Origin of the sequence: Pseudomonas sp. LPH60, assembly GCF_030718165.1 — a bacterium.
Classification (GTDB): Bacteria; Pseudomonadota; Gammaproteobacteria; order Pseudomonadales; family Pseudomonadaceae; genus Aquipseudomonas; species Aquipseudomonas danubii.
On sequence record NZ_JAVAJH010000009.1, the window covers coordinates 170,510 to 267,975 of the forward strand.

The 97,466-nt window shown below is 62.4% G+C and carries 83 protein-coding genes, 1 tRNA gene and 1 pseudogene (1 of these 85 cut by a window edge); 37 read left to right on the forward strand and 48 right to left on the reverse strand.

The annotated features are described in order from the left end of the window. The 4 genes from Q8O96_RS27705 to Q8O96_RS27720 form a co-directional block, all read right to left on the reverse strand. Positions 1 to 897 carry the 5' portion of an MdtA/MuxA family multidrug efflux RND transporter periplasmic adaptor subunit gene (locus Q8O96_RS27705; protein WP_115580141.1) on the reverse strand. Its footprint begins 426 nt before the window's first position, so 897 of the gene's 1,323 nt are visible here — the first part of the coding sequence; it begins with the start codon at positions 895 to 897; the stop codon falls past the left edge of the window. 178 nt (positions 898 to 1,075) lie between these two features. Continuing rightward, positions 1,076 to 1,576, reverse strand: a complete 501-nt coding sequence (gene tpx, locus Q8O96_RS27710; RefSeq protein ID WP_102863425.1) for a thiol peroxidase — start codon at positions 1,574 to 1,576, stop codon at positions 1,076 to 1,078. 221 nt (positions 1,577 to 1,797) lie between these two features. Continuing rightward, entirely contained in the window at positions 1,798 to 2,481 is a 684-nt protein-coding gene (locus Q8O96_RS27715; RefSeq protein ID WP_102863424.1) for a type 1 glutamine amidotransferase domain-containing protein, read from the reverse strand. A 61-nt stretch (positions 2,482 to 2,542) separates the two neighbouring features. Further along, positions 2,543 to 2,986: an SRPBCC family protein gene (locus Q8O96_RS27720; protein WP_102863423.1), complete on the reverse strand. Its 444-nt coding sequence runs from the start codon at positions 2,984 to 2,986 to the stop codon at positions 2,543 to 2,545. 390 nt (positions 2,987 to 3,376) lie between these two features. Between Q8O96_RS27720 and Q8O96_RS27725 the strand changes: the two genes are divergently transcribed. Next, positions 3,377 to 4,999, forward strand: a complete 1,623-nt coding sequence (locus tag Q8O96_RS27725) for a J domain-containing protein (protein WP_305949788.1) — start codon at positions 3,377 to 3,379, stop codon at positions 4,997 to 4,999. Then, entirely contained in the window at positions 4,996 to 5,976 is a 981-nt protein-coding gene (locus Q8O96_RS27730) for a DUF3829 domain-containing protein (protein WP_207165938.1), read from the forward strand. Before Q8O96_RS27725 ends, Q8O96_RS27730 begins: the two co-directional genes overlap by 4 nt. A 41-nt stretch (positions 5,977 to 6,017) precedes the next feature. On the opposite strand, the gene Q8O96_RS27735 is transcribed toward Q8O96_RS27730, so the two are convergent. From Q8O96_RS27735 to Q8O96_RS27745, 3 genes are all read right to left on the reverse strand, one after another. Beyond that, entirely contained in the window at positions 6,018 to 6,689 is a 672-nt protein-coding gene (locus Q8O96_RS27735; protein WP_115580145.1) for a DUF3313 domain-containing protein, read from the reverse strand. A 155-nt stretch (positions 6,690 to 6,844) separates the two neighbouring features. Then, positions 6,845 to 7,339 (reverse strand): DUF934 domain-containing protein, encoded by a 495-nt coding sequence (locus tag Q8O96_RS27740; RefSeq protein WP_305949789.1) that lies wholly within the window; start codon positions 7,337 to 7,339, stop codon positions 6,845 to 6,847. Beyond that, positions 7,336 to 9,009 carry a nitrite/sulfite reductase gene (locus Q8O96_RS27745; RefSeq protein WP_207165940.1) on the reverse strand — a complete coding sequence of 558 codons (1,674 nt, stop codon included), beginning with the start codon at positions 9,007 to 9,009 and terminating at the stop codon, positions 7,336 to 7,338. The genes Q8O96_RS27740 and Q8O96_RS27745 overlap by 4 nt, the downstream gene beginning before the upstream one ends. Positions 9,010 to 9,282: 273 nt before the next feature. Here Q8O96_RS27745 and ccoN point away from each other — a divergent pair, with 273 nt between their 5' ends. After that, positions 9,283 to 10,710: a cytochrome-c oxidase, cbb3-type subunit I gene (ccoN, locus tag Q8O96_RS27750; RefSeq protein WP_102863417.1), complete on the forward strand. Its 1,428-nt coding sequence runs from the start codon at positions 9,283 to 9,285 to the stop codon at positions 10,708 to 10,710. A gap of 59 nt (positions 10,711 to 10,769) precedes the next feature. Next, on the forward strand, positions 10,770 to 10,988 hold the full coding sequence (locus Q8O96_RS27755; protein ID WP_102863416.1) for a CcoQ/FixQ family Cbb3-type cytochrome c oxidase assembly chaperone: 219 nt from the start codon (positions 10,770 to 10,772) through the stop codon (positions 10,986 to 10,988). A gap of 198 nt (positions 10,989 to 11,186) precedes the next feature. On the opposite strand, the gene Q8O96_RS27760 is transcribed toward Q8O96_RS27755, so the two are convergent. Continuing rightward, positions 11,187 to 11,678, reverse strand: a complete 492-nt coding sequence (locus tag Q8O96_RS27760) for a hypothetical protein (RefSeq protein WP_305949790.1) — start codon at positions 11,676 to 11,678, stop codon at positions 11,187 to 11,189. A 156-nt stretch (positions 11,679 to 11,834) separates the two neighbouring features. Continuing rightward, entirely contained in the window at positions 11,835 to 12,641 is an 807-nt protein-coding gene (locus Q8O96_RS27765) for a helix-turn-helix domain-containing protein (RefSeq protein ID WP_305949791.1), read from the reverse strand. Between the two features lie 78 nt (positions 12,642 to 12,719). Here Q8O96_RS27765 and Q8O96_RS27770 point away from each other — a divergent pair, with 78 nt between their 5' ends. Beyond that, the gene (locus Q8O96_RS27770; protein WP_250330593.1) at positions 12,720 to 13,412 is read left to right on the forward strand and encodes an aspartate/glutamate racemase family protein; all 693 of its coding nucleotides are present in this window, start codon (positions 12,720 to 12,722) and stop codon (positions 13,410 to 13,412) included. Between the two features lie 289 nt (positions 13,413 to 13,701). Here the strand turns inward: Q8O96_RS27770 and Q8O96_RS27775 are convergent, their stop codons facing one another. Next, on the reverse strand, positions 13,702 to 14,214 hold the full coding sequence (locus Q8O96_RS27775; RefSeq protein ID WP_102863412.1) for a GNAT family N-acetyltransferase: 513 nt from the start codon (positions 14,212 to 14,214) through the stop codon (positions 13,702 to 13,704). Positions 14,215 to 14,376: 162 nt separating this feature from the next. Between Q8O96_RS27775 and Q8O96_RS27780 the strand changes: the two genes are divergently transcribed. Then, a complete protein-coding gene (locus tag Q8O96_RS27780) occupies positions 14,377 to 14,715 on the forward strand; it encodes a hypothetical protein (RefSeq protein ID WP_305949792.1) in 339 nt (112 codons plus the stop codon). 66 nt (positions 14,716 to 14,781) lie between these two features. On the opposite strand, the gene Q8O96_RS27785 is transcribed toward Q8O96_RS27780, so the two are convergent. The 10 genes from Q8O96_RS27785 to Q8O96_RS27830 all read right to left on the reverse strand — a co-directional run bounded on the left by Q8O96_RS27785 (position 14,782) and on the right by Q8O96_RS27830 (position 25,089). Then, positions 14,782 to 15,759 (reverse strand): LysR family transcriptional regulator, encoded by a 978-nt coding sequence (locus Q8O96_RS27785; protein WP_207165945.1) that lies wholly within the window; start codon positions 15,757 to 15,759, stop codon positions 14,782 to 14,784. Positions 15,760 to 15,930: 171 nt separating this feature from the next. Further along, complete coding sequence (locus Q8O96_RS27790; protein WP_207165946.1) at positions 15,931 to 16,884, reverse strand: peptidylprolyl isomerase; 954 nt, start codon at positions 16,882 to 16,884, stop codon at positions 15,931 to 15,933. After that, the gene (locus Q8O96_RS27795) at positions 16,881 to 17,366 is read right to left on the reverse strand and encodes a YbjN domain-containing protein (RefSeq protein WP_213666477.1); all 486 of its coding nucleotides are present in this window, start codon (positions 17,364 to 17,366) and stop codon (positions 16,881 to 16,883) included. Before Q8O96_RS27795 ends, Q8O96_RS27790 begins: the two co-directional genes overlap by 4 nt. 20 nt (positions 17,367 to 17,386) lie before the next feature. Next, positions 17,387 to 18,034, reverse strand: a complete 648-nt coding sequence (locus Q8O96_RS27800; RefSeq protein ID WP_305949793.1) for a DNA repair protein — start codon at positions 18,032 to 18,034, stop codon at positions 17,387 to 17,389. A gap of 17 nt (positions 18,035 to 18,051) precedes the next feature. After that, on the reverse strand, positions 18,052 to 19,743 hold the full coding sequence (locus tag Q8O96_RS27805) for a putative porin (protein ID WP_305949794.1): 1,692 nt from the start codon (positions 19,741 to 19,743) through the stop codon (positions 18,052 to 18,054). A gap of 40 nt (positions 19,744 to 19,783) precedes the next feature. Next, positions 19,784 to 20,500, reverse strand: a complete 717-nt coding sequence (locus Q8O96_RS27810) for an energy transducer TonB (protein ID WP_115580153.1) — start codon at positions 20,498 to 20,500, stop codon at positions 19,784 to 19,786. 3 nt (positions 20,501 to 20,503) lie between these two features. Then, a complete protein-coding gene (locus Q8O96_RS27815) occupies positions 20,504 to 20,929 on the reverse strand; it encodes a biopolymer transporter ExbD (RefSeq protein ID WP_305949795.1) in 426 nt (141 codons plus the stop codon). An 11-nt stretch (positions 20,930 to 20,940) separates the two neighbouring features. Continuing rightward, a complete protein-coding gene (locus Q8O96_RS27820) occupies positions 20,941 to 22,758 on the reverse strand; it encodes a DUF2341 domain-containing protein (RefSeq protein WP_305949796.1) in 1,818 nt (605 codons plus the stop codon). A gap of 19 nt (positions 22,759 to 22,777) precedes the next feature. Then, on the reverse strand, positions 22,778 to 24,454 hold the full coding sequence (locus Q8O96_RS27825) for a ShlB/FhaC/HecB family hemolysin secretion/activation protein (RefSeq protein WP_240322005.1): 1,677 nt from the start codon (positions 24,452 to 24,454) through the stop codon (positions 22,778 to 22,780). 32 nt (positions 24,455 to 24,486) lie between these two features. Next, positions 24,487 to 25,089: a transposase gene (locus tag Q8O96_RS27830; protein WP_019093945.1), complete on the reverse strand. Its 603-nt coding sequence runs from the start codon at positions 25,087 to 25,089 to the stop codon at positions 24,487 to 24,489. Positions 25,090 to 26,058: 969 nt separating this feature from the next. Here Q8O96_RS27830 and Q8O96_RS27835 point away from each other — a divergent pair. After that, positions 26,059 to 26,322 carry a short-chain dehydrogenase gene (locus Q8O96_RS27835; RefSeq protein WP_305949797.1) on the forward strand — a complete coding sequence of 88 codons (264 nt, stop codon included), beginning with the start codon at positions 26,059 to 26,061 and terminating at the stop codon, positions 26,320 to 26,322. Between the two features lie 255 nt (positions 26,323 to 26,577). On the opposite strand, the gene Q8O96_RS27840 is transcribed toward Q8O96_RS27835, so the two are convergent. Together Q8O96_RS27840 and Q8O96_RS27845 are read right to left on the reverse strand one after the other, a co-directional pair. Beyond that, positions 26,578 to 28,008 (reverse strand): IS1182 family transposase, encoded by a 1,431-nt coding sequence (locus Q8O96_RS27840; RefSeq protein ID WP_305949798.1) that lies wholly within the window; start codon positions 28,006 to 28,008, stop codon positions 26,578 to 26,580. Positions 28,009 to 28,025: 17 nt separating this feature from the next. Further along, positions 28,026 to 28,487 (reverse strand): GNAT family N-acetyltransferase, encoded by a 462-nt coding sequence (locus Q8O96_RS27845; protein WP_250330869.1) that lies wholly within the window; start codon positions 28,485 to 28,487, stop codon positions 28,026 to 28,028. A gap of 282 nt (positions 28,488 to 28,769) precedes the next feature. On the opposite strand from Q8O96_RS27845, the gene Q8O96_RS27850 reads away from it, so the two are divergent. Continuing rightward, complete coding sequence (locus Q8O96_RS27850; protein ID WP_305949799.1) at positions 28,770 to 30,968, forward strand: hypothetical protein; 2,199 nt, start codon at positions 28,770 to 28,772, stop codon at positions 30,966 to 30,968. A 419-nt stretch (positions 30,969 to 31,387) separates the two neighbouring features. Here Q8O96_RS27850 and Q8O96_RS27855 read toward each other — a convergent pair whose 3' ends face one another. The 5 genes from Q8O96_RS27855 to Q8O96_RS27875 form a co-directional block, all read right to left on the reverse strand. Continuing rightward, positions 31,388 to 31,765: a hypothetical protein gene (locus tag Q8O96_RS27855; RefSeq protein ID WP_060839488.1), complete on the reverse strand. Its 378-nt coding sequence runs from the start codon at positions 31,763 to 31,765 to the stop codon at positions 31,388 to 31,390. A 24-nt stretch (positions 31,766 to 31,789) separates the two neighbouring features. Beyond that, on the reverse strand, positions 31,790 to 32,353 hold the full coding sequence (locus Q8O96_RS27860) for a hypothetical protein (protein ID WP_305949800.1): 564 nt from the start codon (positions 32,351 to 32,353) through the stop codon (positions 31,790 to 31,792). A 495-nt stretch (positions 32,354 to 32,848) separates the two neighbouring features. Continuing rightward, on the reverse strand, positions 32,849 to 34,150 hold the full coding sequence (locus Q8O96_RS27865) for an amidase (protein ID WP_305949801.1): 1,302 nt from the start codon (positions 34,148 to 34,150) through the stop codon (positions 32,849 to 32,851). A 289-nt stretch (positions 34,151 to 34,439) separates the two neighbouring features. After that, positions 34,440 to 35,036, reverse strand: coding sequence for a hypothetical protein (locus Q8O96_RS27870; protein WP_305949802.1), 597 nt, complete (start codon positions 35,034 to 35,036; stop codon positions 34,440 to 34,442). Positions 35,037 to 35,099: 63 nt separating this feature from the next. Then, positions 35,100 to 35,537, reverse strand: coding sequence for a hypothetical protein (locus Q8O96_RS27875; RefSeq protein WP_221812056.1), 438 nt, complete (start codon positions 35,535 to 35,537; stop codon positions 35,100 to 35,102). Between the two features lie 117 nt (positions 35,538 to 35,654). Here Q8O96_RS27875 and Q8O96_RS27880 point away from each other — a divergent pair, with 117 nt between their 5' ends. The 11 genes from Q8O96_RS27880 to Q8O96_RS27930 all read left to right on the forward strand — a co-directional run bounded on the left by Q8O96_RS27880 (position 35,655) and on the right by Q8O96_RS27930 (position 45,727). Further along, entirely contained in the window at positions 35,655 to 35,939 is a 285-nt protein-coding gene (locus Q8O96_RS27880; RefSeq protein WP_305949803.1) for a hypothetical protein, read from the forward strand. A 69-nt stretch (positions 35,940 to 36,008) separates the two neighbouring features. Beyond that, positions 36,009 to 36,395 (forward strand): hypothetical protein, encoded by a 387-nt coding sequence (locus Q8O96_RS27885; RefSeq protein WP_305949804.1) that lies wholly within the window; start codon positions 36,009 to 36,011, stop codon positions 36,393 to 36,395. A gap of 3 nt (positions 36,396 to 36,398) precedes the next feature. Further along, positions 36,399 to 36,887 carry a hypothetical protein gene (locus Q8O96_RS27890; RefSeq protein WP_305949805.1) on the forward strand — a complete coding sequence of 163 codons (489 nt, stop codon included), beginning with the start codon at positions 36,399 to 36,401 and terminating at the stop codon, positions 36,885 to 36,887. Positions 36,888 to 37,242: 355 nt separating this feature from the next. Beyond that, positions 37,243 to 37,989: a methyltransferase domain-containing protein gene (locus tag Q8O96_RS27895; RefSeq protein WP_305949806.1), complete on the forward strand. Its 747-nt coding sequence runs from the start codon at positions 37,243 to 37,245 to the stop codon at positions 37,987 to 37,989. Positions 37,990 to 38,107: 118 nt separating this feature from the next. Then, positions 38,108 to 38,920 (forward strand): bifunctional 2-polyprenyl-6-hydroxyphenol methylase/3-demethylubiquinol 3-O-methyltransferase UbiG, encoded by an 813-nt coding sequence (locus Q8O96_RS27900; RefSeq protein ID WP_242553860.1) that lies wholly within the window; start codon positions 38,108 to 38,110, stop codon positions 38,918 to 38,920. Positions 38,921 to 38,988: 68 nt separating this feature from the next. After that, the gene (locus Q8O96_RS27905) at positions 38,989 to 40,062 is read left to right on the forward strand and encodes a M50 family metallopeptidase (protein WP_115582402.1); all 1,074 of its coding nucleotides are present in this window, start codon (positions 38,989 to 38,991) and stop codon (positions 40,060 to 40,062) included. Positions 40,063 to 40,072: 10 nt separating this feature from the next. Beyond that, entirely contained in the window at positions 40,073 to 40,231 is a 159-nt protein-coding gene (locus tag Q8O96_RS27910) for a TglA family RiPP precursor (protein WP_162884043.1), read from the forward strand. Positions 40,232 to 40,294: 63 nt separating this feature from the next. After that, on the forward strand, positions 40,295 to 41,209 hold the full coding sequence (locus Q8O96_RS27915; RefSeq protein ID WP_115580162.1) for a DUF692 family multinuclear iron-containing protein: 915 nt from the start codon (positions 40,295 to 40,297) through the stop codon (positions 41,207 to 41,209). Beyond that, positions 41,199 to 42,002 (forward strand): hypothetical protein, encoded by an 804-nt coding sequence (locus Q8O96_RS27920; protein WP_305949807.1) that lies wholly within the window; start codon positions 41,199 to 41,201, stop codon positions 42,000 to 42,002. The genes Q8O96_RS27915 and Q8O96_RS27920 overlap by 11 nt, the downstream gene beginning before the upstream one ends. A gap of 3 nt (positions 42,003 to 42,005) precedes the next feature. Then, positions 42,006 to 44,450: a lantibiotic dehydratase gene (locus Q8O96_RS27925; RefSeq protein WP_305949808.1), complete on the forward strand. Its 2,445-nt coding sequence runs from the start codon at positions 42,006 to 42,008 to the stop codon at positions 44,448 to 44,450. Beyond that, positions 44,447 to 45,727: an MFS transporter gene (locus tag Q8O96_RS27930; RefSeq protein ID WP_115580164.1), complete on the forward strand. Its 1,281-nt coding sequence runs from the start codon at positions 44,447 to 44,449 to the stop codon at positions 45,725 to 45,727. The genes Q8O96_RS27925 and Q8O96_RS27930 overlap by 4 nt, the downstream gene beginning before the upstream one ends. A 105-nt stretch (positions 45,728 to 45,832) precedes the next feature. Here Q8O96_RS27930 and Q8O96_RS27935 read toward each other — a convergent pair whose 3' ends face one another. Beyond that, positions 45,833 to 47,026, reverse strand: a complete 1,194-nt coding sequence (locus tag Q8O96_RS27935) for a contractile injection system protein, VgrG/Pvc8 family (protein WP_305949809.1) — start codon at positions 47,024 to 47,026, stop codon at positions 45,833 to 45,835. Between the two features lie 166 nt (positions 47,027 to 47,192). After that, on the reverse strand, positions 47,193 to 48,296 hold the full coding sequence (locus tag Q8O96_RS27940; RefSeq protein WP_102863386.1) for a polyamine ABC transporter substrate-binding protein: 1,104 nt from the start codon (positions 48,294 to 48,296) through the stop codon (positions 47,193 to 47,195). Positions 48,297 to 48,434: 138 nt separating this feature from the next. On the opposite strand from Q8O96_RS27940, the gene Q8O96_RS27945 reads away from it, so the two are divergent. The 3 genes from Q8O96_RS27945 (at position 48,435) to Q8O96_RS27955 (ending at position 50,566) form a co-directional block, all read left to right on the forward strand. Continuing rightward, positions 48,435 to 49,220, forward strand: a complete 786-nt coding sequence (locus tag Q8O96_RS27945; protein ID WP_102863385.1) for a response regulator transcription factor — start codon at positions 48,435 to 48,437, stop codon at positions 49,218 to 49,220. Between the two features lie 125 nt (positions 49,221 to 49,345). Further along, the gene (locus Q8O96_RS27950; RefSeq protein ID WP_305949810.1) at positions 49,346 to 49,768 is read left to right on the forward strand and encodes a hypothetical protein; all 423 of its coding nucleotides are present in this window, start codon (positions 49,346 to 49,348) and stop codon (positions 49,766 to 49,768) included. Between the two features lie 15 nt (positions 49,769 to 49,783). Then, positions 49,784 to 50,566 (forward strand): hypothetical protein, encoded by a 783-nt coding sequence (locus tag Q8O96_RS27955; RefSeq protein ID WP_305949811.1) that lies wholly within the window; start codon positions 49,784 to 49,786, stop codon positions 50,564 to 50,566. 22 nt (positions 50,567 to 50,588) lie between these two features. Here the strand turns inward: Q8O96_RS27955 and Q8O96_RS27960 are convergent, their stop codons facing one another. Beyond that, a complete protein-coding gene (locus Q8O96_RS27960; RefSeq protein ID WP_305949835.1) occupies positions 50,589 to 51,038 on the reverse strand; it encodes a GNAT family N-acetyltransferase in 450 nt (149 codons plus the stop codon). A gap of 261 nt (positions 51,039 to 51,299) precedes the next feature. Further along, positions 51,300 to 52,703, reverse strand: coding sequence for a PLP-dependent aminotransferase family protein (locus Q8O96_RS27965; protein ID WP_250330612.1), 1,404 nt, complete (start codon positions 52,701 to 52,703; stop codon positions 51,300 to 51,302). Positions 52,704 to 52,790: 87 nt separating this feature from the next. On the opposite strand from Q8O96_RS27965, the gene Q8O96_RS27970 reads away from it, so the two are divergent. From Q8O96_RS27970 to Q8O96_RS27980, 3 genes are read left to right on the forward strand one after another with little or no spacing between them, the layout of a single operon-like run. Next, the gene (locus tag Q8O96_RS27970; RefSeq protein ID WP_305949812.1) at positions 52,791 to 53,237 is read left to right on the forward strand and encodes a GNAT family N-acetyltransferase; all 447 of its coding nucleotides are present in this window, start codon (positions 52,791 to 52,793) and stop codon (positions 53,235 to 53,237) included. After that, positions 53,234 to 53,854 carry an FMN-dependent NADH-azoreductase gene (locus Q8O96_RS27975; protein WP_305949813.1) on the forward strand — a complete coding sequence of 207 codons (621 nt, stop codon included), beginning with the start codon at positions 53,234 to 53,236 and terminating at the stop codon, positions 53,852 to 53,854. The genes Q8O96_RS27970 and Q8O96_RS27975 overlap by 4 nt, the downstream gene beginning before the upstream one ends. Before the next feature lie 28 nt (positions 53,855 to 53,882). Further along, a complete protein-coding gene (locus tag Q8O96_RS27980; RefSeq protein WP_207816364.1) occupies positions 53,883 to 54,314 on the forward strand; it encodes a carboxymuconolactone decarboxylase family protein in 432 nt (143 codons plus the stop codon). A gap of 122 nt (positions 54,315 to 54,436) precedes the next feature. Here Q8O96_RS27980 and Q8O96_RS27985 read toward each other — a convergent pair whose 3' ends face one another. Then, positions 54,437 to 55,024, reverse strand: coding sequence for a TetR/AcrR family transcriptional regulator (locus tag Q8O96_RS27985; protein WP_180988380.1), 588 nt, complete (start codon positions 55,022 to 55,024; stop codon positions 54,437 to 54,439). A 149-nt stretch (positions 55,025 to 55,173) separates the two neighbouring features. On the opposite strand from Q8O96_RS27985, the gene Q8O96_RS27990 reads away from it, so the two are divergent. From Q8O96_RS27990 to Q8O96_RS28005, 4 genes are all read left to right on the forward strand, one after another. Beyond that, on the forward strand, positions 55,174 to 56,274 hold the full coding sequence (locus Q8O96_RS27990; protein WP_305949814.1) for an alkene reductase: 1,101 nt from the start codon (positions 55,174 to 55,176) through the stop codon (positions 56,272 to 56,274). Positions 56,275 to 56,328: 54 nt separating this feature from the next. Next, complete coding sequence (locus Q8O96_RS27995) at positions 56,329 to 57,117, forward strand: SDR family oxidoreductase (protein WP_305949815.1); 789 nt, start codon at positions 56,329 to 56,331, stop codon at positions 57,115 to 57,117. A 75-nt stretch (positions 57,118 to 57,192) separates the two neighbouring features. Beyond that, complete coding sequence (locus Q8O96_RS28000; protein WP_305949816.1) at positions 57,193 to 58,062, forward strand: alpha/beta fold hydrolase; 870 nt, start codon at positions 57,193 to 57,195, stop codon at positions 58,060 to 58,062. A gap of 62 nt (positions 58,063 to 58,124) precedes the next feature. Then, entirely contained in the window at positions 58,125 to 59,123 is a 999-nt protein-coding gene (locus Q8O96_RS28005; RefSeq protein WP_305949817.1) for an NADP-dependent oxidoreductase, read from the forward strand. Between the two features lie 230 nt (positions 59,124 to 59,353). Here Q8O96_RS28005 and Q8O96_RS28010 read toward each other — a convergent pair whose 3' ends face one another. Next, entirely contained in the window at positions 59,354 to 59,755 is a 402-nt protein-coding gene (locus tag Q8O96_RS28010; protein ID WP_305949818.1) for a hypothetical protein, read from the reverse strand. Between the two features lie 177 nt (positions 59,756 to 59,932). On the opposite strand from Q8O96_RS28010, the gene Q8O96_RS28015 reads away from it, so the two are divergent. Further along, complete coding sequence (locus tag Q8O96_RS28015; RefSeq protein ID WP_102863580.1) at positions 59,933 to 62,152, forward strand: OsmC domain/YcaO domain-containing protein; 2,220 nt, start codon at positions 59,933 to 59,935, stop codon at positions 62,150 to 62,152. Positions 62,153 to 62,276: 124 nt separating this feature from the next. On the opposite strand, the gene Q8O96_RS28020 is transcribed toward Q8O96_RS28015, so the two are convergent. Then, positions 62,277 to 62,642, reverse strand: coding sequence for a hypothetical protein (locus Q8O96_RS28020; protein WP_102863356.1), 366 nt, complete (start codon positions 62,640 to 62,642; stop codon positions 62,277 to 62,279). 84 nt (positions 62,643 to 62,726) lie between these two features. Further along, the gene (locus Q8O96_RS28025; RefSeq protein WP_305949819.1) at positions 62,727 to 64,301 is read right to left on the reverse strand and encodes a sensor domain-containing diguanylate cyclase; all 1,575 of its coding nucleotides are present in this window, start codon (positions 64,299 to 64,301) and stop codon (positions 62,727 to 62,729) included. Positions 64,302 to 64,633: 332 nt separating this feature from the next. On the opposite strand from Q8O96_RS28025, the gene Q8O96_RS28030 reads away from it, so the two are divergent. Both Q8O96_RS28030 and Q8O96_RS28035 read left to right on the forward strand, forming a co-directional pair. Next, positions 64,634 to 65,224: a hypothetical protein gene (locus tag Q8O96_RS28030; RefSeq protein ID WP_305949820.1), complete on the forward strand. Its 591-nt coding sequence runs from the start codon at positions 64,634 to 64,636 to the stop codon at positions 65,222 to 65,224. A gap of 147 nt (positions 65,225 to 65,371) precedes the next feature. Next, on the forward strand, positions 65,372 to 67,084 hold the full coding sequence (locus Q8O96_RS28035) for an amidase (protein WP_115580184.1): 1,713 nt from the start codon (positions 65,372 to 65,374) through the stop codon (positions 67,082 to 67,084). Positions 67,085 to 67,188: 104 nt separating this feature from the next. Here Q8O96_RS28035 and Q8O96_RS31395 read toward each other — a convergent pair whose 3' ends face one another. Together Q8O96_RS31395 and Q8O96_RS31400 are read right to left on the reverse strand one after the other, a co-directional pair. Continuing rightward, complete coding sequence (locus Q8O96_RS31395) at positions 67,189 to 67,731, reverse strand: methyl-accepting chemotaxis protein (RefSeq protein ID WP_371826212.1); 543 nt, start codon at positions 67,729 to 67,731, stop codon at positions 67,189 to 67,191. Further along, positions 67,726 to 68,502: pseudogene (locus Q8O96_RS31400) on the reverse strand (PAS domain-containing protein); the annotation flags it as partial. The pseudogene Q8O96_RS31400 and the gene Q8O96_RS31395, both read right to left, overlap by 6 nt. A 217-nt stretch (positions 68,503 to 68,719) precedes the next feature. Here Q8O96_RS31400 and Q8O96_RS28045 point away from each other — a divergent pair. Continuing rightward, the gene (locus Q8O96_RS28045; RefSeq protein WP_305949821.1) at positions 68,720 to 69,217 is read left to right on the forward strand and encodes a hypothetical protein; all 498 of its coding nucleotides are present in this window, start codon (positions 68,720 to 68,722) and stop codon (positions 69,215 to 69,217) included. Position 69,218: 1 nt separating this feature from the next. On the opposite strand, the gene Q8O96_RS28050 is transcribed toward Q8O96_RS28045, so the two are convergent. The 7 genes from Q8O96_RS28050 to Q8O96_RS28080 all read right to left on the reverse strand — a co-directional run bounded on the left by Q8O96_RS28050 (position 69,219) and on the right by Q8O96_RS28080 (position 80,125). After that, positions 69,219 to 71,345, reverse strand: coding sequence for a TonB-dependent receptor domain-containing protein (locus Q8O96_RS28050; RefSeq protein WP_305949822.1), 2,127 nt, complete (start codon positions 71,343 to 71,345; stop codon positions 69,219 to 69,221). Positions 71,346 to 71,560: 215 nt separating this feature from the next. Further along, complete coding sequence (locus tag Q8O96_RS28055; protein WP_305949823.1) at positions 71,561 to 72,502, reverse strand: viperin family antiviral radical SAM protein; 942 nt, start codon at positions 72,500 to 72,502, stop codon at positions 71,561 to 71,563. Positions 72,503 to 72,528: 26 nt separating this feature from the next. Further along, a complete protein-coding gene (locus tag Q8O96_RS28060) occupies positions 72,529 to 74,424 on the reverse strand; it encodes an SUMF1/EgtB/PvdO family nonheme iron enzyme (RefSeq protein WP_305949824.1) in 1,896 nt (631 codons plus the stop codon). Between the two features lie 278 nt (positions 74,425 to 74,702). After that, positions 74,703 to 75,206, reverse strand: a complete 504-nt coding sequence (locus tag Q8O96_RS28065; protein ID WP_102863349.1) for a hypothetical protein — start codon at positions 75,204 to 75,206, stop codon at positions 74,703 to 74,705. A gap of 128 nt (positions 75,207 to 75,334) precedes the next feature. Further along, a complete protein-coding gene (locus Q8O96_RS28070; RefSeq protein WP_305949825.1) occupies positions 75,335 to 76,909 on the reverse strand; it encodes an FGGY-family carbohydrate kinase in 1,575 nt (524 codons plus the stop codon). A gap of 20 nt (positions 76,910 to 76,929) precedes the next feature. Beyond that, positions 76,930 to 78,525, reverse strand: a complete 1,596-nt coding sequence (locus Q8O96_RS28075) for a glycerol-3-phosphate dehydrogenase/oxidase (protein WP_305949826.1) — start codon at positions 78,523 to 78,525, stop codon at positions 76,930 to 76,932. Positions 78,526 to 78,529: 4 nt separating this feature from the next. Next, the gene (locus Q8O96_RS28080) at positions 78,530 to 80,125 is read right to left on the reverse strand and encodes an FAD-binding oxidoreductase (protein WP_305949827.1); all 1,596 of its coding nucleotides are present in this window, start codon (positions 80,123 to 80,125) and stop codon (positions 78,530 to 78,532) included. Positions 80,126 to 80,302: 177 nt separating this feature from the next. On the opposite strand from Q8O96_RS28080, the gene Q8O96_RS28085 reads away from it, so the two are divergent. Further along, entirely contained in the window at positions 80,303 to 81,007 is a 705-nt protein-coding gene (locus tag Q8O96_RS28085) for a hypothetical protein (RefSeq protein ID WP_305949828.1), read from the forward strand. A 171-nt stretch (positions 81,008 to 81,178) separates the two neighbouring features. Next, positions 81,179 to 81,253 (forward strand) — tRNA-Gln (locus Q8O96_RS28090). Positions 81,254 to 81,266: 13 nt separating this feature from the next. Here Q8O96_RS28090 and Q8O96_RS28095 read toward each other — a convergent pair. Further along, positions 81,267 to 82,175: a LysR family transcriptional regulator gene (locus tag Q8O96_RS28095; RefSeq protein ID WP_102879122.1), complete on the reverse strand. Its 909-nt coding sequence runs from the start codon at positions 82,173 to 82,175 to the stop codon at positions 81,267 to 81,269. Between the two features lie 124 nt (positions 82,176 to 82,299). Here Q8O96_RS28095 and Q8O96_RS28100 point away from each other — a divergent pair, with 124 nt between their 5' ends. Beyond that, positions 82,300 to 83,505, forward strand: coding sequence for an MFS transporter (locus tag Q8O96_RS28100; RefSeq protein WP_115580191.1), 1,206 nt, complete (start codon positions 82,300 to 82,302; stop codon positions 83,503 to 83,505). Positions 83,506 to 83,518: 13 nt separating this feature from the next. Here the strand turns inward: Q8O96_RS28100 and Q8O96_RS28105 are convergent, their stop codons facing one another. Continuing rightward, a complete protein-coding gene (locus tag Q8O96_RS28105; RefSeq protein WP_115580192.1) occupies positions 83,519 to 83,818 on the reverse strand; it encodes a hypothetical protein in 300 nt (99 codons plus the stop codon). A 42-nt stretch (positions 83,819 to 83,860) separates the two neighbouring features. Next, entirely contained in the window at positions 83,861 to 84,334 is a 474-nt protein-coding gene (locus tag Q8O96_RS28110; RefSeq protein WP_305949829.1) for a hypothetical protein, read from the reverse strand. Positions 84,335 to 84,475: 141 nt separating this feature from the next. Between Q8O96_RS28110 and Q8O96_RS28115 the strand changes: the two genes are divergently transcribed. Next, positions 84,476 to 84,928 (forward strand): hypothetical protein, encoded by a 453-nt coding sequence (locus Q8O96_RS28115; RefSeq protein ID WP_102863342.1) that lies wholly within the window; start codon positions 84,476 to 84,478, stop codon positions 84,926 to 84,928. A 105-nt stretch (positions 84,929 to 85,033) separates the two neighbouring features. Here the strand turns inward: Q8O96_RS28115 and Q8O96_RS28120 are convergent, their stop codons facing one another. Then, positions 85,034 to 97,414 (reverse strand): filamentous haemagglutinin family protein, encoded by a 12,381-nt coding sequence (locus Q8O96_RS28120; protein ID WP_305949830.1) that lies wholly within the window; start codon positions 97,412 to 97,414, stop codon positions 85,034 to 85,036. Positions 97,415 to 97,466 lie beyond the last annotated feature (52 nt).

A 97,466-nucleotide genomic window follows, 5' to 3' on the forward strand; every position in this document is an offset into this window, starting at 1 on the left:
GCCGGTGGTGGTGTCGATCTGGTTGTCCAGGCTCTGCAGCATGCCGCTGGCCTGCAATTTCACATCGCCCCGGTCCCAGGCTTCCACCGGCAGCTTGGCGCCGCTGTGGTAGCGCTTGAGCACGGTGTCCAGGCTGTTCTCCGGCAGGGTGAAGGCCACGCTGATGGGCTGGGTCTGGGTGATGATCACCAGTGCCGTGGTGTCATTGGCCGACACCAGGTTGCCTACGTCCAGCTGACGCAGGCCCACGCGCCCGGCAATCGGCGCGCGGATATTGGTGAATTCAAGGTTGAGCTTGGCGTCGTTGACCGCCGCCTGATTGGTCTTGACCGTGCCCTGGTACTGGCCCACCAGCGCCGCAGCGGTGTCCAGGGTCTGTTTGGCGATGCTGTCCTGGGCATACAGGCCGCGATAACGCTCAAGGTCGACCTGGGCGTTCTTCAGCTGGGCCTGGTTCTGCAGCAGGGTGCCCTCGGCCTGGAGCAAGGCATTCTGATAAGGACGCGGATCGATCTGCGCCAGCAGGTCGCCGGCCTTGACCATCTGCCCTTCCTCGAAGTTGACCTTGACCAACTCCCCCGCCACCCGGCTGCGCACATTGATGGTGTTGAGTGCCGTCACCGTGCCCAGGGCCTTGTAGTACAGCGGGAAGTCGCCCTGAGTCACCGGCGCCACCCGCACCGGGATCGGCCCGCTGGCGCCGCCGAAGCCAGGGCGCAGGCTGCCGCTGCGTCCGGTATGCCCGGCCGCGGCCTTCGCCTGTGCACCCTCTTTGGGGGCGCTGCCGGCGGGCCAGAATTTCCAGCACAGGCCGATCACCAGCAGCAGGACAAACAGGCCGAACAGCCAGCGACGAGAGTTGCGGGGAGCAGAGGATTGCATGGAGTGATCAACCATTGGGCGCGTGGGAGTCTTCTTTGGGGAAGGCTGAAAGATAAGCACTAGAGCGGTTTTAGCAAAGCGCCTTTACCGGCAATTTACCTTTGACTGACGTTTCAAGGTTCGGCGCTAAGCCACTGAAGCACAAATAAAAACGGCCTGGACAGAGCCAGGCCGTGAATAATTGTAAAACCTGTTACTTGAGCACGGCCAGGGCGGCGTCGTAGTTCGGCTCTTCGGCGATTTCCTTGACCAGTTCGCTGTGCAGCACGGTGTCGTTTTCATCCAGCACCACCACGGCGCGGGCGGTCAGGCCGGCCAGCGGGCCGTCGGCGATGGCCACGCCGTAGTTCTCGATGAACTCGCGGCCGCGCAGGGTCGACAGGTTCTGCACGTTTTCCAGGCCTTCGGCGCCACAGAAACGGGCCTGGGCGAACGGCAGGTCAGCGGAGATGCACAGCACCACGGTGTTGGCCAGCTCGTTGGCCTGAGCGTTGAACTTGCGTACCGAGGTGGCGCAGGTTGGGGTGTCGACGCTTGGGAAGATGTTCAGCACCTTGCGCTTGCCGGCGAGGCTGCTCAGGGAGACATCGGCCAGACCGGCGCCTACCAGGGAGAACGCAGGGGCTTTGGAACCCACTTGCGGCAGTTGGCCGTTAACCTGAACCGGGTTGCCTTTGAGAGTGACTTGAGCCATGAACGGAGTCCTTTATTGAACAGTGATGATGGAACAGCAATGAGAAATTCTTGAGAGGCCGAAGTTAAGCATGAAACGGCGCGAGCACCTATTGCCCCACGGATAAAATGTCCAGCAACCTGGCCGACTGCAGGGGGCGACGTGCAGGCGAAGGCGGTTGCCAAGCTTAGGTCCGGCTCGCGGGCCTCTTGGCCGGCAAGCCGGTTCCTGCAAGGCGGTGCTCAAGCGTGCAGGTGCGCCAGCAGCAGGTCCGCCACGGGGCCTCCGGAGGCCGGGTTCTGCCCGCTGATCACCCGCTGGTCTTGCACGGCAAACGGCGCCCAGGGCTCGGCGGCCTTCTGGTACAGGGCGCCGCGCTTGAGCAGTTCGGTCTCGGTCAGGTACGGCACGTACGAGTCCAGCTCGGCGAGCCGCTCTTCTTCATTGGAGAAACCGCTGACCTGTTTGCCGGCGATCAGCAACGAGCCATCGCTGAGCCTGATGTTCAGCAGGCCCACCGCGCCATGGCAGACCGAGCTGACGTAGCCGCCCTGCTCGTAGATGTCGCGACTCAGGGCCTGCAACTCGGGGTTGTCGGGAAAATCCCAGAGCACGCCATGACCACCGGCGTAATAGATGGCCACATAGTCCCGGGCCTGGACCTGCGACGGTTGCAAGGTCGCTCCCAGGCGGCTCATGAAGGCGCTGTCCTGGTACCACTGCCAGTCGGTGTCGTCGGCCATGGCCAGACTGTGGGGGTCGATGGGTACGTAGCCGCCCTTGGGACTGACGTAATCCACCTCGAACCCGGCCGCTTGCACCTTCTTCACAAAATGCACCGCCTCCCCCAGCCACAGACCGGTGGCACGGTTCAGGTTGGGGTATTTGGCCACGCTGGTCAGGACCACCAGTATCTTCTTGCTCATGGGCATGCTCCTTGAACTTGAACTTGGAATAGAAATGGGCAAACACGGCATCGCGGCGCCGTCACCCCAGCAAGCGCAACATGTTGCGGTGCCGGGCATCGAAAATCCGCGCCATGTAGGCGTTGACCACCAAGCGCTCCAAAGGTGCGCCACCGATGGCCCGATAAGTCACGCGGTCGGTGTACAGGGTGCCCCCTTCGGCGGCCTCGACCCGATGTTCGTGACGAAAGGCGCGCAGCGGGCCCTTGAGCATCTCGTCGACAAAATGCCGATCGCTGACCTCACGTATAACCACCGTCCATTTCGCCGGTATGACACCGAACATCCAGTGCAGGAAGCTGAACTGGCGTCCGACACTGATGCGCAGGTCATTGATGTCGATGCCCCCCAAGGGGGTCACGCGCTCGGGAAAGATCTTGGGAAAGTTGGTCCCTTCGAGGCAGAAATCCAAGACCTGGGCCGGGCTGCGGCCCGGCAGAAAAGTCGTGCGTTCCACTACAGGCATAGTTGATAGCTCCTTGCTCAGCCAACAGAATAATTACAATCAACATCACATAAACATCATAACCAATTGTTTTTATTCATTTTTTTATAACCTATAAACAACATTAACTAAACCATTCAAAGCGTATGGAAATAATCACAAATCGCTTTAACAGCCCTTTTCCACTGACGGCCATCCGCTCAGACCTGCCCCGCGCCCGCCCGGCGCAACAGAGCGCGGCACAGCAGAAGCCGCGCGCCCCTGCCACCCGGACTGAATCGCCAGACGCCTGCCGCTGTTGCTTAGACGGATTCGAGTCGAGGGACTTTTACCCGGGAAACCGGTAGGGTGCGCCATTTCCTCCAGTCATGTCTGGATGTTGCCAAGGGTTGCATGGAGTTCTATCGCCCAATGAGTTGCTGGACCCTACTCGGCCTGCCGGTCACCGCGGATACCCGGACCATCAAGCGCCACTACGCCAAGCTGCTGAAACAGACCCGCCCGGATGAAGATCCGCAAGGTTTCCAGCGCTTGCGCGACGCCTATGAAGAGGCGCTGGCCCATAAGGATTGGGAGCAACAGAACGAGCCCCTGGAAACGCCCGAAACCTGGGCCGGCAACGAGCCGGTAACGCTGGCGCTGTCACCGGTGCAGCGGGTGGCCATGTTGCTCAAGGAGCTGCCTGTCGATCAGCTCGACCAGCGCTATCAGCAGGCCCAGGAGCAGGCGTGCGCCTATGAGTTCGAACTGGCCCTGCTGCGCTATTGCGTCGAACACCCGGCGCAAGCCGATGCGGTGTTGCACTGGGGGTTCGAGCGCCTGCGCTGGATGAGTGCCTGGCAACGCCTGGATCTGCCGGAGTATCTGGTGCAGGAGTTGCAGCAGCAGCTCTATCAGCGAGTACAAGAGCCACTGGCCGCAGCCCTGGAGGCCAAGGATGAAGCGGCGTTCCTGGAGGCCTACGCCCAGCGTTCAGCCCACGCCTGGCTGCTGCACCTGCAGCACCGACAATGGTTCAACCAATGGCTGGCACAGACACTGGCCAACAGCCCTTATTGGTCGGTGGCGGTGTTCCAGGCGGTCTGCGCCGGCCAAGGCTGGCACGCCAATAGTGCAGACAACTGCCCGGAACAGCTCTGGCCGCGGCTGTTGAAACGCCATCAGGCACCGCTGTACCTGGCCCACCAGCAACAACTGGCGAGCGAACCGCCGAGCACCCCGGAACACCGTGCGGCACGCTTGTTGCTCGCGCCCCTGAGCTTCAGTCAGCGCCGCGCCTGGGCCCGACACCTGGGCAACCTGGACTGGCAGGCCTGTCACAAGCTGGCTGCAAGCCTGGCGGCAGACTACCCGCAAGTCGCCGCCGGCATGCCCGCCAGCAATCCCTACTTCTGGCGGGACTGGGAACACGCGATCAACAGCTGGCCGATGCTCCTGGGGGTGGTTCTGGCCTGCCTCACCGGCGCAATGGCCGATTACGCCGGGCAAGACAGCAGCCCCTGGGAGATTATCGGCGTCACGCTGGTCTGGGCTCTGTGCTTCTGCGCCGCGGGCGAAGGGCTGCAGCGACTTTGGCGCCCCCTGAGCCAACGCCTGTTCCAGTGGGACGAGCGCCTCAGCCAACACCTGCCTCGGCACCAGACGCCCTATCACGACGTGCAGCTGATCCGCGACCTGCTGCCCGCGGCGCTGCTGGGCGCACTGCTGGGCGTCGTGGTCCACCCAGTGGCCACTATCACTTATCTCGGGGTCCTGCTGCTGGTGGCCCTGGCCCGTCAGCGCCAGATCGACCCGCTGAACGCCTGGCAACGCATCAATCCCTGGCCGCGTCGCCTGCTGCTGGGCACCGGACTGGTGCTGCTGGTGGCCGTAATCGCCACCCTCAAGTGGTTCGACGGGCGCCACACCGCCGGGCGTTATCAGGGCCTGCAGCCCTGGACCGAACGGCTGTGCGCGCGCATGCCGGCCGATACCCCCGAGTGTGCAGCACCGGCCACCCAGGAGCAGTGGTACCCCAAGGAGGAGCGGCCATGAGCCAACGCCCCTTGTTGCTTTTCGGTTGCACGCTGATTTTCGGCCTGTTTGCACTCCTGGCTGCCGGAGCGCCGATCGCCCGCTTCGAACTGTGGCTGGCCGGCCTGGACAGCCCCGCCAGCGCCCAGGCCGCGGCCAGGGCGCCGCTGATCGACTGCGTCAACCAATACGATGTGCCTTGGCGCCTGGGCTACTACACCTACGGCACTCAAGCGGCCTGGCGCGCGGCGTTCACCGACCTGCTGAACAATGCCAAGGACTTCGCAGACAGCGCGAAGACCGACATGGATACCCTGCCCGCCCGCGACTGCGAACCGCGCATGCTCTATCGGCTACGCCACCTGCAACCCGACGCCCCGCTGATCGACCTGGCCGAGCGCTACATCGACGCACTGCACCAGGCCAACCTGGCCCGTCGCGCTCATTCCAGCGCCGTACCCGGTGCTTACATGCCGGCCGAGGAAGACGCGGCCACTGTTGCCCTGCTCAAGCCCAAGTTCGACCACTACCTGCAAGCCTCCGCCGACCTGCGCGCTGCCCTGGCGAGCGCAGACATCGGCGCCCGACGGGAGCAACAGCGGCTGCTTGAGCAACGCCTGGGGCAGGACATCCACTGGCACCTGCTGGACTACATGATCCAGGCGCGGCTCACAGTGGAGCAGATCAGCCAGGGAATGCGCGAGAAAACCCTGACCCCGGCGCAACTGGCACAGGCCAGCCAGGACCTGCAACGGACCTGGGATGCCGGGCAGCCCTTGCGCAACCGACCACAGAGCAGCCGCACACAACCGGCCTATTACCTGTGGAGCCAGATCACGCGGCCGGCGCAGCGTTATCAGCAAGCCTTGCTCGCCCTGCATCAGGACTGGCAGAAACAGGCGGAGCCACAGCATCTGAGCGAGGACTATCACGCCATCATGCGGGCCTACGACTCGCTGCTCAGCTACTACAACAAGCAGGCCCAAGTGGACTATTGAAGCGGCAGCGGCCCTGTTGGCCGCCGCCGGACAGTCAGGCCCTAACGCCCCTTGAACTTGACGAAAGACTGGTGGAAGTCCGCCGCCCAACCGTCGATGACGTTCTTCACGTCATCGGCCTTCATCACTTGCGTGTCGTTTTCCAGGGGCTTGCCAGTGCCCTTGCGCACCACCTGGGCAATGACCTTGCCGCTGCTGCCATCGAGAAACACGGCCTCGGTGCCCAGCGTGGTTTGCTGGTCGCGAATTCCGCTGGCGGTGCTGACCGCCGCTGCCACCAGGGCCACAGGAATGATTTCATAAGGCTTCAGGCCTTCGGTTTTACTGCTGACCGCCGTGATTGCCGCCCGCACCACCAGCACCCCCGGCCCGGGGCCTTGAGCCAGGGGCAGGCTGCGCGCCGCCTCACGCCTGAGGGCCTGGTCGTAGTACTGATTGATACCGTCGAGGGTGCTCTGGGGAATCTTCGCCGTGGCTTGTGGCTGCGGATAGAACTGGGTGGGTTCGATGTAGATCGCCCGGTACCGGCCTACATCCAGCTTGGGATCGATCCAGCGCATCACCTCCACCCCGGAGGGCGACTTGGCCTCCTTGAGTCGGCTGTAATCCTGGAGAAACCCGGAGTATTCGTCGGGCTGGGTCACGTTGCTGGAGCAGCCGACCATGGCCAAAGAGGCAAGGCACGCCGTGCCGATCATCAATGCAAGTTTCATGGGTAACTCCTGTAGGTGAAACAGCCAGGAACTGGCCAGGGGAGTTACAGGTATAGCCAAAGGATGGTTGCCGAGCAGGGTGTTTTCAGGATGAAAGGCCACCAGGGACCCCGACAAACATCATCTTCGGGGTCCCGTTGCTGGCACGCCGGCGGTTACCTGCGGCGGAACAGCGGCCGGGGTTCGATCACTGAGCGGCCATAGAGCACGCTCATGCCCACCAGCCCCTTGAGGGCGTCCTGGGCGCATTTGTCTTCGCGCACGGCAAAGCTGTCGAAGCCGCACTGGCGCATATGGCTCAGTTGATCGCGCAGCACGTCGCCAATGGCCCGCAACTCGCCCATCCAGCCCAGGCGGGTACGCAGCAGGTAGGCCTGGCTGTAGCCCCGGCCATCACGAAAGCTCGGGAAGTCCACGGCAATCAGCGGGATCAGCTTCAGCCAGGGCTTGAGGCTTTCCACTTCGTCATCCGGGCCGATCCACACGCCGTCCCGGGCCGTGTGATGCTCGATGCGACGCATCAGCCACAGGGCCAGGGGCAGGATCAGCGGCCCGTCGGGCAGCGTATCGTCAACCCCGCGCACCAGGCTCCAGGCATCGTCCTCGACCAATTGGGCTTCGCCCTCGCACAGCCGCAGCAGATTGTTCATGCCAGCGCCTCCAGGGCCTTGGGATAGACCCGTTCCTTGAACGGCTCCAGGCCGATGCGCTGCAGGGTCTCGACGAAGGGTTCGTCGCTTTCCCGGTAGCGCACGAAGGTGGCGATGATGCGCTCGATCACTTCGGGGATTTCCTCGGCGCTGAAGGACGGCCCGATCACCTTGCCCAGGGCGCTGTCACGGCCCTTGGCGCCACCCAGGGTGACCTGGAACCACTCGCTGCCGTTCTTGTCGACCCCGAGAATGCCGATATTGCCGATGTGGTGGTGGCCGCAAGCGTTCATGCAGCCGGAGATGTTCAGGCTGATGTCCCCCAGGTCGTGGAGGTAGTCCAGGTCCTCGAAGCGCTGCTGGATGGCCAGGGTAATCGGCAGCGACCGGGCGTTGGCCAGGGCACAGAAGTCGCCGCCCGGGCAGGCGATGATGTCAGTCAGCAAGCCCGCGTTGGCGGTGCCCAGGCCGTGCTCAGAGGCACACTGCCAAAGCTCGAACAGCTGCGACTTGGGCACATCCGGCAGGACGATGTTCTGTTCATGGGCAATACGAATCTCGCCGAAGCCGAAACGCTCGGACCAGTCGGCCACCGCCTCCATCTGCTGACCGGTGACGTCCCCCGGCGGCGAGCTTGGCCCCGGCTTGGTGGACAGCACCACGCAGGTGTAACCCGGCACCTTGTGCGGGTGCACATTGCGCGCCACCCAGCGGGCGAAGGCCGGGGACTCGGCCAGGTGGCTGCCGTAATCCAGATCGGTGTCCGCCAGGCGCTCGTAGACCGGCGGCACAAAGGCACTGGCGACCCGTTGGTACTCCTCGTCGGTGAGTTGCGCCGGACCATCCTTGAGGTGCTGCCACTCCTCCTCCACTTCCTTGGCGAAGGCCTCGATGCCCAGGGCCTTGACCAGGATCTTGATCCGCGCCTTGTACTTGTTGTCACGCCGGCCATAGCGGTTGTAGACCCGCAGCACCGCCTCGACGTAGGACAGCAGGTGCTGCCAGGGCAGCCCGTCACGAATCTGCAGGCCAAGGATCGGCGTGCGCCCCAGGCCCCCGCCGACGATCACGCGCAAAAGCATTTCGCCGCTGCGGGCACGATAAAGATACAGGCCGATGTCATGCATCATGATCGCCGCGCGGTCCTGCCTGGCCGAGCAGATGGCGATCTTGAACTTGCGCGGCAGGAACAGGAATTCCGGGTTGATGGTGGACCACTGGCGCAGGATCTCCGCCAGGGGGCGTGGGTCCAGGTACTCATCGGCGGCGACCCCGGCAAAGGCCTCGGTGGTGATGTTGCGCACGCAGTTGCCGGAGGTCTGGATGGCGTGCATCTCCACCTCGGCCAGGCGCTGCAGGATGTCCGGCACCTGGGCCAGCTCGATCCAGTTGAACTGCAGGTTCTGCCGAGTGGTGAAGTGACCGTAGCCGCGGTCGAAGTCCCGGGCGATGCTGGCCAGGGTGCGCATCTGCCGGGCGCTCAGGGTGCCGTAGGGAATCGCCACCCGCAGCATGTAGGCATGCTTCTGCATATACAGGCCGTTCTGCAGGCGCAGGGGCAGGAACTCCTCCTCGCTCAGTTGGCCGCCCATGAAGCGCTCGACCTGATCACGAAACTGCGCCACCCGCTCAAAGACCAGGGCCCGGTCATAGTCGTCGTACTGATACATGTGCCTACCTCATCCTCATCGGTGCTGGTCGTGCTCGAAACGGCGCGTATTGTGAGGGGGCGACTATGCGCGTACGGCGCAGAACGTTACAGATTCAGGTAAAAACTAAAAAACCATATCAGCCGCCACCATAGCGCCGTGGACATGAGATAAATCTGATCCGTATTAATGCAGTTTTTCTGAGCCTGTTTTGTTTCCCCGCTGATTCCTACAGTGCACCCCGTGCCAGACCGGGTGGCCTGGCAAGACTTTGCAACCGTGGAAGCATTGACCATGAACTCAGCAACAATCGGACAGGCCTACAACTACAAGGTGGTTCGCCAATTCGTCGTCGCAACCGTGGTATGGGGCGTGATCGGCATGGCCATGGGGGTGTGGATCGCCTCGCAACTGGTGTGGCCGGAGATGAACCTCGATCTGCCCTGGAGCACCTTCGGCCGCCTGCGGCCGCTGCACACCAGCCTGGTGATCTTCGGCTTTGCCGGCAGCGCCCAGTTCGCCGCCAGCTATTACGCCGTACAGCGTACCTGCCAGGTGCGGCTGTACTCCGACACCCTGGCCGCCTTCACCTTCTGGGGCTGGCAGTCGGTGATCGTGATCATGCTGATCACCCTGCCCCTGGGCTACACCACCACCAAGGAATACGCCGAGATCGAATTCGCCGGCGCGGTGTGGATGGCGGTGGTCTGGGTGGCCTATGCCATCGTCTTCTTCACCACCGTGGTAAGGCGCAAGAGCCAGCACATCTATGTCGGCAACTGGTTCTTCGGTGCCTTCATCCTGGTGATCGCCATGCTCCACGTGGTCAACCACCTGTCGATCCCGGTGGACTGGTTCAAGTCCTACCCGGTGTATTCCGGGGCCACCGACGCCATGGTCCAGTGGTGGTACGGCCACAACGCCGTGGGCTTCTTCCTGACCACCGGCTTTCTCGGGATGATGTACTACTTCGTGCCCAAGCAAGTGGGACGCCCGGTGTACTCCTATCGTCTGTCCATCGTGCACTTCTGGGCGCTGATCACCCTGTACATCTGGGCCGGCCCACACCACTTGCACTACACCGCCCTGCCAGACTGGGCGCAGTCCCTGGGCATGGCCATGTCGCTGATCCTCCTGGCCCCCAGCTGGGGCGGCATGATCAACGGCATGATGACCCTCTCGGGCGCCTGGCATAAGCTGCGCACCGACCCGATCCTGCGCTTTCTGGTGCTGTCCCTGGCGTTCTACGGCATGTCGACCTTCGAAGGCCCGATGATGGCGATCAAGACCGTCAACGCCCTCTCCCACTACACCGACTGGACCATCGGCCATGTGCACGCCGGGGCCCTGGGCTGGGTGGCCATGATCACCTTCGGTGCGATCTACCACATGGTGCCCAAGGTCTTCGGCCGCGAGCAGATGTACAGCGTGCCGCTGATCAACCTGCACTTCTGGCTGGCCACCATCGGCACCGTGCTCTACATCGCTTCAATGTGGGTCAACGGCATCACCCAGGGCCTGATGTGGCGCGCGGTCAACGAAGACGGCACCCTCACCTACTCCTTCGTCGAGGCCCTGGTGGCCAGCCATCCGGGGTTCGTGGTGCGCTTTGCCGGTGGTGTGTTCTTCCTCAGTGGCATGCTGCTGATGGCCTACAACACCTGGCGCACGGTACGCGTGGCCGATGAAGAACTGGCCCTGAGCGACGCACAGATCGCCTGAGCCAGGCATTGCCCGCCGGTCCCAGTGACCGGCGGCTTTTTTAGGGAGCCGGATGAGCGATGGATATTCTGTTCAATCTGCTGGGGGTGGCGTTTCTCTACCTCAGCATCGAGTACTGCCTGCGCCACCAGAGCGCCAAGAGCCTGGATGACGCCAGCCTGATTCCCTTTGCCGACGACCCCGACGTAGCGCATCGCGTGGAAGTGGCCACCGGCAAGAAGATCAATGCCGTGGCGCCGGAAGAGCCCAAGCCGGGGTGGATCAACCTGGACATGTAACGCACTCCGTAGGAGCCGGCTTGCCGGCAAAGAGGCCCGCAAGCCTTGTACATGGCCAGAGGCCGCTTTCGCTGGCAAGCCAGCGCCTACAGTTGCCGGTGCTGCGTGTTGCCCCATAAGAGCCGGCCTGCCGGCGAAGGGGCCCGCAAGACCTGCACATGGCCGGCGCTCGCTTTCGCCGGCAAGCCAGCGCCTACATCAGGCGCGCTCGCGGGGGATCAGACTCTGCAATTGGGCCGCCAGGAAGTTGCCGTCGAAAACGAAGGTGTCGGGGTCCTTGAGGCCGTTGGTCTTGCGCCATTGCAAGGCGCCGCTGGCCTCGCCCACCAGGGAAACACTGCCCAGGCGCGCCGCCGTCAGGCCGATCACCGCCAGGGAAATCTGCCCATTGGGGCCCATCACATCCGGGACGAACTCCACGGGTTTGCCAGCGATGACAATGGTCAGCTTCTCGCTGTTAAAGGTGGAATTCTCCACCGGCAATGCCGGGCTGAAGGCCACATAAGGCTCACGGTGCAGCTCCAGCAGATCCGGCAACAGCACCGGTGCCAGCCACTGTTCAATCTGCCCGAACAGCTCATGAATACGCCGGGCCCAAACCACCGACTGGCTGTCGAACAGCTGCTTCTTGTGGGCTTCGCTGGCGGCGTAGTGGCGGAGCATCTCGCCCAGTTGCTGGATATCGTCCATTGCGGTGTGTCCCTGGCATCGACCTTTGGGAACTGCAGGTCGCCGGTCTTGATCATGGCAGATGCCGGTCCCGGGCGTTGGGGTGTTTACCCCAGGGCCAACCCATTCCTCTAGCCGCTGGCTCCGGCCTTGCCCCGCCATGTCGCTGCGGACCGTTTACTGCCCGCGGCTGGGAGACCGGACAGGTACAGGGAGACAGGAGTGAAAACGCAGCCGGTACTGGCGCGGGGTCAGGCCGAGGCTTTTGCGCAAGGCGCTGCCCAGGTGCGATTGGTGGGCAAAGCCGCTGTCGTGGGCAATGGCCGCCAGGGGCAGGTCCGTGCGCTCCAGCAAGCGCCGGGCTGCCTGCAGCCGCACCTCGGTGATCCAGGCATGGGGCGTCATGCCGACGGCGCGGCGAAAGTCCCGCAGCAGTCGCAGTTCGTTGTGACCGTAAGTGAGTGCCAATTGCGCCAGGGACAAGGGCTGGGCGTACTGGTCGGCCACCTGCTCCAGCACCTGCCCCAGCCGTGGTAACGGCGCCGTGGCAATGTGGCGGGACTGGGACAGACCGACAAAGGCCAGGGCACAGTGCTCCAGGGCCAACTCATCGATGACCGGCGCCAACAGCAGGCGCCGGGCTTCACGCCCCAGGGCCAGGGCCTGGGCATGCCCCGAACGCTGCAGGCGGCGCTCGCCGGGGATCAGCGGCGTCTGCTCCTGCCAGCGCGCCAGCAGGTATTCGCCGCCACGGGCAGATTCGGAGAACACCTCAACGCCCTTGGGCGTCAAGGCCAGGGTGCCGGGCCAGGTGTCGAAATCCTCGCGCCGATCGGAATCGATGGCATGCACCCCGCGCTGGCGTTCCAGGGTCACACCCAGGGTCTGCCACTGCGCCGGATCGCGCGCGCTGTAGGCGGCTGCGGGCAACAGTTGCAGAAGCAGCCGACCGTCCAGCAGGCGGTGTTCGAGGACCTCGGGCATGTGAAATTTCCTGATAGATCGCCAGCTCAGGCGAGACGAAACTGAAGCTCACTCACCCACACCACAGAGGAGTTGCCCATGCGCACCATCGGCCTGATCGGCGGCATGAGCTGGGAGTCCAGCGCCGAATACTACCGCCTGATCAATCAGCAGGTTCGCGATCAATTGGGGCCGCTGCGCTCGGCGCGGTTGCTAATGTACAGCGTCGACTTCGGGCCTGTCGAACAGGCCCAGCACGCCGGGCGCTGGGATGAAGCGGCACGGATTCTGATAGACGCCGCCCAGCGATTGCAGGCCGGCGGCGCCGAGTGCCTGGTGCTCTGTACCAACACCATGCACAAGGTGGCCGAGCAGATTCAGGCGGCCACGGCCGTGCCCTTCCTGCATATCGCCGACCCCACGGCCCAGGCCGCGCTGGCGGCCGGCACCCTGAACGTCGGTCTGCTGGGCACCGCCTTCACCATGGAACAGGAGTTCCTCAAGAGCCGCCTGAGCCAACAAGGACTGAATGTGCTGGTGCCCGATGCGCAGGAGCGCCAGGCGGTGCACCGGATCATCTACGAGGAATTGTGCGTCGGGATCATCAGCGACGCGTCGCGCCGGGTGTACCAGCAGGTGATCGAATCACTCAGGGCCCGTGGTGCCCAGGCCATCATCCTCGGCTGCACGGAAATCGGCCTGCTGCTCAAGCCAGAGCACAGCCCCCTGCCCCTGCTCGACACCACCGAATTACATGCCCGGGCGGCGGTGGATTTTGCTTTGCTGGAGTGAACCTCAAGGCCCGCAAGGCCTTGCTTGGCGATCGCCTGTCAATCTTGGGCGGCCTCAAGATCCCTGCGTCTCCTGCGGAGCCGTTCGCAGCCTACGGCAGCGGCTACAAAATGGCTCGGCACTGACCTGTAGCCGCTGCCGAGCCCTGGCGAGGCTGCGAAAAGGCCCGCAGGGCCTTGCTTGGCGATCACCTGTCAATCTTGGGCGGCCTCAAGATCCCTGCGTCTCCTGCGTCGGAATGCCGCCCAAGCCGTTCGCAGCCTGCGGCAGCGGCTACACAAGCCCGACCTCAACGACGCAGCCGGGCCATGCTCAGCACGTCGACGTATTGCCCGCCACGGATGGCGTAGTCCCGCAGCTGGCCTTCGGTTTCAAAGCCGAACTTCTGGTACAGGCCAATGGCCGGCTGGTTATCGGCATACACCGTGAGTTCGACCCGGCGCAGGTTCATCCAGTTATCCGCCACCTCCAGCACCGCCGCCAGCAGACGGCTGCCGACGCCCTGGCGCTGCCAGGAGGGGGCAACCCCCATGCCAACCTCGGCGCAGTGGGCCCGGCGCACACGCCTCACCTGCATCAGGCTGCAATTGCCGATCACCATGCCCTGGTGCAGCGCCACCAAGGCAACCAGCCCCTCGTTGTCCTGCCCCTGCGTTACACGCTTGCGCCACAACTCGCGGGACTGATAAGGCAGTTGCAGGGTCTGGGCCGCCACGCTGGGTTCGCTGTACAGCGCGGTCAGGCCGTCGATATGGGATTCGTTGCAACGCTCGATAACGATAGTGGGATTGGCGTTAGGCATGGCCGGTCTTCCTTGAAGTGGAAATGGCCATCGAGTGTAAGGGCATGAATGCGACTCTGGCGAGGCACTCAAGTGCAGAGCGGCACAGGCCTCAGAAACCATTGCCCTACAGCTCGGGCGACTGACTGTGCTGGCGACGCAGATCCTCGGCAAAGCGACGCCATGGAACAGGCCCTGCTTGTAGCTCGTGGCACTCCCCGGGCTGAAGCGGCGGCGATCGTAGAAGCACGCAAACAACTGCAAGACGCCTACCGGGGCGATCCTGGTGTCAACCCGGCGCCAGGGGTATGGATCAACCCAGAGGGCGAGGACCTTGAGGGTGACGTGCCGGCAAACCGGCAGGAGGCCATCAAAGCCAACGCTATCGCCAAAGACCTGCTCGACGACGAGTTCAGTCCCGACACCCAGTGGAACATCGCCCACTTCCCCGACAAGAAGACCAGCACCGCCGAAGTACAAGACGACTGGGAGGATCTGATGATCCCTGAAACCAAGGCATGAGCCTGAGCGCCCGGTCCGGACAGCGCCAAGCGTTCGGAGCGGGCCACCCCCACGAGGCGGCGCGCCTCAAGCAAACCAATCCTCACGCTCGCTGAAGGTGTTGAGGATCAGCTCCACCAGTTGCTGCACCTGTTCCTCATGCTGCACCTGGGCATTCACCGCCAGCCAGGCCCGGCGCTGCATGGGCTCGCTGAACAACCCCGGCAAGGCAGTCAGGCCGCGGTCGAAATGGCTGATGTACTGAGGCAGCAAGCCGATGCAGGCGCTGCAGCGGATCATCTCCAGCATCAGTTCATAGACATGGACGTGCACCACCCCTGCCAGGCGTTGTTCCACCAGGCTGTTCCAGGGCCGGAACGGCTCTACCTGACAGTCGTGCTGCCACTGCACCAGCATGTAGTCGGCCAGGTCGTCGAGGCTGTCGGGACGGGCCGCCACCCGCGAGTAGCGCTTGGCGATATGTGGCAGGTAGTCGATGCGCGCCAGGGGCAGCGGCTCGCGGGTGGCGAAACTGGGCCCCGGCAGCGGTGAGTCTTCGGCCGCTAGCCACAGCACCAGATCGGCGCTCAGGGCTTGCAGGGACAGGTCGCTGTCGATGGAGATGATCTCCAGGCGGGCGCTGGCATTGCGCCGCAGCAAGGCGATCAGGTCGCGACCGAGAATGTCGTGGAGAAGGGTTTGCGCCACGGCAACCCGAATCAACGGCTGCTCGATCACCGGCAGCCGCCGCTGGTGGGCCAGGGCAATCAGTTGTGCCTGCAGTTGCAGGCCCTCGCGGCTCAGGCTCAAGGCACTCCCCTGATAACAGAACAGTGAACGGCGCAGGTGCTCTTCCAGCAAGGCCAGTTGCTTGCGCAACAGCGTGGCCTTGATGTTCAGGCTGCGGGCTGCCTGCATGAAGCAACCGCAGCGGGCACTGACCAGGAAATACTGGGCGACCTCAGGATCGACCCCGGCGGCCAGGGCCAGCCAGGCTTCCCGGGGTTCCTGGGGCGCAACGTAGGGTGCGACACCCTGGTGTGGAGCGGGTTCGAGAAATGACATTGGTGACTCCCTGTCTTGTTGAGTGTTGCTTCCTTGGCGGGCGGCGGGGACCGTGAGACCGCCTTCGCTGGCAAGCCAGCGCCTACGGTTGCCGGGCCTGCGTGTTGCCCCGTAGGAGACGGCTTGCCGGCGAAGGGGCCCGTGAGATCACCTTCGCTGGCAAGCCGGCGCCTACAACGTGTCCTCCAGGACCTGATTCAGTACGGCGCCGTCAATGCTCAGGGTCGCGGTGTTGAGCATGCCTTCCAAATAGGCCTTGGCGATCTGCTCCTGGCGCTGGGCGCGCAGAGCCTGGGTCAGGCGCTCGCGCAGCTCATCCAGGCTGGCGGTTCGCGCCGGCTGCTGTTCGGTGAGCTTGAGCACATGGAAACCCGCCGCGCTCTGCACCACCTCCGAAACGCCACCGACCTTGAGCCGGGCCACCGCGCTGCGCACTTCCGGCACCAGTTGCTGCAAGGGTTGCAGCCCCGCGTCGCCGCCACGCTGGGCGCTGCCCGAGTCCTGGGAATACTGCGCCGCCAAGGCGGCAAACTCCCCCGGCGCGGCCTGGGCCTTGCGGCTCAGCTCCTGGGCCTGGCGCCGTACCTGCTCGACAGCCTGCGGGTCGGCGACGGCGAGGAAGATCTGGCTGACCCGGTACAGCGGCGGGGTCAGCCACGCCGCCTTGCCGCTGTCATAGGCCTGCTGCAGTTCGGCGGCGCTGGGGTAGTCCGCCGGCACCTGGCTGACCGACTGCAAATAGTCGCGAAACACGATCTGCTCGGTGGCGGCGCGGGTCTGCTGCTCCACCTCCGGGCGCTGGCGCCAGCCCTGGGCATCGGCCTGTTCCAGCACGGCCTTTTCCGCCAAGCGCGAACGTATCCAGGCTTCCAGGGCCGGGCGGTTGCCGCGCAATTGGCCCCGGGACTCCTCGGGCAGGCTGGCGAACAGCGCCTTGAGTTCCTCGGCCGCCACCTGCTGGTTGCCCAGGCGCGCCACCGCCGGCGTGCTCGCCGATTGCTGCAACACGGCCGGTGCCGGCTGCTGCGCCGCCACCGGGTCGTTGCCCGGGCGCAGGGCCAGCCCCAGCGCCAGGCCAAGCAGGGTCAGTGCCCCGGCACCGACCACCAGGGTCGGCTTTTTCACAGGCTGGCCACCTCTTCCTGGGGTTGGCTTTGTGGCGCCTGGGGCTGCTCGGCCTGGGCCTGCAACTGGGCCGCCTGCTGGCTGTATTCGCGCAGGTAGACGATGAACTCCTGCAGCAACCGGTCCCACAACTCCAGCTGGCTGCGCAGGTGAGTCTCGCCGACCCCGGCCACCACCACGTCCATCTCCATCACCAGGAACTCGCCCTGCAGCGACAGCCGGGCAAAGCGCCGCGAGGCGTTCCACAGCTGCGCCAGCCCCGCCGGCAATTCGCCCTGCACCCGCAGGGCGCAGCTGTAGGTGAAGTCCACATAGTGCCCAGCCTCGCTGCCCGGGTTGCCGAAACGCACGGCGTAGCCGATGCCCTGGCTGGCGCTGAGCAGTTGCACGATGCCGTTCTGTTCGGTCTGGTTGACCCGGTAGCCGGCGCCTTGCAGCAGGTCGGTGAGGCTGTCGGTGGTCACGCTGGTAATCAAAGTCATGGTCATCTCTTCCCTGGTGATCAGTGGGTGCTCGCCGCCTGCGGGGCGTCGAACTGGGTCTGGTAAAGCTCGTCGCCAAAGCCCTGGGCCAGTTCCTCGAACTTGACCCGGGCGCTGCCGGCGAAGGGCTGACGGATTTTCACCAGCTCAGCCACATCGATCTTTTCGTAGGCCGCCAGGATCTGTTTGGCGATGCCGTACATCTGTTGATTCTTGACCGCGCATTGCTGCACTTGTGTGTCACGTTCGCTCAATTGCGCCTGCAATTTCGCCCGCTCGGCTTCCTTGCCCCGGGCCAGCACCAGCAAGTCCTCGTAGGCTTTCTTGAACTTGCCCAACTGCTCGCTGCTGGCCGCCGCCTGGGCTTGGGCCTGGCTTTGCAGGTTCTGCTGCTGGCCGGCCAGTTGCTCGGCCACACCGCGGGTCTTGGCCAGCTCGGCGCTCAGTTGCTTGACCTCGGCCTGGGCTTGCTTGGCCGCGTTCTCGGCGGCGATCCGCGCCGCCGCGGCCTGGGCCTGCTCGCTTTGCAGCGCCTGCAACTGCTGGGTAGCGCTACGCAACTGGGTGCGCAGGCGCTCCTCCATGCCTTCGGCGCTAGCGCTGGCACTGGCCAGCACGCCCCAGGCCACTAACAGGCTGACCGCCCCTGCCCTCGCTCGGCTGTTCATAACCTTCCTCCTGATGCTTAGAAGCGCGTATTGAGTTCAAGCTGCATGACGTCGACTTCATAGCGCGGCCCGTAGACTTCCGAGGCGCTCATGTAGCGGGCCGTGGCGTAGATGTTCTTGTCGATGCCGTAATTGCCGCCGACGAAATAGCCCTTGGCGTTGGTGCCGCCCAGATGGAACGAGGAATCGTTGAAGCCGTCGGGCAAGGCGTCGGGCTGGATGTACTTGTAGCCAGCCAGCAGGTTCCAATCGCCGGATTTCTTCATCTCCAGGGCGTTGCCCAGGGTGAACTGCACCAGCAGCGCATTGCCGCCACTTTCGAACTGGCCGTTGCGGTTGATGTTATTGACGATCTCGCCCTCGCTGCGCTTGAGCATCTCGCCCTTGTCGTAGGCCAGGTTGCGGATGAAGTTGGTCTGGCTGCGCAGGCGCAGGTCGTCCGGCAATTCGGTGTCCCAGGCCAGGTTCAGGTCGAGCACGTCGAACTTGGAGGCCAGGCCGACGAACTGCGGCTGCGGGGTCAGGCCCGGGGTGGCCGGGTTGGGGGTGATGTCGCGCAGCAGGAACACGCTGTTGCCCTTCTGCATGAAGGCCACCCGCGAGCCGTCAGTGTCGCAGCCCGGAGCCCCGGCCCAAGGCGCGCATGGGCTGGAGCGCTGGCCTTCGATGTCGTCGAAGCGGTAGTAGGCCAAGGCGCCCTTGAGGCTGTTGCTGCGGTTGATCTTCCAGTTGGCGCCAATCTGCCCGCCGAACAGCCACTTGGTGTCGCTCTCGTTCTTGTCGAAGCCGTTGCTGGTGGCGGTGTCGTTGGTGTACTCCACCGGGAAGGCGCCGAGGGTGCCGAACAGGCCCCAGTCGCTGCCCAGCTTGTGGTTGAAGATCGCCGCCACGCCGTCGAAGTTCAGGTCGTTGGAATACAGCATGTCGGTGGAATAGAACGGGTTGGCGAAACGCCCGCCAGTCAGGGTCAGGTCCTGGGTGGCCTTCCAGGTCAGGTAGCCCTGGTCGAGCCAGATGTCCTTCTTGCCGAAGCCGCCGCCCAGGGTCTGGGTGGTGGACACCGGGTTGTTGTCCGAGCCGGTGCCGATGCGGATGCCGGCGGTCCATTCCGGCGAGATCACCGCCTTCATGCCCAGGCGCGCCCGCAGGCGGAACAGGTTGTCGCGGTCCTCGCGGCTGTTGAGCAGCGGCGGCAGCTTGCTGTTGGTGTCCTTGTTGACGTCGTAGGGGCCGTTGTCGTTGAGCTTGGCGTAGTCGACGAGCTCGTTGCTGTTGTTGTCGGCAAAGAACCGCGACTCCTGGCGCAGGCGGATGTCACCGTCAAAGCTGATGCGCGAGACCCAGTCCGGGAAGGTGTTGGGCTGGGCCCAGTTTTCCTGCTTGGCGGTGGCCATGACCTCGGCCTTGACCTGATCGCGGATCTGGTCACGGACGATGGCCGGCACATATTGCACCCGCACATCACCGGGCGCCGCAGCGGGGCCGGTAGCGGCCACAGCGGTGGCGGCGCGGGCCTGCTGGGCCTCTTTCTCGGCCTGGGCAATCAGCCCGTCGGCCTGCTCCTGCTTCAATACCCCCTGCTGCACCAACAGACGGATCAGGTTGATCGTGGCGTTCTCCGAAGGCGCGGCGGCAGCCGCGGCCTGTCCGGCCAGGGTCAGGGCGACCATGCCGAGCGCCAGGGTCAATCGATTCACGGTGGAAATCATCTGCACACAACTCCTGTAGAAACTGCAAATAGGGGTTCGCTCATTCCGGACGCCGGCCCTTGAGGGACAGGCGCACCGGCAAGGTCAGGGAGGCCGGCATGCGCTCTTTCAGGCGCGGCGTGGCCCGCAGCGCCGCCAGCACCTGCTGGTCGGTCTCGGGATTGCCGCTGGAGCCGGCCAGTTCGGCGCGGGTCACTTGGCCGTCGGCGCCGAGCCACAGGTCCACCTGCAGCGCATAGGCCTTCTTGCGCAGCTCCGGGTCCTCGCGCAGCGCGCGCTGGAAGGTCGCCGCCAGGTACTGCTTGTAGGTGCCGGTGCCCAGCCCGCCACCACCGGCGCCGGCCATGCCGCCGCCCTTGCCGGCGCCGACGTTGAAGCCGTCGTTGCCGGCCTGGGCGTCGCCGTCGATCTGCATCGGGTTGGCCAGATCGTCCGCCGGCGATGGCGGTGCTTCTTCCTCGGGCTTGACCTCCTCGGGGGTGGGCGTGGGTTCGGGTTCCGGGATCTTTTCCTCCACCGGCTCCGGCTCCTTGGGTTTCTCCGGAGGCGGCGGTGGGGGTGGCGGCGGTGGCGGCAGCGGGATGATGGTCGGCACCTTCGGTGCTTCCCGACGCACCCCGGCCATGTCATTGGCCCACTGCCACAAAAACCAGGCGGCCACGGCCCCCAGCAGCAATCCGGCGCCCCACTTCAGCAGGCGCACGGCTCGCGGTTTGTTCTGCACCGGAGGCAGTTCGATGGGTTGTTGTGCGGTCATGGCTCAGCCCTGGCTCGGTTTGCCGGTGACCAGGCCGACCTGGGACAACTCCAGGCGGCGCAGCAGGTCGAGGACTTCGATGACCTTCTGGTACTGCACCGTGGCATCGCCACGGACGATGATCGGGAAGTCCGGGTTCTGCGCCTTCTCGATGCGCAGGCGCTCTTCCAGCTCGCCCAGGGTCACCGGGTAGGCGTCGAGGAACACCTGGCCGCCGTCGTTCACCGAAATGGCCTTGGTCTTGGCCTCGGACAGCAACACCGAGGCGCTGGCCTTGGGCAGGTGGATCTGGATGCCCGAAACCTGGGCGGTGGCGGTGAGGATGAACATCACCAGCACCACCATCAGCACGTCCACCAGGGGCGTGATGTTGATGCTGTCGACGGCGGCATCGTCTTCGTCGTCATGGGAGGCGTTCACGGAAGCCATGGCAGTTCTCCTCAGGCCGGAACCGACGCGTTGCTGTGACTGACCCGCCAGTGGGCGTTCTCGCTGTGCTGGCTCTCGCCATGCAGCTCCGCCAGCCGGGTGATGAACTCGTCGACGAACACCCGCATGTCGGCGCCGACTTCCTTGTTGCGGGTGATCAGGCGGTTGTAGCCAAACAGCGCCGGGATCGCGACGAACAGGCCCATGGCGGTGGCCAGCAAGGCCGCGGCCATGCCCGGGGCGATGGCGTTGATGTTGACGTCACCGGCCATGGCGGTGCCGAGGAACACCACCATGATCCCCAGCACCGTGCCCAACAGGCCGATGTAGGGGCCGCCGGCAATGGCGTTGGACAGGGTCGAGAGCTTGGAACTCAGCTGCTGGTTTTCCCGGGTGCGCACCCCGTCCATGGAGCAGCGGATGGCCTCGATGGTGGCCGCCGACACCGAGGAGGTGTCGGCGCCCTGCTCGCGGCGGGTGCGGATCTCTTTCACCGCCACCAGGTACAGGCGCCACAGCGAGGAATGCTCCAGGCGGCTGGCCAGGACCTGGTCGTCGGCGAACATCTCCAGGCGCGTGCCGACCTTGGCGAACTGCTCGCGGAACAGCGCATTGGCGGCGCTGACCCGGCCGACCATGCGGTTCTTGCGCAGCATGATCACCCAGGACTGGATCATCATCCCCACCAGCACCAGGATGATCACCCAGGCATCCACCGGCACCGCCTTGAGCAGGAAGCCCAGGCTGCCGAAACCAAAACCCGACTGTTCTTCATCGACGCCATAAGCCACCAGCTTCGACTCCGCGCCCTGGGCGCTGGCATCGGCCAGGATCAGCGCCGCCGGACGCGCCACCTTGGACAGGCGCAGCTCGTCCAGGGCCCCGGTGAACGGCAGGAAATGGCTGGCCTCGGCGCCGGCGGCGGGCGGCAGGTCGGCACCGATCGCCAGCACCGAATTGAAGGTGGGAATGGCCTGGGCCAGGCTCGCGGTTTCGCGGCCGTTGACGTACAGCGCCAGGCGGCTGCCCTCTCCGCTCAGGGCCAGGTGCTGCCACTGCCCCGGGTTCAGCGGCTGGGTGGAGGCGGCGCGCTGGCCGTCCACTTCGACGAAGGGCAGGCCCTGGTTGATGCCGATCAGCAGGCTGCCGGCGCCTTCGCGGCGGGCCAGCAGCAGTTGCTCACCGCTGGCCTGATCCAGGCGTACCCAGGCGCTGAAGGTGAAGGCGCCGCCGGCGTTGTGCTGCAGCGACGGGCTGGCCGGCAGCAACAGCGGCTGGCCGCTGAACTGCAAGGCGCGGCCGATGACCCCGTCAATCGCCGCGCCGGTGGCGTTCTGCGCGGTGTTGCCGTAGGCGGTGGTGTCTTTGGCCGGGGTGCCGTTGCTGCCGTCGAAGTGGTAGATGGCGGTGTAGCTGGGGTCGAAGGTCAGCTGACCATTGGCGGTGCTCGGGGCCTTCTGGTTGCCGTAGTACATCCAGATGTCCTGGCGCTGGCCGCCTTCGAGCTTGGGCACATCGACCCAGATCAGCGCCATGCCCATCAGCGGGTCGAAGCTTTCGATCTGGTGGTTGAGCACGGTCTTGTCATCGGCGGCGACAAAGCGCAGGTCGGCGCCGTCTTCCTTGACCCCGTCGAAGGTGAAATTGCCGGTGTGCAGGCGCACCAGCAGCGCGGTGCGGCCCAGGGCCTCGTTGATGGCCGCGCCCTGGGGCGTGGTGTCCACGCTGATCTGCTTGCGGTAATGCCAGTCGTCCTGCCACCAGGCATGGGCCGTGGCCGGGAGCACGAAGCCCAGGCAGATCAACAGGCTCAGGAATAAGCGTTGCATGGGAAGGGTCTCCGTAAAGTCAGAACGTCGCTTGCACACTGAAGTGCAGGCGCGGGTCGTATTTCTGGGTGTTGGGGCCGTCTTTGAGCGGGTAGCCCCAGTCGAGGCTGCCGGACAGCCACTTGCTCAAACTGGCGCGGGTGCCGAGGCCAACGCTGGCCAGGCTGTATTGGTCCTCCTGCTCGGGCAGCGGCTCGTGCAGGGACAGGTGCGCGCCTTCGGCAAAGGCATAGAAACGCCACTCCTGCACGTAGCTGCCGAGGAACTTGGCCAGGGACGGCGTGCGCAGTTCCTGGGAGAACAGGTAGCCCTCGTCCCCGGTACGCTCGGCGGCCAGGTAGCCGCGCACCGAGGTGGCGCCACCGGCGGAATACTGCTCGTTGGACACCAGGGGCCCGGAGGCCAGCTGGAAGGCGGTCTTGGACGCCGACTGCCAGTCGTTGGCGAAGGTGTAGGTGAAATTCAGGTCGCCCTTGAGCACCGAGAAACTGGCACTGGCCTCATCGCGCTTGTAGTGGAACTCCTCGGCGTCGCTGCCGTAGCCGAAGAAGCGCCGGGTGCCGACGATCAGGTTCAGGCCCAGGCCCAGCTGGGATTTTTCGCTGTAGCGGTAGCCGTTGTAGCCAAAGGTCACGGGGGCGTACTTGAGCGGAATCTGGTCGCTGCTGCGGCCAAAGCGCATCTCTTCCTCGAAGTCCTTGAAGTCCACCCCCACCGACAGCGAGTTGGCCCAGTTGCCGGCCGCGGGCAAGCTGTAGATCGCCGACACCCCGTAGGAATGGCCCTTGCCCAGCACGTTGCTGCCACCGATGGTGGCGATGTTGCTGTCGGACTGGTAACCGGAGAACTGCAGGGCCCAGCGCTCGCTCAAAGGCGCGCTGTAGGAACCGGACCAGACCTTGGCGTTGTCGGTGTCCTGGGGCGCGGTGAAATAGGTCAGGGAAATGCTGTGGCCCAGTTGCCAGAGGTTGTCGTAGCCGACGTTGACCACGCTGCGCAGCTTCTCGGTGTCGGCGCTGTAGTCGTTGTTCAGGCCGACGCTGGCGTGCCAGGGGTTCTGGTCCTCCACTTGCAGGTCCACGTCCATGGTCCCCGGGCGCTGGCCTTCGCGCACCAGCGGCATGACCTGGCGCCCGGCGCCACGATTGAGCCCGGCCAGCTGGCTTTGCACCGTGGCAAAATCCGGCACCTGACCTTCTTGCAACGCCGGCACCTGATCGCGGATCTCCACCGGCGAGTAATGCTTGGCCCCCACCACCCGCACCCGGCCGACCTTGGTTTCACTGACCTGCAGATAAACGATGCCGTCCTCGACCTTCTGCTCCGGCAGCTCGACGAACACCGACTGGTAGCCGCGCTCCTGATAGACCTTCTGCAGCGCATCCCGGGCGCCTTCGATATCGGCCAGGGCCTTCTGCGGCCCGAGGAACGGGTACACCGCCTCCTCGATGGCCCGGGCATCGAGCACCGTATTGCCGCGCACGAAGTATTCATTGACGTCCACCAACCGCGCCGCAGCCGTGGTTTCGACCGGCACCGCCTCGCCCTCCTCGGCCTGCACCGCCGGCGCCAGTGCCGCCAGCGTCAACCAGCCGCACAACGGCCACCAGCGCCCGCCACTGCCGGGTCGCCCTGATTTGCCCAGATGCTCCACACCGCCCCCTAAAAAACTGAAAATTGGCGCGCGCACGCGCATTGCCGTCGCCGTCTGCACAGCGTTTGGCCGCTTCAATTGCTGCTGATCGAGGTGTTTTCGTGGCGCGCCAGCCAGGTGTGCAACAGCGCAAAATTCAGCGAGAACTCGGGCATTTGCAGCAGCGCGCCGCAAAACACTTCACCGATGATTTTCTGGATCAACTGCACCGCCCGCGGGTTGTTCAACAGCGTGGCGATGTCGCGACTCAGGACACTGAAGCTCCAGACCTTCTGATTCAGATCAAGACCGACGAACCAACGGAACAACAGGTTGTAACTGAGCTGTTCATACAGCTGCTGCTCGCTGGGCACCGAATACAGCAACTGCAGCAACAGAATGTGCATCACCGTACGCGGCGCGATCAGCATGCCGGGCTCGGCATTGAGGCCCTGGAGCAGATCGCGGTGCTGATCCAGCAACTCATCGATCTGCGGACGCAGCAGCACCAGCGAATGCCCCGGCGGGATATAGCTGGCCACCTCCTTCAAGGCGCCCTGCCAGTCATCCTGGGACACGATCCAGACCCACGGCGCCCCGTAGCGATAGACCGACACCGGCTTCTTGCGCGCCGCCTCGACAATCTTCGACAGCCGTTGATCCAGCTCCTGCATGCCCACTTTCGAGTAGCGTTCCATAGTCCCCATAGCCTCACTCCCGGCGTCCCGCCTCGGCTTAAAAAAGTGGCCTGGCGGCCCCCTCAAGCGCGTTACATACCCAAGACGTGCGTGGCGATGTGCTACCGAACTTTTGTCATAAAAGCTTCATTCACGAGAGGAACGCGCGAGCGTTGTAGGAGCAGGCTTGCCGGCGAAAACAGCCGCCAGTGCAGCGCTGGGCTGTCGTTATTCCGCGCACGACCAGACCGCCCTCTTCGCCGGCAAGCCGGCTCCTACGAGAGGGAATTGTTGTGCTGAAGAAGGCTTAAAAATGCGCCGCCCGGACGGGCGCGCCGTTTGCCGTGGCTTTGGCTTTGGCTTTTGATCTTGATCTTCAGGCCCCTTCCCAGCCGGCCGAACGTAGGCGTTGCGTAGGGGGCAGCTCGGCAAGGATGCCGAGCTAGCCGCCACCCGGCCATGGATGGCCGGTTGGCGGCGGGCCCCCGGAGCAATGCCGGAGAGAGGGAACCCCGAGCCCCAGCGAGGGGCCCATGGAGGGGCAAGCGTTTTTGGTTCCTTTTTAGGCGTTTGTAAAAAGGGACTCGCCGTAAGGGCGAAACCGCCAGCCGCCGCACCCGCAGCAACGGATATGTACCCCACCCCCCAGAAAAACTGGCCGGCTCGCAGGCCGCCAAGTCCCGCTCCGCAATCCTACAAAACTTGCAGACGCGTCTGACTTGTCCCCCCAAGACCCAACATCCATAGTCCCCACTCGCCCTAATGGCGACCGGGTTTGGCGACCTGGCAACTCACCCACAGGCACTTCCGCTTGCAAGCTTTGCCGAGGACCCTTTATGTTCACGGCGATCTTTCATGGCGGCTGTACGCGGGAGATCCTCGGATCTGCCGATTATTGTGGGATGAGTCGGCTCGCCAACCCGCGTATAGCTGCCACCTATTCGACTGGCGACGACAGGACAGCTCCCTTACCCACAAGCGGAGGTTCCCATGACTCAGCAATACATCCCCATCACCGGCATCGACTGCCTGATTCCCTGCCTGTTTATCGACAAGACCGCCCCCTTGGACGTGCTGCACGCCAACGGCACCGCACGTTTACTGGCCGTGACTCAACTGCTGGAAAGCCTCTCCCGCGCAGAGTTCAAGAGTGCTGACGACACCGATCTGCAACATATCTCCAACGCAGCGGCGATTCTGCTGCGTGACAGCTGCGACCTGTTGGGAGTGATGGGCTGGCGCCTTCAAGACTGACGCCTGAGCGCTCCGCGCTGCTTGGTAGCGCGGAGCGTTTCAAATGGGGCCTTGGACTTTTTAGGGGGAAAAAGTCTTTTAAAAGTGGCTGCAATCGGCCCAGAGTGTGTAAAAACGCCGAATTGGGTTTTCTCTGTCGACGCTAAGAGGCCCTGCTCACGTTTCACTTACTGATCATGGCCATGACGTTTCCTGGAACAGTTAAACGGCTCAGCAACCCCTAAGTCCTTTGGAAGGGATAAAAAATACAGGTTTTTACGCCGTTAACGCGCTCATCAAGCCAGTGGTGCCGATGATTTTCATGACCCGTTTCAGATTGTAGGCGAGCACATTCAGGCTCATCTCTGCACTCACCCCGTTAAACTTTCGGGTCAGGAAGTGTGTCGCGCCCATCCATTGCTTGAGCGTCCCGAAGGGATGCTCAACTGTCCGTTTTCGGATCCGCATCATTTCCGGCGCGTTGCGCAACCGGTTCTGCATTTCCTCCAGTACTGCTTCATGCTCCCAGCGTCGAACCCGCCGCTCCGTGCTCGGTGTGCACTGCGGTTTCATTGCACAGCCCCGGCATTTCGAACTCCAATAACGGTGCAGCTTCAGGCCTTTTTCAACATTGGTGTAGCGCCAAATGAGCGCTTCTCCAGCCGGGCAAATGTATTCGTTTTTCGCTGTGTCATAGATGAAGGCATCGTTATTGAAACGCCCGTCAGCCTTGGCTCCAGAGGTCATCGGATTGGGCACATAGGCGGTGATGTTGGCCTCGTGACAAGCCAGGATTTCTTCGCTTTTGAAGTAACCTCGGTCAGCCACTACCGACAGCGTTTCTGACGCCATCGCTTCGCGGGCCTGCTTGGCCATCGAGCTGAGTTGATCACGATCGGAACCGACGTTGGTCACCTCATGCGCAACGATCAAATGGTGCTGCGTATCGACCGCTGTCTGGACGCTGTAACCGACGATACCGGTGCCGCGCGTCATCATGGAACGGGCGTCTGGATCGGTCAGTGAAACCTGTTTATCCGGCGATTCGTTGAGCTGGACTTCAATCGCTTGAAGCTCTTTCATTTGCGTTTTCAGCTTGGCGATTTTCTCTTCCAGCCGCACGGCTTTTGGCTCAGAGGATGTGGGTTCTTGCCGATCGGCAGTATCGAGCGCCGTCAGGTAACGGTTGATGCCCGATTCAACTTCTTCCATTCGCCGCTTCAGTTTGGCGCTGGTGAAGTTGCGGTCGCGGTTGTTGACCGCCTTGAACTTGCTGCCGTCGATGGCGACCAGACTCTCTCCAAATAATCCCAACTGCTGACACAGCACAACGAACTGGCGGCAGACGCCCCGGATGGCCTTACTGTTGTCTTTTCGGAAGTTGGCAATGGTCTTGAAATCGGGCATCAAGCGACCAGTCAGCCACATCAACTCGACATTGCGCTGGGCTTCTCGCTCAAGACGCCGGCTCGACTGAATGCGGTTGAGATAGCCGTAGATGTAAATTTTCAGCAGGATCGCAGGGTGGTAAGCAGGCCGGCCTGTGTCAGCTGGAATAACACCGTCAAAACCCAAGGTAACCAGGTCGAGTTCGTCGACGAAGACATCGACTACACGCACCGGATTGGTATCGCTGACATAGTCGTCGAGGCTTTCGGGAAGCAAGGTGCTCTGGCCGCGATGTTCACCTTGGATGAAGCGCTTCATAAGTGATTTCGCCCTGATTACGTGACATCTACTAATGACTTCACATGAGTAGCAAAATCATCTTGTATCTGTTGGAACCCGCAGCGAATGTAAAATGCGGCTCCCTCTGGTGTATCCGTGGATAGGCGCACGACAATGAATCGCTGAGCCGCATATTCCAGAAGCTGCTGCACCAGAGCTTTACCCACATTCTGGCCCCTTGATGCACGCGCGACGTAAACCCTCCGTAGTCTCCCGATGTCCGGCCCAGCATATGGATCATATGAAAGACCACCGATGGCGATCAGTTGCCCGTTGCGGAAGGCTCCAAAAAGACATTCACCTGGTTGATCGAATCGATTAGACCCGTTTTTCCAATCTGCAACCAAGCGCGTGAGAAACCTAAAACCATCTGTAACTGCCTCCGCTTCTAGTACTAGGATTTCCGGAGGAAGCGCTGAAATCTGACGTATCGCCAGCTCGCCCGTTGATGTAACCACTAGATATCCCCCCGTGTTTGCTTTGGCACCCTGCCTGACTCATCTGCGCGGACAACACTGCGATCTTCAAGATTAACTCTCGGAAGCGTTTTTACACACTCTGGGCCAAAAGCGGACGTTGGCAAGCGACCGCTACTGGCTTGCGGACTACGAAAGTACGTGTCGATTTAGCTTGCGCTTCTCGATCGGTTGGTCTTGGGACTAACCTGCTTAGCTTTTTCGGCTAACTTTAGGCATCATTCCCGATAAATATAAATCTGCCTCACAAAAAGGAGTTTGATGATGCACCGTAATCGACTCAACTTCGCTTTAAAAGAAACCAAACCTTCGGACTGGGCGAGGTTTGAGCAATTTGCCTCAGCATTTTTAAGCTCTGAGTATCCAGCAATACGGACAATGGCTCACCCCTCAGGCGACGAAGGAAGGGACGCGGAACTTTTTTCTCCGGAGGGAGAAACCACAGTAATGCTTCAGTATTCAGTTGCAATGGCTTGGGACCAAAAGATTAAAGGTACAGCAAAAAAGATCAAAAAAAATTTTCCGCACGTTACTGATCTTATTTATGTAACAAATCAGGAGATAGGCGCCAAGGGAGATGAAGTAAAAAAAACACTTAGAAAAGATTATAAATTAAGACTAGATATTTTCGATAAAAACTATTTTCTAGATCGTTACGAAGGGGACGATCACAGAGAGACGGTGGCTGCGTCTTTCGCAAGAGATATAGCTGATCCAATACTTGAGAGGGACCAAGTTCTTGAGAGAAGGCCACAAAAGCTAAGCCCCAACGAAAGTCGTGCGGCACTGGTTTTTCTTGAAATGCAATGGGAGGATGACACTAGAGAAAAGGGGCTGACTAAGCTGGCGTTTGATGGTTTGGTTAAAATGGCTTTGCGTAATACCTCATCAAACGAGCTCATGCCAAGAGAAGAGATTCACAAATCCATCATTGAGACTCTTGCCAACCAGGATCAAAAAACAGTCATTGATGAAACTAACAAGTCTCTAAATAGGCTAACTAAAAAAATAATAAATCATCACACTATAAATGGGGCAGATTCTTTTTGCTTGAAATACGAGGAATATGAGCGGTTACGTGAAAAGCTAGCAGAAAACGCTATTCAGAATCGAAAGCTTAAAGAAGAAATTAAAAAGATATTGCGCACAATTTTTCCGGCATCCATGATCCCATCTGAAGACGTCGAGTTAGCACTTTGCGATATATGCATGTTAAGTATAGAAAAGTTCCTATTAAATCGGGGAGAATCTTTTGTCCACGCCATTAATAACGGGCAGATGGATAAAATTGGTTTCGAAGGACTTGTCGAAATCACTAAAGTTATGCTCAACGATTACGATAAAACCCCCAGAACTGACGCGCTGCTAAATTTGCTCGCTGCTGCCGTTGAGAGGGTCTTGTCAAGCCCATCAGACTCCATTAACCATCACATTAAAGGGCTCGCGGACTCCTATACCATGCTGGCGTTTCTCCGCGAAACTCCAGATGTTCAAGCAGCTGTGAAAAAAATATTTAGCGAGGGTGAGATTTGGCTAGACACCTCTGCAATACTTCCATTATTCGCCGAAGAGTTGTTGGATGAGGAAGATTGGCAATTCAAGAAATTGATAAAGGCGGCTCATTCTGCCGGCTTAAAACTAAAAGTTACTTCTGGGGTCATTGAAGAAGTAGAGCGCCACATGAATCGTAGCATCGCTTGCTCTCTTAACATCGGTACAAACAATTGGAACGGCTCCTACCCATATCTTTTTTCATTCTATATTGCTAGTGGCGCGGCGCCGTCAGCATTCAACTCTTGGGTTTCAAAATTTAGAGGGACGGCGCGCCCTGAAGATGACGTGGCTGACTATATAAATGAATTCTTCCAGATTTCAATGGATAATATATCTGAAGAAGTTGAAAGCGTGGACGCAGCGTATCGAATCGCCGTCAAGGAAGAATGGATAAGAATTCATGAGGGACGGCGTACTAATTCAAACTCTGACAACATGCTAGCTCTGCGACTTGCGGAGCATGACACCGAAAATTTTGTTGGCGTGATCTCCAGGAGACGCCAGAAAAGCGATATTGCATTTGGATACACCAGTTGGTGGCTAACCTTGGATCAAATGGCATTCAGCATCAGTAGTAAGGTCAACACAACTTACGGAGGAAGGCCTCAGCCTTCTCCGGTGATGAGTGCAGATTTCTTATCAAATTATCTGTCTTTCGGTCCTACCAGAAATCGCGTATCTAAAGACTCGAATGCAGGCCTTCCAATAGCCTTAGATCCGGCGCTTGTCAGCTATATATCACCCGAGCTAGTGCAAATAGCCGATTCTGTCAGAGCGAGCTCTGCTGGCTTAGATGAGTATATAATTAGAAGGCGAGTACGTGATGCTTTGGATTCAGCTCGTCGACGTATTGGTAAAATCACTCAAAACGGGTTGAGCCTTGGCCTTGCTGTGGGAGATGCAAGCTAACTTTACGTAACATTCGGCGGCTCGCGTAGCTCTTCGAAGCCATTTTAGGCAGAAACACGAGCCGCACCTTGTAAAGTAGAGATCTCCAAGCCGCCCGTCCCACGCGTTAGCGATCGCTTGCGAACGTCCGCTTCTGGCCGGTTCCTGCCCCTCGTGAAGGGCCGCTTTGTGAGGCTCTGTACTAAAGCCCAGAACTCCAATCATGGCCCCTCGTTAGCTCAGTTTTTGTAGAGTCCCTACTCCTCTACGAGAAGGAATTCTGCAATTGCAAAGCGTTACGAGTTCTCGGATGAGACCTGGTACAGGGTTGCCGATCTCCTGACCCCCAAAGTGGGCCATGCACGCGCCCGTAGCGCAGGTCGACGACCACTGTCCTGATGTGCATGTTCGTGGAATCTGCCCTCGCCAGTGGCCCATTCCTACCCTGCCGGCGTCATCTGGACCGCTACACAACGCCCTTTAGTTCGCACCTTCTCCACCAGTCGCGCTCTGTTGACGAACACATTGATTTCGCAACTGCCTGAGTGCTGCACGTCTTCCCAGTATTCTGCATGCACAAGTTGCCCGTTCTGCGGCCCCGTGTAAGTACCCGCGGCTTCACGTGAAACATAGCTACTGTCACGTACATATCTGAGCACGACCATATCTTCCTTCGGCGCCACCATGATCTGCCTTGGCACGCCGAAGAAGTCGATCAGTTCGCCCACCGGGCGATCTTTCCAGGCACTGCTGGCCGACAATGATGCGCAGCCACTGAGCAAGGTGGCGAGCAGGGCCAACATAAACAATCGGTTCATAAGGTCTTCTCCCTGAAGGCCAGGTTACTTGGCAGACATCTGCGCGAACCCTTCATCTATCTTCTGCATGATGGCCGCCTTGGCTGCCTCGCGGTTCAATATCTCGAAGAACTGCGGCCCTGCCTTGCTCATTTGCGACGCGGGCATCACACCCAAGTGCTCCATCTTTTTGGCCTGGCGTTCAGTCGGCTTACAGACAAAGTCACGGCTTTGTGCCAGCCAGGCGTCAGGTTTGCTCTGCCATTGGCTGGAGTACTTCGCATTGCGAAAATCATTGAACACGCTGTGGAAATCCGCCGCACCCATGATGCGCACGCGGTTCTTTGCACAATCGATTTCGACATCGTAAGAGGTGAAGTTGGGTTTACCGGGCTCTTCGTAAAGTTGATAGACACCCAATGATTTCGCGCCACCTGGACGATTGATGATGTGAGTGGGGTCGCCGTCGGCGATGAACACCTGATTCTTGCCCAAGGCCCCCTGGTGGTGAACGACCCAGTAGTCGCCCTTCAGCACTTCGCTCGCTTGGGCAGCGAGGGCACTACACAGTAATGCGGCAGGCAAGAAATGCCTTGTAAAAGCGATCATAGGGGCGGTCCTTTGCCGTTATTTTTGAAGGCAATAGCTTGGCACCCTGAACATGTAGCAAAGGGCTATCTAGCACATCCGTCCTATGCCTTTGACGAAAACAGCGGTCGCAAGCCCCCCATGGAGCAAGCCAGCGGAACCCTCGCTGCGCCGCCAGGTGGGCCATGGCGTTGGCCCTGGTGGCCGAGGAACGTCCGCAAGTGGCCGATAGCTGTCCTCAACCAAAGTTCGCTTTGGGTTGAGGATTCAACCGGTCGACCCTGCGGATCATCATCTGGTGATTGAATTCACCTCGGGCCTGATCCTGCGTTTGCGGGCGCAAGAGGCGCAGTGCGCCTTATTTTTCTAGCTGATGGGCTGCTTTTGTGGAGCGATAGCAGCCAACCAAATGGATCTTTTTCAGGTGCTTTTGGCCGTGATATGAAGCGGCTCATGTATTAAAAATAAACCTGCGTGCATTTTCGGCTCAGGTTTTTGCCAATGACCGGTGGCGATTCAAAGCGTGAATGGGAGCGCTTTCTCAACTGCTACTGCTGCAGCCAAAGCAACATGCTCGTGCCAAGGTCGCGCGACGATCTGCACCCCCACCGGCAAACCCGTATCGCTAGTACCGGCACGAATTACCACGCTGGGCCAACCTGCCAAACTGTAGGGCAACGTGTGACTGAACAGGGTAGGCCGTGCCTCTCCCACGCACGGCGCCGGTGCGGCGTCGACAGGACAGAGAATGATGTCGTAGCCCTCCATGAACCCCAGCATTGCACTGCGAAATTGATCCCAGTCTGCCAACAACTGTACTAACTCCGCCCCGGAGCCTTTGCTCATGGCCCAATAGCGTTCGGTAATGGCTCTGGAATTGGCCAATGCCTCAGGGAACGCCGAAGAGAGCACGGCACCTGCCTCCCTCAATATCTCGGCCACCGACTGCAGAGTCGTCTGCGTGATGTCGTCAACAGGTGCAATGCCGCCCTCGCCGTACCAAGCCACTCGCAATCCGCGTAGTTCGACAGTACTCATGGCGCAGAGCGGCATCGGTATCACGCCGGCGTCCCGAGCGTCCTCACCGGCGATCAATTGCAGCACCAAAGCCAGATCCTCGACATGTCGGGCCATTGGGCCAATCTGGCTGCGGTAGTCGCTGAGCCCGCCAAGATGATCGAATACACCGGTGTTGGGTACACGGCCACTGGTGGGTTTCAACGTACTGATACCGCAAAAATGCGCAGGCACACGCAAGCTACCGCCGGAATCACTGCCTAATCCCAATGGTGAAAGGCCGGCGGCGATCGCAGCAGCTTCGCCACCGCTGCTGCCTCCTGGGCTGTGGGATAGAGAATGCGGATTACGCGTAGCACCATATACGGGGTTATCAGTGACGCCCCCGTCGCCCCCGGGTGGGCAATTGCTTTTGCCAAGCAAGATCGCGCCGGCAGCTTTCATTCGCCTAACCACTACAGCGTCCTGCTCGGGTACGTATCGAGCCCGATCGACCAAGCCGACTGCTGACACCACACCGCGAGTATCCATAACGTCTTTAACGGTGAAGGGGACGCCATGCAGCGCTCCCCAATACTCACCTTGGGCAACTGCACGATCGGCCTCCCAGGCGCGTGCCAACGCAGCCTCGCCACATACCTGCACCAAGGCGTTGAGTGATGGGTTAAGCGCTTCGATACGTGCCAGGTAGGTGGACACAATGGATGTGGAGGAGAGCTCGCGCCGTTGAATCAATCTGGCAAGTTCAGAAGCTGAATGACGTAGTAATGAATACGGTAAAGGCAATTGTGTTTGCTCCAATACATTTACATGCCTATAGCATCATGGCAGCGCGTAATTTCAGGCGAGGGGGGGCAAAGTCCGCCAATGACCGCTCCTGGCCGAAAGCGATTAGCCCCCAAACGACAAAGCACCGACACAGCTGAATCCAGACGGGTAACTGCCAGAGCCACAGACACTTAGGTAAGGCTCCGACCAGGGATAGAGTATTGGCTCTCTCCGTCTATCTAGAAGCCTCTCAACTGGCATTAAACGCCCTTTCAGCGAAGATCGCTGGCCTGGCCTCCGCTTTCGATAGCGCCCTATCGCCCTACCCCAACTGCAAAAAGAACCGACCAATCCCCGCGCCTGTCCTCTCTGAAAAGTCCTCATCCAGAAACAGATACCCCATGCCATCCGAAAGCACGCCTTTATGCTCAGGCAGCGCTCTATCCAGATCGCCCCCATAAATGGATACCCTTCTACGCCCTGCTCCCGCTGAAACAGGCGACTGCAGCCAAGCGTCCACGCCATCCAACTTCGAGGCCAGGTTTTCATCATCGTCCACGTCGGCGTTCACCCCCAGCCGCACCGTCCCGCGATCTGAAATCGGCTGAGCCGCCTCATTCCGCTCGGAACCGGCTCGAACATAGCCCATGACAATTGCTTGCGAACGACCGTCAATGGCGCGCAGCTTTCGATAGTGAGCCACTTCACCCAGCTGATAAGGCATAAAAACCGAAACCCAATACTCCCCATCAATCAAGGCCTCTGAAAACCAACTTCCAGGAAAGGCCATGAGGTGTGTCAGCGGCACGCCATCAGGCGAACAGGGCCAAGCCAGATCAGTGGGCAGGCAGGCCCCACCACCGACATAGGCATCATCTTTTGCAGGCGTTTCAGCGGTAAATATCAGCTCGTCAAACATCCGTTTCTTTCCACTCAGTCACAGCTTGCCGCATTCGTTAACAGCTTCAGGCCAACACTTGGGTCAAGACTTCACGCCATGCACCGCACGTCCACAATCCACCATCAGTTCCTCCAGAAAGGGGCGCAACTGCGCCTCTTCCATCACACCCAACAACTGCCCAGCAGCCTCCCGCAACAACTGCCACTGCCCATGCTCGAAGATCCCCCGATTGCCACAATGAAAGGCCGCCTCGGACAACCCGTTGCATTGCTCCCAGAGGTTTTGCACTCCAGCCCGAACCTCATCCGGCAAAGCGCTCGCGCACGTTGCAAGCAGCGCCTCCAATGGCAACATCGCCATGGACCAGGCTTCACAGGCGGCGCAATCGGGAATGCTGGCCTGCTGAGCGCCGGAATCCAATACCAGGAATCCGAGGGCATCAATCGCCTCGCCCACCGCCAGCACCCGCTTGTACTCATCCTGCCCGTACCATTCCCAGACAGTGGTGGAGAACCCCATTTCCAAGCTCCAAATCCAGATAGTTCAAACCTGAGTAGCGCATTAAGCAGTTGGAAGCGCCGCCACTAAAAGATAGAGTCGGATCACATGAAAGAATGACCAGATCAGGCGCACCCGATGCAATTTCTTTTTGAAGTTGAAGACGTCTTCAGCATAACGGGCCAAGGTTGCGTGCTCGCTCCTGGTGTCCCCCAGGCCTTTATGCGCGAACTCAAAAACGGGGCCCCGTTGCTCATCTGCACACCACAAGGCGAGCACATTTATACACACATTGATTTTTTTGTTTCAGTCAAGAAAAAACAGCCCTTGAGTCATACCCCGTTCTCGCTACCAAGCATGATCAAGAAGGAATCCATACCCGCAGGCTCCAAGGTCTACCTTCAGGATGATGAAAGAAAATAGAGACGCTTGTTACCGCATCACATCGGACACAGTACAGTCCCTTCCCGGCTTCTCTGACGATTGCAAATCATGGATGACACTCACTTCACTCCCGAACAACTGGCCAATAGAACCGGCACAGCCGACGTGGACCATCAGGCGCGAAAATGGCTGGTGAGCCTGCCCATCCCCGAGCGGGTCGACTTCCTCAAGCGTCTGTGGACCCTTGATTTTCGATTCTCACTGATACTGCTCCAGGCGGCGCAATTACCCAGGCAGGAAAACCAGCAACTGTTCAGGCACTGGCTGCACACCGGGCACCACAATGCGGCGCAGGAACTGATCCATCGCCTGCAACCGCTGCTGGGGGAAACAACCTTCTGGCGCATTGCCTCACAGGAAACGCTCACCGCGCCGATGTGGGACTTTCTGAACTATCACGGCCGCGGGCGCTTGCAGCGACCGAAAGGAGGTTAGCTCTTGAACCTGCGAAAACAAACTGACGCCCTGCCCCTGCCAACTCAGACGCCAATCCCCATGAAGTTCACCTCAGCCGACCAACTCATCGACCCAAAAACCATCGGCTATCGCAGCCTGGGCTTCGGCGAGGCACTGACGATCCCAGCAACGCCCTATGAACTGCGCATCCACCACTGCGATCTGCCGCAATGCTTTCTTGACTGCGCCGACACCTTTGCCGCCGAATGCAAAACCGACGATATCGACCAGGGTTTTGTCGACATTCCGCAGCTGGCACAGCTGGGCTACCCAAGCTTCAGGGCGCTCTTGCAAGACCATCCCGATCTGGCGGCGCGCCTGGTTCAGGACTACCTGTATTTCGAGTTGTTGTTTTCGCTGTTCCCGCATTCAAGCGGCCTTAATGTCGTGATCAACAGCATCACCCGCGTCAGCTCAAAAGAAGGCGTCCTGCTGCTGACTGGCGAGACCTACGCTGCCAAACAGTCATGAAGAAGCCCTGGCCTCAAGATCGATACCGGGAATCAGGCCGATGATGTCAAACAACGAATCACTGTCGAGCGCGGTCCGAGCCCTCTGCCTCGCGGCTTGATGCGCCTTCAAGGCGATGCAAGATCCACCGCCTCGAACAGGGCAACCTCAAGTACCGAGAACATCAACAATCGGTGTGTACTGCGGACTATTCTCAACAGCGATTTCTCGCACCTTTTTGGTGCAATCGCACCTTTATTGTTCGCAAAAAAAAATGATGACACGTTAACTAAGACTGGATACTCTCCTGTCCGAGAGAAAGGATTCTCGTTGTACTAGTACACCCCCATTGGTATCGGACAAGGATGTGACATACATGTCTTCCCTAATTACCTCGCCTGCCACTCTCTACGAAACCGTCGGTGACGGCGTAGAGTCGAGTAATGCCTCATGGAGTTTCGGAGGCAGTACTCCGCAACACTTTGACTCCCATGTTTCGAAGTCCGTACCTAAATATAAGGACGGGCATAACATCGTGCTGTCGCTCAGCGACTTTTTTGTAAAGAGCGATAGCACCTGCTACGAACTGGGTAGTTCCACCGGCACCCTCACTCGACAACTTGCACAGCGCCACTGCGCCTCGGTGAAGTGGGTGGGCATTGATGTGGAAGAGGCCATGACGCGCAAGGCGAATGAGCTCTTGAGCGCGTCGCCGCAGCACAACGTCAGCTTCGTTACCGACGATATCCTGACCTTTCCCTATGAAAAAAGTGATCTGATAGTTGCTTATTACACTATTCAGTTCGTGCACCCGCGCATTCGCCAAGCCTTGTTCGATCGTATCTACGAAACCTTGAACTGGGGCGGTGCTTTTATCATGTTTGAAAAAGTACGCGGCCCAGACGCACGCTTTCAAGACATCCTCAGCAGCCTGTATGTAGATTACAAGCGCGACCAAGGTTATAACGCCGATGAAATCCTGGCGAAGACCAGAAGTTTGAAAGGTGTCCTTGAGCCTTTTTCCACGACCGGCAATATCGACATGTTATCCCGCGCCGGCTTCAAGGATATAACCAGTATTTTCAAATATATTTGCTTTGAAGGCTTCTTCTGCATTAAGTGAATGGAGCTTCATTGTGAGTACAACTATAGAACAACAGTATTTGCAACTATTGCAAATGCCTGAAACCTTTCGTGCGCAGAAAATGGATTGTGAACTTTGCAATTCCAAAGATCATCGGGTGTTGCTGGAAAGTGTCCAGGGCCCCGGTGACCAGGCGGTGGCATTGCCAGTGCTCGGCTGCCAGGATTGTGGGCATATTTTCCAGCAATACCGCTTCGACGAAGCCTTCTACAGCGCTTACTACGACAAGTTCTACCGCCTGAGTTTGTTCGGCAATACGGAGCCGGAGCGCGCCTTCTTTCTGGACCAGGTACGCCGCGGCGAACACCTGTATCAGCACCTGCAAGATGTGCTTCCCGCCAAAGGCAAAATGCTTGACGTCGGTTGCTCCGCCGGCGGCCTGATGATTCCTTTTGCCAAGCGCGGCTGGACAGTCAGAGGCAATGACCCTGACCGGGCCTACGTCGAATACGGCAAGAATATCGGCCTGGACATCGACCTGGTGGGCGCCGAACACATGAGCCCCACGGGTGATTACAACCTGATCATCATCAACGGTTCGCTGGAGCATGTGCATGACGTCAACCAGGTCATGCAACTTTGCCGGCAGGCCAGTGCCGAGGACGGATTGCTGCTGATTGAAGGTCGCGCGTTGGGTTATGGCATCAAACAAGGGTTTCTAACCCATAACCATCGCCGCTACTTGAGTGCCAGCAGTATCGAGCACCTGATGTACCGGCATGGTTGGGAGCCGATCCAGACCACCCATGAGCCCGTGTGCGGGCCGACCCGACCGGGGGCGGTGTTCGTGCTGGGGCGAGCCTGTGCCCAGCCTGCCACCGAGCACCTCGAAAGCATCAAGGCTCAGGGCCGCAAGGCACTGCAGGAGTCCTACATGCCAAGCCTGCACTCGATGCGACCCCGCACATGAGTGCCTCGGCCTATGCCCTCGAAAAGTCGAGTGCCCGCGTCCATTCCTGCTTCAGGGATGATCTGGTCGTGACACCACCGCCAGCAGACGCGGTCACCCGACGCTACAACCTCTACGACCCCCGTAGTGATATCGGTTTTGAACTGGGCCAGGCCGAGTACTCACTTGCCTTGCTCTTCGATGGCCAGCGAAACCTGCAAGAGATTGTCGACGCCGCCCTGGCGCAGCATCGAATCAAGGTCAGCCCCGAGAAGCTTGCGCAGTTCGAGCGCAAACTGCTCAACCTGAAACTGCTGAGCAGCGAGCAAACGGATCACAAAAAGGACCTGCGCGATCCCGCCACGGGCATAACCTATGGTCCGCTGAAAGAGCATTTGCTGATTAACCTGGTTAAAACCAACCCGCAGCCATTGCTTGATCGTCTTTACCGGTTGGCGCCCTGGTGCTGCCGCGCGGCATTCATTTTGCCGCTGCTGGCCTTGTCCCTGTTGAGCTTCGTGTACCTGGGCGCGCACTTGGACAGCTTCATGGCCGATGCCAGCGCCACCTATATCCAGAGTTACCGCTGGCTGCTCTGGCACTTCCCGGTGATCCTGACCTCCATCGCCCTTCACGAACTGGGGCATGCGATGGCCTGTCGTCACTATGGGGTCAAGGTCAACGATTTCGGGATCGGCATCTACTTGTTGCTCGCCACCGGTTGGGTACGTCCGGTGCAGACACAATGGTCGCAGCTACCGCTGAACCAACGGGTGATCACCATTCTGGCAGGCCCCTTGGTCAGCCTTCTGTATGCGGGAGTGGGCATTGCCCTGTGGGCGATGTTCCGTGACACCCAAGGGGTTTTGCCCGCCCTTTTCGTGGTGATGATCGTGGCTTCGTGCATTTCCCTCATCCCCACCCTGCTGCCCATCTTCAATGGCGACACCTACCTGGCGATTACCGAAGTGCTGGGGCAACCGCGCCTGCGCCAGCGTGCTTTCAACTATGTGAAGCGCCATTGGCGCAGCGCGCCGCAGGAAACCCTTTCCCCTGCATTGCGCAGGCTCTACTGGGGCACATTCCTGTTGACCTGCCTGGGCTGGGTCATCGCCTGGAGCTTCATCGCAGCCACCCTGATTCGCCTTTTCAACCACCCATAAGGACAGTGTCATGACTCAACCTACAGTGACTCCGGCTATTGCCGCCATGGATGAAGCCACCACCACAACCGCCCCGGCCGACGTCGCGCCGCAAGCCCTTACCGATGCACCGTTCGAGGAGTTCGACCTCGACGATATCGAAATCATCGAAAGCAAAGTGTTCGCCTGATCGCTCCGAGCTTCCTCGGCTTGACGTCGAGGAAGCCTTCCCTTCCTCAAACTGGGCAACCACATGGCTCACTTCGTTAAGCCCGAACCGATTGGTGTGGGTATCCAGTACAACCCCGAGATCCTCGACTGGTTTCCATTTGAGGACATCGAAGTCGATGTGCTGGAAATACTGCTCGACAACATCATGGCCCCTATGGACGGCCCGCAGATCATCAAGCCCGCGGCCCAGGCGATGATCAATCGGCTGTCTGAGAAATTCACCTTGCTGGCGCATTCCAACTACGGTTGCGACTTTGGTTTCAGCCCTCTTGAAGAAACCGCCGCTGTGCAACGCCATGTGCCCCTGGCCAAGATGCTCAACAGCCCATGGGTCGCCAACCATTGTTTTTATGGCGACAACTCCTGGCTGGATATCTGGAGCAGCCCGCTGCAGTTTTCCAATGCAGAGGTTCTGCGCTGCGCCGAACGCGCGAAGGCTTTGCAGGCACATTATGGGATGCCACTGGCCCATGAAAACGCCGCCTATTACTTGCAATGCCCGGGTGCAGAAATGCGCGAAGCCGAGTTCCTGGCCCGTCTCGTGCAGCAGTCCGGCACCTTCTTGCATCTGGACTTGCACAACATCTACACCAACCACTTGAACCTGAAAGACTTCGACTTGCGCGACTACCTCGACACCTTGCCGTTGGACAAGGTGATCTCTGTGCATCTGGCAGGTGGCAGCTGGCATGAGGGGCTCTACCACGACTGGCATGACTCGTGTGTGCCCGAACCTGTTTGGGATCTGTACCAGGAACTCATGTCCCGCTGCCAACCCTCAGCGATCATCCTCGAATACCAGGGGCAGGCTCACCACGCACTGACACGGGTGATGGACGCCAACGACGAACACATGATCGTCACCGATGTGCGGCGCGCACAGAACATCTGGAATCACTACACAAAAGCGGCACAGGAGCTGACGCATGGATGCTGAGCAGGTCTGGAAGCTGTGGCGACGCCTGCTACGCGATGAAACACTGCAGCAGCAGTTGTTCGAAGCTCAAGGCGCGACTCAATGGCTGGAACACTTTCCTGATAACGAGCGGGTGATTCTGCAGGCCTATGGCAGTCAGTTTGAACGAGTGAAATGGTTCGTCGAAAACTATCAGTTCCGCTTGGTCAATTCCTTTATCAATGCGCTGGAAACCGGCGCGCCATTGACGCTGCGCGCGCTGCTCAATATCGGCCTGGACCTGCCGGCACTGTCCAAGGCATTCCTGCGCCAACAAGAGTGGTTCGACTACGGGCCAAGAGTGTATGGCTATTGCGACGCGGCATTGGGCTTTCTGCTCGTGCGCCAGGAACTTGCCGACTACCCGCAGATTCGCGACCTGATGGGTCTTGAGCGCGAATCTGTGCGCCTCTACATCGGGCTGGTGGAAACCAATGCCGCAGTGCCGGGCACTTATCAACGCACCGACGGTGCACGCGTTTACCAGAGCCGCTATGCGCTGTCGCACTGGTTGCGTGATAAAAGCCTGCTCGGGCGTAGCAGACCGGAGGAAGCCTGCGAGCACATCTTGGTGTATTTGCCCACCCCTGAGGCACGCCACAAATTCACCCTGATCAGCCCGCGCGCTGCGTACCTCTATCACTGCCTGGAGCAACCACAGTCACTCGTCAGCTTGATGCAGATACTGGGTTCCAGCGCCGCACAACCCAGCGGTGAAGACTTGGCACTGCTCGATAAGCTGCATCGACTCAACGCCATCAGGATGCCGGCCTAGACCATGGAAAGCTCACAGTACTTCTGGCTGCGCTCGACCGGTTTCCCCATTCATCACTTGACGGATCTGGGCCGATTCGCCGACCTGCCAGCGTGCCGCGCCTTCGAGCAAGACTTCCGCTCCTTGCAGACGCTGAAGGCGACGCTGCTTGAAAAGGCCAACGCGCATTCGCCCCAGGCCTGCCGCAAATTCATCCGCAAACTCAACGAGAACCAGGCCCTGCAACCCACCGATCTGCCAGAAGTACTGCGCGAACCTCTCGGTGAGGCTTTGCAACACTGGAATGCTTTGCTCGCGCGAACGTCAGCGCCTGAAGAAGCCGCCCGGGAATATGACGCCTATCTGGAAAGCGCCCGCCAAGGACTGATCGACTTCCTGGATGACGATGCGGTGGCCGAGGCCTTGTTCATCTCCAACCCGTCGGCGTTGACACGCATCCGTGAGCTGATCAGGGATCGGCACAGCAGGAACGACACCCGCAAAAAGCAGAAGCTGCGCTTGGGCTGGAGTTACGCGCAACGCTTCTGCGCCAAGAACGATACCTCCAGTTTTTTCGGACCTTTGGCCTGGGGCCGGTTCGATACCCGGCAGACAGCCAATGTGCATCTGACCCAGGATGACACGGCGTGGATCAAGGATCGCCACACCTTCTTCGAGAATTGGGTGGTACAGCGGTTGGTCGAACAGATCAACCAGCAATGCCCAGACACCGACCGTATGCCCTTGCATCTCAATACCGGTTGCTACCTGCACGAACAGACCCTGTTCATGCCGATTGGCAAAAGCCAGCGCCTCAACCCGCAAACCGCCCAGGTACTGCAGTACATCAGCGAGCACCAGGATCGAGCCGCCACTTACGCGGGGATATTGAACGACTGCCCGCAAGATGCGGCTGGCACATTGCGCGATCTGCTGGAGCACCTGGTGAGCAAACGTATCGTGCGCCGGGGCTGGCAAATGTCGCCCCGTGAGCGCCACCCCATCGTGCAGCTGCAACGCTGTTTGGCCAACGCGGGGGTATCCGACCCGTTCAACCAGCTCTGGCAATCGCGCCTTGAAGCGCTGGAGGGCTTGCGCCATGACTATGCCCACGGCGACCTGATGCGTCGGACCGAATGCCTGGAGCGCTTGAACCAACTGCTTGGCGAGGCCGGGGTCGACCTCAGCCGAGAAACCGGCGCCATGTATGTCGGCCGTTACCCGCTGTACGAAGATTGTTCGAGAAACATGAACATCAGCCTTGGGCAAGCCATGCTCGACCAAGTCAACCAAGAACTGGCGCCGCTGATGCGCATCAATCAGTGGCTGATCAAAGCCATCGCGCACCAGCTCAATCAGGCCTTCATTGAGGTCTGGGAGCAGCGCCAGGTGGCCAACCCCGGCAAACCGGTTGATTTTCTCGACCTGCTCAACACCCTTGCCCCTCTGTTGCCTGCACTTGAGGCGCGCATCATCGGCGACCTCGATCAGCGCCTGGAAAGCGCTTGGGCGCAACTGCTGCAGGACTTCCCGGGGCATGCCGAAGTGCGTCTGTGTGCTGCGGACGTCGAGCGCCTGATCAGCCTGCTGAACAGCCGTCTGGATGTCGAAGGCTTCGAGGTGTTCGGCAGCGACTTTCACTCCCCGGATATCCTGCTCTCCAGCGCCTCGGTCGAGGCTTTCAATCGCGGCGACTACGAAATCATCGTCGGTGAAGTGCACCCGGCAGTTCATACGCTGAGCCAGCCCGTTGCCGCCCCGTTCGGCCCCTTCAATACGCAGATAAACCAACAGGTGGAGGCGATTTTCCAACGCCCTCGCCTGGTACTGGCTGACTCGCCCGAGAGCTATCAGCGCTCCCACATCGACTGGCCACTGCAGCCCTCCTACCTGCAATTGGTGCTGCCGTCTGGCGGCGGTTGTGTCGCAGCGCACCAGCAGTTTGCCGCTGGCAGGGCAAAAGTGCTGCGGGTGAACGGTCGTCTGCAAGTGGTCGACGCCCTGGGGCAGTTCAGCGAAGACTTGCTGTGCGTGTACTCCACGCCCTTGCATCGGCTGGGCTTCGCCCTGGCCGGCAGCGCCGTGGCCAAACACGATCACCGCCGTATCTGGTTGGGCCGGACCCTCTACAAGCGCGCTTCCTGGCTATTTGCCCGCGATCGCCTGCCGGAACCGAAGGGCTCGATCGACGAGCTTGAACACACCCTGCAATGGCGTGCCTGGGCTGGCGCTCACGGTTTGCCCCGCTATGCCTTCGTCAAGATCGATACCGAACCCAAACCGCTGTTCCTCGACTTCGACAACCCTTTGTCCTTCGACGGCATCAGCAATGCGCTGAAGAACGCAGGCCACGTCAAGTTCTCGGAAATGCGACCGTGCCCCGATGAACTTTGGCTTGAAGAGGCACGAGGGCGTTTCTGCTGTGAAATACGCACAACCTTTTCCCCATGCGAGGCTCTTGCGACATGAGTAAAGAAAATACAGCCTCTTGCGCCAAGGCCGACCAGGAAATAAAGCACACCTTTGTGTACCTGTTTTTGACCATTTTCATTCCCTTTGGCCTCGGCCATTTCGTCTCGTACCTGTTTCGCACGGTCAACGCTTTGATCTATGTGGACCTGGAGCAGGAACTGCACCTGCCCGCCAGCAGCATGGGCCTGCTGACCGGCGTGTACTTTCTGACCTTCGCTGCGGCGCAGATTCCGCTCGGCGTCATGCTCGACCGCTACGGCCCGCGCAGCGTGCAGGCCCCCATGCTGTTGTTCGCGGTATTGGGCTCGCTGATTTTCAGCTTCTCCCACACCGAGCTGGGTCTGATCATCGGTCGCGGCCTGATCGGCCTGGGGGTTGCCGGTTCGCTGATGAGTGCGATCAAGGCGTGCACCATCTGGCTGCCGGTCGAGCGCCTGCCGCTGAGTACGGCGTGCCTGTTGTCGGTAGGCGGCCTGGGCGCCATGGCGTCCACCACGCCGCTGCATGAACTGCTCAAGTGGATCTCATGGCGTGAAGCGTTCTTGATTCTGGCGCTGTTGACTCTGTTCGTCAGCGTGGTCATTCACCTGAGCGTGCCGCGCACCTACAAACCCAAGCACACCACTCTGGCCGAAATGTCCAAGGCCGTGGGCACGCTTTACTCCTCGTGGGTATTCTGGCGACTGGCGTTGTACTCGGTGTTTGCCCATGCGATCTACATGTCGGTGCTGTCGCTGTGGATGGGACCGTGGCTGCGCGATGTCGCCCAGCTCAGTGAGTCGAGCATGGCCAATACCTTGCTCTGGGGCACCGTGGCGATGGTGGCAGGTTCGCTGGCCTTCGGCTCGATCACCGACTACCTGCGCCGCTTTGGTGTGCAGCCGATCATGGTGTGCGGCGCCGGGGTTGCGATCTTCATCGTGTTTCAATCGCTGATGATCAGCGGACTGCCGGTGTCGCCGCTGCTGATTGCCATGGGGTTCAGCTTCTTCGGCACCTCCACCACCATGAACTACGCGATCGTAGCTCAGTCGGTATCGCCTGAACTGGCCGGGCGGGTCAGTTCGTCGTTCAACCTGGTGGTGTTCGTGCTGGCGTTCGCCTTGCAATGGTTGATGGGAGAGATCCTGAACCTGTGGCCGGCCAATGGACAAGGGCATCCGGTGGAGGCTTACCAGTGGTCGCTGGGCGTGATGATTGCCTTGCAGGTACCTGGGGTGTTGCTGTGGCTGAGTTTCAAACCGTGGCAACTGAAAACAGCAACGGCGCGGTAAACGCTGGCGGCCAGCTCGTCGTCGTTGACCACAGGTCCGTCAAGCCGCCGCAAAAACCCGTCAGTTGCGCTGCGTATGAGCGAGCAAGGCAGGCTCAGCATCGAATCACTGACAGCACAGGCAACCGCTGATCAACGGTTGATCGGGGTCGCTTTCAAGAAAGGTGACCCTGACTTCCACGCCCGTTCGCAGTGGCGTCAATTCACACTGCCAATTGGCAGCGCCCCCTAGCCAACAGCTGCTTTTGTCGTCAAACCGACCTTCCCGATCCCAGGGAAACTTGACCTTGAGCCTCGCGCAGCGCCCATCAGTGCGCAGCGCTTCATCTTCCATGGCGATAACCAGCGCAGTCTGGCTGGGCACCTGCGGTTTCTCGTGAGCCAAAGGCGGACGATAGAGCGCATCCCCCGGCACAAGCATGAAGCGATTGCAGTAACCCGGATACCGGTCATCGTCAGCCGGGTCGCCACTGGCGGACTCATTCAATACCTGTGGCTGTCTGCCTTCATGGATGACCCGAGTCAGTAGCCATGGCTCATGGCGCTCTTGGCCCGGCGGGCCGGGGATTTCCACAACATGACCACTGGCTAGCCCGGTTTGCTGACCTTGGCTTTCAAGCGGACGGTAGGCCGCGCGGCGGTGCTCGCCGGCCTGCGGGGTGACCTGCCTGGCGGGCTTGATCAGTCGCTCGGTGGCCCGGCTGTCGCCCTCGGGGGCGACAGCCGTGGCTTGCTCGATCCTGGGAAACACCGCCTGATGATCGCCAAACACCAGCACATGACCTTGAGCACTGTGCTGGAAGTGAAAGTGAATCCCCTCCTCCTCACACAAGCGCTGGATGAAGTGCAAATCCGTTTCACCAAACTGGGTACAGCAATCACGCTCGGGGTAGGTCGAGCCCAACTCGAAGCGGTAGGCATCGCCCAGAATCCCGTGTTCTTCGAGAATCAGGGCAACGATGGCCGGCACCGAAAACTGCTGATAGATCCTCTGGTTGGTGCGGTGGCGCAAGTAGGACAGGTGCGGAACCAGGGCCAGGTTGTAGCACTGGGTGTCCGCACATTGGGCGATGTGATAGATGCGCCCGTGAATGCCATGGCCGTGGCCATCGAAAGCCAGGAAGGCCTCCCTGTCGACGAGGCTTTGCAGTTCCAGGTCGGGTCGTTCACTCACACACTCCACCTTGAAAAAGTAAGGCTTGCTGATCGCCTCTTCCCCGGTGAATGCGAGCACTTGAACCTCATGCGCAAAACCGTCGATGGTCAAACAGAAGTGCGTTTGATTGGCTGGGCTGAACATCCACTGTGCTCCTCTTGGATCAGGTATTGAATGGACACAGGCGCATACCGCCAGGCGGGAAAGTTAATTTCCCGCATGACGAATACATTTCAACGAATGTTTTAAATAATGAGCCCGCACTCGCTATGAAACGTGCATGGCGCAGGAGAGGAAGAGTCAAACCCGATCAGATACTGCTCTTCACCTTAGTCCAGACCCGCGTCCGGATGCGCTCCAACTTCAATGGCAGCGGTTCAAGCGGAACCAGTGTTGCGACGGTTGCCTTGTCTGGATATATCCATGGGTTATCGCGCAACTTCTGCTGGACAAACTCGGTGGCATCCTTATTGGCATTAGGATACAGCGTGTGATTTGACGTTTTGGCAATCACTTCCGGACGCATCATGTAGTTGATAAACGCCAGGCCTTCTTTTGGGTGAGGCGCATCTTTGAGCAGCACCAGGTTTTCCGACCAGACCAACGCACCTTCGCGAGGCAGGCTGTAGCTGATCGTGCGTCCGGTGTTGGCGCTCTCGTTGGCAGCCTGCGCCGCCAGGGCACCATTGGCCCAGCCCACCACGACACAAATGTTGCCGCCCGCCAAGTCAGCGTCGATTTTGGAAGAGTCGAAATAAACGATATAAGGCCGGATCTTCAACAGCAGTTCCTGAGCCTTCTGGTAATCATCCGGGTTCTTGCTATTGCTGGGGAGCCCAAGGTAATTCAAGGCAATCGAAATGATCTCGCTGGGCGAATCCAGCATGGCCACACCGCAAGACTTGAGCTTGCTGATGTTCTCTTCCTTGAAGATCAAGTCCCAACTATCGACCGGCGCATGATCACCCAATGCCGCTTTGACTTTATCCACGTCATAGCCAATGCCGGTGGTGCCCCACAAATAAGGCACAGCGTAGCGATTGCCTGGGTCGTTGACCGCCAGCTGGGCCAGGATGGCCGGATCGACGTGGGACAGGTTACTCAGCTGGGCAGGGTCCAGCGGCTGCAGCACCCCCGCTTCGATCAGGCTGGGCAACACATTGGAGGTCGCCACCACCACGTCGTAGCCGGTGCGACCGGCCATGACCTTGCTCTGCATGATCTCGGCACTGTCGAAGGCATCCATGTGAATTCGGGTGCCCGTGGCCTGTTCGAACTCTTTTGGCGTTTCCGGAGCCAGCAGCCCGAACCAGTTGTACAGGTACATCCCTGGCTCTACTGCACCTGCGGATGTACTGATTCCGGCGCAGAGCAACGCGACCGAAAAAACGGTTCGCAAAGGTGATTTTCTCATGCAACATCCCTGTCTAGACGACGTGCCCTCATGGCTGTCGTAAACCTTGAAGGCGAATATACCGAGCCTTGGGCAATAGTAAATACCTACGATTACTTACCCTTGACCCACGATTCCCTAACCCTAAAGGGGTAGAAAATGCCACTCGACCTGCATAGCCTGGCTTGGCACCGCTCGATTGGAAAACTGATCATGCAGCTGAACCGTCCAGACTTCTGGAGTTCGCTTATTCGCACACTCAATGAATATGTGCAGATCGATAACTGGGTCGTGCTGATCTTCAGCAATCAACAAGTACAAGTGGTCAGTCTTCCCGAAGTAGCCGATGTGGAAGAGGTGGATGCGTTTATTCACTTGTATGTAAAGGGGCTATATCTGCTGGACCCCTTTTATATCGCCAATCGAGAAAACCCGCAGAGCGGATTCTTTCACCTGCTGGATATTGCACCGGAGTACTTTCGGGAAACCGAGTACTACCACAAGTACTTTGCGCAATACATTTCTGTCGATGAAGTGCAATACAACATCCAGCTCGATGCCGACAGAACCCTGTGCATCTCCATTGGCAGCGGCGTGCACTTCAATCAAGAACAGATCACGATGCTGGATCTGATCAAGCCGTGGGTCACTGCATTGATGCATCAGCGCATGTGCTTTGAAACGGATGTCGAGAAAAACCTCAGCGCCCCGCCGCAATGGCCCGAAACCATTAGCCAGCTAGGCACACAAATAACCACCCGCGAGAGCGATGTACTCAGGCTGTTGCTCAGTGGCTTTTCCAACAAGGAGATCGCTGGCAAACTTTCCCTCTCGGCAGAGACGATAAAGGTTCACCGTCGCAACATTTACGCCAAGCTGAACATCAAGTCGCAATCCGAACTCTTCGCTCGATTCTTCATGCCAAAACAGGATGTTCTCTCTTGACGCTATCGACTTCGATGACGATCCCTGCCGGCAAACCGTAAGCAAACCACTGCATAGCCTGGATAACCCCGCATTCCATCAGCAACACCCTCCAAGCCCCTCTCAACACGGATGTCGAACACCCCATGTTTAAAGCCATTCTCTTCGGCCTGCTCTCCTGCGCCCTGGTGCTGCCTGTTTTCGGGCTGGTGATTTCACAGTTTCTCCCGCCTGCGTTCGTTGCCCTTGGCGAACCGGGTTGGAAACAACAGCACAATCAACTGGTCAGCCTGCATAGCGTTCAATGGCTGACGGTGCTGAGCTGGGCCCTCATGGCAGGGCTGGGGGGATTTGTCAGCACCCGGACCCACGCGACCCGCTCCTTGCGTCCCGCCCTCTGGGTCGGGGTCATCATTCTGTTGGTCTGGGGCATTCCCGTGGGGATCTTCTCCTTGAGCCAGATAAGCTGGGTGCATATCAGCTGCTGCCTGGCCATCATGCCGGCGGTGCTGGCGGGGGGTGCGCTGGCGCGCAGAAAGCTGAATCATTCGTCTGAACATCAACAGTGAACAGGTAGCCCTTCGATGGATATCCAATTTCGCGGTAACGCAATGCCTGGCAACCCCGCTGCCGGCACCTGCGATGAGTACAGCCTGAGCGGCATTTCCAGCCTGGATGAGCTGATCGACGCCTACCTCCAGATCGCCGACAAGCACCCGGGCTTCAGGCCCCTGCTCTCGCTGGATGACCTGCCCCAGGCCCGCTACACCTGCGGGCATGCACGCAACAACCTGGGGCTGGATGAGGCCTCGGAACAGGACATTGCCCAGTTACCTGCCGAATGCTTCGAACAGGGCGAATACCTGGGCTATTCCACCACCAAAGCCGAGTTCCCGATCTGCTTGCGCAACTTCACCAAGCTGGTGGCCGGCAGCTCGTTCGAAGAGGCTTGCGCCCACGGCCTGACCCTTGACCAGCCCGCCCTGCAGGAATGGATGGACTATCAGAACAACCCGGTTTCACTGCTCGACCAGCCTCTCTCGGCGCTCCTGGTTCCGGTCGAGCATGCCTGCCAGGCACTGGCTGCGTTTCCCAACGGCTATTTCAGTTGCGACCTGGGCCCCGCGCAAAACTATGCGCTAGCGCGCCATTTTGCTCAGGCCCACGGTTATGAATTGATCGGGGTTGGCGCGTCTTACCTCGGTTTCCTGCGTGCAGCGCCTGCCGACCTGCACGTCGCCAACGCCGTGGCGAAGGATTTTTGTGCGCTCTACAACACCCCTGAAGAGAACCGGCAAGCGGTGACTTCAGCGGTCGTCCAGGCGATCCGCGAGCGGACACACCTGTGGCTACGCTACGTGGAATGACGCCGGGAGAAAGGGTGTGGATTCACAGGCTCAGCCGCTTCTCCATCGGCTGATAGATCAGCCCGGCAAACTCACCCTCCTCCCCAGCCAAGGCAAAACCGTAACCTTCGTAAGCGGCCACTGAGGACAGAGACGCTCTGACGGTTACCACATCGGCTCTGGCCTGCTCCAGAGCTGCGCTCACCAAGCGTTTGCCAACGCCGCGACGCTGCCACAGCGGCGCAACGAACAGCATCGCCACATGGCGCCCTTCCTTGAGCTCGATCAGTCCGACCAGGGTTCCCTCTGCAACACAAACCAGCATCAGGTTGTCACTCGCCATTCGTTCGGCAAACGCCTCCTTTGCCGCCACCTTGGCGAAGGTTTCCACGCCCTGCGCTGACAGCGAAGGCGCAACTGTCAGCATGAACGCTTCCAGGCAAAGGGCTGTGGCGCTCGGCAGGTCTTCGTGAGTCATCTTGCGTATCTGCACAGTCGTCGTCCTTGGCTTGAGTGGAGTGTTTCTATACCAGAACACCCAACCTTGCGATACGCAGCAACGCCGCGGCAAACAGACACCTCGTTCAGCGATGTCGCTGCCTGCTTCGGCAGGGTCGGCATAACCACGCCGCCACATGCGTTCCCTTTTCAAGCTCAGAAAAAAGTGCTGCATCGCGAAGTGGTCCCGGCGGGACTGTTGCGACTCAAACCTTGCTGCGGGCCATTTCGCGCCAGTAACAATCAGTTTCCTTCTTCACTGGATGACTTGCGCCAAGCGCAGCGCCAGCGTCGATGCCTGTTCGGCACTGGCAACGTTAGTGAAGCCCATCCCCAGCCCCTGCCTGGACTGGGCCTCCAGGTACCACTGTGACAGCGGCTCAACCGCGATGCCCACCGCCCGGGCGCGCTGGGCGAACTCGATATCATTCCCTTGCCCAAGACCGGCGACCAAGTGCATGCCGCCTGCTTGAGGGTTTATCTGTAAACCCTCGGCAAACTGTTGATGCAACGCATCGATCAGCCATTGACGGCGTCGCGCGTAGAGGCCGCGCATTTTATTTAGATGCCGTGCGAAGTGACCCTCGTTGAGGAAGGCGGTGACGGTCGCTTGCAGCAGGTGCGGGCAGTGATTGTGCAGACGATCCGCCTGGCGGGCGAACGCTGGGGTCTGTTCGGCGGGCACCACCAGGTAGGCCAGGCGCAGCCCTGGAAACAGGACTTTGCTGAAGGTGCCGGTGTAAAGCACGCGGCCCTGCTGGTCGAGGCTCTTGAGGGCCGGCAAGGGCTTGCCCTGGTAGCGGTATTCGCTGTCGTAATCGTCCTCGATGATCCAGCTGCCTTGGCGGTTGGCCCAGTCCAGCAGGGCCAGGCGCCGCGGCAGGGACAGCGACACCCCCAGCGGGCTCTGGTGGGTCGGGGTGACCACGGCAAAGCCGGCCTCTGGGGCGCGGGCGATGCCTTGGGCGACGTCCAGGCCCTGATCGTCCACGGGCACCGGCACCAACTGCGCGCCGGCTTCCAGCAGTGCGTTCCTGGCCATGAAGTAGCCGGGCTCCTCCAGCCAGCAGGTGGCGCCCGGGCGCATCAGGGTGTGGCTGATCAGGTCGAGGCAGGCGCGGTAGCCGGCGCAGACGAAAATCTGCTCCGGGTGGCAGGTGATGCCGCGGGAAATCCCCAGGTAGGAGGCAATGGCCGCCCGCAACGGGGCGTAGCCGCGGGCGTCCGGGTAGACCAGGCCTTCGACGCCCGCCTGGCGCAGTTGCCGGCCCGCCAGGCGGGTCCAGAGTTTGCGCGGAAAGGCGTCCAGCGCTGGCAGGCCCATTTGCAGTGCCAAGGGCGACATGCCGGCATGGGTGGCTTGGTGGGTCGTTGCTGCCACCGGGGCGCGCTGCACGGGCGCACAAATCGGCGCCAGTTGCGGGGTGACAATGGTCCCGGCGGCCCCGCGAGCAATCAGGTAGCCCTCGCCTATCAGCAGTTGGTAGGCGGCTTCCACAGTGCCCCGCGCCAGGTTCAGCTCCGCGGCCAAGGCGCGAACTGCCGGCACGCGGTCTCCCGGACGCAGGCGGCCATCGGCGATGGACTCGCGAAACCGCTGGTACAGCTGGCGATAGATCGGCGCCGTCTGGCTGCGGTCCAGTTCAAAAGGAAGGATCATGGCCTAGTCATTTATGCATTTTTTGGCCCTGTAGCTTAAGCCATTGGCCTTCTACAGTGGGTCATCTCTTTGCAGCGGATGACGGACATGCCCTACACCCTTCAACACCTCGATAGCGAGGCGGCCCTGGCGGCCAGTTTCGACGTGATGCGTGTCTTGCGCCCGCACCTCACCCACCCGGCGGCCTATGTCGCCCAACTGGCCCGGCAAACCGAGCAGGGCTATCGCTTGCTCGCCGCGTGGAACGCCGAGCGCATCGTCGGCCTGGCCGGTTACCGCGAGCTGGAAAACCTGCTCTACGGGCGTTTCATCTACGTCGATGACCTGGTGGTGAGCCCGGAGCTGCAGCGCAGCGGCCTGGGAGCGCGGCTGTTGAGTGCGGTGCGGGATGAGGCCGTGCAGCGTCAATGCGAGCACTTCGTGCTGGATACCGGCCTGCATATGCCCCTGGCCCAGCGCTTCTATTTCCGCCAGGGGTTGCTGGCCCGCGGCATGCACTTCACCCAGCGGCTTCGCGGTGGGGAGCCGGCATGAACACTGTCCTGTTGATCAACGCCAGCCCCCATGGCCAGGTTTCCCAGGGGCACCGGCTGGCACTGGAGCTGCTGAGCTCCCTGCGCCAACGCTATCCGCAGCTCGAACTGGTCGAGCGCGACCTGGGGGCGCAGCCGTTGCCACCGCTGGGCCTGGACTACGCCCACGCCCTGACCACGGCCACGCCCTTCGACGCGCCGTTGTTCGAGGTGTCCGAAGGGCTGATTCGTGAGTTGGAGCGCTGCGATGTGCTGCTGATTGCCACGCCCATGCACAACTTCACCCTGCCGGCGGCGCTCAAGCTGTGGATCGACTATGTGCTGCGCATTCACCGCACCTTCAGCTCCGGCCCAGAGGGCAAGGTCGGCCTGCTCAAGGACCGCCCGGTGCATGTGCTGGTGAGTTCCGGCGGCTTTCACCAGGGCGAACGGGCACGCCAACCGGACTTTCTCACGCCTTACCTGCGCCAGGTGCTGAACACCCTGGGTCTGTTCGACCTGCAGTTCACTTATCTGCAGGGCTTGGTGTTCGGTGACGAAGCGGTGCGCGCAACCCTCGACGAGGCCCGCAGCGCACTGTCCTTGCAGCCCCTGTTCAACCCCCTCGTTTGTGCCTGATCACTTTTTTCCATATCGGAGTTTCACCATGAGCCAACTCAGACTGCCCTTTGCCACTTTGTCGCCGGCCGCCTATCAAGGCCTGCTCGCCACCAACACCGCATTGGCCGCAAGCCCCCTGGGCCTGCCCTTGCTGGAGCTGGTGTATTTGCGCGTGTCGCAGATCAACGGCTGCTCGTTCTGCCTGGGCAAGCACTCACAGACCCTGCGTGAATGTGGAGTCGCCCAGGACAAACTGGATTGCCTCGCCGGCTGGCGCGTCAGCGAACTGTTCAACGAGCGCGAACGCGCCGCCCTGGACTGGGCCGAAACCCTCACCTACGTCCACGACAAGGGCGCGCCGGACGCACTGTACGAACCGCTGAAAGCGCACTTTAGCGAGGTCGAAATTTCCGACCTGACCTTGGCCGTGTCCTTGATGAATGCCTTTAACCGGCTGGCGGTGGGCATGAAGCTCTAAGAGCAAGCAGAGCCCAGCAGCCTCAATGGTTCAGCCGTTAACCGTTCGCGCGGGTGCGTCCACCGCCGGGGCTGCTGCGGGTGCTGGTGCGCCACACCACTATCGGCTTGAATCGTCGCCCTTCACGCCGGCTGGTCTTTATCAACCGGCAACGAAGCAAACATCTCAGCGCGGCACACCTCAAGAATCTCATCCGCCAGCGCCGAATCATCCGGGCAGGCACGGGACAAAATAATCGCACCGACCGCACGCGACAGCAGGTCGATCATTTTCTGCCTGCCCTCACCCGGTGCGGCATCCGGCCGGGTCGGGTATTTGTCCCCCAGGGTTTTCAGGGTGTGCTCGATCCCTTCGGCAAACCTCGCTTTCACATCATCCGATTGACGCGCCGCGTCGCCACCCAATGCGGCCATGGTGCAACCGCCGCCACGTTCGTCGCGGTGTTCTCGGGTCACATAGACGTCGATGAAGCCAGGCACATCGAGCGCTTGCAGGCCAGCCAGCGACTTGGCAAGGCTGCAGGCCGAGGCCTCGGCCATGAGGTCGGCCTTCGAACCGAAATGCTTGTAGAAACCTCCATGGGTGAAACCGGCCGCCGCCATGAGGTCCGACACCCCCACACCGTCGAAGCCGCGCTCACGGAACAACTCTGAGGCCGTTTCAACGATGTGCTCTCGATTGGCCTGCGCCTGAGCCTTGCTCACTCTCACCTGCAATACCTCCTATACATCGGAAAATCATGGGCCCGATCATACATAGATGTCGATCATAATCAAAATCGTTGACAGCTTAGATTTCGATCATCATCCTAATTGCACGCACCACCGACCTCCACCCACGGGCACGCAAGAGACACCAGATGACCGATCAGAACCTGTTCACCCCTTACACCCTCGGCGCCCTCGCGCTGTCGAACCGCATCGTCCTCGCGCCACTGACCCGCAACCGCGCCGGCGCAGGCTCTGTTCCCAGCGAATTCGCCGCCACCTATTACAGCCAACGCGCTAGCGCCGGCTTGCTGATCAGCGAAGCCACGCAGATTTCCCAACAGGGCCAGGGCTATCAGGACACCCCCGGGATCTACACCCAGGCGCAGATTGAGGGCTGGCGCACCGTGACCGACGCCGTGCACGCCAAGGGCGCAAAGATCTTTGCGCAACTGTGGCATGTCGGCCGCGTATCCCACGTTGACCTGCAAGAAAACGGCGCCGCCCCCGTGGCCCCTTCCGCGTTGCGCGCGGCCACCCAGGTGTTCGTCAACAACCGCTTTGAAGACGCCAGCGAGCCGCGCGCACTGGACATCAGCGAACTGCCGGGGATCGTCGCCGATTTCCGCCAGGCCGCGGCAAACGCTGTCGCTGCCGGGTTCGACGGCGTGGAAATACACGGCGCGAACGGCTATTTGCTGGATCAGTTCCTCAAGGACAGCGCCAACTCGCGCACCGACGCTTACGGCGGCTCGATTGAAAATCGCGCCCGTCTGTTGCTTGAGGTGACGGCAGCCGTGATCGACGAAATCGGCGCGGATCGCACCGGGATACGCCTGTCACCGGTGTCGCCGGCCAACGACGTTTCCAGCCGCGATCCGCAGGCGCAGTTCAATTACCTCGTCGATCAACTTGATGCCCTGGGCGTGGTGTACCTGCATGTGGTCGAAGGGGCGACCGGCGGTCCGCGCGAGGTGGCGCCATTCGACTTCAGCGCCCTGCGCCAGCGCTTCAAAAACACCTACATCGCCAACAACGGCTATGACCTGGAGTTGGCGACGTCGAGGCTGGCCGAAGACCAGGCCGATCTGATCGCCTTCGGTCGCCCGTTCATTGCCAACCCGGATCTGGTGGAGCGCCTGCAAAGCGGCGCGCCGCTGTCCGCCTTCAATCCCGCCACGCTCTATGGCGGCGGCGCGACGGGCTATATCGACTACCCGACCTTTGCTGAATCGGGCACCAGCGCCAGCTGAGCCCTCCCTGATCGCACAACCTGCCTTTGCCACCCCTGAAAGAGAGATGAATCCATGAGCACTCGCCCTACCGTTCTCATCACCGGCGCCTCCACCGGCATTGGCGCCGTCTACGCCGAGCGCTTCGCGCAACGCGGCCACGATCTGGTGCTGGTCGCCCGCGATCAGGCACGCCTGGACGCACTGGCCGCCCGACTGCGCAGCGAACACCGGGTCGCCATCGATGTCATCGCGGCGGACCTGACCCAATCCGGCGATCTGACCGCCGTGGAAACCCGCCTGCGCGACGACGCTCGAATCGGCATCCTGGTCAACAACGCCGGCGCCGCCCTGTCCGGCAGCTTCGTCGAACAAAGCACCGACAGCGTTGCGCAACTGGTCGCCCTCAACACCACCGCGCTGGTGCGCCTGGCCAGTGCCATTACCCCGCGCCTGGCCAAGGCCGGCGACGGCGCGATCATCAACATCGGTTCGGTGGTGGGCCTGGCGCCGGAGTTCGGCATGACGGTGTATGGCGCGACCAAGGCTTTCGTGCTGTTCCTGTCCCAAGGCCTGAGCCTGGAGCTGGCGCCCCGGGGCGTGTACGTGCAGGCCGTGCTACCGGCGGCGACCCGCACGGAGATCTGGGACCGCTCCGGCGTCGACATCAACACCCTGAGCGACATCATGGAAGTCGGCGATCTGGTGGATGCCGCCCTGGTCGGTTTCGATCGGCGCGAACCGGTGACCATCCCGCCGCTGCAACAGGCCGAACGCTGGGATGACCTGCAGAACGCGCGTCAGGCCCTGCTGGGGCAGATCCGTCAATCCGAGGTTGCCCAGCGTTACCAGGCCCAACAATGATCGTCAGATAGCGAGCATTCGCGGCGGATTCGCGGCAGGCACTGCGACGAATCCGCTCCGCTGTTCGGAGTAGCAATGAATCCCATACAGACAACTCGCGCCCCGGCTGAGCAGACCTCGTTCATCGACGCGGCGAACCAGTCGATCACGGTCAGGGGCATTCCCTTCGCCTATCGCGATACCGGTCCCGCGGGCGGCGTGCCCCTGGTGCTGTTCAACCATTGGGGCGCGGTGCTGGACCACTTCGACCCGGCCATCATCGATGGGCTGGCACAGACCCGGCGGGTCATCACCACCGACTATCGCGGCATCGGCGGCTCGGGTGGCAGCGCGCCACTGACGGTCGGCGAAATGGCGCAAGACGCCATCGAGCTGATCCAGGCCCTGGGGTTCAAGAGTGTCGATGTACTGGGCTTTTCACTCGGCGGCTTCGTTGCTCAGGAGATCGCCCTCAAGGCCCCCGAATGGGTGCGCCGCTTGATTCTCACCGGCACCGGACCGGCCGGCGGCAGCGGTATCGACAAGGTCGGCTCGGTGACCTGGCCCTTGATGCTCAAAGGCTTGCTGACCTTGCGCGATCCCAAGGTCTACCTGTTCTTCACGTCGACGGACAATGGTCGCCGAGCAGCCTCGGCGTATCTGCAACGGCTCAAAGCACGCCGAAAAAATCACGACAAGGGCCCGACGCCGCGGGCTTTCCTGCGGCAGTTGCAGGCCATCACGGCATGGGGCAAACAGACGCCGCACGATCTGCAACACCTGAAAACGCCGACGCTGGTGGTCAACGGCGACAACGACCTCATGGTGCCCAGCGTCAACTCGCGCGCCCTGGCTGAGCGCATCCCCCATGCGCAGCTTGTGCTGTATGAGGACGCCGGCCACGGCAGCATTTTCCAGCACCACACGGACTTCGTGACCCGGGTATTGAGGTTCCTTGATGACTGACAGCACCTGGCCGCAACCGCAACAGCCCCCTACTGACGCCAACCCAACAGAGCCGCACACCCATGAAGGCATTTTCAATTGATCGCTACGGCAAGAACAGCGGACGCCTGAGCGAAGTCCCCACGCCCGAGGTGGGGCCCCACGATGTATTGATCGAGGTTCATGCCAGCAGCGTCAACCTGCTGGATTCGAAAATCCGCCAGGGCGAATTCAAGCTGATCCTGCCTTATAAATTGCCGCTGATATTGGGCAATGACCTGGCAGGGGTCGTGCTCGAAGTCGGCCCGCAAGTGCGGCGTTTCAAACCCGGCGATGCCGTTTATGCTCGCCCGCCGCAAACGCGGATCGGCACCTTTGCCCAATGGATCGCCGTGCATCAGGACGCGGTCGCTCTCAAGCCGGCCAACATCGACATGGCGCAAGCCGCGTCCATTCCCCTGGTGGCCCTGACTGCCTGGCAAGTGCTGGTGGAAACCGCGCAACTGAAAAAAGGCCAGAAAGTGCTGATCCATGCAGGCTCAGGCGGCGTCGGCACCCTGGCCATCCAGCTTGCCAAGCACCTCGGCGCCTTTGTCGCGACCACCACCAGCACGGGGAATGTCGAATGGGTCAAAGCCCTGGGCGCCGATCAGGTGATCGACTACAAGCAGCAGAATTTCGAAAGCCTCTTGCATGGCTACGACCTGGTGTTGAACAGCCTCGGTGCCGATGTGCTGGAGAAATCCCTCAAGGTCCTCAAGCCCGGCGGCCAGCTGATTTCCATCTCCGGGCCACCCACGGTGCAATTCGCCCAGGAGCAAGGCTTGTCCTGGCCGTTGCAGCAGGTCATGCGCCTGCTGAGCTGGGGTATCCGGCGCAAGGCACGCAAGCTGGGCATCCGCTACGCCTTTGTGTTCATGCGGGCCGATGGCGCCCAACTGCAACAGATCACCGCGCTGATTGAGGCGGGAGTCCTCAAGCCGGTGCTTGATCGCAGCTTCGCCTTTGCAGCCACGGCAGAAGCACTGGAGTACGTCGAGCAGGGTCGGGCCAAGGGCAAGGTCGTGGTCAGGATCAAATGACGACTCCATCGACCGATGACTCAACCGAGCGGGCCGAGCCTGAGCACCTTCCAGCGCCTTGCCAGTCATCGCCAGAGCAGAATCCGGCGACGTCAGCGCCGGAGCGGAACAGGCAGGCACGGCAACCGGACGTGGTGCCTGTTGAACCGCGAGGGATCGTTTGGCGCAGCCTGATGCTTGAGCAGTAGGAGGAAACAGGGCGATCCCGCCCTCTTCCCCCGGACATTTGCCTAGTGCGCACCACCCGCTTCTGCAGCACCTAGCTCCCGCAAAATCCTTTCCAGCTCCGGCCGCGTCCACTTCTCCCAGGGCATGACATCCTGCGCGTCACCACGATGCCAATACTCCCCCGCATCGAACGCGAGATAGATGGAAAAGGCCGGCTCTGGCATGTCCGCGCTCAAGGACACATCGATGATGTAGCTGAACAAGGTGTTCATGATTGCATCGCAGTCATGAAAGTCGCGGCGAGCGCTGGTAAAGAGCCGGGCCACGGCAATGGCCACCTGGTTCAAAAGCTCGCACCGTTCGATCTGCAATCCCTCATGGAGAAGATTCAGCTCCTGGCTGGAGCCGTTTTCGATGGTTTCCAACACCCGCTGAAGATCAGCCTCACTCAACACTGTGGTCATTGCCCCGCATACCTTTTATCCGAATGGCCGACCTTGGCACCTGCCAAACGCCCTGTTCATTGACTTGCGGCCACCGATCAAGGCCCATCGGTCCCCCATCGCCAAAAACCGCCCCACTGGCGCGCAAAATCCCGGATAATGCCCGCCATTTTTTGCCTCGTCACGCCGGTGCCCCCCATGGAAATCAAGGTCAACTTTCTCGACAACCTTCGACTTGAAGCCAAGTTCGACGACTTCACGGTGGTGGCCGACCAACCGATCCGCTACAAGGGCGATGGCTCGGCGCCGGGTCCGTTCGACTATTTCCTGGCTTCTTCGGCGCTGTGCGCGGCGTACTTCGTCAAGCTGTACTGCCAGACCCGCAACATCCCCACCGACAACATCCGCCTGTCGCAGAACAACATTGTCGATCCGGAAAACCGCTACAACCAGATCTTCAAGATCCAGGTCGAACTGCCGGCGGACATCTCCGACAAGGACCGCCAGGGCATCCTGCGTTCCATCGACCGTTGCACCGTGAAGAAGGTGGTGCAGACCGGCCCCGAGTTCATCATCGAGGAAGTGGAAAACCTCGACGCCGATGCCCAGGCGCTGTTGATGCCGCAATCGGGCGCCAGCGCAGGCACCTACATTGCCGGCAAGGACCTGCCCCTGGAGCAGACCATCGCCAATATGTCCGGCATCCTCGCGGGCCTGGGGATGAAGATCGAAATCGCTTCATGGCGCAATATCGTGCCCAACGTCTGGTCGCTGCATATCCGCGATGCGCAGTCGCCGATGTGCTTCACCAACGGCAAGGGCGCGACCAAGGAAAGCGCCCTGGCGTCGGCCCTGGGCGAGTTCATCGAGCGCCTGAACTGCAACTTCTTCTACAACGACCAGTTCTGGGGCGAGGAAATCGCCAACGCCGAGTTCGTGCATTACCCGGACGAGCGCTGGTTCCAGCCGGGGCGCAAGGACGAGCTGCCCAAGGAGATCCTCGACGAACACTGCCTGGCCATCTACAACCCGGATGGCGAGCTGCGCGGCTCCCACCTGTACGACACCAACTCGGGCAACATCGAGCGCGGCATCTGCTGCCTGCCCTACGTGCGCCAGTCCGACGGCGAGGTGGTGTACTTCCCCTCCAACCTGATCGAGAACCTGTACCTGAGCAACGGCATGAGCGCCGGCAACACCCTGGCCGAAGCCCAGGTGCAGTGCCTGTCGGAGATCTTCGAGCGGGCGGTCAAGCGCCAGATCCTCGAAGGCGAGCTGGCCCTGCCGGACGTGCCCCAGGAAGTGCTGGCCAAGTACCCGAGCATTCTGGCGGGCATCCAGGGCCTGGAAGAGCAAGGCTTCCCGGTGCTGGTCAAGGACGCGTCCCTGGGCGGTGAGTTCCCGGTGATGTGCGTGACCCTGATGAACCCGCGCACCGGCGGCGTGTTCGCCTCGTTCGGCGCCCACCCAAGCTTCGAGGTGGCGCTGGAGCGCAGCCTCACCGAGCTGCTCCAGGGCCGCAGCTTCGAAGGCTTGAACGACCTGCCGCAACCGACCTTTGAAAGCCAGGCGCTGATGGAGCCGAACAACTTCGTCGAGCACTTCATCGACTCCAGCGGCGTGGTGTCGTGGCGTTTCTTCAGTGCCAAGGCGGACTTCGAATTCGTCGAGTGGGACTTCACCAGCCAGAGCGGCTTCAGCGAAAGGGAAAAAGCCAGCGCCGAGGAAGCCGCGACCCTGTTCGGCATCCTCGAAGGCCTGGGCAAGGAAGTCTACATGGCGGTGTACCAGCACCTGGGGGCCACCGCCTGCCGCATCCTGGTGCCGGACTATTCGGAAATCTACCCGGTGGACGACCTGATCTGGGACAACACCAACAAGGCGCTGTTCTTCCGTGAAGACATCCTCAACCTGCACAGCCTGGACGAAGACGGTTTACGCTCACTGCTGGAGCGCCTGGAAGAAAGCGAGCTGGACGACTACACCGACATCACCACCCTGATCGGCATCGAGTTCGACGACAACACCGCCTGGGGCCAGTTGACCATCCTCGAACTCAAGCTGCTGCTCCACGTGGCCCTGGGGCAGTTCGACCCGGCCAAGGAACTGGTGGAGATGTTCCTGCAATACAACGACAACACCGTCGAGCGCGGGCTGTTCTATCAGGCCTTGAACGCGGTGCTGGAAGTGGAACTGGACGACGAACTGGAGCTGGGCGACTACGAAGCCAATCTGCGGCGCATGTTCGGCAACGAACGGATGGACGCGGTGATCGGCTCGGTGGACGGTAGCGTGCGCTTCTACGGCCTGACCCCGACCAACCTGCAGCTCGAAGGCCTGGACCGTCACCTGCGGCTGATCGACAGCTACAAGAAGCTGCACGCGGCACGGGCCAAGTGGAGCGCAGCCAACCGCTGACACAGCGCCCCGTACCTGTAGCAGCGAGCTTGCTCGCGAAGCCCTCAAGAACGCCGCGTTCCCCAATGAACGCGGCGTTTTCGTTGGCGACCATCGCCAGCCGGCTCGCTTCTACAGTGACTCGTCAGCCATCGCGCAGCCCGGGCGGCCAGGGCTTGCGGTCCTCTCTATCAGGCGGGCCATACAGCTCCTGCTCCCAGTCCTCGAACGCCGGCGATGCGCTGTATCCCGGATCGCAGTACTGGCGAATGTATTGGGCGGCACGGTACTCGGCGTACTTGGCATTCACCGGTACGCCCTCTTCGTCCAGCTCCAGCACATTGGCAAAAATCGCGTAGGCCATCTCCAGCATGCTCGGCTCTTCGCTCAGGCAACTGCGATAGTCGACACCCTCCAGCAGCGGGTAGCCGAGGGTGCCGTTGGCGACCCAGAAACTGAAGGTGCGCAACGCCCCGGAAAACTCCGGGCTGAGTTGTTTCGGGTAAAGCATGCGGCTTGCCTCTGCTAGGTATCGGACCGGGTGGATTCTCCGGTACTGGCCGCTGTGCAAGCAAGTCGACGGCAGCCGCCGTGTTCAACTGACGGCCAGCGAGCGCTGTTCGGTTACCACGCAATTACGTCCCTTCTGCTTGGCCTGATACAACAACTGGTCGGCCTTTTCCAACGCGGCGGTGATCGAACCACTTCCCGGCTGCCACACGCTGACGCCCAACGAAACCGTAATGTGCCCGACGGTATCGATCTGCGCCGCGGCGATCGAGGCTCGCAGGCGCTCTGCGACATCGGTTGCAGCCCATAGCGAACTGTTCGGCAAGAGCAGGACAAACTCCTCGCCGCCCACCCGGCACGGCAGGTCGTCAGTGCGCGAGTTTTGCTTCATCAGGTCGGCAATCGCTCTCAGGGTTTCATCCCCCACGCCATGGCCGAAGGTGTCGTTCACCCGTTTGAAGTGATCGATGTCCATGGAAACGATGGCGAACGGCTGATTGGCCTGCTGCCAATGCGCCAGGGTGTCCTGCATCGCCCGCCGGTTGGCCAGCCCGGTCAGCGCATCACTTTGCGCCTGCTGGTTGAGCCGGCCGATCTTTTCCTGGAGCAGGCTGGTGCCCAGCAGCAGCGCCCGACGAATCTGCCAACTTTCAGAATACTGCGCCGGGATCGCGCTGATGCGCTCGTAGCTCTCAGGGCTGTCCAGGCGCCTGGCACTCTCGGCCAGCCGCGACAGCGGCGCCGAAATCCTCGTCCCCAACCACCAGATCAGCACCAGGCCGAACAGCGCCAGCGGCAGTATGCCCTTGGCGACTTTGGACATGGTTACCTGCAGCGTGGCCTGGATGTTGCCGAGGGGCTGCTGGGCGATCACCCCCCAACCGCTGCTGGGCACATGGGTGAAACCCGCAAGCATTTCCACGCCCTGGGCATCCAGCGCCTGCAATGAACCCCCGCCCTGGCTCAAGGCCGCATCGACGATCGGGTCATCGGCAACGATCTGGCCGATTTGCTCGGGATAGGGGTGATAGAGAACCCGCCGATTACTGTCCACCAGATAGACATGGGCGCCATCCTCACGGACCTGCCGGTCCATCAAATCTTGAAGGGCGTTCTTCTGTTCAAGTCGGATGCTGCCGCCGACCAGCCCCAGGTACCGCCCTTTGCCGTCAAACACCGGCTGGGACACAAAAACCAGCAGATTGCCGGCTATGGACTTGAAGGCCTTGCTGATGATCGGTTGACGCAGCCTGAGCGGTGTCTGGTCTTGCAGGGACTGGCCATTGAGATGCAGGTGCTCGGGCATTGAGGCGATGATGGTGCCGGTCGCGTTGGTGATCAGTACCGAGTTGAAGCTGTTGTCCTGCCCCAGCAAGCGCTGGGCTTCGCCGGCCAGTCGTTGCGAATGGTCAAAGTCTCCACCCAGAACAGCGGCGGCATACTTCAAGCGATCCTGATCGGAACTGAGCACCTGCTCCACACCGGAGGCGATCCGAGCGGCATAGGCCTGGTTGACTTGCAGGGCGTTTTCAATGAGCTCCTGCTTCTGGATCTTGAACATGACCCAGAAGCTGTTGGCCAGGGTGGCCAATGCTGCAAACAGTACGAAGACCAGAATCAGCACACGAAGATTAAGCTTGGGCTTGGGCCGGGTAGGCATGTAAAAAAGTCCGGATGAGCAAGCAGACAGTGGATTTCGATGTTGCGCCAACTGCCTGCCGGCTATGGATCATTCACGTCCGTGCGCCCTAGACACATGGATAATCATCCGTCGAACATCGTCGAAACGCCTGCACTGTTTGGCTATAAAGGCGTCAGTTATTAGAGCCGCGCAGTCTACCCGGGTTGCTCCGATTGGCAATCGATAAAATGACCAGGCGTCCAGTGGCGCACGGCCCATGGTTTTCACACCCGCCCCAACCCGTCACAATGCGCCGCCTCAGGCCAGAGTTGCCCCCAAGCCGCCCGCCTCACTGATCGCAAGGACCGCCCATGAGCGTCTTCAGCACCTTGTTCGACCCTCTCGAAAAGCCGGCACCGTCGGCCACTGACACACTCCAGGCGCCCCGTGAAGCGGATGCAACGCCCGATCCGGTCCAGCCCCAGGAACAGGCCGGGGCCGCCAACCGGGCCCTGCTCGAAGCCGCCGATGCCTACTTCGCCTTTCACCTGTTCGCCGCCCCCTTCCCCAGCCAGGCCGAGGCTGAGCTGTTCGCCTTCGAACAGTGGGAGCCCGAACCTGCGGCGGATGCCAGCGACGCCGAATTCAGCGCCTGGGAAGCGCGCAATCCCAGCTGGCGCCTCAGGCAGGAATTGGGCTACTACATGGACGCCGATTTCGTCGAGCTGATCGGCAAAGACGACTGCCCGCAATACCTGGAATCGCTGATCCGCAGTGATGCCGAGCAACAACGGCTGCGCTCGCGGATCAAGGCGCATTACAGCCACTTCATCATCGTAGGCAGCGAGTCGATTGATGGCGACCAGCGATCGGTTGCCTCCGGGCCCAATCAGCGCCCGCCGCAAAGCACGCCGACACTGGACTACCTGGGCGAGTTCAACGGTTCCTCTGCCCCGCACTAGATGCTAAAAAGGCCCACAGTTTTCCCTTGCACCCCTTGTCGTGCCCAGCCGTACCACGAGAATCACCATGCACAGCCATTACCCGAACACCCGCGCTCCGTTGCGCCCTCTTGACCTCCTCACCCACCAGCCAACGGCGGTAGCCCCATGATCGAAGTCACCGAAGTGTCCATTGCCGACCTGCGCGCCGCCCTGGAATCAGGCCGGACCACCGCCGTGGAACTGGTCCAGGCCTATCTGGCGCGGATCGATGCCTACGATGGCCCGCAGACCGCCACCGCGCTGAACGCCGTGGTGGTGCGCAACCCTGAGGCCCTGAAGGAGGCCGCAGCGTCCGATGAGCGTCGCGCCAAGGGCCAGACCCTGGGCCCGCTGGACGGCATTCCCTACACCGCCAAGGACAGCTACCTGGTCAAGGGCCTGACCGCCGCCTCGGGCAGCCCGGCCTTTGCCGAGCTGGTGGCCTACCGCGATGCCTTCACCATCGAGCGCCTGCGGGGCGCCGGGGCCATTTGCCTGGGCAAGACCAACATGCCGCCCATGGCCAACGGCGGCATGCAGCGCGGGGTGTATGGCCGTGCGGAAAGCCCCTACAACGCCGCTTACCTGACCGCGCCCTTTGCCTCGGGCTCCTCCAATGGCGCCGGCACGGCCACCGCCGCCAGCTTCGCCGCCTTCGGCCTGGCCGAGGAAACCTGGTCCAGCGGTCGTGGCCCGGCCTCCAACAATGGCCTGTGCGCCTACACACCATCGCGTGGAGTGATTTCGGTGCGCGGCAACTGGCCGCTGACCCCGACCATGGACGTGGTGGTGCCCTTCGCCCGGACCATGGCCGACCTGCTGCAAGTGCTGGACGTGGTGGTGGCCGAAGACCCGGACACCCGCGGCGACCTGTGGCGCCTGCAGCCCTGGGTGCCGATCCCCAGCGTGAGCTCGGTGCGCCCGGCGTCCTACCCGCAACTGGCGGCCGACGCCACGGCGCTCAAGGGCAAACGCTTTGGTGTGCCGCGCATGTACATCAATGCCGACCCGGAAGCCGGCACCAGCGACAAACCCGGCATCGGCGGCCCCACCGGCCAGCGCATTCACACCCGGCCCTCGGTGATCGACCTTTGGCAACAGGCGCGTCAAGCCCTGGAAGCCGCCGGCGCCGAAGTGCTGGAAGTGGACTTCCCCCTGGTGTCCAACTGCGAAGGCGACCGCCCCGGCGCACCGACCGTGTACAACCGCGGCCTGGTCAGCAAGGAGTTCCTCCATGACGAATTGTGGGAACTGTCGGGCTGGGCCTTCGACGACTTCCTGCGGGCCAACGACGACCCCAAGCTCAACCGCTTGGCGGATGTCGACGGGCCGCAGATCTTCCCCCACGACCCCGGCACCCTGCCCAACCGCGAAGACGACCTGGCCGCCGGCATGGACCAGTACGTGACCATGGCCAAGCGCGGGCTCAAGACCTGGGACCAGATCGCCTCCCTGGCCGACGGCCTGCGCGGCCTGGAGCAGACCCGGCGCATCGATCTGGAAGAGTGGATGGATCGCCTGGGGCTGGACGCGGTGCTGTTCCCCACCGTGGCCGACGTAGGCCCGGCAGATGCCGACATCAACCCCGAGTCTGCGGACATTGCCTGGAGCAACGGCGTGTGGGTGGCCAACGGCAACCTTGCGATCCGCCACCTGGGCGTGCCCACGGTGACCGTGCCGATGGGCGTGATGGCAGACATCGGCATGCCGGTCGGCCTGACCTTCGCTGGCCGCGCCTATGACGATTCGAGCCTGCTGCGCCTGGCGTCGGCCTTCGAATCCACCGGCAGCAAGCGTCTGATTCCACCACGCACGCCGGCCTTGTCACTCGCTCGCTAAGCGCAAAGGCCCGAGGCGCCCATAAGGCGCCCCGGGCCTTTACCCGCCTGACAGCGCACCACAGCGATGCACCGCCAGGGGCGCGCGACGGTATGTTGCGCAGGCTATTTCAACTGATTGGCGAAACGCCCCACGGCCCCCACAACCTGGCGCGCGCCCTCCTGGATTTCGAGAATCACCGAGCCGGCCTCGTTGGCAAGTGCCAGGCCTTCTTCAGCCTGCCCGCGACTGTTGGCCATGCCGCTTACGGCTGCATCCGCCAGACTCTGATTCTGCTGTACAACGCTGACGATTTCTTCGGTAGCGGCACTGGTGCGCCCCGCCAACTGCCTCACTTCATCGGCGACCACGGCAAACCCCCGGCCCTGCTCACCGGCCCGCGCCGCCTCGATTGCGGCGTTGAGCGCGAGCAAGTTGGTCTGTTGGGCGATGCCGCCAATGGTCTGGACAATCGAGCTGATCAGCAGTGATTGCTTGCCCAACGCTTCAATCCCGGCGGATGCCGCCTGCATTTCATCCGAGATCATGCGCATCGTTTGCACGGTGTTCTGCACCACGTCGGCACCTCGGCGGGCGCTGATGTCGGTTTGTTGGGAGATCTCGAACGCGATGGTCGCCGCCTCGTTCACCTGCTGCTCGCGAGCCACTTGCTCGGTAATGACCGTGGCGAACTTGACCACCTTGTAAAGGACGCCCTGTGCGTTGTGCACCGGGTTGTAGGTCGCTTCCAGCCAAACGACTCGACCATGGGCATCGACGCGCTTGAAACGGTCAGCCACGAATTCACCGCGATTGAGGGTCGCCCAGAACTCCTTGTAATGACTGGACGCGGCATCGGCTGGGTCACAGAACATGCTGTGGTGCTTGCCTTTGATTTGCCCAAGTTCATAGCCCATTGAGCGCAGAAACTGCTCGTTTGCTTGCAGGATATGGCCTTGAAGATCGAACTCGATCACCGCAGTGGAGCGCAGCAGCGCTTGAATGAACGCCGAATTCTCCGCCGAAGTGTCAACGGTCTCGGTGATGTTCGAACCAAAGGCATGAATACTTTCCAATTGCCCCTGTTGATTGACAATCGGCTGCCAGAGGCCACGAAACCACGACAGTCCACCATCGGGACGCTGAAAACGGTAAGTATCGATAACCGCGTCGTGGTTGTTCACGCTGTCGAGCAAACGACGATAGCAATCCATCTGCCGTACATACTGCGGAATGAAATTGTCGATCGGTTTGTTCAGTACTTGGTTGGCGCCACACCCCAACATGTTCAGAAAGCCTTCATTGGCATCTATAACGTTGTAGTTGGCGTCAAGGACCGCACGCACAAGGCAAGTCTCAATCCCCTTGAGCAACTGTCGAGCCACTGAAAGCTCCGACTGAAGGGACTGCAACTGCATTTTCAAACGAGTATTGAACATGGGCGCATCCTGCTAAAGGAGAGACTCTTTGCTATCGGCAACCGTTGGGGGTTTGTTTTCAGCTTTTTTTGTGCTGCAAAAACACTATAGAAGCATTGTTTGCAGCGCTCCATTTTCTCCCCTGATATAAAGCCATGCACCCAGCCTGGTGGTTACAATCCCCGCGCCACGCCACTAGCGCCCTTCCCCATGCACCGCCCGAGCCGGACCACTCACCATGACCACACACCGCATTACCCTCGCCAACGGCTGGATTGCCGAATTTGCCGAACAAGGTGAATTCCGCATGGGCGCCATCAGCTGGAACCTGCACCTGCGCGGCCCCGAGCAACAGGCCATCCGCTATTTCGAAACCCAGATCGTGCTGGTCAACGATGAGGATGGCGAGCAGGCACGGAACTTCATCAGCCTGTCCGAGGACGGGGTCTACGGGTACCTGGGCAACGGCATGAGTCACGGTCGGGTGATCGACTTCTCCCGCTGCATGATCGCGCCCCACCGGGTGACGATTTCCCACTACCACTACGCCTATGACGAATACATCTCGCTGCTGGAGCAACCGGCGTACAAGCGAGTGCGGGAGTACATAAGTGTCATCGGTCGCACCGTCTACCTGACCTTTCCCTTCACCCGGGACGAGGACTTTCCCAAGGTCTGGGAGGAGTACCTGGTGATCCGCCGGCGGCAGCTGGACGAGCTGTATTTTAGGAACTGAGTCAGCGCAGGCTCCAGGACACGCCCAGGTACACCCCCAAGCCTTCTCCCGGGGTCGAGCGCGCCGCGTCCAGCCCCTTGTCGTCGTAGCCCGGAGTAACGGTGGCGGCGTAGCGCTTGTCGGTCAGGTTGCGCACATCGACCCAGGTCTGCCAGTCGTTCTTTGGTGCGTTGTAGCCCAGGGTGGCGCCGAACAGCGCGTAAGGGTCGGCGTAGTAACTGTTGGCGTAATCCACCGCCACCTTGGACACCAGTTGGGTGTTGACGGCGGCGAAGAAACCCAGGGGCCAGTCGTAGCGCAACTCGCCCTGGTAATAGTGCATCGGCAGGCCCGGTAAGCGGTTGTCGCCAAAACGCGCGTCATCGCGATAGTGGAAGTCGCTGAAGGTGTAGGCCTGGCGCAGGCTCAGGCGGCCGACGCCTGGCTGCGACCACAGCTCACTCTGCAGGCTGGCCTCCACGCCTTGGTGCACCGTGGGGCTGGCGTTGAGCTCGTAGGGCATGGTGGCGTTGGCGTCCGGCCATACCGAGAGCAGTTCGTGGCGCACCTGGGCGTAGTACCAGGCCAGGCTCCACTCGCCCAGGCTGCTATCGCCGCGGCCGCCCAGCTCCAGGGTGGTGGCGGTCTGGTTGCGCAGCTTGATCGGATCGCGCTGGGCGCCCGTGGCGACGCCGCTGCCAGCCGGGAAGCGCAGGTTCGAGCTGTAGATCAACGACCAGGGGTGCGGTGCTTCCACCGAGCGGCTGAGATTGCCAAACAGCTGCACATTCGGTGTCAGCTGGTAGCGCAGGCCCAGGCGCGGCGCGTAGTCCCAATCGCCGAGGCTGGTCTTGCCGCCGCCCTCGGGGTAGGTCACCGCACTTTCGCGCCGGGTGTAGATGGCCGCCAGGCCCGTGGTCAGCCACAGGTCATCGGCAACTTCCAGGTCATTGCCAAAGTGCAGAACCGTATCCGAGCCCTGGTAAGTAAAGTTGCGGATTCGCGTGCCTGGCGCATAGCTGGCGGTATTGCCTGTGGGAATCCGCACAAACTCGCTGGCCCCGTCATTGGGCAGGTGCTGGGTGACCCGCAGACCCAGGGTGCTGCGGCTTTCCCGGCCCCAGAGAGTGTCGCGACGCTTGTAGTCGAAGGTGCCGCTGACGTCGCTGTAGGCCACCTTCAGGCGGTTGGGGCCTTCGCGCAGGTCCATGGGGTAATCGTGGTAGACCAGACCGGTCTGGATGCTCGAATCGTCGTCGATGTAATAGGTGGTCTTGTTGCCGACAAAGGTACTGCCCGGCTGCTTGCGCCGGTCGTCGCGGCTGACATAGGCCGGGTTGGCCGCCCGTGGGTCGTGCTCGATGGAACCTTTGCTGACCCGCCCGGCCAGATCGTTGTCGGTCTCGCGGTAGCGCAGGTAGAAACGGGTTTCCAGGTTCGGGTTGAAGCGGTAGCCGAAGTTGCCAATCAGCCCCTTGCTCTGGCTGCGGGTGTGGTCCTGGTAACCGTCGGCGTTGGCGTCGGTCAGCGACACGTAGTAGTCGAAATTCCCCAGCACTTGCCCGGAGCTGAGCTGACGCTGCTGATAACCGTGGCTGCCAGTGGCGTAGCGCACCTGCAACAGCGGTGCGTCGTAACCGGTGTGGCTGATGTAGTCGATGGCGCCCCCCAGGGCCAGGGCGCCACGGTCGAAACCATTGGCGCCGCGCAGCACCTCTACGTGATCGACCCACAGGGGCTCGAGCAACTCATAGGGGGTGCCGCCGGGGCCGGTCAGGGGCAAGCCGTCGAGCATGGTGTACAGCCCCGAGGCATGGGCCCCCGGCGCGCGGTTGATGCCCGAACCACGGATCGAGATCTTCACCCCTTCGTTCCCGGCGGACTGGGCATAGACCCCAGGCTGATAGGCCAGCACATCCTGGTTGCTGGCCACCCGCCCCTGCAGCGGCCGGCGCATGTCCACCACATTGCTGGCGCCCGGCACCTGGGCCAGCCGCGCCTCGGCCTCTGCCACCTGCTGTCCCTCAGCGCCCTGCTCCTGCCCCAGGACCTGCGCCGGGGCCAGCTCCACGCTCCGGGTCTCGGCGATTGCCGGGCAGGCAAGGGCCAGGCCCAACAGGGCCGTGGGCAAGGATTTTGGCGAAGACATCGAGAAAACTCCGGCGTAGTCAGAAAGGCAATGAATGCTGCGACGCCAGAAAGAACCAACAGAGCACAGAACAATGTGAGCAATGGCGCCCGGCCAAGGCGACATGCCGTTATCTGATCCGGGGCGCAGCCGGCCCTGGCTGCGCCCCTTCGTGCCCCCTCAGCCTGGCACGGGAGGCGACGCACAGGCCGCTCGACGCCCCGGCACCGGCCCCATCAACTGCTGACCTCCCTGAGCGGCATGCCGTGATAGCGCGAAGCAAATGCCGTTGCGGACAAGCGCCACTCACTGAACGCGGATTCAGCACCCACGGCATCCACCGGCTGGCTGTATTGATAGCCTTGCTGACCTAAGCGGTTCTGGAAAAAGCGTCCCAATGGGTCAAGCATGATGTAGGACTCACTCATGTCGTCGTTGTCCTCAACACACATGATCTGGCGAAACACCGCATGTCGCTCGACGAAGCCCTGGAACCCGGCGGAGGAAACCGCCAATGCCTGTGTCACCACCTGCAACATGCGCAGTACTTTCCAGCGATCGGGCTTGAGCGCATTGAGCATCTGCGACAGATCCTCTTGGTGGTTCAGTGCATTGACCACGGTATTGACCTTCAACAACAGCGCCGGATTGTACTGCCGGGCTTGGTGCAACAGCTGCGACAGGACATCGAGATCCAGCAACCGCCCGCGGCTATCGGCGCGCCCCATGCCCAGGTTGCTGGCCTGGTTCGCTGAATCCAGGCTCACGCCGAGGGTTGAAATGAGCGGCGCAAGGCCCTCGATCAAGTCTGGGGTAAGCCGACTGCCGTTGGTGATGATGGACGCGCTCATGCCTTTGGCCTTGGCGTATTCCAGCGTGCGAAGTAACGCTTGCGGGTACAACAGCGGCTCCCCGCCTGCCACGTTCAGGCGAATACTCGACCACGACAACTGCTGGCGAAGGGGATTGGCACGATTGTGCGGGTGGAAGAAGTCGTGAATCTCATCCAGCAAGCGGCGGGTGCGGTTCCAGTCGTGCAGCAGTTCCTTACCGGCCCCGTCCCACTTTGCATAGCAATACTGGCACTCATAGTTGCACGCCTCGGTGATGTGCCAGTTGATGACCAGTTCGTTTACATGGGGCACAACCGGCCCCGGACTCTTGTGTGAATGCAGCATTTATCTTGCTCCTATAGGGGGGACAGCTACGCGTCGAGGTGAGCGGCGTAGCAGAGCCGAAATCCGATTTTGGCGCCCTTGTAGCTCATGGTCAGATGGACGGGGCACAGGTTGCGTTCAATGGCCCCACCCACAATGGATTGATGCGTGGCTGCACACGCGACTGGCGCAGCACCGTGTTGATAATCGCCCAGCCATTCGCCAAACCCAGGCACGCTGAGAAACGGTGTGCCCTGGGCACTGGCTACCCAGTTCAGTGCTGGCATGAATCGCATGATGCCCTCGGGCCGATAGCAGTGCGCAGAGTTGCCGCCCAGCCTGCCGTCGCCCCCCACGATTGCCCATCCCAACTGCTCGTAGATCGGGTCGCAGGGTAAGGTTCCCGGCTCGACTGTAAAGCGCCGAACAGCGTTTACCTGGCTCAGGTCCACGGACGCCGCAGGAGCAACCTGCCGCCAATCGGCGGCCGACATTAGTCGCACAGGAAGCCCGCTGCGTTGCTCAAAGTCGCGACAATACGCCACGGCATCCAGCCAGGTGACACTCACGGGAAGTTCATTGGCGTCGGTGTTGATGCTCGCCAAGTCGTCTATGCGGCAGCCGGCCACAGCCGCCTTGGCTTGTCGGGCAGCGTCCCAGCCGGTGCGCTCCTGGAAAGCGTTGAACTGCGCGATGGTGATCAGCGGCGAAACCATCAGGCAGTAATCCGTGCAGCGATGGGCAATGAATGAACGCGAGGCCGATCCGGTTTCAGGCCGCGGCTGGCAATAGCCCCGGCTGGAGATGAGCTCACGCTCAATCAACGCTTCATAGCCCGGCCAATCCGCCGCAGTTCCCCCCTGCGAGTAATGACGCTCCTCGGCCTCGTGCTGCAGCCGCTCCGTCCACAGCCCGCTCGAAAAATACAGATGCCCCTGCAGCTTGCTGCGGTCCATCGCCTTGGGTAACTCAGGCTTGGTGAAAAACGGGTAATGCGGATTGGAGGAAAACTCAGCATTACGTTGATTGCGCACCAGCCAATCGAACCGGCCATTGGTGCCACGCAGAAAAATCAGGTTGGGATTGCCCGGTACCGGCAGGACATCCACCCAGCCTTCATCACTGGCTTCGATCTGCTCCCGAAACAGCCTGAACAACTGCTGGTCGAATGACTGCTGTGCCGCTGACGCGTTGTAGCTGCGTATGACAGGGGCCGCAACCAACGGGTCCATCAGGTTGTCGCCCAGCAAGTTGTACATCCCACCGATGAGCTCGCTGACCGCATTCAACATGAGCATTCGCCCGGTCAGGTCAAGATAGGCAAGCTCGCCACCGGCCTTCATGTGCTCGGCGCGCACCAGCACCTGGTCCGCATACTGCCGACAAAAATCAAACCTCTGCTCGTCAGTCCACAACCCCTGCCCAAGGGCTTGAGTGGCCCCGGCAATCTGATCGATATCAAGACGACCGTAGCTGGAGGCCGAAAACAACCCGCAGCCAACACCGGTGAAGATCCGCTTGGGCAGCGCCAGCCCTGAACTGAAAAGACGATCAGACAGTTGCCGGGCCGTCAGCGCTCCGGCGAAACCGGGGGCATGGGACCAACTGACAAGATTGGTCGGCAGCGACAGATTATGGGTGCACAGAAAATCGGCAATCCGGGGTTGCTCCACCTCAAGCCAATGGTCGTAGGATTGCCCGCCGAGCGCCCGCGACAAAGCGTTCAGCAACGCAACCGGCTTCAAGGCGGTCTTTTTCTGTTTTGAGTCAGCTCGGGGCAGGCACTCCTTGCGCAAGCGATTCACCGCTTCACAGAAATGCTCTTTGTGCAGGCCATCCAGGCACAGGGACCAGAAGCGCTCGACAGGGTTCTCGCCGACGCTTGGCTTTTCGATCAGGACATAGACGTCACGCGTTGCGCGCAACAGATCAAAGGGGTTCATAACACTCTCCAATAAAGCCACGGCACAACGCACCGTGCTGCCTCGGCAACAGGTTGTAGTCAGCAACGGGGATTTGGAGAGAGAGGATCAACGCGATCCTTTGAGCCGATCAACTGAGGAGGCAACTTCCCAGCCGTGGTTGCTCAGGTACCACACGCCTTCCAGCGACGGCACGCAGCTTATTCTGAAACAGGCGTTCGCCACAAGAAAAAAAACCAGCTGCCAAATCATCAGCGCCCGATGCGGGAACAGGATGCGCCCTGCCCTGAGCAAGGCGCTCAAGCCTCACCCTGTGCTTTTTTACTGCCCTTGATGTTTTCGATCAGATCGACCACGTAGTTCTGGTTGAAACCGGCAACGAAGGACCAGAACAGCAACTTGCCATAGGCGGCGTAGCCGTCAGCGTGCTGGCAGAAAATCACATAGAAGCTGTTCTCGGGGTAGTTGCAACTCTTGTCCCTGACGATCTCGGGAAACAGTTCCCCTTGCACCACGCCGGAGATGAACAGGATGTACAGCAGGCCCGCCAGGATGCCGCCAATGAACGACGGCAGCAGCACATTGAACCAGGAACTGCACAGGCTGATGATCTCCTCCTCGCAAAGGTGTGACAGTTGCCGGTGAAACCCCACATAACCACCAATATTGCCGACGATGAACACCACCGAGGGGATGGTGTAGCCGTCGGCCAGGGCGACCGCTCCCAGGGACGCCGCCAACAGCAGCACAAAGATGATGAACAGTCGCTTCCATAGGATGTTCAGTGCTTCCTGGCGGTTCATGTTCAGCTCGTCGGTTCAGGTTTTCGGAGAGATCCGTCTACCTTGATGACGATAGATGAGCCTTGCCCGGCAGGACCTTTTTTTTCGCCAGGGAATCCTTGCCCCGGCGACCTGCGCCTGCCGTGTCCTCAGGCCGGATACCCGGTGATCTCGCGGATGCTCTGGTACAGCGGCTTGAGCTGGCGGTACATGCGCAGGTAGACCTCGCTGTACAGCCGCTGATACATCTGCTGCGCTTGCGGCTGTGGCTCGAACACCGCGCCGACCCGGGTCATGGCGCTGATGGCCGTGGGAAAATCCGGGTACAGGCCCAGGCCCACCGCACAGGCGATCACCGCCCCCAGCCCCGAGGCTTCATAGACATGGGGGCGTTCCACCGGCAGGCCGAAGATGTCTGCGGTCAGTTGCATGGCCGCGTCGCTCTGGGAGCCGCCGCCGGCCACCCGCAGGCGGGTGATCTTCAGCTTGGAGCGTTGTTCCATGCGTTCCATGCCCTGGCGCAGGGCATAGGCCAGACCTTCGAGAATCGCCCGGTAGATGTGGGCCCGGGTGTGCACGTCGCCAAAGCCGATCATCGCGCCCTTGGCTTCCATGCCCGGCTCGCGGATGCCCGGCGACCAGTAGGGTTGCAGGGTCAGCCCCATGGACCCGGGCGGCACCGCCTGGACCAGGGCATCAAACAGCTGTTCCGCCTCCAGCCCCTGCTCGGCTGCCTGCTGCACTTCCCGCAGGCCGAACTGTTGCTTGAACCAGCTGACCATCCAGTAACCGCGGAAAATCATCACCTCGCAGTTGTAGTGGTTCGGCACCGCCGCCGGGTACGGCGGGATCAGCGGCACCACTTCCAGATAGCGGGAACGGGTGGTGGTGATGGTCGCCGTGGTGCCGTAGGACAGGCAGGCCGTGGTGGAATCCTGGACGCCCGAGCCGAGGACTTCGCAAGCCTTGTCGGCACCGGCGGCAATCAGCGCCAAGCCCTCGGGAATACCGGTGTGGCGACTGGCTTCGGCGCTGATCCGGCCCAGGGTTTCGCCGGGTTTGAGCAGGGTCGGCAACTGCTCCTGACGCACCGCCAGGGCCTGCCATTTCCAGTCGCTGGGGGCGGCCCAGCGCAGGCGCTTGTAGTCAAACGGCAGGTACGCCACGCAACAGCCAACGGAGTCGACGAAGTTGCCGGTCAGGCGATGGGTGAGAAAGCCCGAGAGCAGCAGGAACTTGTCAGTGGCTGCCCACACCTCGGGTTGCTGCTGGGCCACCCAGTTGGCTTCGGCCTGGGCCCGAAAATAGTCCACCGTGGCCTCGGCGCCGATCAGTTTGAACAGCCAGCCCCAAGGCCCCTTGATCCGACCCTCGACCTCGGCCTGGCGCTGGTCGAGCCAGAGAATGGCCGGACGCAGGGCCTTGCCCTGGGCGTCGACATTGATCAGGGTGCCGCGCTGGGTGGTCAGGGACACGCCGCGGATCTGCGAGCGGTCGATGCCGGTCTGCTGCCAGAGCAATTGGCAGGCTTCGCCGAGCTTGGCCCAGTAATAGTCCGGGTGCTGTTCGGCCCAGCCGGGCTGGCTTGAAAAATAGGCCTCCAGCTCCACCTTGCCCTTGCCCAGCAGGTTGCCCGACAGGTCGAACAGCAGCGCGCGCACGCTTTGGGTGCCGTTGTCGATCGCCAGCAGGTAGTCCTGCTTATTGTTGTTGTGCGTGTCCATGGGGCTCTCTTGGTTGGGGCTCAATCGGTGACGGGGGGCAGGCTGTGATGGCGCTGCCACAGGTCGCGGTAGCGCTGTTCTTCGGCCAGCCAGCGCGCATCGTCCCAGCCCAGGCGGGGCTGGCACAGGCGGCGGATGGCCGGCAGGTACTGGGCGGCGCCCTCGGCCAGCAGCAGGCCGATGCGGGTGCGGCGCAGCAGCAGGTCGTCCAGGTGCAGGACCATTTCCGCCTCGGCGGCAAAGGCCAGCTCGGCCCACAGGGTGTCGCTGGCGCCGACGCAATCGCCGCCCAGCTCGACCACCCGTTGCGCTACGCGGGGCAAGTCGCGGCCATGGCGCCCGGCCAGGCGCCGCAACTGAGCCGCGCTGAGCCCGGGAATGTCCACCGGCGCCTGGGGGGCGAACACCGGCTCGCCGTCGTCCTCCACGTTGCGCCCGAGCATGGCGCCACAGGCTTGCAGCACCTCGATGGCCTGGGGCCGGAAGGTGGTGAGCTTGCCGCCGGCCAGGGTCACGCAGCCCGGCTCCTGCCACAGCACATGCTCGCGGGTTTCGTTGGACGGCTTGCCCTGTTGCTCCCCCCCCGCGCCGGCCACCACCGGGCGCACCCCGGCCCAGGTCGAGAGCACATCGGCGGCGCTTACCTGAGCCTGGGGAAACTGCTGGGCACAGGCGGCCAGCAGATAGCGCAGTTCTTCCTGACTGATGCTGGCGCTCTGGTCCAGATCGTCGCGGTGATCAAGATCGGTAGTGCCCACCACCGTGGCGCCTTCCCAGGGGAAGACGAACACCGGCCGACCGTCCTCGGCATGCATGAAGCTCAAGGCCTGGGCCACCGGCAGGCGCCAACCCGGCAACAGCAAATGACTGCCGCGCAACGGGCGCAGCTGGCGCGGAGCCTGGGCCGGGCGCAGGCGCTCGGCCCAGGCTCCGGTGGCCACCGCCAGGGCCGCGCAGCCAAGGGTGTGCACTGCACCCGTTTCACTGTCCTCGATCGCCACCCCGCACACCCGCCCGTTCTCCCGCAGCAGGCGAGTCACCCGCAGGCCATTGATGGCCACGGCGCCATCGGCCCGGGCTTCGGCCAGCACCCGCATCACCAGGCGCGCATCGTCGGTCAGGGCATCCAGGAAACTGGTGCCCCCCAGCAGGCCCGGCTCCTTCACCCCCGGAGCCAGGAAGCGCAGGTGCGCGGCATCGTGAAAGCAGTGGTTGCGGCGCCCGGCCAGGGCGTCATACAGGGTCAACAGGCCGCCGAACACCTTGGGTCCGGGAAACTTGCCGCGGTAATGGGGCATCAGGAAACTCATGGGCTCCACCAGCCCGGGGGCTTCCTGCAGCAGGCGCTGGCGCTCGCGTACCGAGTCCCGGGTCAGGCGCCACTGGCCCTTGGCGATGTAGCGCAAGCCGCCATGGACCATCTTCGAGGAGCGGCTGGAGGTGCCCCAGGCAAAGTCCCGCTGCTCCAGCAACAGGCAACGCCAGCCGCGCCGCGCCGCTTCCCGCAGGATGCCGGCGCCGCTGATGCCGCCGCCGATCACGATCAGGTCCCAGGGTTGCGCCCCCAGCCCGGGCAGCGCCTGTTGGCGCCACTGGCCGTTCCAGTCCTGGCTCATGGCGTCACTGCTCCAGCAGGGTGCCGGGGTTGAGGCGCCCGGCGGGATCGAAGTGGCGGCTCAGGGCCTGCAGGGTGTCGATGGCCAGCGCGCCCTTCTCCCGCCGCAGGTACGGCGCATGGTCCTTACCCACCCCGTGCTGATGACTGATGGTGCCGTGGTGATTGACGATGGTCTGGCTGGCGGCGTGCTTGAGGGCCTGCCAGCGCGCCAGGGTCGCCGGGTACTGGGCGTCTGGGCGGAATACGTAAGTGGTGTAGATGCTCGACCCTTCGCCATAGACGTGGGACAGGTGGGTGAACACATGCACCTGCTCGCCCTCGGCGGCCAGGCCATCACGCAGGCTGCCCTCGATGCGTTGCAGCAGGCGATCAACGTTGCTCCAGTCGGTGGCCGTTTCCAGGGTGTCCACCAGGTAGCCGGCATTCCACAGGCTTTCGCGCAGGTAAGGAAAGCGAAAGCGGTTCTGCGCCCACTTCTTGCCCAGCAACGTCCCAGTAAAGACACCGCCAAACCCCTTGAGCTGGCGCCGGGCGTGACGCAGGGACAAGGCGTTCTGCTGGCGATTGCCGGTCACGCCGAAAGTCAGCAGGCACTTGCCCGGCCCCGCACCGCGCAGGGACAGGTATTTTTCCAGCCAGGCGATCTGCGTCGGATGGCCGGCCAGGGCCAATTGGGTTTCGGTCTCCAGGGCATTGGACAGGCGCAGCATCGACAGCGGCACCCGGGCCTGGGCCAGGGCGCGCACCGCTTGCAGCGCCTGGGTCCAGTCCGGCAGGAACACACCGTAGAAGCGCTCGTCGTCCGGCAAGCGGCTGACCCTGACCTTGACCTCGGAAATGATCCCGAAGCGCCCTTCGCTGCCCAGTACCACTTCCCGCAGATCCGGCCCGGCCGCAGACGCCGGAAAGGTGGCGATGGGCATTGGCCCGGCAAAGGTTTCCAGGGTGCCCCCGGCGAACAGCTGCTCGATGCGCCCATAGCGCAGCGACTGCTGGCCACTGGAGCGGCTGGCCACCCAGCCGCCCAGGGTCGACAGCTCCCAGGACTGGGGGAAGTGCCCCAGGGTGTAGCCGCGAGCGCGCAGTTGGCTCTCCACCTGCGGGCCACTGGCACCGGGGCCGAAAGTGGCCAGCAGGCTGTCTTCGTCCAGCTCCAGCAGGCGGCTCATGCGCGCCAGGGACACCGTCAGCACCGGCCGCTCGGACCACCCCGGATTGATATGCCCGGCCACCGAGGTGCCGCCGCCGTAGGGAATCAGGCACAGGTCGCGGTCCTCGGCCAGGGCCAGCAACTGGCGGATCTGCTCGGCGGTTTCCGGAAAGGCCACGGCATCCGGATAGACCCCCAGCTCGCCCTCGCGCAGGGCCAGCCAGTCCGGCAGGCTCTGGCCGCGGGCATGCAGCAGGCGTTCCTGGGGATCGATGCAATACAGCGGGTGGGCAGCAAGGCGTGAGGCCGGCACCTTGGCCAGCGCCTGTTCCAGAGTCGCCTCCGGCAAGCGGCGCCCCGGGCCCAGGCGCTCGGCGAGAAATCCCGCGCCCTGGGCCGGCAATTCGACCACCGTGGATACATCCCCCCAGCCGTTCCAGCGTCGCATACGTGTGTCCTTGTGCTGTTCTTATAGGTCTTGCTTCAGGCTCCCTATACTAGTGCGCGGCTGAACGCTGTCACGGTCGCATCGCGCCAGAGGATGTAGCCGATTGAGTCAGGCACAGGTGACATCCGGCGCCAATTACCGAAGAATCCTCACCCTCCCCATCACAGGCTCGCGTCCATGCCGGCACCCCTGAAAACCTGCGCCCCGCTGTTCTGGTCCACCGACCTGGGCATCGACTACGGCGCGCCGACCTTGCACCTGCACGACTTGCTGCCCGTGGTGGGCGAGGAACACTCGGCCTTCTTCCAGCACCGGGACGGCATCCTGATCGGCGAAACCCTGCAACTGATCTGGTGCCCGCCGGTTGCCGACCTCAATGGCTGGAACGAGCAGCCTTCGGAAATTGCCCTGAGCCAGCTGCTGCGAGTGCGGATCACCGGCCCGGCGCCCGAGCCGCCGACACCACGCAATGCCATCCACCATGGCCGGCCGAGGTACCGCTTCCTGGTCCTGTCCTGCCAGCCACTGCCGACGGCCCTGCGCGCCCAGCCGCTGGCACAGGACGCCTGGCAAATGCCGCTGATCGAGAATGGACAGGGCCGTTGCCTGACCTGGGAGGCCATCGACAACTGTGGTCGCGCCGAGGTCCAGGGGCTGATCTACCTGAGCGCCTACCGCCGCGACGAAACCTATATGGAAATGTTCATCGAGGACCTGGGCGGACAACTGTTCGGGCTGCTTTCGGTGCACCTGGGCCCGGGGGGCGACGACTATGATTTTGGCCGGCGCCTCCTGCAAGGCGCGGAGTTGCAGGCCATCCGCCGCGCACTGGCCATGGCCCGGCCCCTGAAGGATTCACAGCCCGGCTACCTGGCCCCCTGAAGCCCCAGGGCGGATAAAAGCGCTCAGAAAAAGACTAAGCAGCTGTTTTCAAACTCATTTTTTTGCATTGGGGGGCTTCACAGCCCGTCTATAAGTTGATAAATTTGCGCCCGTTCTTGCAGCGGCCCTCCCCGGACCGGCAGTCAAAGCAAGTAACGTCGCAACAGCTACAGGGGCGTCGCCAAGCGGTAAGGCAGCAGGTTTTGATCCTGCCATGCGTTGGTTCGAATCCAGCCGCCCCTGCCATTTTTCTTCATGTTCATCCCCCCAGACTCCGTTCCAGCACCTCCAGCAATGCACTGACCTTGGGCAACCCCTGCCGGCTTTTCAGCCACAGCAGATGAATCGCCTGCCCTTCGCTGGCCCACTGCGGCAGCACTTCGACCAGGGTGCCCTGCGCTAGCTGCTGCTTGACCAGCCACGAAGGCAATTGCGCGATGCCGTAACCGTCCAGCACGGTCATCAGCAGCCCCTCGCCATCCCCCACCACGCAACTGGCGGACATGACCCGGCGCTCGCTCTCGCCCGGACGTCCGGTCGCAAAGTTCCAGGGGCTGACCCGGCCGTCCACCCAGCCATAGGCAATGCACTGGTGCCGTTCCAGGTCCTGGTCGGTCAGCGGCGTGCCATGGCGCCGCAAGTAATCGGGGGAGGCGCAGAACAGGTGCCACTCGCGGCCCAGGCAGCGATGCCCCAGTGCCGCCGGCCACAGCTCCGAACCGCCGAGGCGCACGGCAATGTCCACGCCGGCTTCGAGGGGGTCGATGGCAGAATCGGAAAAGGTGATGTGCGGCTGCAAACCGGGGTGTTCCCGGGCAAACCGCAACACGGCAGCCAGTACCTGGGAGCGGCCAAAGGTCCCGGGCAGATCGATGCGCACCCGCCCCCGCAGCTCGGTGTGTTCCGCGTTCAGCGCCAGCTCGGCCTCTTCCAGATCGGCCAGCACACCGCTGCAGGTGCGGTAGAAAGCCGTCCCCGCGTCGGTCAGCGCCAGGCTTCGAGTGGTGCGCTGGAACAGCCGCGCCTGCAACCGCCCTTCCAGCCGGGCAATCGCCTTGCTGACGGCGGAAGCGGTGAGGTTGAGGCGCTCGGCGGCGGCCTTGAAGCTGCCGCAGTCGGCGACGCAGACAAATACATCGATCCCCTTCAAGCGCTCGGAAGAAAACATCGGTACCTCGCATTCATGAATCTGATTCCATTCATTGGGTAAAAATCATCATAAAACAGAATCAGATTCCCCAGTAAGCTGGCTGGCATTCTCCCAAGACCCTGCTACAGACGATGAGGCACGGATGCTGCGCACCCTGAAAGGCTACCCAAAGGCGATCAACCTGCTGCTCACCGGCACCCTGGTGCTGACCCTGGCCCGGGCCATCACCCTGCCCTATCTGGTGATCTACCTGAACAGTGCTTTCGGCCTGCCGGTCAGCGACATCGGCCTGGTGATCGGCAGCAGCCTGATCCTCGGTTCGCTGCTGAGCCTGTATGGCGGATTCCTGGTGGACAGGACCCCCAGCCACCGCCTGATCCTCGGCTGCTGCGCGCTGTTCACCCTGGGTTTTGTCGGCACCTTCACCGCCCGCCAGCTGTGGCTGTTCTACCTGTGCCTGGTGCTGATCAACCTGGCCTACGCGGTGATCGACATCGCGATCAAGGCCGGCTTTGCCCAGCGCCTGCCGGTGGAGCAACGCAGCGAAGCCTTCTCGATCAAGTACACCCTGACCAACATCGGCTACGCCGTGGGCCCGTTTCTCGGCGCCGGGCTGGCGCACCTGAGTATCAGCCTGCCGTTCCTGATATCCGCCGCCCTGGGCGCCGGGTTCCTGGCCATCCACCACCTCTGGGGCGACAGACAGCTGGATGCCGCTGGCGCCACATCCACGCCACTCTCCTTCCCGACCCTGGGCAAACAGCTGCTGCGGGACTACCGCCTGGTGTGCTTCACCCTCGGCGGCCTGCTCAGCGCCGTGGTCTTTGGCCAGTTCTCGGCCTACCTCTCGCAGTACCTGGTGGTCACCACGTCCCCGGAGGCCACCTACCGCATCATCAGCACCCTGGTGGCGACCAACGCCCTGCTGGTGATTGCCTTGCAGTACAGCATTGGCCGCAGGATTTCCCCGCGCCACCTGAACCGCTGGCTGGCAACCGGGCTGGGGCTGTTCCTGCTGGGGATCAGCGGGTTTGGCCTGTCCACCAGCCTGCCGCTGTGGGTGCTGTCGATGGTGGTGTTCACCCTGGGGGAAATCATCGTGTTTCCCGCCGAGTACATGTTCATCGACCTGATCGCCCCTGAGGCGTTGCGGGGCCTGTACTACGGCGCCCAGAACCTCTCCAGCCTCGGCGGCGCCCTGGGCCCGATACTCTGCGGCATGGTCCTGGCCAGCCAGCCGGCGCACTGGATCTTCTACATGCTGGGAGCGTTCATTGTCGCCGGGGGGCTGTTCTACTGCCTGGGCGCGGCCAACCTGAGCCAGCCTGTAGCCAGGGAAGCGGATTGAGGCTTGATCCTGCTCATGCCTTCAGGGGCATCCCCAGACGTTCGGCTATCCGCACCAGGGCTGCCCGACAGTGCGCTGAAATCACCAGAGGTGGCTCATTGATCATGTACAGCAAATGCTCGAAGGCGACCCCGGCCTCGTTGTGTTCCAGGTAATCCAGCACGATTTCCCGCCCATGCTCCAAGCCCGCCTGGGCCAATGCGTGATCCTCCGGTACGGGGCCGAGTTGCTCATAGGCACGGGCCAGCAAGGGTGACACTTCATCCAGGACGTCAATGAAATCCGCTCGCAGGCGGCGTACTCGCTCAGGCATAAAAGCCAGTCCTCATGGGGCAGAAAACCCTCCACTCGCCAATCACCCGTGATCGACCTGTCCCAGCAACTCGCGCCGGACTTGCAGCGCGATGGCCGCAAAGCCCTTGCCTGTACCTCGGTTACACGTCGAATGATTCAGAGTGGCGGTGATGTCATTCCAGCACTCCACCGCTTCAACCTGCCGGTGAGTGGGGTCGGTTTCGATTTCAAAATCGATGAAGCGCTCGTCCTGGGTCAACAACAAGCCAAACAGACTGGGCATTCCGGGAAAGTCGATATCCAACTTGAGGACGATGGTTGACGACCAGTCGACTGCCTGTGACTCGGCGTAATCCAACAAGGCCTGGGGCACCCCCTCGTCCCGCCAGCTCCTTGCGGTGCATTCCAGTTCGTAGGCTCTGAGAGTGTTTTGTTCCTGAACATTGAGCTGACGTTTTTTCAGGAGACGTTCGATGTCCATATCCAACCCGTGTGCTTCGTTGATGACTGCCGGAATCGCAGGTGGAACCTTCATTTGGCGCCATGGGGTAATGACCGGCCCTGTTCATTGCGGGCCGCGAAGAATAGCCCACCCCACCCATGATCTGGCCAACAGATTCACACCCGCCCCCTTCCGCACGTTCCTCTTTGCACCCCCAACAAAGAGGAATACCCGATGAAAAATACCGACCTCAGCCAACTCATCCTCAGCGACCACGCCCGCATCGAAGCCGCCATCAGCACCGGCGCCGCCTGGGAAGTGTGGTTTCAAGTGGAGTTTCTGATGCTGCTGCGTTCGGCCCATGTGGCCGCCGCCCGCGAAGTGCCCTATCCCAATCCGAATTCAGGCCTGCGCCTGGACGTGCTGGCCCAGCAAAACGGTGAGAACTACGCCATTGAGCTGAAGGTGGAAAGTGCCACCAACGCCGGCAACAAGCTGCTGGCCGAAACTCAGAAGGACATCGAAAAACTCACCAAGTACACCAGCCCCGTCGCGGCACGCTGGGCTGTGGCCTTGGGGTACAGCGACGTTGCCAAACGTGGCTTGCGGGACTTCGCCAACGCCCACAACACTCGGGTCATCTACCAGGAATCCGGCGCCATAGGGTGCATGATCGCCACGGTTTGACCACCCGCTGCAAAACGGCCCCGCCACGGCGGGGCCGTCGCTGCCCAGGGCCATACGCCCCCTGGGCAGCACCTTCATCCCACGCCTTGCTACCACGAGAGCACCTTACAGCGTCAGTTGCCCACGCTCCTCATCGGTCAGGCGCGCCCGGGCCTGTTCGCTCAAGGGCCCGGCCCCCAGTACCTGCACTGGGCTGTCGGGGTTGTAGCCCGGGGCGCGGCTGGCTTCTTCACGCTGGCGTTGCACCGGTTCGGAACCAAAGCCCAGCACTTCCACGGTGACGATGGACGCCCGGCCCTGCCTGGCTGCCGCCTGCTGATTGCGCGCCGCCTCCTCCGCTGCCTGGGACGCCGCCGAACCCGCGGCACTGGCCGAGCTCATGGCGCCGGTATTGACCGCCGCCGTGACCGGCACCCCGGACGACTTGCCCTGGGTCTGGATGTTCGCCGCGTTGACCACCCGCAGTGCGGCGATATTGACGTTGCCCGAGACCCGGATACCCGCCTCGCCGGCATCGATGGTGCCCAGGGGGGCGATCAGGTCGATGTCGCCGGCCGCCACCTCGGGAATCGGGTTGAGGGTGGCGATCCCGGCCCCGGTGCTGGGCACCGACGGTGACAGGCTGACGTTGCCCCAGGTGTCGTAGACCCGCTTGGGCGGGGTGTAGACCACGGTGGTCTTGGAGCCCCGGCCGGCGTTGATGTCGCCCGCCGCCGACCAGCCCATGATCGAGCCGCCGAAGGTGGTCATGATCCGGCTCTGGCCCAGGAGGATGCTGCCCAGGGAGTACAGCTGGATGTCCCCCGCGCCCTGGGTGATGACCCCGGCCGAGGCCGGCGGCGCGGTGCCTTCGATGCCGAAGGTCTGGTGGCCGCCCGGGGTCAGCATCTGAATATTGCCGCCGAAATCGGTGTGCACCCCGGCGCCGTCGAACAGGGTGATATCGCCCTTGTAGGTGATCGGGTTGCCGGCCACATCGGTACTCGGGAACAGCCCGGCAATCGCCGCCCGACCCCGGGCGTAGCTGCCCTGGCGTATCCCGCCGTCCTGGGTGTACTCGCGGCCGGCGGCCTTGAGCTCGGCAAAATACACATCCCGGGCAAACACCCGCTGCTGTTCCGCCGGCAAGGCCGCGTAGTAGGCCCGGGCCTGGGCGCTGTCGCCGACAAAGCCGAAGCGCTGCGCCAGCCAGTCCAGCAGCTCACCCTCGTAGGTCTTGGCCACCTTGCCCGCCGACAGGCTTTCGCCAGGCTGAGCCAGGCGGCTCGGGTCCAGATAGGCTTCGACAAAGCGTCGATAATCCGGGCCGCTGGCACCGACCCCGGCCTGCATCACGATGCTCGCCCCGGGACGGCTGTCCCCCGCCGCCACGGCGCCGAGGCTGGTGACGCTGACCCGGTCTTCCATGAGGATGTTGCGCCCCGCGGTCAGCTCCAGGGTCCCGGGGCCGGCAACGTTGAAGCTGCTGTAGAGAATGTCGCGCCCGGCACTGGCGATGGAGATGTCGCTGGGGTTGTGGTGCACGAACAGGTTGCCGCTGAAGGTGTATTCGCCATAGGTGCTGTTGCCGCCCTTGGCCCCGCCAAGACCGGTGCCGCTGCTGACGATGTCCTGGCCGGCCTTCATCCAGACTGCGCCACCGCCTTCATAGTAGGTCTGCCCCAGGCGTGGGTCGGACGCCGTGGTGAGGGTCAGGACGCGGCCGCTGCTGACCCCCAGCAAGTCGCCGTTGATGGCATAGAACCGCGACGGCTCGGTGTTGCCCGCCCACTGGTTGGTCGCCGTGTTGGGACCGAAGGCAAACAGCGGGAACACCCCGCCGCGGGCCCGGTTGCCATCGGCGGAGAGATTGCCGCTGGCCGCCAGGGGAATCCCTTCCAGGGTCGCGCTGGTGGCCATGAAGGCTGGGTGCTCGGGGGTCGCCAGCGCCTGCGCCGAAGCGCTGGAGCGGCTGACGGTCAACTCGCCACCGTAGATCGAGTCACCGGCCAGCAGCTGCAACTGGCCGTTCAGCGAAGGCGCCAGCACCAGTGCCGCCGGAACCACCGCCGCCCCCGCCTCATACAGGCTGGATTGGCCGTAGTAGAGGCTGCCGCTGGCCGCCACGGCGCGCAGGGTCGGCGGGTAGACGGTGGCCATGTCGGTTTCCGTGCCCCTGGTCAACGGCGTGAGGTTGCCCCCGGCCGAGTACAGGTCGATGGCGCTGCGCTCGGTCCACAGGGAGAACCAGCTCTGGCCGATGCCGGTGGCCCCGCTGGCGCCCTGGTAGGCCCAGCCATTGGCCAGGGGCGCGCGCCCGGGGTCGGCCACGGTCTGCAGCACCAGGTCGCCACGGGTCGACAGGCTGAAGGTGGCATCGCCCGGCATCAGGGTCATGCCGCCTGCGGCCACCGCCAGGGTCGCCCGCTGCGGCTCGAAGGCCCGGGTTTCGCTGCGGCTCTGGTCCGCCGCCTGGGCGCCGTAGTGCAGGTCCAGGCTGCCCAGGGCTGCGCTGCTCAGTTGCGCATGGCCGCGCAGGTTCACCAGGGCGCCGTTGAACACGCCAAAGCCGACCTGGCTGTAGGGGTTGACCTGCCCGCCGACGCGCAGGGTCAGGTCGCCACCGCCGGTCACTTGCCGGCTGCCATCGGCGGCCACCCGGCCGGTGCTGCCCACCGCCAGGATCAGCCCGGTGCTGCGCGGGTTGACGTAGCTGGCGTAGACCGGCGCCGCCATGGGCGCCAGGGCACCGGCATCACCGCCGACCTCGACCTCCAGGTTGCCGCCGCCCAGGGTGCCGAAGCCGGTGAAGCCGACCATCTGATCGGCACCGCCGGCGCTGTTGGCGGTGTAGGTGCCGAAGTTGATCCACCAGGCCGTGTCCCGCTCCACGCCGCCGCTCAGGTCGTTGCCCTGGCGCCACAGCCAGTTGCCCACGTTGCTGGAGTCGTTGCCGGTGTCGCTGGCCACCGGGCGGCCCGGGGGCAGTTGGTTGGGCAGGGTCACGATGTTGCCGCCGAGGTTCGCCCCGACCTTGATCCGCAGGTTGCCGCCGCCGTCCGGGTACCAGGCCCGGTAGACACTGCTGGCGCCACCGTCCACCAGGGACTCGTAGCCGCCGGCGACGTTGTTCAGCACTTTCTGGCCGTTGCCTCCCCGCGCCAGGTTGTAGGGATCGCTGGCCGAGGTGGCGCTGGAGGAGGTGCCGGCGGTGTACACGCCGAACAGCGAATCCATGCTCAGGTTGCCCGCCGCCAGCAGGTCGAGGTCGGCGGCACCGGTGCGCACGACGCTGAACCGGGTGCTGCTGGGCACCAGGGCGTAGGTGTCGCCGACGGCGCAGTAGCTGGGGGTGTTGTCGCACAGCGCAGGGTCACCGAACTCGTCGAAGTTGACCGGCTGGCCGACCATGCTGTCGTCGCCGAAGAAGTCCAGGGAGCCCTCTTCGGTCCAGACATACTGCGCCTGACCGAACATCCCGTAATGGCTGTCCGCCAGGTGCAGGTTGCCGGCCGTGGTCTGGCTCTGCAGCACGCGGCTGTCGGCCGCCGCGGTGTCGGCCCCGGCCACCAGGCGCAGGGACCAGGACTGTGCGCCCTCTGTCAGCATCGGCGCGATGGCCCAGAGCTTGCCCTGGCGCCCGCCGTTTTCCGGCCGCAACAGCACCGAGGCCACCCCGCCCGGCAGCTTGATATCGGTGCCCGAAGGAATCAGCGCCCCACGGGACAGCTCTTTGCCACCGTCGAGCACCACCAGGTTACGCGCCCCGGCAACGCCCGGCAGGGGCACGCCCTTGGGCCAGGTCAGGGCATTCACCGCGGTATTGGCGGTCAGCAGGGTGCCGGCCTCCAGCACGCTGCCCGGGTTCAGGGTCAGGCTCTGGTTCAACAGGGTGCCGGCGGCGAACAGCAGCGTACCGTTGCTGTCGCGCACCGCGGCGGCCAGCACCGTGCCCGCCGGCAGCACCAGGCTCTCGCTGAGGGTCGCCGCCACCGGCAGGCGCGTGCCCTGCGGCAGCGTCAGGGCCTTGATCGGCAAGTCGTAGTTGAGGGTGCTGCCCCCAGGGAACAGGGTGCCGTCGGCCAGGGACAGGCCGCCCCCCGGAATCACGATATCGCCACCGGTGAAGTCGATGCCGGCCCGCAAAATCCAGCCATTGTCGTCATCGGTGCCCGGCGGCGGCGCGAAACCATCGTTGATGCTGCCGTAGACGTTCAGGTCGCCACCGGCGCGCAGGCTCAGGCTGCCCACTTCACCGGAGCCGTAGACGTTGTCGTCCTTCTGGGTGTGGGGGTTGAGGCTGGCGTAACGGTAGCCGGACAGGTCCAGGTCGCCCTGCACCACCAGGTCGCCGTCGGCGGTCTTGCTGACGATCTGCACCCCGGGCCGCAGGTGCAAGGCATCGGCGTAGGTGGCGTTGTTCAGGCCGGCCAGCTTGTTGTGCAGCAGGTCGTTGTTCTGCAGCGCAGCGTTGATAAAGGCGGTGCTTTGCAGGTGCTTGGCCTCCAGGTAGGCCTGGGTGATCTCCTGGTAAGGGCGCCCGCTGGCGGTGGCGTCGGTTTTTTCCGGGGCATCGTCGTAGCTGATCATGCCGTTGACCGCGATCGAGCGCGCGCCCTGGATATCCAGGCGGCCACGGGCATCGATGTCGATGTCATTGCTGCTCTGGTCCGCCTGGACGATGCGCGGCGCGTTCAATTCCAGGGTGCCGCGGCTGCGGCCGTCGTTCTGCCCCGGGGCGCTGCCCGACGCCACATCGGTGCCGTGGCGCAGGTCGATGCGCGCGCCGTCGGCCAGGGTCAGGCGGCCCTGGCCCGAGCTCAGGACCACGCTGGCGCGGTTCGGCGAGTCGATGATCTTGCCGAAGCTGTCGACCCGCAGCGTGCTGCCGTGGGCGTCCAGCAGCGCGCCGCTGTCCAGGGTCAGGCCCTGGCTGGCCGCCAGGTTGATGCTGCCGACCCGAGCGCCACTGGCGTCCACCCGCCCGCTGACCCGCAGGCTGCCATGGTCCAGCGAGACGTTGATGCTGCTGGCCTTGACCCCGTCGCCAATGGTCAGGTCGCCCTGCTTGAGCTGGAAGCTGCGGGCGCCAAAGACCTGCCCCTGGTTCAGGCGCTGGTTGAGGGCGGCGAACTGCTCGTCCAGGCTGCCGCTGCTGCCCAGGTGCTGGGCCTGGATTTCCACCGCGCCGCCGAGGAACGGCACCAGGGTGCCGCCGGCATCGTACTGGCCACTGCTGCCGCCGAGGATGCTGCCCGCCAGGTCGACCCGCCCGGCCGCGCTGTCCAGCGCCACCACCCGCAGCTTGCCGGCCTGGTTGTGGCTGGCCGAAAGATCAATGGTCGAGCCGGCCGCCTGCAGCACGTTGCCGCTGCGGCTTTGCAGCAACACTTCGCCGCCGGCGCCGTATCGGGTCAGGTCGTTGAACGCGATGGCGCGACCGGCCACATCGACCCGCGCCGCGTCGGTCAGCAGCACATCGCCACGGGCGCCCAGGGTCACCTTGCCGCTGGGCAGGACCACGGCGCTGGCCAGACGGATGCTGTCGCCCTGCAGGGACAGTTCCGCGCCCTGGCCATTGGCCGCGCCACGGGGGCCCGCCGAGGCACCGATGTCGATGGCGCCACCGGCGCTGATGCGGTTCACCGAGCCGGCCTCGCCAGTCATCAGCGGGGTGAGGATATTCAGGTTGCCGCCACTGTAGGCAAAGCCGCTGAGCGGGTCGAAGGCGCCCTGGCTCTGGTAGACCGCCAGGCTGCCCTTGTGGTTGGCGGTGATGCGCTGGCTGGCATTCAGGTTGACGTTGGCAAAGCCCAGGGCCAGGCGGTCGAAGTTCTGGGTGGTGCTGGGCTGGGCGAAGGCGCCGTAGCCGAACTCGATGCGCTCGGCGTCAATCTGCAGACGCCCGCTGCCGGTCCCGGCCCCTCCGGCCACCACCGCCCCGGCCGGGGTCACCGCGCCCTGCCAGATCAGGTTGGCGGTGTGGATGCTGGCCACGTCATTGGCCCCGCCCGCGCCGTAGATTGCCGGAGTGGAGAGCATCAGGTTGCTCAGCAGCGACTTGCCGGTCAGCGGGTCGTAGGTGTCCAGGGTGGCGCTGCCGTAGAAGTTGAAACCGTCCCGCGCCGAGAGCTGCAGGGTCTCCAGGGCCGGCGCGCCGAACTGGGTGTCGCCGCGCAGCAGGCGATCCAGCACTTGCTGGGTCAGGGTCATGCCACTGGGCAGGCGGTTGCCCGCCGCCGCGGCCGCCAGGGCTTCGGGGCTGCCGACATTGATGTTGTTCAGGCCCAGGTTCAGGTGACGGGTGCCGTAGCGCACCTGATCACCCAGTTCGAAGGTGTTGTCAGTCAGGGCGACGATGCTGCCTTCGGAATACAGCGCGGTCTGCCCGCTGCAGGGCGCGCTGGCGCAGGAACCGACCTTGATGCCGCCGCTGCTTTGCCCGCCGGCCTGGACCTTGCTGATGACATTGAGCAGGCCATTGGACACCGCCAGCATATTGGCCACCTGGTAGGTGAAGCCGTCCCGGGCGTCATAGCTGGCCTTGCCGCGACCCAGGGTGTTGATGGAGGCGCCCTGCTCCAGGACGATCTCGCCGCTGTTGCTCACCAGGAACACTTCCGGCGCGGCCAGGGTCACGCCTTCGCGCAAGGTGATGGAGCCCTTGGGCGCGTTGATGCCTTCGGCCAGGGTGATGTAGTTGCCGCCCTGGCCGTACTTGACCAGCGTCAGGCCACCGAGCATCAGCCGCGCCGCGCCCAGGGTATTGAGGCTGTCCGCGTCCAGGGTGACGCCGCTGAAGCCGCTGGTGGCCGACTTGCCGGCGGCCACCACTTCAATGCCGCCGCTGCCCATGTTCAAGATCGCCACGGTGCCGCCGTAGCCGCCCTGGGCGGCGTCGAAACGACCGATGCCGCGGAAGGAGAAGGCCTGCGCCCCGGCCCCCGTTTGCAGCGCCAGCTTCAGGGTCTTGGCGTCCACCGGCAGCATCGGCCGGGGCACTCCGAGGCGCGCCGCATCGGCCAGGGCGAACTGGGCGTAGCCGGTTTCGTTGTACTGGGAATAGCGCCGCAGGGTATCGGCCGAGGTCAGGATCAACTGGCTGGCCACGCTGTTGCTGATCCCGGTGTTGGCGATCGACAGGCGCCCGGCGGTGGACCAGGAGCCATTGCGCAGCTGCTGGGCCGCGCTTTCGCTGCCAAGCCCGGCCAAGCCGTTGATTTCGACGCGAAAGGCCCCCGGCATCAGCGCATAGGTGGACGGCATCAGGGTGTAGGTGCCCGCCGCCAGCCCCGGCACGCCACTGCCGATGGTGATCTGCTGGCCGATCAACGGGTCCACCGCGCCGCCTTCCGGAGCCACCGGCGCATAGCCCGGCTGTGCCCCGGGGACGATGGCGTAGATTGGGTTGCTGCCCAGGCCCGGCAGGATGAAGCTGCCGTTGGCGCCGATCTGCACCAGCGGGCTGTAGCGCGCATCGGTGGAACCGCCGCGCCCGGAAATGAACCCGGCCCCCAGCAGCTCGCCGCCACCGGACAGGTCCACGGTGGCATTGGGTTGCACCTGCACCGACTGGCCCCCGAGGATCACCCCGACGCTCAGGTCGCTGTTCTCATTCACCAGGGCGCCCTGGCCGAGGAAGGTCACGGTCTTGCCGTTGTACTTGTAGACCTGACCGTCGACGGTGCCGCCGTAAGGCAATACCAGGCCCTTGCCACTGACCGAGGTCAGGCTGCCGGGCAGCAACTCCACCTGGCTGGCGCCCAGGTTGCCGATCTCGATCAGGCCCAGGGGCGCACGAATCACCCCGCCCTGCTTGATGCTGGCCGCACCCAGTTGCAGGCGGCCGAAGGCCGAGTACGGCACCGCCGGGTCGCCATTTCCGGTGCGGCCGATGGTCAGGGTACGGCTGGGGTCGAAGTTGATGCGGGTGCCGGAGATATCGTTGAGGTAACCGGCAATCACCCGGGCCCCGACCTCGGTGGCCGGGTACAACTGCGCGGCCCGCAGGGTCATGTCGCCCTGGGTCAGCAGCTGGGTGCTGATGCCCTTGGCGATCACATCGACACCGGCCCCGGCGAGGAAACGCATATCGCCCTGGCTGGTCAGTTGCACATGGTCGAAGCCACGGCGCTCGACGTTCAGCAGGCTGTTGTCGGCCTGGCGCAAGGTGCCCTTGCTGCCGAACACCACGTTGCCGCGCACATCGATCAGATTGGCGCTGGCATTGAACTGCGCCTGGGTGCTCCGTTGCGATGGCGTCCCGGTGGACACCGGGCGCAGGTACTGATCCTTGGCCTCCAGTGGCGCGAGGATGCCCGCCAGCAACAGGTAGGGCGCCGACAGATTGACCCGGGCGTTGGCCGCGGCACTCTCGCTCAGGTTCAGCGCGCCGCTGTACAGGCGCAGGCTCTGGCCCATGTTCAGCGACACATCGCCGTCAAAGCTCAGCAGGCCGTTGCTCAGTAGCGCCAGATTGTCAAAACCGCCGGCCGTGACCTGATCCACCCCGAGGCGGCCATGGCCGTACTCCAGGCTGGCGGCTGCGGCGTCGGCACTGGCCGGTAGCCCACTGCCCTGGTGGACCTGGCTGAGCACCAGCTCCCGCGCCTTGAGCACCCGGTCGTTGACCGCGTTCTTGATGTAGTACGGGCTTTCCAGGGCCAGGGACAAGGTGCCCCCCGCCGCGCCGGCGCCCCCGGCCCGGGCGACGAAGCGGCCGTCCAGGTACAGGCCGTTGTTGGAAGCGAAGCTGATGCTGCCACCGTTGCTGGCCACCTGCACCCGGCCCTGGCCGGGAATGTCCAGGGCCGCCTGGGCCCCGGAAGCGTCAAGACGCGCACCGTCGCGCACCACCACAAACAGGTCGCTGGCCTTGGCAATGCCGCTGGCCAGGTCGATCTCGCCGCCGATGGCGATCTTGCCGCCATTGCGCACCTGACCGTAATGACGGCCACGGTTGTCCACCGCGCTCACCGCCCGCGCCGCCACGTCGATCAGCGCCTGCTCGCCGACCCAGATCGAACGCCCGTGGCCGGCGGCATTGGCGGCCTCGGAACTGGCCACCGTCAAACCACCGAGGCTGACGCTGCCGCCCCAGGCATTGAGGGTGCCGTTCATCGTCAGTTGACCGACGCTGCGCAGGTTGATGGCCTGCCCCGGGTCGACACTGATCACCGCGCCCTGCCCCACGGACAACGCCGTGGTGGCCAACTGGGCCGCCGTGGAGTACTGATTGCCGGCGCTCAGGGTCAACCCGGCGCCACGGCGCTGGGTCAGCACGCCCTTGGCCGCGTCTTGCTGGTACAGGTCCGGCAGCCAGGGCTGCAGAACGCTGGCCGGATCGCTGCCAGTGGCACTGCTGCCAGCCTGGGCAGCGAAGCGGTAGACCGGCATCTTGACCTCGACCTGGGCGCCGTCGGCCACCGTCAGGCCTTCATTGCCGGTGATGTCGTAGGCACCGAAACCCTTGTTGAAGAAGTCCCCCGCCAGTTGCAAGGTTCCGGCTGGCGGGGCCACGTCCTTGGCGCCGATCAGCACCTTGTGCGCCTGCAGAGACAGGGTGCCGCCACCGTTGACTCCATGGCCGCGCAGCTCGCCCTTGAGGTCGAGCTGGCCGTCGGCGGCCAGGGTCACGTCGCCGCCCTTGCCACCGCTGGCCTTGCCGTCATAGCCGAGGCTGGCGCCGGAGCTGGCATCCACCAGAGTGCCGTTGCCCAGGTAGAGGTCGCTGCTGCTGCGCAACGACAGCTTGCCACCGTTGATAAAGGCCAGGCCGCTGCTGTCCGACGGGTCCAGGGCCAGGTTGCTCCAGCGTCCGCTGACATCCAGCTTGACTCCATCGGCCACCTCGACCCGGGCCTGGGCGCCGCCGCTGGGCGCGAGGATCACATCGCCGACCACGAAGTTGCGGTTCACATCCACCTGGTTCAGCACGTTGCCGGCGTTGATGCTGCCGCCGTGGGCCGTGAGGTTGGCGTTGAGCTGGACCTCTGGCCCGAACAGGGTGATATCGCCACCGTGCGCCACCTGCAGCGCGCCGTTGACCTGAATCTGCTGTTTGGCGCCGACCTTGATCGCCCCCAACTGAAAGCCGTTGAGGGTGTCGCTGTCGAGCACCAGCTGGCCCTGGCGGTTGGCCGGCAGGGCTGTGGTGAGGTCCAGGCCGGCGGCAATCTGCTGCTGGTTGGCCTCGATCAGCACCTTGTCCACGGTCGGGCTCAGGGCATAGCGCAGGGTGCCGCTGGCCTTGTTGTAGATCGGCGTGTAGTTGCCAATGATCAGTTGCGCGCGCTGGGCCGCGGCCTTGTGCGATTGCTGGTAGCCGTCGAGGTTGACGTTGGGCGCCTGGGTCTGGCGGTCGCCCTTGAACACTTCGCTGACCAGCTGGCCTTCAAGCACTGCGTTGCCGGTGCCGATCACCAGCTTGCCGGCGTCGCGGCCGACGCTGTAGCCGGCCTCGTAGCGGCGCTGCTGGGCGATCAGCGGGTTGTAGTAGTAATCGGTGCGGCCCCAGCGCGGGCTGCTGTCCACGTAGCCCTTGTAGATGCCGGTGTAGAGCAAATCCCCCGGGGCTCGAGACAGCTCGTACAGGCGCCCGTCAACGCCCTTGAGCCAGGTCTGCTGGATATAGCCGGCCTGCACATCGACGGTGCCGCCGGACAGGTTCAACTGGGCCCCGGACTGGGTCACCACCTCCTTGCCGGTGAAGGTCAGGGTGCCGCCCTGGGCCATCCACTCGCCAATGTTGTGGCCCTGGGTGCCCAGGTAGCCGCCCACTTCCAGCAGGCCGCCGGCGGTGTACCAGCGATCAGTGGCATAGCCATTGGTACCGGCCGGAACGAACACCAGCTCGCGCAGGTCGACCCAGACATCGTTGTTGATCAACTGGCCGCTGTCGCGGTTGCCCGCCGAGTCGCGCTGCTCGTTGCCCTGGACGTTGATCTTGATGGTGTTGGACTCCATCGCCACCTTGACCCCGACCGCGCCGGCCACGTCGATCACCGCACCGTCGCGCACCAGGCTGCGCTGCCCGGCACTGACCGCCACCTGGCCACCGGTGGCCAGGGTGATGGAGCCGTTCTGAAAGTCCACGGTGCCGCCGCTGACGATCTCCACCCGCGACTGGTCGCTGCGGTCGGCCACGCTGCTCAAGTTGTTGAACGGCCCGCTGATCAGGTTGGTCGGGGTGCCGTCGAGGTTGATCAGGCCATTGTTGCGCTGGCTGTCCAGGGCGGTGTTGCCACTGCTGTCCAGCAGGATCGCGGTGGTGCTGCCCTGCCCCAGGGTCACGCTGCCGGTGCTGTCGCTGGCGGCGTTGAGCAAATGGATGGTGCCGCGGGTGTCCACCGAGGTGCTGGCCAGGGCCACGCCGTTCTGTTGCACCCGGTGCCCGGTCAGGGTGATGTCGCCGGTGGACGCCATGATCAGGCCAGTGTTGCTGACCGTGCCCGCCGTGCTGCCGGGCTTGAGCGAGGTGGCGACCTCGTTGCCCCGTGTCGTCGAGTGCTGATTGCCGCTGGTGCCGACCCCGCGGCGGATGTAGAAACTGTCGCCGGCCGCCAGGGTGGTCTGGCCCTTGGCGGTGACAATGGTGCCGGCGTTTTCCACTTCCGACCCCAGCAGCAAGGCGTAGCCGCCAGACTCGGTGGAGCTGGCTGCCGGGTGGGTCTGGATCAGCGCGCCGCGCTGCACCTGGACCTTGCCCAGGGCATCGGTGAAGGTCGGCTGGGTGCCGTTGGCGTCCACATAGAGGCCTTGCTTGGTGAACTGCTCGTCGCTGATGGTGGCCGCAGCCGCCACCAGGTTGCGCACGTTGACCTGGCTGGTGCCGCTGAAGATCACCCCGTTGCGGTTCATGATCATCACCGTGCCGGCGCCCTTGATCTGGCCCTGGATCTCGCTGGGCCGACCGTTGGGGTCATTGACCTTGTTCAGCAGCGCCCAGTTGGACTGCTGCTGAAAATCCACGGTGGTGTTGCGCCCGACGTTGAAGGTCTCCCAGTTGAGGATGGCTTTGTCGGCGGTCTGTTCGATGGTCACCGTGGTCTTGCCGCCGGACTGGCTCTGCACCGGCCCCTTGGCGTTGATCCAGCCCTGGGCCAGGCTGTTGTCGACCTTGAGCCCGCCCTGGCCGAGGCCATCGGGAATCTGGCTCACCGTACCAAAGGCCGCCTGACGCGCTGCGGCCTGGGCCGCCTGCTGGGCGGCAATGGCGGCGACGCTGGCGTTGAGATTGCTCAAGGAACGCTGCAACTGCTGGTTGGCCCGGGTCTGCTGGGACAACGACGGAATCCCCGGCACCTGGCCGTTGGTGCGCGCGGCGGTGGCGGCCTGGGACGCGCCCTTGGCGGCGAACCAGCCGGAACTGAAGGCCGTGGCGCCATGGGCACTGCCCGCCACCATCAGCAAGGCAATGGCCTGGGCCAGGGGCTTGAGCCGCAGGCTCGGCAACTCGCCATCAAGGCGCTGGGCTGGGGATTTGACCGGTGGTTTGCAGCGAACCATGACTACTCATCCTTTGTTATGACGCCCACGGGAGCGCGACGCTTGTAGGCTT

Coding starts and splice junctions, on each gene's coding strand:
- Q8O96_RS27775 (WP_102863412.1), bottom strand. CDS start 14,214: ATGCCTAACGCCAATCCCACTATCGTTATCGAGCGTTGCAACGAATCC.
- Q8O96_RS27780 (WP_305949792.1), top strand. CDS start 14,377: ATGGAACAGGCCCTGCTTGTAGCTCGTGGCACTCCCCGGGCTGAAGCG.
- Q8O96_RS27910 (WP_162884043.1), top strand. CDS start 40,073: ATGACTCAACCTACAGTGACTCCGGCTATTGCCGCCATGGATGAAGCC.
- Q8O96_RS27795 (WP_213666477.1), bottom strand. CDS start 17,366: ATGACTTTGATTACCAGCGTGACCACCGACAGCCTCACCGACCTGCTG.
- Q8O96_RS28035 (WP_115580184.1), top strand. CDS start 65,372: ATGATCGAAGTCACCGAAGTGTCCATTGCCGACCTGCGCGCCGCCCTG.
- Q8O96_RS27745 (WP_207165940.1), bottom strand. CDS start 9,009: ATGTATCAGTACGACGACTATGACCGGGCCCTGGTCTTTGAGCGGGTG.
- Q8O96_RS27895 (WP_305949806.1), top strand. CDS start 37,243: ATGTCTTCCCTAATTACCTCGCCTGCCACTCTCTACGAAACCGTCGGT.
- Q8O96_RS27770 (WP_250330593.1), top strand. CDS start 12,720: ATGCGCACCATCGGCCTGATCGGCGGCATGAGCTGGGAGTCCAGCGCC.
- Q8O96_RS27755 (WP_102863416.1), top strand. CDS start 10,770: ATGGATATTCTGTTCAATCTGCTGGGGGTGGCGTTTCTCTACCTCAGC.
- Q8O96_RS27970 (WP_305949812.1), top strand. CDS start 52,791: ATGCCCTACACCCTTCAACACCTCGATAGCGAGGCGGCCCTGGCGGCC.
- Q8O96_RS27915 (WP_115580162.1), top strand. CDS start 40,295: ATGGCTCACTTCGTTAAGCCCGAACCGATTGGTGTGGGTATCCAGTAC.
- Q8O96_RS28025 (WP_305949819.1), bottom strand. CDS start 64,301: ATGCCTACCCGGCCCAAGCCCAAGCTTAATCTTCGTGTGCTGATTCTG.
- Q8O96_RS27830 (WP_019093945.1), bottom strand. CDS start 25,089: ATGGAACGCTACTCGAAAGTGGGCATGCAGGAGCTGGATCAACGGCTG.
- Q8O96_RS27925 (WP_305949808.1), top strand. CDS start 42,006: ATGGAAAGCTCACAGTACTTCTGGCTGCGCTCGACCGGTTTCCCCATT.
- Q8O96_RS27825 (WP_240322005.1), bottom strand. CDS start 24,454: ATGCGCGTGCGCGCGCCAATTTTCAGTTTTTTAGGGGGCGGTGTGGAG.
- Q8O96_RS27995 (WP_305949815.1), top strand. CDS start 56,329: ATGAGCACTCGCCCTACCGTTCTCATCACCGGCGCCTCCACCGGCATT.
- Q8O96_RS27850 (WP_305949799.1), top strand. CDS start 28,770: ATGCACCGTAATCGACTCAACTTCGCTTTAAAAGAAACCAAACCTTCG.
- Q8O96_RS28080 (WP_305949827.1), bottom strand. CDS start 80,125: ATGCGACGCTGGAACGGCTGGGGGGATGTATCCACGGTGGTCGAATTG.
- Q8O96_RS27875 (WP_221812056.1), bottom strand. CDS start 35,537: ATGGGGTTCTCCACCACTGTCTGGGAATGGTACGGGCAGGATGAGTAC.
- Q8O96_RS28120 (WP_305949830.1), bottom strand. CDS start 97,414: ATGGTTCGCTGCAAACCACCGGTCAAATCCCCAGCCCAGCGCCTTGAT.
- Q8O96_RS28100 (WP_115580191.1), top strand. CDS start 82,300: ATGCTGCGCACCCTGAAAGGCTACCCAAAGGCGATCAACCTGCTGCTC.
- Q8O96_RS27955 (WP_305949811.1), top strand. CDS start 49,784: ATGGATATCCAATTTCGCGGTAACGCAATGCCTGGCAACCCCGCTGCC.
- tpx (WP_102863425.1), bottom strand. CDS start 1,576: ATGGCTCAAGTCACTCTCAAAGGCAACCCGGTTCAGGTTAACGGCCAA.
- ccoN (WP_102863417.1), top strand. CDS start 9,283: ATGAACTCAGCAACAATCGGACAGGCCTACAACTACAAGGTGGTTCGC.
- Q8O96_RS27740 (WP_305949789.1), bottom strand. CDS start 7,339: ATGAACAATCTGCTGCGGCTGTGCGAGGGCGAAGCCCAATTGGTCGAG.
- Q8O96_RS28020 (WP_102863356.1), bottom strand. CDS start 62,642: ATGCTTTACCCGAAACAACTCAGCCCGGAGTTTTCCGGGGCGTTGCGC.
- Q8O96_RS27930 (WP_115580164.1), top strand. CDS start 44,447: ATGAGTAAAGAAAATACAGCCTCTTGCGCCAAGGCCGACCAGGAAATA.
- Q8O96_RS27760 (WP_305949790.1), bottom strand. CDS start 11,678: ATGGACGATATCCAGCAACTGGGCGAGATGCTCCGCCACTACGCCGCC.
- Q8O96_RS27715 (WP_102863424.1), bottom strand. CDS start 2,481: ATGAGCAAGAAGATACTGGTGGTCCTGACCAGCGTGGCCAAATACCCC.
- Q8O96_RS28000 (WP_305949816.1), top strand. CDS start 57,193: ATGAATCCCATACAGACAACTCGCGCCCCGGCTGAGCAGACCTCGTTC.
- Q8O96_RS27885 (WP_305949804.1), top strand. CDS start 36,009: ATGGATGACACTCACTTCACTCCCGAACAACTGGCCAATAGAACCGGC.
- Q8O96_RS27860 (WP_305949800.1), bottom strand. CDS start 32,353: ATGATCGCTTTTACAAGGCATTTCTTGCCTGCCGCATTACTGTGTAGT.
- Q8O96_RS27785 (WP_207165945.1), bottom strand. CDS start 15,759: ATGTCATTTCTCGAACCCGCTCCACACCAGGGTGTCGCACCCTACGTT.
- Q8O96_RS27720 (WP_102863423.1), bottom strand. CDS start 2,986: ATGCCTGTAGTGGAACGCACGACTTTTCTGCCGGGCCGCAGCCCGGCC.
- Q8O96_RS27975 (WP_305949813.1), top strand. CDS start 53,234: ATGAACACTGTCCTGTTGATCAACGCCAGCCCCCATGGCCAGGTTTCC.
- Q8O96_RS27945 (WP_102863385.1), top strand. CDS start 48,435: ATGCCACTCGACCTGCATAGCCTGGCTTGGCACCGCTCGATTGGAAAA.
- Q8O96_RS28115 (WP_102863342.1), top strand. CDS start 84,476: ATGAAAAATACCGACCTCAGCCAACTCATCCTCAGCGACCACGCCCGC.
- Q8O96_RS28110 (WP_305949829.1), bottom strand. CDS start 84,334: ATGAAGGTTCCACCTGCGATTCCGGCAGTCATCAACGAAGCACACGGG.
- Q8O96_RS27765 (WP_305949791.1), bottom strand. CDS start 12,641: ATGCCCGAGGTCCTCGAACACCGCCTGCTGGACGGTCGGCTGCTTCTG.
- Q8O96_RS28075 (WP_305949826.1), bottom strand. CDS start 78,525: ATGAGCCAGGACTGGAACGGCCAGTGGCGCCAACAGGCGCTGCCCGGG.
- Q8O96_RS27980 (WP_207816364.1), top strand. CDS start 53,883: ATGAGCCAACTCAGACTGCCCTTTGCCACTTTGTCGCCGGCCGCCTAT.
- Q8O96_RS28030 (WP_305949820.1), top strand. CDS start 64,634: ATGAGCGTCTTCAGCACCTTGTTCGACCCTCTCGAAAAGCCGGCACCG.
- Q8O96_RS27805 (WP_305949794.1), bottom strand. CDS start 19,743: ATGATTTCCACCGTGAATCGATTGACCCTGGCGCTCGGCATGGTCGCC.
- Q8O96_RS28060 (WP_305949824.1), bottom strand. CDS start 74,424: ATGAACCCCTTTGATCTGTTGCGCGCAACGCGTGACGTCTATGTCCTG.
- Q8O96_RS27870 (WP_305949802.1), bottom strand. CDS start 35,036: ATGTTTGACGAGCTGATATTTACCGCTGAAACGCCTGCAAAAGATGAT.
- Q8O96_RS28005 (WP_305949817.1), top strand. CDS start 58,125: ATGAAGGCATTTTCAATTGATCGCTACGGCAAGAACAGCGGACGCCTG.
- Q8O96_RS27880 (WP_305949803.1), top strand. CDS start 35,655: ATGCAATTTCTTTTTGAAGTTGAAGACGTCTTCAGCATAACGGGCCAA.
- Q8O96_RS28055 (WP_305949823.1), bottom strand. CDS start 72,502: ATGCTGCATTCACACAAGAGTCCGGGGCCGGTTGTGCCCCATGTAAAC.
- Q8O96_RS28065 (WP_102863349.1), bottom strand. CDS start 75,206: ATGAACCGCCAGGAAGCACTGAACATCCTATGGAAGCGACTGTTCATC.
- Q8O96_RS28050 (WP_305949822.1), bottom strand. CDS start 71,345: ATGTCTTCGCCAAAATCCTTGCCCACGGCCCTGTTGGGCCTGGCCCTT.
- Q8O96_RS28010 (WP_305949818.1), bottom strand. CDS start 59,755: ATGACCACAGTGTTGAGTGAGGCTGATCTTCAGCGGGTGTTGGAAACC.
- Q8O96_RS28070 (WP_305949825.1), bottom strand. CDS start 76,909: ATGGACACGCACAACAACAATAAGCAGGACTACCTGCTGGCGATCGAC.
- Q8O96_RS27940 (WP_102863386.1), bottom strand. CDS start 48,296: ATGAGAAAATCACCTTTGCGAACCGTTTTTTCGGTCGCGTTGCTCTGC.
- Q8O96_RS27835 (WP_305949797.1), top strand. CDS start 26,059: ATGACTCAGCAATACATCCCCATCACCGGCATCGACTGCCTGATTCCC.
- Q8O96_RS28095 (WP_102879122.1), bottom strand. CDS start 82,175: ATGTTTTCTTCCGAGCGCTTGAAGGGGATCGATGTATTTGTCTGCGTC.
- Q8O96_RS27920 (WP_305949807.1), top strand. CDS start 41,199: ATGGATGCTGAGCAGGTCTGGAAGCTGTGGCGACGCCTGCTACGCGAT.
- Q8O96_RS27800 (WP_305949793.1), bottom strand. CDS start 18,034: ATGAACAGCCGAGCGAGGGCAGGGGCGGTCAGCCTGTTAGTGGCCTGG.
- Q8O96_RS27810 (WP_115580153.1), bottom strand. CDS start 20,500: ATGACCGCACAACAACCCATCGAACTGCCTCCGGTGCAGAACAAACCG.
- Q8O96_RS27725 (WP_305949788.1), top strand. CDS start 3,377: ATGAGTTGCTGGACCCTACTCGGCCTGCCGGTCACCGCGGATACCCGG.
- Q8O96_RS28045 (WP_305949821.1), top strand. CDS start 68,720: ATGACCACACACCGCATTACCCTCGCCAACGGCTGGATTGCCGAATTT.
- Q8O96_RS27730 (WP_207165938.1), top strand. CDS start 4,996: ATGAGCCAACGCCCCTTGTTGCTTTTCGGTTGCACGCTGATTTTCGGC.
- Q8O96_RS27820 (WP_305949796.1), bottom strand. CDS start 22,758: ATGCAACGCTTATTCCTGAGCCTGTTGATCTGCCTGGGCTTCGTGCTC.
- Q8O96_RS27855 (WP_060839488.1), bottom strand. CDS start 31,765: ATGAACCGATTGTTTATGTTGGCCCTGCTCGCCACCTTGCTCAGTGGC.
- Q8O96_RS27840 (WP_305949798.1), bottom strand. CDS start 28,008: ATGAAGCGCTTCATCCAAGGTGAACATCGCGGCCAGAGCACCTTGCTT.
- Q8O96_RS27815 (WP_305949795.1), bottom strand. CDS start 20,929: ATGGCTTCCGTGAACGCCTCCCATGACGACGAAGACGATGCCGCCGTC.
- Q8O96_RS28105 (WP_115580192.1), bottom strand. CDS start 83,818: ATGCCTGAGCGAGTACGCCGCCTGCGAGCGGATTTCATTGACGTCCTG.
- Q8O96_RS27735 (WP_115580145.1), bottom strand. CDS start 6,689: ATGAAACTTGCATTGATGATCGGCACGGCGTGCCTTGCCTCTTTGGCC.
- Q8O96_RS27965 (WP_250330612.1), bottom strand. CDS start 52,703: ATGATCCTTCCTTTTGAACTGGACCGCAGCCAGACGGCGCCGATCTAT.
- Q8O96_RS27950 (WP_305949810.1), top strand. CDS start 49,346: ATGTTTAAAGCCATTCTCTTCGGCCTGCTCTCCTGCGCCCTGGTGCTG.
- Q8O96_RS28085 (WP_305949828.1), top strand. CDS start 80,303: ATGCCGGCACCCCTGAAAACCTGCGCCCCGCTGTTCTGGTCCACCGAC.
- Q8O96_RS27935 (WP_305949809.1), bottom strand. CDS start 47,026: ATGTTCAGCCCAGCCAATCAAACGCACTTCTGTTTGACCATCGACGGT.
- Q8O96_RS28015 (WP_102863580.1), top strand. CDS start 59,933: ATGGAAATCAAGGTCAACTTTCTCGACAACCTTCGACTTGAAGCCAAG.
- Q8O96_RS27990 (WP_305949814.1), top strand. CDS start 55,174: ATGACCGATCAGAACCTGTTCACCCCTTACACCCTCGGCGCCCTCGCG.